This window comes from Membranihabitans marinus (assembly GCF_021729155.1).
Taxonomy (GTDB): domain Bacteria; phylum Bacteroidota; class Bacteroidia; order Chitinophagales; family Saprospiraceae; genus Membranihabitans; species Membranihabitans marinus.
Window position 1 is genome coordinate 1 of the sequence record NZ_JAJQYA010000006.1, and the last position, 115343, is coordinate 115343.

General features: G+C 37.8%; 89 protein-coding genes (1 of these 89 running past the window's edge). 63 read left to right on the forward strand and 26 right to left on the reverse strand.

What is annotated here, in order from left to right:
• Nucleotides 1-577: 577 nt before the first annotated feature.
• Together LVD51_RS05615 and LVD51_RS05620 are read left to right on the forward strand one after the other, a co-directional pair.
• Nucleotides 578-1114, forward strand: a complete 537-nt coding sequence (locus LVD51_RS05615) for a GNAT family N-acetyltransferase (protein WP_236970220.1) — start codon at nucleotides 578-580, stop codon at nucleotides 1112-1114.
• A 147-nt stretch (nucleotides 1115-1261) separates the two neighbouring features.
• Nucleotides 1262-1984 carry a DUF3784 domain-containing protein gene (locus LVD51_RS05620; RefSeq protein ID WP_236970221.1) on the forward strand — a complete coding sequence of 241 codons (723 nt, stop codon included), beginning with the start codon at nucleotides 1262-1264 and terminating at the stop codon, nucleotides 1982-1984.
• A 589-nt stretch (nucleotides 1985-2573) separates the two neighbouring features.
• Here the strand turns inward: LVD51_RS05620 and LVD51_RS05625 are convergent.
• Complete coding sequence (locus tag LVD51_RS05625) at nucleotides 2574-3503, reverse strand: NADP-dependent oxidoreductase (RefSeq protein WP_236970222.1); 930 nt, start codon at nucleotides 3501-3503, stop codon at nucleotides 2574-2576.
• A 93-nt stretch (nucleotides 3504-3596) separates the two neighbouring features.
• On the opposite strand from LVD51_RS05625, the gene LVD51_RS05630 reads away from it, so the two are divergent.
• From LVD51_RS05630 to LVD51_RS05660, 7 genes are all read left to right on the forward strand, one after another.
• A complete protein-coding gene (locus tag LVD51_RS05630) occupies nucleotides 3597-3953 on the forward strand; it encodes a winged helix-turn-helix transcriptional regulator (RefSeq protein WP_236970223.1) in 357 nt (118 codons plus the stop codon).
• Nucleotides 3954-4053: 100 nt separating this feature from the next.
• The gene (locus LVD51_RS05635) at nucleotides 4054-4899 is read left to right on the forward strand and encodes an aldo/keto reductase (protein ID WP_394803153.1); all 846 of its coding nucleotides are present in this window, start codon (nucleotides 4054-4056) and stop codon (nucleotides 4897-4899) included.
• 107 nt (nucleotides 4900-5006) lie between these two features.
• Nucleotides 5007-5609 (forward strand): TetR/AcrR family transcriptional regulator, encoded by a 603-nt coding sequence (locus LVD51_RS05640; RefSeq protein WP_236970225.1) that lies wholly within the window; start codon nucleotides 5007-5009, stop codon nucleotides 5607-5609.
• Between the two features lie 55 nt (nucleotides 5610-5664).
• Nucleotides 5665-6459 carry a haloacid dehalogenase type II gene (locus LVD51_RS05645; protein ID WP_236970226.1) on the forward strand — a complete coding sequence of 265 codons (795 nt, stop codon included), beginning with the start codon at nucleotides 5665-5667 and terminating at the stop codon, nucleotides 6457-6459.
• A gap of 7 nt (nucleotides 6460-6466) precedes the next feature.
• Nucleotides 6467-7201, forward strand: a complete 735-nt coding sequence (locus tag LVD51_RS05650; protein WP_236970227.1) for an SDR family oxidoreductase — start codon at nucleotides 6467-6469, stop codon at nucleotides 7199-7201.
• Between the two features lie 142 nt (nucleotides 7202-7343).
• Nucleotides 7344-7811 (forward strand): Crp/Fnr family transcriptional regulator, encoded by a 468-nt coding sequence (locus tag LVD51_RS05655; RefSeq protein WP_236970228.1) that lies wholly within the window; start codon nucleotides 7344-7346, stop codon nucleotides 7809-7811.
• A gap of 10 nt (nucleotides 7812-7821) precedes the next feature.
• The gene (locus LVD51_RS05660; RefSeq protein ID WP_236970229.1) at nucleotides 7822-8310 is read left to right on the forward strand and encodes a DoxX family protein; all 489 of its coding nucleotides are present in this window, start codon (nucleotides 7822-7824) and stop codon (nucleotides 8308-8310) included.
• Nucleotides 8311-8411: 101 nt separating this feature from the next.
• Here the strand turns inward: LVD51_RS05660 and LVD51_RS05665 are convergent, their stop codons facing one another.
• The gene (locus tag LVD51_RS05665; protein WP_394803154.1) at nucleotides 8412-8687 is read right to left on the reverse strand and encodes a winged helix-turn-helix transcriptional regulator; all 276 of its coding nucleotides are present in this window, start codon (nucleotides 8685-8687) and stop codon (nucleotides 8412-8414) included.
• 157 nt (nucleotides 8688-8844) lie between these two features.
• On the opposite strand from LVD51_RS05665, the gene LVD51_RS05670 reads away from it, so the two are divergent.
• Both LVD51_RS05670 and LVD51_RS05675 read left to right on the forward strand, forming a co-directional pair.
• On the forward strand, nucleotides 8845-9357 hold the full coding sequence (locus LVD51_RS05670) for a VOC family protein (protein ID WP_236970231.1): 513 nt from the start codon (nucleotides 8845-8847) through the stop codon (nucleotides 9355-9357).
• 247 nt (nucleotides 9358-9604) lie between these two features.
• On the forward strand, nucleotides 9605-10360 hold the full coding sequence (locus tag LVD51_RS05675; protein ID WP_236970232.1) for an SGNH/GDSL hydrolase family protein: 756 nt from the start codon (nucleotides 9605-9607) through the stop codon (nucleotides 10358-10360).
• 467 nt (nucleotides 10361-10827) lie between these two features.
• Here LVD51_RS05675 and LVD51_RS05680 read toward each other — a convergent pair whose 3' ends face one another.
• Together LVD51_RS05680 and LVD51_RS05685 are read right to left on the reverse strand one after the other, a co-directional pair.
• Nucleotides 10828-11007, reverse strand: a complete 180-nt coding sequence (locus LVD51_RS05680; protein WP_236970233.1) for a hypothetical protein — start codon at nucleotides 11005-11007, stop codon at nucleotides 10828-10830.
• A 224-nt stretch (nucleotides 11008-11231) separates the two neighbouring features.
• Entirely contained in the window at nucleotides 11232-11594 is a 363-nt protein-coding gene (locus LVD51_RS05685) for a winged helix-turn-helix transcriptional regulator (protein ID WP_236970234.1), read from the reverse strand.
• A gap of 139 nt (nucleotides 11595-11733) precedes the next feature.
• Between LVD51_RS05685 and LVD51_RS05690 the strand changes: the two genes are divergently transcribed.
• The 7 genes from LVD51_RS05690 (at nucleotide 11734) to LVD51_RS05720 (ending at nucleotide 18763) form a co-directional block, all read left to right on the forward strand.
• Nucleotides 11734-12132: a nuclear transport factor 2 family protein gene (locus tag LVD51_RS05690; protein WP_236970235.1), complete on the forward strand. Its 399-nt coding sequence runs from the start codon at nucleotides 11734-11736 to the stop codon at nucleotides 12130-12132.
• A 14-nt stretch (nucleotides 12133-12146) separates the two neighbouring features.
• Nucleotides 12147-13031: an oxidoreductase gene (locus LVD51_RS05695; RefSeq protein WP_236970236.1), complete on the forward strand. Its 885-nt coding sequence runs from the start codon at nucleotides 12147-12149 to the stop codon at nucleotides 13029-13031.
• 213 nt (nucleotides 13032-13244) lie between these two features.
• A complete protein-coding gene (locus LVD51_RS05700) occupies nucleotides 13245-13382 on the forward strand; it encodes a hypothetical protein (protein ID WP_236970237.1) in 138 nt (45 codons plus the stop codon).
• A gap of 104 nt (nucleotides 13383-13486) precedes the next feature.
• Entirely contained in the window at nucleotides 13487-15535 is a 2049-nt protein-coding gene (locus LVD51_RS05705) for a YHYH protein (protein ID WP_236970238.1), read from the forward strand.
• A 263-nt stretch (nucleotides 15536-15798) separates the two neighbouring features.
• The gene (locus LVD51_RS05710) at nucleotides 15799-16704 is read left to right on the forward strand and encodes a TraB/GumN family protein (protein ID WP_236970239.1); all 906 of its coding nucleotides are present in this window, start codon (nucleotides 15799-15801) and stop codon (nucleotides 16702-16704) included.
• Between the two features lie 226 nt (nucleotides 16705-16930).
• The gene (locus LVD51_RS05715) at nucleotides 16931-17512 is read left to right on the forward strand and encodes a Crp/Fnr family transcriptional regulator (protein ID WP_236970240.1); all 582 of its coding nucleotides are present in this window, start codon (nucleotides 16931-16933) and stop codon (nucleotides 17510-17512) included.
• Nucleotides 17513-18181: 669 nt separating this feature from the next.
• Nucleotides 18182-18763, forward strand: coding sequence for an NAD(P)H-dependent oxidoreductase (locus tag LVD51_RS05720; protein WP_236970241.1), 582 nt, complete (start codon nucleotides 18182-18184; stop codon nucleotides 18761-18763).
• A gap of 305 nt (nucleotides 18764-19068) precedes the next feature.
• On the opposite strand, the gene LVD51_RS05725 is transcribed toward LVD51_RS05720, so the two are convergent.
• A complete protein-coding gene (locus LVD51_RS05725; RefSeq protein WP_236970242.1) occupies nucleotides 19069-19671 on the reverse strand; it encodes an RNA polymerase sigma factor in 603 nt (200 codons plus the stop codon).
• 257 nt (nucleotides 19672-19928) lie between these two features.
• Between LVD51_RS05725 and LVD51_RS05730 the strand changes: the two genes are divergently transcribed.
• From LVD51_RS05730 to LVD51_RS05775, 10 genes are all read left to right on the forward strand, one after another.
• Complete coding sequence (locus LVD51_RS05730; RefSeq protein WP_236970243.1) at nucleotides 19929-20960, forward strand: FecR family protein; 1032 nt, start codon at nucleotides 19929-19931, stop codon at nucleotides 20958-20960.
• 64 nt (nucleotides 20961-21024) lie between these two features.
• A complete protein-coding gene (locus tag LVD51_RS05735) occupies nucleotides 21025-24501 on the forward strand; it encodes a SusC/RagA family TonB-linked outer membrane protein (protein ID WP_236970244.1) in 3477 nt (1158 codons plus the stop codon).
• Nucleotides 24502-24511: 10 nt separating this feature from the next.
• Complete coding sequence (locus LVD51_RS05740) at nucleotides 24512-26464, forward strand: RagB/SusD family nutrient uptake outer membrane protein (RefSeq protein WP_236970245.1); 1953 nt, start codon at nucleotides 24512-24514, stop codon at nucleotides 26462-26464.
• A gap of 32 nt (nucleotides 26465-26496) precedes the next feature.
• Complete coding sequence (locus tag LVD51_RS05745; protein ID WP_236970246.1) at nucleotides 26497-27342, forward strand: DUF1735 domain-containing protein; 846 nt, start codon at nucleotides 26497-26499, stop codon at nucleotides 27340-27342.
• Complete coding sequence (locus LVD51_RS05750) at nucleotides 27342-28463, forward strand: DUF4855 domain-containing protein (protein WP_236970247.1); 1122 nt, start codon at nucleotides 27342-27344, stop codon at nucleotides 28461-28463. The genes LVD51_RS05745 and LVD51_RS05750 overlap by 1 nt, the downstream gene beginning before the upstream one ends.
• A 91-nt stretch (nucleotides 28464-28554) precedes the next feature.
• Complete coding sequence (locus LVD51_RS05755) at nucleotides 28555-30264, forward strand: FAD-dependent oxidoreductase (protein WP_236970248.1); 1710 nt, start codon at nucleotides 28555-28557, stop codon at nucleotides 30262-30264.
• Between the two features lie 166 nt (nucleotides 30265-30430).
• Nucleotides 30431-33487: a PQQ-dependent sugar dehydrogenase gene (locus LVD51_RS05760; RefSeq protein ID WP_236970249.1), complete on the forward strand. Its 3057-nt coding sequence runs from the start codon at nucleotides 30431-30433 to the stop codon at nucleotides 33485-33487.
• A 253-nt stretch (nucleotides 33488-33740) separates the two neighbouring features.
• Complete coding sequence (locus tag LVD51_RS05765) at nucleotides 33741-34724, forward strand: FecR family protein (protein ID WP_236970250.1); 984 nt, start codon at nucleotides 33741-33743, stop codon at nucleotides 34722-34724.
• 64 nt (nucleotides 34725-34788) lie between these two features.
• A complete protein-coding gene (locus LVD51_RS05770; RefSeq protein ID WP_236970251.1) occupies nucleotides 34789-38115 on the forward strand; it encodes a SusC/RagA family TonB-linked outer membrane protein in 3327 nt (1108 codons plus the stop codon).
• Between the two features lie 18 nt (nucleotides 38116-38133).
• Nucleotides 38134-39747 carry a RagB/SusD family nutrient uptake outer membrane protein gene (locus tag LVD51_RS05775; RefSeq protein WP_236970252.1) on the forward strand — a complete coding sequence of 538 codons (1614 nt, stop codon included), beginning with the start codon at nucleotides 38134-38136 and terminating at the stop codon, nucleotides 39745-39747.
• Nucleotides 39748-39975: 228 nt separating this feature from the next.
• Here the strand turns inward: LVD51_RS05775 and LVD51_RS05780 are convergent, their stop codons facing one another.
• Complete coding sequence (locus LVD51_RS05780) at nucleotides 39976-40509, reverse strand: RNA polymerase sigma factor (RefSeq protein WP_236970253.1); 534 nt, start codon at nucleotides 40507-40509, stop codon at nucleotides 39976-39978.
• A 779-nt stretch (nucleotides 40510-41288) separates the two neighbouring features.
• On the opposite strand from LVD51_RS05780, the gene LVD51_RS05785 reads away from it, so the two are divergent.
• The 7 genes from LVD51_RS05785 to LVD51_RS05815 all read left to right on the forward strand — a co-directional run bounded on the left by LVD51_RS05785 (nucleotide 41289) and on the right by LVD51_RS05815 (nucleotide 50977).
• Nucleotides 41289-42725, forward strand: coding sequence for a hypothetical protein (locus LVD51_RS05785; RefSeq protein ID WP_236970254.1), 1437 nt, complete (start codon nucleotides 41289-41291; stop codon nucleotides 42723-42725).
• An 11-nt stretch (nucleotides 42726-42736) separates the two neighbouring features.
• A complete protein-coding gene (locus tag LVD51_RS05790) occupies nucleotides 42737-44206 on the forward strand; it encodes a hypothetical protein (protein ID WP_236970255.1) in 1470 nt (489 codons plus the stop codon).
• A 120-nt stretch (nucleotides 44207-44326) separates the two neighbouring features.
• On the forward strand, nucleotides 44327-45775 hold the full coding sequence (locus LVD51_RS05795) for a hypothetical protein (protein WP_236970256.1): 1449 nt from the start codon (nucleotides 44327-44329) through the stop codon (nucleotides 45773-45775).
• A gap of 22 nt (nucleotides 45776-45797) precedes the next feature.
• Nucleotides 45798-48824, forward strand: coding sequence for a PVC-type heme-binding CxxCH protein (locus LVD51_RS05800; protein ID WP_236970257.1), 3027 nt, complete (start codon nucleotides 45798-45800; stop codon nucleotides 48822-48824).
• Between the two features lie 20 nt (nucleotides 48825-48844).
• The gene (locus LVD51_RS05805; RefSeq protein ID WP_236970258.1) at nucleotides 48845-49771 is read left to right on the forward strand and encodes a TIM barrel protein; all 927 of its coding nucleotides are present in this window, start codon (nucleotides 48845-48847) and stop codon (nucleotides 49769-49771) included.
• 39 nt (nucleotides 49772-49810) lie between these two features.
• The gene (locus tag LVD51_RS05810; protein ID WP_236970259.1) at nucleotides 49811-50677 is read left to right on the forward strand and encodes a sugar phosphate isomerase/epimerase family protein; all 867 of its coding nucleotides are present in this window, start codon (nucleotides 49811-49813) and stop codon (nucleotides 50675-50677) included.
• 15 nt (nucleotides 50678-50692) lie between these two features.
• On the forward strand, nucleotides 50693-50977 hold the full coding sequence (locus LVD51_RS05815) for a Dabb family protein (protein WP_236970260.1): 285 nt from the start codon (nucleotides 50693-50695) through the stop codon (nucleotides 50975-50977).
• 225 nt (nucleotides 50978-51202) lie between these two features.
• Here the strand turns inward: LVD51_RS05815 and LVD51_RS05820 are convergent, their stop codons facing one another.
• Entirely contained in the window at nucleotides 51203-51742 is a 540-nt protein-coding gene (locus LVD51_RS05820) for a sigma-70 family RNA polymerase sigma factor (RefSeq protein ID WP_236970261.1), read from the reverse strand.
• A 190-nt stretch (nucleotides 51743-51932) separates the two neighbouring features.
• On the opposite strand from LVD51_RS05820, the gene LVD51_RS05825 reads away from it, so the two are divergent.
• The 7 genes from LVD51_RS05825 (at nucleotide 51933) to LVD51_RS05855 (ending at nucleotide 65417) form a co-directional block, all read left to right on the forward strand.
• Entirely contained in the window at nucleotides 51933-53000 is a 1068-nt protein-coding gene (locus LVD51_RS05825; protein ID WP_236970262.1) for a FecR family protein, read from the forward strand.
• A 90-nt stretch (nucleotides 53001-53090) separates the two neighbouring features.
• A complete protein-coding gene (locus tag LVD51_RS05830; RefSeq protein ID WP_236970263.1) occupies nucleotides 53091-56744 on the forward strand; it encodes a SusC/RagA family TonB-linked outer membrane protein in 3654 nt (1217 codons plus the stop codon).
• Between the two features lie 25 nt (nucleotides 56745-56769).
• The gene (locus LVD51_RS05835; RefSeq protein WP_236970264.1) at nucleotides 56770-58482 is read left to right on the forward strand and encodes a RagB/SusD family nutrient uptake outer membrane protein; all 1713 of its coding nucleotides are present in this window, start codon (nucleotides 56770-56772) and stop codon (nucleotides 58480-58482) included.
• Nucleotides 58483-58783: 301 nt separating this feature from the next.
• On the forward strand, nucleotides 58784-60223 hold the full coding sequence (locus LVD51_RS05840) for a neutral/alkaline non-lysosomal ceramidase N-terminal domain-containing protein (protein ID WP_236970265.1): 1440 nt from the start codon (nucleotides 58784-58786) through the stop codon (nucleotides 60221-60223).
• A gap of 24 nt (nucleotides 60224-60247) precedes the next feature.
• A complete protein-coding gene (locus tag LVD51_RS05845) occupies nucleotides 60248-62545 on the forward strand; it encodes an alpha/beta hydrolase (protein ID WP_236970266.1) in 2298 nt (765 codons plus the stop codon).
• A 40-nt stretch (nucleotides 62546-62585) separates the two neighbouring features.
• Nucleotides 62586-63878, forward strand: a complete 1293-nt coding sequence (locus LVD51_RS05850; protein WP_236970267.1) for a Gfo/Idh/MocA family protein — start codon at nucleotides 62586-62588, stop codon at nucleotides 63876-63878.
• 990 nt (nucleotides 63879-64868) lie between these two features.
• Nucleotides 64869-65417 (forward strand): hypothetical protein, encoded by a 549-nt coding sequence (locus LVD51_RS05855; protein WP_236970268.1) that lies wholly within the window; start codon nucleotides 64869-64871, stop codon nucleotides 65415-65417.
• A 168-nt stretch (nucleotides 65418-65585) separates the two neighbouring features.
• Here LVD51_RS05855 and LVD51_RS05860 read toward each other — a convergent pair whose 3' ends face one another.
• The 5 genes from LVD51_RS05860 to LVD51_RS05880 all read right to left on the reverse strand — a co-directional run bounded on the left by LVD51_RS05860 (nucleotide 65586) and on the right by LVD51_RS05880 (nucleotide 69352).
• Nucleotides 65586-65972 (reverse strand): RidA family protein, encoded by a 387-nt coding sequence (locus LVD51_RS05860; protein ID WP_236970269.1) that lies wholly within the window; start codon nucleotides 65970-65972, stop codon nucleotides 65586-65588.
• A gap of 39 nt (nucleotides 65973-66011) precedes the next feature.
• Nucleotides 66012-67100, reverse strand: a complete 1089-nt coding sequence (locus tag LVD51_RS05865; protein WP_236970270.1) for a dipeptidase — start codon at nucleotides 67098-67100, stop codon at nucleotides 66012-66014.
• Between the two features lie 187 nt (nucleotides 67101-67287).
• Entirely contained in the window at nucleotides 67288-68022 is a 735-nt protein-coding gene (locus tag LVD51_RS05870) for an SDR family NAD(P)-dependent oxidoreductase (protein WP_236970271.1), read from the reverse strand.
• A gap of 8 nt (nucleotides 68023-68030) precedes the next feature.
• The gene (locus LVD51_RS05875; RefSeq protein ID WP_236970272.1) at nucleotides 68031-69113 is read right to left on the reverse strand and encodes a Gfo/Idh/MocA family protein; all 1083 of its coding nucleotides are present in this window, start codon (nucleotides 69111-69113) and stop codon (nucleotides 68031-68033) included.
• Between the two features lie 98 nt (nucleotides 69114-69211).
• On the reverse strand, nucleotides 69212-69352 hold the full coding sequence (locus LVD51_RS05880; protein WP_236970273.1) for a hypothetical protein: 141 nt from the start codon (nucleotides 69350-69352) through the stop codon (nucleotides 69212-69214).
• 715 nt (nucleotides 69353-70067) lie between these two features.
• On the opposite strand from LVD51_RS05880, the gene LVD51_RS05885 reads away from it, so the two are divergent.
• The 3 genes from LVD51_RS05885 (at nucleotide 70068) to LVD51_RS05895 (ending at nucleotide 72725) form a co-directional block, all read left to right on the forward strand.
• Complete coding sequence (locus LVD51_RS05885; RefSeq protein ID WP_236970274.1) at nucleotides 70068-71225, forward strand: Gfo/Idh/MocA family protein; 1158 nt, start codon at nucleotides 70068-70070, stop codon at nucleotides 71223-71225.
• 53 nt (nucleotides 71226-71278) lie between these two features.
• Nucleotides 71279-72334, forward strand: coding sequence for a sugar phosphate isomerase/epimerase family protein (locus tag LVD51_RS05890; protein WP_236970275.1), 1056 nt, complete (start codon nucleotides 71279-71281; stop codon nucleotides 72332-72334).
• Between the two features lie 64 nt (nucleotides 72335-72398).
• Nucleotides 72399-72725: a hypothetical protein gene (locus tag LVD51_RS05895; RefSeq protein WP_236970276.1), complete on the forward strand. Its 327-nt coding sequence runs from the start codon at nucleotides 72399-72401 to the stop codon at nucleotides 72723-72725.
• Nucleotides 72726-72752: 27 nt separating this feature from the next.
• On the opposite strand, the gene folE is transcribed toward LVD51_RS05895, so the two are convergent.
• From folE to lysS, 5 genes are all read right to left on the reverse strand, one after another.
• Complete coding sequence (folE, locus tag LVD51_RS05900; protein ID WP_236970277.1) at nucleotides 72753-73430, reverse strand: GTP cyclohydrolase I FolE; 678 nt, start codon at nucleotides 73428-73430, stop codon at nucleotides 72753-72755.
• Nucleotides 73431-73556: 126 nt separating this feature from the next.
• A complete protein-coding gene (gene lgt / locus LVD51_RS05905; RefSeq protein ID WP_236970278.1) occupies nucleotides 73557-74402 on the reverse strand; it encodes a prolipoprotein diacylglyceryl transferase in 846 nt (281 codons plus the stop codon).
• Between the two features lie 66 nt (nucleotides 74403-74468).
• Complete coding sequence (locus LVD51_RS05910) at nucleotides 74469-76544, reverse strand: M28 family peptidase (RefSeq protein WP_236970279.1); 2076 nt, start codon at nucleotides 76542-76544, stop codon at nucleotides 74469-74471.
• 140 nt (nucleotides 76545-76684) lie between these two features.
• The gene (locus LVD51_RS05915; RefSeq protein ID WP_236970280.1) at nucleotides 76685-77128 is read right to left on the reverse strand and encodes a DUF5606 family protein; all 444 of its coding nucleotides are present in this window, start codon (nucleotides 77126-77128) and stop codon (nucleotides 76685-76687) included.
• Between the two features lie 4 nt (nucleotides 77129-77132).
• Nucleotides 77133-78656 (reverse strand): lysine--tRNA ligase, encoded by a 1524-nt coding sequence (gene lysS, locus LVD51_RS05920; RefSeq protein ID WP_236970281.1) that lies wholly within the window; start codon nucleotides 78654-78656, stop codon nucleotides 77133-77135.
• Between the two features lie 241 nt (nucleotides 78657-78897).
• Between lysS and LVD51_RS05925 the strand changes: the two genes are divergently transcribed.
• From LVD51_RS05925 to LVD51_RS05935, 3 genes are all read left to right on the forward strand, one after another.
• On the forward strand, nucleotides 78898-81471 hold the full coding sequence (locus LVD51_RS05925) for a SprB repeat-containing protein (RefSeq protein WP_236970282.1): 2574 nt from the start codon (nucleotides 78898-78900) through the stop codon (nucleotides 81469-81471).
• A gap of 11 nt (nucleotides 81472-81482) precedes the next feature.
• Nucleotides 81483-82385, forward strand: a complete 903-nt coding sequence (locus LVD51_RS05930; RefSeq protein WP_236970283.1) for a histone deacetylase family protein — start codon at nucleotides 81483-81485, stop codon at nucleotides 82383-82385.
• 63 nt (nucleotides 82386-82448) lie between these two features.
• Nucleotides 82449-83630 (forward strand): aspartate aminotransferase family protein, encoded by a 1182-nt coding sequence (locus tag LVD51_RS05935; protein ID WP_236970284.1) that lies wholly within the window; start codon nucleotides 82449-82451, stop codon nucleotides 83628-83630.
• On the opposite strand, the gene LVD51_RS05940 is transcribed toward LVD51_RS05935, so the two are convergent.
• Nucleotides 83627-84220, reverse strand: a complete 594-nt coding sequence (locus tag LVD51_RS05940; protein ID WP_236970285.1) for a TraR/DksA family transcriptional regulator — start codon at nucleotides 84218-84220, stop codon at nucleotides 83627-83629. The genes LVD51_RS05935 and LVD51_RS05940 overlap by 4 nt on opposite strands.
• Nucleotides 84221-84321: 101 nt before the next feature.
• Here LVD51_RS05940 and LVD51_RS05945 point away from each other — a divergent pair, with 101 nt between their 5' ends.
• Nucleotides 84322-85188 (forward strand): mechanosensitive ion channel family protein, encoded by an 867-nt coding sequence (locus tag LVD51_RS05945; protein WP_236970286.1) that lies wholly within the window; start codon nucleotides 84322-84324, stop codon nucleotides 85186-85188.
• Between the two features lie 42 nt (nucleotides 85189-85230).
• Here LVD51_RS05945 and LVD51_RS05950 read toward each other — a convergent pair whose 3' ends face one another.
• A complete protein-coding gene (locus LVD51_RS05950; RefSeq protein ID WP_236970287.1) occupies nucleotides 85231-85647 on the reverse strand; it encodes a glycoside hydrolase family 20 zincin-like fold domain-containing protein in 417 nt (138 codons plus the stop codon).
• Nucleotides 85648-86080: 433 nt separating this feature from the next.
• On the opposite strand from LVD51_RS05950, the gene fucP reads away from it, so the two are divergent.
• Nucleotides 86081-87415 (forward strand): L-fucose:H+ symporter permease, encoded by a 1335-nt coding sequence (gene fucP / locus LVD51_RS05955; protein ID WP_236970288.1) that lies wholly within the window; start codon nucleotides 86081-86083, stop codon nucleotides 87413-87415.
• A 170-nt stretch (nucleotides 87416-87585) separates the two neighbouring features.
• On the forward strand, nucleotides 87586-88743 hold the full coding sequence (locus LVD51_RS05960) for a DUF6786 family protein (RefSeq protein ID WP_236970289.1): 1158 nt from the start codon (nucleotides 87586-87588) through the stop codon (nucleotides 88741-88743).
• Nucleotides 88744-89154: 411 nt separating this feature from the next.
• On the opposite strand, the gene LVD51_RS05965 is transcribed toward LVD51_RS05960, so the two are convergent.
• Nucleotides 89155-89700, reverse strand: a complete 546-nt coding sequence (locus tag LVD51_RS05965) for an RNA polymerase sigma-70 factor (protein ID WP_236970290.1) — start codon at nucleotides 89698-89700, stop codon at nucleotides 89155-89157.
• A 115-nt stretch (nucleotides 89701-89815) separates the two neighbouring features.
• Between LVD51_RS05965 and LVD51_RS05970 the strand changes: the two genes are divergently transcribed.
• The 4 genes from LVD51_RS05970 to LVD51_RS05985 all read left to right on the forward strand — a co-directional run bounded on the left by LVD51_RS05970 (nucleotide 89816) and on the right by LVD51_RS05985 (nucleotide 97253).
• On the forward strand, nucleotides 89816-90814 hold the full coding sequence (locus LVD51_RS05970; protein WP_236970291.1) for a FecR family protein: 999 nt from the start codon (nucleotides 89816-89818) through the stop codon (nucleotides 90812-90814).
• An 83-nt stretch (nucleotides 90815-90897) separates the two neighbouring features.
• The gene (locus LVD51_RS05975) at nucleotides 90898-94407 is read left to right on the forward strand and encodes a SusC/RagA family TonB-linked outer membrane protein (RefSeq protein WP_236970292.1); all 3510 of its coding nucleotides are present in this window, start codon (nucleotides 90898-90900) and stop codon (nucleotides 94405-94407) included.
• Nucleotides 94408-94431: 24 nt separating this feature from the next.
• A complete protein-coding gene (locus LVD51_RS05980; RefSeq protein ID WP_236970293.1) occupies nucleotides 94432-96195 on the forward strand; it encodes a RagB/SusD family nutrient uptake outer membrane protein in 1764 nt (587 codons plus the stop codon).
• A 161-nt stretch (nucleotides 96196-96356) separates the two neighbouring features.
• Nucleotides 96357-97253 carry an endonuclease/exonuclease/phosphatase family protein gene (locus LVD51_RS05985; protein ID WP_236970294.1) on the forward strand — a complete coding sequence of 299 codons (897 nt, stop codon included), beginning with the start codon at nucleotides 96357-96359 and terminating at the stop codon, nucleotides 97251-97253.
• Between the two features lie 58 nt (nucleotides 97254-97311).
• On the opposite strand, the gene LVD51_RS05990 is transcribed toward LVD51_RS05985, so the two are convergent.
• The 4 genes from LVD51_RS05990 to LVD51_RS06005 are packed head-to-tail and all read right to left on the reverse strand — an operon-like array spanning nucleotide 97312 to nucleotide 101994.
• Complete coding sequence (locus tag LVD51_RS05990) at nucleotides 97312-99960, reverse strand: TonB-dependent receptor (RefSeq protein ID WP_236970295.1); 2649 nt, start codon at nucleotides 99958-99960, stop codon at nucleotides 97312-97314.
• Nucleotides 99953-100906 carry a FecR family protein gene (locus LVD51_RS05995; RefSeq protein WP_236970296.1) on the reverse strand — a complete coding sequence of 318 codons (954 nt, stop codon included), beginning with the start codon at nucleotides 100904-100906 and terminating at the stop codon, nucleotides 99953-99955. Before LVD51_RS05995 ends, LVD51_RS05990 begins: the two co-directional genes overlap by 8 nt.
• 6 nt (nucleotides 100907-100912) lie before the next feature.
• Entirely contained in the window at nucleotides 100913-101392 is a 480-nt protein-coding gene (locus LVD51_RS06000) for a putative metallopeptidase (protein WP_236970297.1), read from the reverse strand.
• The gene (locus LVD51_RS06005) at nucleotides 101389-101994 is read right to left on the reverse strand and encodes an RNA polymerase sigma factor (RefSeq protein WP_236970298.1); all 606 of its coding nucleotides are present in this window, start codon (nucleotides 101992-101994) and stop codon (nucleotides 101389-101391) included. The genes LVD51_RS06000 and LVD51_RS06005 overlap by 4 nt, the downstream gene beginning before the upstream one ends.
• A 148-nt stretch (nucleotides 101995-102142) precedes the next feature.
• Here LVD51_RS06005 and LVD51_RS06010 point away from each other — a divergent pair, with 148 nt between their 5' ends.
• Nucleotides 102143-102844, forward strand: coding sequence for a hypothetical protein (locus LVD51_RS06010; protein WP_236970299.1), 702 nt, complete (start codon nucleotides 102143-102145; stop codon nucleotides 102842-102844).
• 888 nt (nucleotides 102845-103732) lie between these two features.
• On the opposite strand, the gene LVD51_RS06015 is transcribed toward LVD51_RS06010, so the two are convergent.
• The gene (locus tag LVD51_RS06015) at nucleotides 103733-104461 is read right to left on the reverse strand and encodes a LytR/AlgR family response regulator transcription factor (RefSeq protein WP_236970300.1); all 729 of its coding nucleotides are present in this window, start codon (nucleotides 104459-104461) and stop codon (nucleotides 103733-103735) included.
• The gene (locus tag LVD51_RS06020) at nucleotides 104458-105510 is read right to left on the reverse strand and encodes a sensor histidine kinase (RefSeq protein WP_236970301.1); all 1053 of its coding nucleotides are present in this window, start codon (nucleotides 105508-105510) and stop codon (nucleotides 104458-104460) included. Before LVD51_RS06020 ends, LVD51_RS06015 begins: the two co-directional genes overlap by 4 nt.
• Nucleotides 105511-105961: 451 nt before the next feature.
• On the opposite strand from LVD51_RS06020, the gene LVD51_RS06025 reads away from it, so the two are divergent.
• From LVD51_RS06025 to LVD51_RS06055, 7 genes are all read left to right on the forward strand, one after another.
• The gene (locus LVD51_RS06025) at nucleotides 105962-106477 is read left to right on the forward strand and encodes a DUF6515 family protein (RefSeq protein ID WP_236970302.1); all 516 of its coding nucleotides are present in this window, start codon (nucleotides 105962-105964) and stop codon (nucleotides 106475-106477) included.
• Between the two features lie 81 nt (nucleotides 106478-106558).
• Nucleotides 106559-106936, forward strand: a complete 378-nt coding sequence (locus LVD51_RS06030; protein WP_236970303.1) for a DUF4890 domain-containing protein — start codon at nucleotides 106559-106561, stop codon at nucleotides 106934-106936.
• Nucleotides 106937-107019: 83 nt separating this feature from the next.
• Nucleotides 107020-109797 carry an outer membrane beta-barrel protein gene (locus LVD51_RS06035; protein WP_236970304.1) on the forward strand — a complete coding sequence of 926 codons (2778 nt, stop codon included), beginning with the start codon at nucleotides 107020-107022 and terminating at the stop codon, nucleotides 109795-109797.
• A 43-nt stretch (nucleotides 109798-109840) separates the two neighbouring features.
• Nucleotides 109841-110059, forward strand: a complete 219-nt coding sequence (locus LVD51_RS06040) for a hypothetical protein (protein ID WP_236970305.1) — start codon at nucleotides 109841-109843, stop codon at nucleotides 110057-110059.
• Nucleotides 110060-110144: 85 nt separating this feature from the next.
• Nucleotides 110145-112847, forward strand: a complete 2703-nt coding sequence (locus tag LVD51_RS06045) for a TonB-dependent receptor (protein ID WP_236970306.1) — start codon at nucleotides 110145-110147, stop codon at nucleotides 112845-112847.
• 20 nt (nucleotides 112848-112867) lie between these two features.
• Nucleotides 112868-113746 carry a DUF4249 family protein gene (locus tag LVD51_RS06050; protein WP_236970307.1) on the forward strand — a complete coding sequence of 293 codons (879 nt, stop codon included), beginning with the start codon at nucleotides 112868-112870 and terminating at the stop codon, nucleotides 113744-113746.
• A gap of 595 nt (nucleotides 113747-114341) precedes the next feature.
• Nucleotides 114342-115343: the 5' portion of a zinc-binding alcohol dehydrogenase family protein gene (locus tag LVD51_RS06055; protein WP_236970308.1), read on the forward strand. The gene runs 9 nt beyond the window's last position; 1002 of the gene's 1011 nt are visible here — the first part of the coding sequence; its start codon is at nucleotides 114342-114344; the stop codon falls past the right edge of the window.

A 115343-nucleotide genomic window follows, 5' to 3' on the forward strand; every position in this document is an offset into this window, starting at 1 on the left:
TTTGTGTGCAAATGGTTATAAAATACGCAGCATTCCAAGCATAATTCCAAAAAGAAGCACGAATGGAGGCACTGCGAAATTTATGTTGATATTTGCCCATTATAATTTAAACATTAGATGTCAATCACAAATTCCATTATGATAAATTAACTACCCTATTAGACGCAAAATCTTGCGTCTCTACAATGGGTGATATGGAAAATCTATGTGTTATATATTTTATCATCTATCCAATGTAAATGATTATTAATGGTCAATGGTCAATGGTTAATTGTTAGTTGTGAATGGTCAATTGTTAGTTGTGAATGTGAGCGAGTGAAGTGCGAAGCATCGCAAAGAACTAATGTCTTGCGTCTCCTCGCCTTGTTTTTCGTCCTGTCTGTCATTATTTTCAATAAGAACAATATCATGAATAGGATTAGGCATTATAATATCCAATTAACGAACTAATTCGTACAGTGTATTGCTTTATTCCAAATGTAATTCGTATTAATCAAGATATTTCCATAATGGCGGGCATGAAGTATATTACATTATTTTATGAAAATGACGATAATTCCATGTAAATTAAACAAATATGAAAGATTGTTTTCCGATTTTAAAATCACAAAGGCTCATTTTAAGACAAATTGTCGAATCTGATTTAGAAAATGTGTACAAAGGCCTTTCCCATCCCGAAGTGGTTAGGTATTATGGCGTTGAGTTCAATAGCCTAGAAGCCACGGTAGAGCAAATGAATTGGTTCGCTGATCTTGAAAAAAATGGTAATGGGATGTACTGGGCTATTTGTTCGAACGGGGACGGCAGTTTTATGGGAGCTGGAGGTTTAAGCGATTTAAGTCAAAAAAATAAAAAAGCGGAAATTGGGTTTTGGCTTTTGCCCGAAAGCTGGGGAAAAGGTATTATGACTGAAGGACTGCCTCTTATCTTAAATTATGCATTTGATATTTTAGGACTTCATAGAGTGGAGGGATTTGTGGAGTCAAAAAATAGTAATTGTAAGAAGGCCTTAGAAAAATTGAATTTTAATTGGGAAGGAAGGATGAGAGACTGTGAAATTAAAAATGGTGAATTTATTAGTTTAGACATTTATTCAAAATTATCGAATGAATAAAATAGTTAGTATTTCTATTATCTTTAAAAGGCAGTTAACTCTAGGGTTTTATTTTAGCTGGAGGGCAGTTTGAGTTGGGGAAGCTGTTTATTAAAGGCTTACTCATGGAAAAGTTCGTTATTGATAGAATTGTACAAAATATATGAAATGATATATGTAATTATTGGCTTGAGTATTCTTTTTTTTGCCATGGCATTTTTGCTGACGGAAAATAATGCCAAATATCTTCTTTCTGGTTACAACACGATGAAGGAAGAAGAGAGAAAAAATGTAGACCTTAAATCCTTCATACCGTACTATAGAAAGTTTCACATATTTTTAGCCATTTCCTTTCTCCTTCTTGGCCTAGGAATAAATCTAATTAATAAAAATATGGCCGGAATATTTTTAGGGGTTTATCCCATTTTGGCCTATATGTTTTTTATGATATCCAGTTCGAAATTTTCAGGAGGATTAAAAACAAAGTCCAATAAAATCGGCGTCATTGTTCTCTCCGCTTCGCTGCTCTTCGTCATAAGTCTTTTGACCTATGGATATCGAGAAAGCAAGATCATCGTAGACTATCAAAAAATTGAATTTACGGGGATGTATGGGGAGACCTTAAACGGAGATGAAATAAAGCGTATTGAAATTGAGAACGATTTGCCAATTATTAAGCAGAAAACAAACGGCTTTGCCCTTGGAAATCTGCGAAAAGGATTTTTTAAAACTGAAGATGGCGAAATCATCAAGTTAATTTTAAATTCAGATCAAAAGCCGTTTATTTTATTTACCATGGTTAACGGGGAAAAAATATATTACTCAGCCAAAGAAAAATCGAATGAATCAATACTGGAAGACATCGGTAAAGTATTTCGGATTAAAGGATAGTCACTCATAAGTACACTGAGCGCTATTGGCGATTGATAACATTACCGTGAATTGCCAGTATATATACTTCCATCTGTATTATTCTTCGAAGTAATTCTCAGGAAAAAGTTTATTCTCATATTTTTCCGCTATTGCTTTCAAAGTTGCCTTTTTCTCCATTTCCGAAGCTGTGACTAGCCTACACACGACGCAGTGGTCGTCTTCCCTCAATTTTATTATGTTATTTTTGAAAAATGTAATTTAATCATTATTAATATAAATGTTCTCTCGACGCAGCACAGGGGGTAAAAATCTATCGAATTTCGCTTCCAATTTATATTGCTGTGCCGCCGGCCATGGATGTTTTTGGACCTTGATGCTCTTCTATGGTGATTATACGAATTACATTTATAATTAACGGTAATCTTTCGATTTATTAGAAGTTTTACTTTGTTTAAAATACTCGCCGTAGCTACGGCTATGCCTGTGTTTTTAGCCTCGTCAAACTTCAAATACTCTCGAAATCTTTTCCGTCATTATAAAATGTAATTCGTATTATTGATTTATTCTGTTCCATTGAAGTAAATAGATTTGTGATATCAAAAAATTATTAGTCCATCTCAAATACAACCTTTGATTTTGATTGTCTTTTTTCTACTGCAGACAGTGCTTCTCGTGCATTTGACAAATCGTAAATCTGTGGTTTTTTCACCGTTATTTTACCTTCTTCAACCCATTGAATGACTTCATTGAATTTATTGGCTTCCATTCTTGTAATGGTCATTTTTCCCGAAATCTTATATTTTTCTAATTCGGAAGTTGAAGGGGGCTGGGTAGTTGAAATGATGACTCCTCCAGTTTTAACTAGAGCATAGGATTTGGCTAGAGTTGGACCACCTACCAGGTCTAAAATGACATCTAAATCATTTAATTCTGTTGAAAAATCAGTGGCTGCGTAGTCAATAACACGGTCAATTCCCAAATCTTGTAGTTCTTGAATTTTTTCTCCTGTCGCCGTACCTATTACAAAAAGTCCTTTATGCTTAGCGATTTGGACTGCCATTTGGCCTACGGCTCCACCAGCACCATGTATCAATATTTTTTGACCTTTTTTAATATCTGCATCTTCAATAAGAGTTGTATATGCCGTGCCCAAAGAAAATGGTAAAGTAGCAGCTTCTGTAAAATGAATTGACTTGGGTTTGGGCATTATTTCATCCTCATTCACGGCTACATATTCTGCATATGTGCCACCTTGCATAAAATTGGGCATTACCATCACTTCATCTCCCTTATTGTATAGATTAGTTTCTTTCCCAACTTCTGTAATGATTCCAGCACCTTCCCAACCCATGGTAAACGGAAAAGGTTTATTCAATTGACCGGATAAAAACCCAGATCGAATTTTGTAATCTACTGGATTTACGGACGACGCTTTTAAGTGAACCAATACTTGATTTGGAAGAATTTTAGGAAGAGGAATTTCAACATTTTCTAAAACAGAATTATCTCCGTATTGATGAATTTGAGTCGCTTTCATATATTGATATATTTTGTTTTGACAAATCTATATACCTTTGCCTAAAAAATAGATCAATCTTAATTATTGGGCATACGTAAATTTTTTAGACTTATGGAAAATAAAAGAACTCGGAAGCTAAAAGATTACAATCCGGGCAACTGCCCCGTGATATATTCCTTGAATAGGATAGGTAATCGATGGAAGTTATTAGTGATTCATTATATCAAGCAGGGGCACAATAGGTACAGCACCTTGCAAAAAGTGATCCCGGATATTAGCCGACAAACCTTGACCAACCAACTAAGGGAATTGGAAGCAGACGGTATACTTGAACGGACAGTTTTTCCCCAAATTCCGCCCAAAGTGGAATATAAGTTAACCGAACTCGGACTTAGTTTACAGCCCATCATTCATGAAATGAGTAAATGGGGACTGCAGTTTGTCAATCCCGATCAAGATGAAAAATAATGACAATCGACCTCTTTTCGAAGAACAACGTTTTTGTGTTTAAAAGTTCTGGTTAATTTTGAAATGTAAAGAGTGATTATAAATATCAAATAATAAGATGATGAAAAAACTAATCCTGAATGATGGACATGAAATCCCTGTTTTGGGATTTGGAACCTATAAAGCTAGAGAACAAGAAGGAATTGACGCCGTAGTATCAGCTATCTCCAATGGGTATTCTCTAATCGACACCGCATCTATTTATGGAAATGAAGAAGCCGTAGGGAAAGGAAGCCAGGAAAGCGGAGTGGCTAGAGAGCATGTATATATAACCACCAAATTGTGGCGTGAGTGCCTAGGCTATGAATCAACGAAAATAGAATTTGAAAAATCTCTAAAGAGACTTAAGGTAGATTACCTCGATTTATACCTAATTCACTGGCCTGCAAATGCTAAAAATTATGAGAATTGGCAAAAGGCCAATGCCGATTCCTGGCGGGCAATGGAAGATTTGCAAGCGGAAGGCAGAATAAAATCTATTGGGGTTAGTAATTTTTTTGTAGAACATTTAGAAGCGTTATTTCAAACAGCCCGAGTGATCCCATCCATTAACCAATTGGAATTTCATCCCGGATATTGGCAGCAGGATTTGGTCGAATATTGCAAAATGAAAGACATTGTTGTAGAGTCATGGTCTCCTTTAGCAAAGGGAAAGGTTTTTGGCAATGAAGTGCTGAAAAGCATAGCGGAGAAGCACAACAAGTCCGTTGCACAAGTTTGTTTGAGATGGGTTATTCAACACCAATTAGTCGTTATCCCAAAATCATCGACTCCCCAGCGAATAAAAGAAAACATGGAAATCTTTGATTTTGAACTCACTGATACAGAGATGGATTCTATAAACGCACTTCCTAAAATGGGCTTCAGCGGAGAGATGCCGAATAGCTGGCCAGATATAGTGAAATAGAAAATTGGTATAATTCGATTTATCGAAAGACGTGTTTTACCCTAGCACGATGGTAAGACAATTTTTAAAAACATACCACTTGTACTTTTTTTTTGTATGTTTGTACTATGGATCAAAAATTAAAGTCCGAGCTTACTAAGCAAAATATTGTAGATAAGGCATTTATACTGTTTTATGAAAATGGCTATAAATCGACCAGTATCAATGATGTAATGAGGGCTTCAAAGATGTCTAAGGGTGCATTTTATCATCATTATCAAAACAAAGACCAACTCGGTTTAGAGGTCATTCAATCGAAAGTTCAAAAAAGAGTATATGAAGGTATGATCCAGCCTTTGACTAAGAAAGGAAATTCAATAGATATATTGAAAACTACTTTTATAAAGAGAATTAAGTCATTTCTCGATTACGAAAAACAACACGGCTGTCCTTTAAATAATTTAATTAACGAGATTGGAGATTTTGAAAGGAGCTATCAAAATGCCTTAAAAAATATTGTGGAACATTGGAAGAAGACCTTAGTGGATCTCGTTGAAAAGGGAAAAATGGAGGATGAAATAAAAAAGGATGTGTCCAGCGAAGCTGTGGCTGTATATTTAATTAGTGCATTTGAAGGTATTCGAGGAATGAGAAAATTGTACGACAATGACATTATCATTGACCAATACATAGCGGGGGTATCCTTATTCTTAGATCAATTAAAAAAATAAATTTTTTTGCCAAAAAACATACCAGTTGGAATGTTTTTATATAATCACATAATACATGAAAAGTAACAGAAGAAGTTTTATTAAAGACTCGGCGATGCTAGGCATAGCTGGGACTACCTTACCACAATTTGGTTTTGCATCCACTGCAACCACTGAGAATTCATTAAACACATCAAGACCTAAAGTGTTATTTTTCGATGTCAATGAGACCTTACTCGATTTAACTGCCATGAAGTCCAGTGTGGGCAAGGTACTGGGAGGGCGAAGTGAATTGCTCCCACTCTGGTTTACCACTATGTTGCAATATTCTTTGGTGTCAACTGTAGGCAGACAATACAATGATTTTGGCATTATAGGTGCTGCCGCATTGCAAATGGTGGCTGCCAACAACGGTATTTCCATAACTGAAAAAGAGGCTAGAGAGGCTATTTTGGGACCTATCCGTTCTTTGCCTGCACATCCAGAAGTCAAGGATTCATTGCAAGCCTTAAAGGATGCGGGTTACAAACTTGTTTCCTTCACCAATTCATCGAATAAAGGAGTGAAAACACAATTTGAAAATGCAGGTTTGCTGGAGTATTTTGAAGAACGACTGAGTATAGAAGACATCGGGAAATTCAAACCTCATACCGATGCATACGATTGGGCAGCCCGAAAAATGAATGTAAAGCCAGAAGAATGTTTCTTGGTGGCCGCTCATGGCTGGGATATAGCCGGTGCGTTTTGGGCAGGCTGGAGAGGAGGTTTTGTTGGCCGACCTGGTGCTCAATTATATCCTTTGGCTCCTACACCGGAAATCAATGAAAAGGATTTAAACTTAGTATCTAAAAAATTAATAGAATTAAGCTAGAATCAATATGCAGGTAAAAGATAAAGTAATCATTGTTACAGGTTCGTCTAGGGGGATAGGGAGAGAAATCGCTTCCCTCTTAGGCGAAAATGGGGGAAAAATAGTAGTTAACCACTCCAATAGTGAAAGGGAAGCCCGGGAAACCGTGGCAGAAATTGTTAATAAAGGGGGTGATGCCATTGCAATTCAGGCTGATGTGAGCCAAAAGGATGATGTTACACACTTGTTCGATAAATCTATTGAAATTTATGGCAAGGTTGATGTTTTGGTGAATAATGCCGGAATTATGTACAATAAATTTTTAAAAGATCAGACTCAAGAAGAGTTTTCCAATCTCTTTGATGTAAATGTGAGAGGGATTTTTAACACCTTACAAGAAGCCGAAAGTAAACTGGCGGACAAGGGCAATATTATTAATTTTTCTTCTAGTACTGCAAAATTAATGTTTCCTAAATACGCCTTGTATTCAGCAACCAAAGCCGCCGTTGAACAAATGACAAGGGTGTTTTCCAAAGAAATCGGAAGGGGGATATCAGTTAATGCCATAGCTCCAGGTGCCACAGCTACCGAGCTATTTTTAAATGGAAAATCAAGTGAAACCATAGAGAAGTTGAGTGCGATGAATGCATTCAATAGATTGGCCGAGCCAATAGATATTGCTCGTGTTGTTTTATTTCTGGCGAGTGATGATTCCAAATGGATTTCTGGTCAAGTTATTGGTGCCAATGGAGGGTTGGTATAATCGTTATATATAAAAAGTATAATTTCCCATGTGGGATATAAATTAGAATATGGTATATTTATAATTAACATGTATTCAATTTCGGTCAGAAGCTATATTGTTGAATACTTTAATTATAATTATTACCATAGAATTATATAAATTGAAAAAAATAGCGGTAAAAAAGGGGGATGTTTTACAGCGTAAAGGAGATTTAAAATCCTTGGTATATTTGGTTGATAAGGGCTTGCTGCGCAGTTATACCATTGATGGCAAAGGACGAGAACATATCTATATGTTTGGGCCAGAAGGCTGGATAGTTACCGACAACTGTGGAGTGAATGAACCATGTGATTTATATATAGATGCCGTTGAAGACAGTGAATTGAGGGTGGTAACAAAGGAAGAAATGTTACAGGCAAAACTAGACATTAAAGCCTTACAGAGACGATTATATGTTATGCAAACTAGGATAGTTATGTTAATGAGTTCCAATGCCAAAGAAAGATATGAGCATTTTATAAAAACCTATCCAGACATTACTCAAAGGGTTTCGCTTAAGATGATAGCCTCTTATCTGGGCATCAGTCCTGAGGCCTTGAGTCGGGTGAGACATAAACTTTCCCAATAAATATAATCTAATGTCATTTCTTGATGTAGATCAATGTCCACCTATTTTAAAAGCTCGACATTTGCATTATAAATTAAAAGAAATAGAAATGACAGATCTACAGAGTAACAAAGTATTGAATATTGTATTATGGATAGCCCAGGGTCTATTAGCGGCTATGTTTATTATGGCGGGAAGTATGAAAACCTTTCAACCTGTAGAGGTATTGATGGAATCAATTCCATGGGTATCATCCGAATTGCTGTTATTGATAAGATTTATTGGCATTAGTGAATTATTAGGTGGATTGGGCTTATTAATTCCATCTATTTTACGGATCAAGCCTTTTTTAACGGTTTGGGCAGCCTTGGGTCTTGCTTTGGTAATGGTTTTGGCCACAGGATTTCATATTATTCGGGGAGAATTTTCTAGTATAGGGATGAATCTTGTGTTATTGGGTTTTGCGCTTTTTATCGCTTGGGGGAGAAGTAAAAAAGTACCCATACTAGCCAAGAGTTAATGGCAATGAATCAGGTGTATAGGCTAAATAAATTTGGCACTGACTAAGTTTGGATAAAAATTTAGTCAGTGTTATGCCAACCTGTTCTAAAATAGTATCTATTATTTCAGACCATCTTCTGCACCCCATTTATCCAAACTTCTTAAAATATCTTCCAGTGATTTGCCTCTAGATGTCAATCCGTATTCCACTTTGGGAGGGACAACTGGAAAAACAGTTCTGGAAATAAGGCCATCTTTTTCTAAATCCCTTACGGTTTGGGTAAACATTTTATTGGAGATTTCAGGAATCTTTTTTTGTAATATTCCCGAACGGAGATCACCTTCTAGCAAGTGAAATAATATTAAAGGTTTCCATTTTGTGCCTATTAAATTCATAGTGTAATTGAGGGGGCAGCTGTTTTCTTTTTTCAAAAATAAAGTTTTATATTGTTGATAATCATTATTTTACTCCTTTGGGTAACTATGCCACTTTTGGGTAAGTTATTGCCAATTAGGCAAATATAGATTAATTTCGCAATCTAAAATTTAACTTATGAAAACGAATAAAAGTTATCCAAAATCATTTTCTCATATTGGATTGACGGTACCCGATATAAATAAGGCTGTGAAATTCTATTCAGAGGTCATGGGCTGGTACATCATAATGGAAGCCTCTACCGTCAAAAAAGAAAAGGATACGGCGATTGGTCAAATGTGCATTGATGTTTTCGGTGATGATTGGGAAGAATTTGAAATAGCCCATTTATCTACTTCAGATGGCATTGGAGTTGAACTGTTTTCTTTTCCAAATGGAGTAAAAGAAGGGCCTAAATTTAATCCTTTTAATACAGGGCTCTTTCATTTTTGTATTCAGGATCCCAATATTGAAGAACTGATTGAAGAAATTTTGTCTTATGGGGGCAAGCAACGAATGCCGATTCGAGAATACTATCCCAATGACAAGCCTTTTAAGATGTGCTATGTCGAAGACCCTTTTGGAATTGTATTTGAAATCTACACTCATAGTTATGAATTGACTTATTCTTCAGGAGCCTATTCCAAATAAATGGGGATTGAATGATTAGCGGAACTCATGGATTGAAAGATCAGTTTTTCATGCCTTGAGCTATAGTATAAATGGCACTGCAGTTAGACTTTGGCAGGGCGGATATTGATTTGCAATGTAATTACTTCTCTCAGTCAAACCACAGTTAGACCTCCTGTATCTTAGATTCTACAATTTTAAATACACTGGGTAATTAAAATGTTAATTTCATTTAGTATTATTGGTTTTTTAGGCTAAAAAATTAAATATGAAATCGACTAAAATGACCCTATGCACATTGATTTTGTTGTGTATATCAATTGCTAGTGGTAAGGCTGAAGGGGAGAAAGATTCGCTAAAAATATTATTTATCGGTAACAGCTATACCTATGTGGAGAACTTGCCCCATATTGTAACCAGTCTTGCTAGTGGAGGAAGTACCAAATTAGTGACAAAGAAGAGTACTGTAGGAGGTGCTAAATTGGCGGAGCATTGGCATGGGAAAAGGGGGTTGAAATCGAAAGAGATGATAGAGAAGGGGGATTTTGATATAGTTGTGATTCAGGGATTTAGTATGGGAGCCATTAATGAAGCCGATAGTGTGGCAAAATATGGGAAGTTGTTTTGCGATTTGGTTAAAGAAAATAATGCAAAGCCTTATTTTTATCTGACCTGGGCAAGGGAGAAGGTGCCTCAATATCAAGAAACCATCAATGAGGTATACTATAAGGTCGCACGAGACAATGATGCAGGCATAGTTCCAGTAGGTAATGCATGGGCATTAGCTAGACAGTTGCGTCCTGATATTCCATTATTTCATCCCGATGGCAGTCATCCATCAGAGTTGGGGACATTTCTGACAGCCTCAGTCTTTGTGGCCACTTTTTTGGGCGAGATTCCTAAGGGATATAGCGGATATTGTAGTTTGGAGGATCGTTATGGAGAAAATGTTCGGTTAATGCATATCGATGCATTGGATGTAGAGTTTTGTAAAAAGGTAACCGAAGAGATTGTTTTAAAATAAAATCAACGTAGAGACCTTAGATTTTGATAGAAAAATGATGTTTGCTGACGATAGAAATGAATTCCCTCGTCCCTTCAGGACTTTTTTCTAGGAATGCATTCTTTTCATAGGGTTTCACCCTATGCTATTAGACTACGTCCTTTCAGGACTTTTCTCTTGTTATATTAGATTGGTTTGCCCAAAACCAGTGGCTAAACCCTACGAATTACGGGGCAGTCACGCCTCGACGTAGAGACGCAATGCCTTGCGTCTCCTAACACCACCTATTTGAAACGCAAGGCCAACCCACCTGAAACACGGAGGTTTCGGTTCCTTCAATTCTATTATATTATTATTGAAAAATGTAATTTAATACTTATCAATTTTAATGCTGTCTCGTCGCAGCACAATGGCTGTGACTTCTCTCGCCCTGGCTTCCCCACCCACGACACAGTTGTCGTGGCTCCTTCATCAGATGAACATTTAGTTCATCTGGTTGCTCTTTCCTCTCCCTCCCTATGCGCAGAGGCATTGGCGCCTTCATCCTGGCATCCCCACCCACGACACAGTGGTCGTGGTTCCCTCATCAAAGGTCGATTTACGACCTTTGGTACTTCGTACTGCATTCGGTCATCCATTGAGGGTATTTGGTCACTACGTGACTTCATTCAGTTACATTCAGTCATGTTCAGGACATTGGATACTACGTATTTTGCTCGTTCACATTTAGTCGATTGGATACTTTTGGCTTACCCATCCGAGATCAAAAGATCTCGGTTCTCTCATCGATGATCATTATTGGATCATCGGTACTTTGTACTTTATTCGTTCATGTTCAGTCATGCTCGGTCAATAACAGGGTAGGGCGATAATGATTCCTTCTGCCTATCAGCTATTGAAAAACCTCTTCTGAATGAGGTTTCGACAAGGATTTGGCATAAAATTCCCCCCAATTCGATATGCTTTTAATTACAGGTTGGAGACTTCTACCCACTTCAGTTAATGAATATTCAACTTTTGGCGGAACAGTGGCATATGGTTTTCGATTTACTATTTTCTTTTCCTCCAAATGCTTTAGTTCTTTCACCAACATCCGAGTAGAAATGTCGGGAATAAACCTTTCCAATTCTTTAAACCGCAGGGTCCCATTATTCAATAGAACATATAATATGGCAAACTTCCATTTGCCTTCTAAGGTGTTCATAGCCAAGTGAAAAGGACAATTTATATATTCTTCTAAAGTTTTTTCTCTCATAATTTATTGATTGTCAATAATACTTACCAATGTGTTATTACTTACCATATGTGTAACTACTTACAAAAGTAAAGTATTGTGTCTACATTTGGTATAAATTATCATAATAAAATGATTAATGAATATAAAATCAAACCAAATGGAATTAAAAGAAAACAAAGCCTTAGTTGCCGAATTTATTAAAGCAATGAGCACCTCAAATGTCGATCAATTAAAAACAATGATTACTGATGATTTTACGTGGTGGATTATTGGGAAGCCCGAATATTTGGCTACTGCAGGAGAACACGATGCAGAGTATTTTCTTGGGTTTTTTGAGAGTTCAGATTTTTTCCCTGAAGGAACAGATTTTAAACCAACCTCAATAATTGCAGAAGGTAATAAAGTGGCAGCCGAAGCTGAAATAAAAGCCAAAACGGCTGTGGGAACACAGTATGAAAATTACTATCATTTTCTATTCACTATAGAAAATGGGAAAATAAACCGGATGAAAGAATATATGGACACCCATCACGCCAAAGTTATATTTGGACTTTAAATCTATATGGAAATATGAATTGGACAATAGATAATTTAAAAGATCAAAGCGGAAAGACTATCCTTGTTACAGGGGCCAATACCGGACTTGGTTTTCAGACTGCACTGGAATTGGCGAAGAAAAATGCATATGTAATTTTGGCCGGGCGCAATGTGGATAAAATAAATCAAGCTATAATTGACATAAAAGAAGAATATCCTGCAGCTCAATTAGAGCCGGGAGTGGTTGATTTGTCAGATTTACAGTCTGTAAAAATCTTTGCAGATACTATATTGACAAAACACAATCGTCTTGATATTTTGATTAATAACGCAGGGGTAATGTTTCCTCCGGCAAGTAAAACAAAACAAGGGTATGAGTTGCAGTTCGGGGTAAACTATATGGCACATTTTGCGCTCACAGCTTATTTGTTTGAGTTAATTACTGCTACCAAAGACAGTAGGATAGTGACCCTAAGTAGCATTGCACATAAAAATGGAAAAATAGATTTTTCGAATCTTAAGCTTGAACAACCTTATGATAAATTCAGAGAGTATGGTCAAAGCAAAGTCGCTGATCTCATTTTTACATTGGAATTGCAACGGCGATTGGATAAGTTATCATCATCTACCTTGTCTGTGGGTGCCCATCCAGGAATAAGTAAAACAGAATTGCTTCGTACCGATAATCCTGATATGATCGATGAGTTCCCTCATATGACTGCCAATCAAGGTGCTTTTTCAACTTTGTTTGCTGCAACAGAAAATATCAATGGCGGAAGTTATATCGGGCCTAATGGGCCAGGTGAAATGACAGGATTTCCCGGATTTGCTTTTGTATCGGATTATGCCAAGGACGAGGGTGTTGGCAAAAAACTGTGGGAGTATGCGGAAGAGCAATTAGATTTAAAATTCTGTTGAATTAGGTAAAGGAACGGTTGAAAATCCTTGCAAAAAAAAAATAAGCCAATAAGGAGTAAAATTATGGCTTATCCTCGTGTTTAATTTTGTATATATTTTAGAAAAATTATGTCTTGTGTTCGCTTTTATATCGTTGGCCAATCGTTGGGGGTCAATGAAATAAATCTACTTTTTAGAAATAGGTTGATAAAAGATTAAACTTTTGTAAAAGCCATGCGTCTAATACCAAATGAATTTTATAAAGAACGAGCAGCAGTACCAATAGGCCTAAATATGACCGACGAAAGATCTACCAATCCACATCATGTGGATTGGATGAAAGAAGGAGAACTTCTGAACTCAGATGGATAAGTCGGATAAAGGAAATAATACTGCTGGCTAAGTGTGATTCTTCTATATATCGAAAGGATACCGCTAATTGTAAATTCAATTCGAATAAACATAAAATATCTAGAATGCTCAGACACTTGGTTTTAATGTTGGTTTTATTAGGGAATCAGTTAATCGCTCACGAGAATAATGAACATTTATCTGCAACCATAATTGGATCTGGGTCACCAAAATACAATACAGAACGTTCTGGACCTTCTGTATTAATCGCTTACAAAAACACCCAAATTTTGGTAGATATGGGGAATGGCACACAAGCCAATTTAAATAAAAATAATACTAAAATTAAAGATATTGATGGCTTCCTGATTACCCACCATCATTTAGACCATAATGAGGAATTTGCACCTATTTTTATTCAATCGCTTCTGGGCGGAAATAAGACCATTGTTGCAGGACCCAAACAAACCACATCCATCATCGACCATATCCTTGATATTTATGAAGAAGATATCGATTATAGATTATCAAAATCGGGAAGAAGTTTAAGTGATGTTAAATCTAATTTTACGGCTAATAACTTGACTGGAAATACTTCTTTTTATATTGGAGAGATCAAAATTACTTATACCCCAGTGAATCATTCCATTGCCACCCTCGCTTATCGCTTTGATGTAGGTGACCAATCAATTGTGATTTCTGGTGACTTGACCTATTCTGAGTCTTTACCTATTTTGGCTAAAGATGCGGATTATTTAATAATGGATTCTGGAGGCGCGATTGAATTGGGCTCGAAAAGAATGGCTAAAAGTGATAAGAACAATAGAAATAAGAACAACCGAAGCAATAATTCAACGAAGGAGAAAGGACATGTTAATTTAGCAGAAAGCTCCCTAATGGCTAAAGAAGCCAATGTTAAAAATTTAGTATTGACACATTTCAATTTTACTAATGTTGATGAAGAAGCAACCACAGCTGGAATACGTGACAATTATATAGGCCAAGTTTTATTCGCTTATGATCTGATGGTATTGCCTATTAATGAAGATGTCCATAGTCACGATGGCGTATTTCATTCGCACAATAATGAAGATCTCCCAGAAATAAGGAATAGCCATAAGGAAGAATTAACTCTACAAAATAAGGTTTCTATAATCGAGGATAAAGAGAACGATCTTAGAATTATAAAATCCAATGCTATTCCAAATCATACGGTTGGCCAATTTCCGACACAGGGTAATCCCAATAAAATTACGGAACAAAATAAAGTTTATCGGATAGATTTAACTCCTGAATTGGCAAGCAACAAAACCTATGTGTATGATTTAGGAATCGATAGAGGCAGGCCGAGCTATGTGTTTGGTGTTGCTATTAATGGTGTGAAATTTGAACCTTCGGCTAATGAGTATTTTAGGCATAAAGAAAATAATCAACCCAATTATGAATGGACATTAGAGCCTTTGAGTGATGAAGTAAACTTAGGGGAAGACTACAACAATGCACACGTTCAACCCAATGGAGAATATCATTATCACGGAACTCCAACGGGTTTGGTGGCTAATTTTGATAAAACTAAAATGACTTTAGTGGGATGGGCTGCAGATGGATTCCCAATGTATTATAAGATGGGGTATAAAGATCCCATGGATGCAAACAGTGGAGTGATTCAATTGAAATCTAGTTATGTGTTGAAACAAGGGGAAAGACCAGGTGATGGCATCTCTGCACCAGATGGAATTTATTCTGGTAAATATGTACGAGACTATGAATTCCGTAACGATATGGGCGATCTGGATGAATGCAATGGAAGAACTGGGGTGACACCAGAATTTCCTAATGGAACGTATTACTATGTGGTTTCTGATGAGTTCCCTTCTGCCAGCAGGTGTTTTATGGGAAGTCCAAGCGATGATTTCAAAATTGGTGGAGGAAGAAACGCTTCAGTAGAAAGACAAAATCAAGCTCAACTGCGTCCTCAAAGACCAGCAGAAGCTTCATCCAATACACCTCCTAATTTCGATAACATTCTGGAAATAATGGACTTAGACCGCGATGGAAAAATATCAATTTCAGAAGCTAAAGGGAGATTAAAAGATAACTTCAAGAATAGAGACCGCAATAAAGATGGTTATATTACAGAAGATGAAATGATGGGGAGAATTAGTCGGGATTAATTTCGACAATCTAATGATCTCAATTTTCACAGATGATGAGATTGTTTGTATATCGATGATTCCGTATAATTTTGCCTAGAAAATGATGGTTTCTTTAATTAAATCGCCAATGGGATTGCAATGTTCGTGGGTGTAATGTCGGCGAAAGAACTGTGCATCAAGGTCCTATATTGATGACCTTACTAGATTGTTGGTCTAATCCGGGTTTTGATATATAGTTATTATTTGGTAAATTAGGATCTAACCATTAGTATTCCAGACTGATGTCAGAAAAAATACTTAGAATATTAAATCCAAGAAAGTATCCCATTCTAATATTTTTATTATTTATTTCAACCTTGGTTCGGGGCCAAGAATCTAGTCATGGCTCGGTTTATAATACAGTCCTCTTTAAAATCACGAAGAAAAATTCAACGAAAACATCTTATTTATTTGGAACTCACCACGGTTTTGGCAAGGAATTTTTTGATTCTTTAACCACAGCAAATAGGGTTTTATCATCCTCGGATATATTAATAAAAGAAAATGTAAATATTCCAGGCCATAGTGCTGAGGAAATAATTAACAACAGAAAAGAAGTAGTCCAATGGAAGCGCTATTTGAATCAGCGAGATCGGACATTTATAAATCGCTTATTTGCTAAGAGTCCAACGGATTATAACAAAATGACTCCAACAGAGATGTACGTTTTTTTAACCAGGCATTATAAGCAGCAAATATGTTTAAACAAAGACCCTGAGGACAGTTCACTTTCTCTAGATGATTACATAGGTTTTAAAGCTCAAGAACAAAATATTGAGTTGTATGGGTTAGAAACAGTAGAGGACCAACTAGAGCTAATCAATAAAGATGTGGAGGGAATGCCTCGAAGGATTCATAAAAAGAGACTGTCCGATATTATTGATAAAATAAGAAGTGAAAACGCCAATGACTGTGAAGAAACAGATTGGTATTCCAAAATGGAAATAGATTATCAACTTAGTCAACCCTGTAGAAATACACTGGTTTTAACCGACAGAAACAATAAATGGATGATTTCAATTAGTGAGTTACTTGAATCGAAGAATTGTTTTATTGCGGTCGGTCTAAGTCATTTAATGTTTGAATGTGGATTGATCAATCAATTGTGGAATCTGGGATATACGATTAGTCCTATTGAAGTGCATTAATATTTGGTGAATGCATTTTCAAGGGGGTAAATGATGAATAATTTAAAGTATAGTTCCCTAAATATTTATCCTATTTGCCATACTATTACCAGGTAGTAGTCTGAGGATATATTATGGGGAATGATAAGGTATAAGTGAAGACCGAGGATTCGGTATTATTTGCTATTTTTATTGTATTATCCATATATGATCTCATAGCTGAGACTGAATGTAGTCAATGATATAAATGAATCCTGAATCCATAATAAGTAAAATCGGAGAAATATATTCCCCTCTATCCAGTGAATGTCAGCAAGATATTATTGCCAAATCTGAAATGTGTAGTTTCAAGAAAGGGGAAATAGTGGTTCGTGCAGGTCAATATTCGAAAAATGCCTATCTTATCCAACAAGGTTCTGCGAGGGCTTATTATTTGAAAGAGGGTAAAGATATTTCAGATTGGTTTACTTTTGAAAATCAATTTGCTGCACCCATCGTCAGTTTTTTCAGTGATAAGCCAAGTCCTCATTATATTGAATTTGTTGAAGATTCCAAAGTTTTAAAATTTTCCAAAGACACCATAGACAGACTTTCTAATAAACATCGTGACTTTGAACGTTTTATCAGCAGCGTGGTTACCGAAACGATGCTTGGATTGTGTGAAAGGTTGTACACCATTCAGTTTAACAGAGCAGAAGATAGATACAACCACTTATTAAGTATATATCCAGAGATTACAAACAGAATCCCCCTCACTCATATTGCTTCATATTTAGGGATTACTTTGGAGACTTTAAGTAGATTGCGAAAGCCAAAAGTTCGAATTTGATCTATATCAAATGATAGGTCTTTCTTTTGAATCATCTTTGTAAAAAATAGTGATAATGGAAGAAAATAAAGATCTAAAATCCATATGGGGTAAATGGTGGATTCCCATTAGAAAATGGTTTTATTCTGCTTGGCTTATTTGTGAATTATCGATCCGATTTTATGATTATTCACAGTCGATTTATTTATACTTTATAAGACAACTGGATGTTTGGGGTGAAATCATTACGCAAACTTTAGCTGTAATTTCTAGTATTGTTATTTTCTCATTTTGTACATTTTACTTAACTATTCCTGCCTGTATTATCTTATATAAGTTTTTCAAGGATGAAGCTTTAACCAAGACCAGGTTTGAGCAGAATCTTAAGTACTATTTCTAATATTAGAATTATGTATCATTGAATATATAGGGTAAATAAGGAATATTGAAATATAAGATTTTCCATATGTTTTTGACCTGGGTCAGATTGACAATAAGTTGGTAAAAGTGGATTGTTTGGACTATGGGAGTTGAATTGAAATCATCTGAATATCAAATATTTGCCACTTGAAGTTGTATGTCGAATTGACTTTGTGCTTAATTGCAATCCAAGAATGAAATTAGGATGTTGCGGTCTATTTTTAGGTGGTTAAAAATATAATCCGATCTTATTTTAAAATTTAAAATAAAATGAAAAAGAGAATAGCTATTATTATCGGTCATCCAGATAAAGAAAGTTTTAATTTTGCTTTGGCAGAATCCTACAAAAAGGGGCTAGAGGCTTCCGGTATGGAATTTCAAGAAATTGTTATATCGGACTTGAAATTTAATCCTAATCTTCAATATGGTTATAGGAAGCGAACCGAACTCGAACCCGATTTACTAAAAAGTCAGGAAATATTAAAATGGGCAGACCATTTAGTATGGATCTACCCTGTATGGTGGGGTTCAGTGCCCGCCATAATGAAAGGGTTTTTAGACAGGGTTTTGCTGCCTGGATATGCTTTTGATAAAAGAAAAAATTCAATTTGGTGGGATAAAAGATTTGTTGGTAAAACAGCGAGAATTATATCTACCCTAGATCAACCAAGTTGGTATTACAGATGGTTTTATGGGAATCCTAGCCACAATGCTATGAAAAAATTAACCATGAATTTTATAGGGGTCAAAAGAGTAAGAATAACGACGATTGGCCCCATTAGGTTGTCGAAGAAAGACTTCCGTGAAAAATGGTTAAAGAAGGTTGAGCGATTAGGTCAAATGAGTAAATAACTGTCCTCTCAGGGTGTCATCATTTTAGGATGGTACTTTCCAAAATATGTGCTATTCAAAAAAGAACCATATCGTAAGAATGGGTAAAATCAGGGGATTTGGCATTTTGTGATAAGAGGGTGATAAATATAAAAGGAGTTTATAAAATCCCAGAGCATGATACTTATTTTCAAGATTTAGTGAATAGGACGACTTCGTCCTTTGAATAAGGAATGATAGATACTATGGCTATGATATTGATGAATATTTAATAATTACATTGAAAGCTAGGTATTCATATCATTGGTGAAAGTTGAAATCGATCATCATAATTCTGTAAAACAAATCAGCCATAAAATGACTTCCAATTTTTGAATGGTTTTGCGCAATCTTTCGACGGCACGATGTATATATATTCTGGCCACGCTGGTTTGAATATTCATGATCTTAGAGATTTCCGGATAGGATAGGTTGGAGAAATATCTGAGGTAAAGAGTTTGCTTGAGGTAGTCGGGGAGTTGATCTATTTCTTCTTGTAACAAGAGTCGCTGTGCGGATTGAACTTCTTTTTCCATCCACTTACTTTCTGGACTCGCCGCGGTTAGTACTTCTAAGACTGTGTTTTGCAAATCGATATGAGTAGATTTGTCTTTGCTACTATTTACTTCGCGAATAAGATTGTTGCGCATGGCTCGAAATAGATATAAATCAGGTCGATCCAATTTTTTTACCCTCTTAGGATTTTCGATAAACCATATCAGGATATTTTGGATGGCATCTTCTACCAATTGTACATCATCGCTGATAAGTCGACCAAATTTAATAAAGTCATTGTAGTGATTGAGATAGAACAGACGATAGGCTTTTTCATGACCTTCAGCCATTTGTTTTAAAGTGAACACTAGATCGCTATCATCTTGCGCTTTCATTTTTCAATCTCTCAGTTAATTGGGTTCTATAATTTCTAAAACCAAGGTTAGTATGAATCCAAATGTATAGGATAATTTAATAAATTAAGAATAAATGTTTATTTCTAAAAAAAAGGGAACAAAAAATAGTTTTGTAATTAATTGATTAGTAGATTTTTGGGGAGAGTGCCGAATTAGTTTTGATTTTTTTTTCAAAAACACGTTAATAAAACTTTAAGGTGTTACTCTATTATTTGAAACAATCAAAGAACAGATTAATGTCTGAAAGGGGAACAAATATATCAAAGTGGATTAAATACGACTTGTATGATTTTATTGAAGATGAAGAAATCCGAACCAATATATTACATGCTGATGAAAGTTTAGCAGAATGGAATCAGGTTCGCAATATTCTACGGGAAAAGAATCCTCATTTTTCGCATGCGGAAAAAATACTTTGGGATTTACAGGCCTATTTTAATAAGATGGGAATCTCCAATCAAGAAATCGAAGAAAAAATTAATAGCCGTGTCATTCAGTATAGACAACAATCAGCTAAAGTTAATACAAAGAATAAGACAATTAGAATAGGGGTAAGATCAGCAGCAGCTGTATTAGTTCTTGTTGCTTTGTTATTTGTCATTAAATGGTCAAGTCGAACCCATGATGTATATCAGACAGGTAATGGAGAACAAATGTTGGTTGAATTACCAGACGCTACCAAGGTTCACCTAAATGGCAATTCCAGACTGGTGTGGAACCGCAATTGGAAATCAGATGGTTTTAGACAAGTCGCCTTAGAGGGTGAGGGATATTTTGAGGTAGAGAAATTGAAGAATATTCCTTTTGATGTGCAAGCCGATGATGTGACCATCCACGTGCTGGGTACGGTGTTTAATGTAAACACTCGACGTCAGACTACGAAGGTGTTTCTAGAAGAGGGTAAAATAAGTTTAAAAGTTAAGGATGTTATCGATGAAGCAATGGAATTGAAGCCAGGTGACAATGTTGAATATAATGCTATCCATAAAAAATTGGATAAAACAGAAGTGGTAAAGGTTGAGGAATTAGTGGGCTGGAAGGATGGACTATTGATCTATCGACAAGAACCACTAAAGAGGGTGATAGAAGATGTGTCAGATATTTATGGTAAAAAATTTCAATGGACAGATAGTTCGCTTTTGGATCGAAATATAACGACAACCATTCCTCTCTCTGATTGGAGTATGAGTGCGATGGCTATTCAAATGGCAATGAATTTAGATTTTGAAGAAACAAATGATACAATCATTATAAAAGAAAAAGACTGAGAAAAAATTGCAGCCTTTCCTCAGTCGATTATTAAACTAATGTTCAGTTCAAAATTACAAATGTATGGAAATACGATTACTAAAGCAGTGGAAAATACTGATTATTTTCCTAATGATTACATATCATGGTATGGCATTGCCAGATATAAATTCGAAACTAAAATTCGAAGAAAAATTTCTGATTGAAGTACTGGATGAAATCAGTAGAGAACACAATGTTTACTTTACCTATGATTCAGATATGGTTTCTGGAGTGAAAGTGGATTATCAGAAGATAGAGGGAGAAAGCGTCAGGTCTTTACTCTCAAGACTGTTAAAAGAAGTCAATTTTGATTTTAAAATTTTTGAAGAGCGGTTTGTTATTATTTATAAGAATAGTAAGGAGGGCATTCAATCACTTGAACAAATGATCCGTCATATGGAAGGCATTGTGTCCGAAAAGAAGGATGCAGCCAAAAGGACAGAAGCGAAAGTTGACAAATTAAAATTTGATAATGCTAAATCACTTTTTATCAAGAGATTGGTGATCAATATTAGTGGTCAGATACAAAATGAAGAAGGTGAGCCACTCATTGGAGTAAACGTATTGGTGAAAGGGACGGACAAAGGTACTGCGACCGATATTGAAGGTAATTTTGCACTTGAAGATGTGGATGAAAATGCAGTTTTGATTGTATCTTATATTGGGTATCAAACTCAAGAGATTGCATTAAATGGTCGGCGTAACTTTACCATTACATTATTGGAAGATGCCCAAACTTTGGATGAGTTGGTTGTTGTAGGAATGGGAGAACAAAGGAAGGCGAGTGTCATCGGAGCTATCTCAAATGTAAATATGGACGATTTGAAAATTCCCAATCGTTCTTTAACAAATGCTCTAGCTGGGAGAATGGCTGGTGCCGTAGTCGTACAGCGATCTGGTGAATTGGGAAATGACAATGGAGGTTTTTGGATCAGAGGGATTTCTACTTTTAGTTCTAATCGTTCCCCTTTGATATTAGTAGATGGAGTTGAAAGGGATATGCAAAACTTGAATCCTGAAAATATAGAATCTCTTTCTATTTTAAAGGATGCTTCAGCGACTGCAGTATATGGTGTAAGAGCAGCTAATGGGGTGGTTTTAGTTACGACACGTAAAGGGGTTAAACAGAAACCCACCATTGAATTTAAAACTGAATATGGAATTTCTGATCTACCTAAATTACCCGACTATTTAGGAGGTGTAGATTATGCAAAATTGTATAATGAAGCCCTCGGCCGAGATAATTATTCAGAGGATTATATCAGTAATTTAAGCAATCAATCAGATCCTTATCTTTATCCTAATGTAGATTGGTTTGATGAAACCTATACCAAGTATTCAAGTAATACCCAATCTACTTTGAATGTCCGAGGGGGAGGAGATGTTGCAAGATACTTTGTAGGATTGGGCTTCTTGGGTGAAAATGGTAATTTTAGAAACAGTGGCGAAAATAGTTACAACTCTAACTTAAGTCTAAATAGATATAATTTTCGTTCAAATGTCGATATAACCTTGTCTAAATCTACGGTTGTTGATTTAGAAGTAGGAGGGCATTTAACGGATTTGCATACCCCCGGACTGGGAGGAAATATTTATGGAACAAATTATTCACCAGCAGGTGAATTGTTTTATTGGTCCAATTTAGCAACGCCTATATCTAATTCTGTAAGGATACCTCTTGGCATCGATGCAAATGGAAATGAAATATATGGATGGGGTGCACCCTCTCAAGTGGGTGAAAAAAACCCAGCGGAGCGATTATTGGGTTCTGGATATAATACTCAGTATAGCAACCAGGTAATGAGTCAAATTACATTAAATCAGGAGTTAAATGCAATTGCCGAAGGCTTGAAACTTAGAACTTCATTTTCATTTGATGCTTATAATTTAACTAGTATCCAAAGGAGAAAACAATCTACTACCTATGGAGTCCAAGGAAGAGATCCAAATACCGGAGATCTTCTTTATAATGAAGTGGATCAAGGTCAGGAATTTTTAAATTACTCTAGAGCTTTGGAAAGCAATAGAGCCAAGGAATTTAAATTTCAATTGATTTATAGTAAAAAAATGAGTAATAAACACCGGATTGGTGGAATGGCAATGTATTACCATAGAGACTATATAAATGGGAATGCCTCTTCTTCTATTCTTGCTTTGCCTTATAGAAGACAAGGAATTGCAGGCCGAATGACCTATGATTATAACGATCGATACTTCGGAGAAATCAATGTTGGTTACAATGGTTCTGAGAATTTTCCAAAAGGAAATAGATTTGGTGTTTTCCCTGCCATTGCTGCTGGATGGCTTGTTTCGAATGAGTCTTTCTGGAGTGGTAATTTAAAGAGAATAATCAATGTGTTGAAGTTGAAAGGATCTTATGGTCTTGTTGGTTCAGAAGCACTTCCTGGTGGTGAGCGTTACGGATATTTATCTATTTATGGAGCGGGTCTTGGAGGTTATTCATTTGGTGAAACCAGTCGATATTTCGGAGGTGTTGGATTGGATAGAATTGGAGTGCAAGATTTGACTTGGGAAAAAGGAATCAAGAAAAATGTTGGTTTTGAGATGTTGATGTTCAACGGAGATGTTTCGTTAGAAGTTGATTATTTCCATGAAAGAAGATATGATATCTTGTTACAGCGAACTTCCTTACCTGGAATTGTTGGAATTAATTCTGTACCCTTTGCCAATTTTGGAGAAATGATTAACAGAGGACTAGATGGGACTCTTGAATTAACCAGAGACTTTAATGATGGTTTTGTGCGGGTCTACGGTAATTTTACATATGCAAGAGATCGTATTATAGAACAGGATGAGCCGAATAGAAATTATGATTATAGAAATCGAACAGGGCATAAATATGGTCAGAATTTTGGATTAATAAGTTTGGGCTATTTCATAGATGAAAATGATATAGAGAATAGTCCGCTGCAGACTTTCGGAGAAGTTCGTCCAGGAGATGTAAAGTATAAAGATATCAATGGCGATGGCTTAATCACAATAGATGATGAAGTACCCATTGGCTATTCAAACCTACCCGAGATCAATTATGGTTTCGGTGTACAAACCATGTATAAAAATTTCGATGTCGGAGTGTTTTTCAGAGGACAAGGGCGAGTTTCATATGGCTTAGGAGGGGCTTATATTCCTTTCAATCAAGGTGTTGGTAAAGGAAATTTGTTTGTTCAAGCTTTAGACCGTTGGACAGTAGAAAATCCTTCTCAAGATGCACAATATCCAAGATTGTATAATGGTACTTCTGCCAATAACTGGCAACGGTCCACGAAGACTATCTACGATGGTAGTTTTTTAAGACTTTCCAATGTTGAATTAGGATATACTTTAAGTGGGGATAAACTGGCTAAGATCGGCTTAGAGCGACTTAGGTTTTACCTCATAGGCAATAACATTGCTGTATTTTCTAAATGGAAAATGTGGGATCCTGAGACTGGAACTGCAAGTGGAAGTAATTATCCACTTCAAAGGAAATTTAATTTTGGAATAAGAGGTACGTTTTAAATCAAAAGCAATGAAATTTTTAAATATAACAATATTAGCATTTTTATTATTGGGTTGTGATTTTTTGGAAAAGCTTCCTGATGATATGAAAAATGATGTTACTGTTTGGACATCAAGAGAAGAAACTGAGAGTTTTCTATATAATATCTATGCGCCTATTCCATCACCAGCATTAAATACAGGTTATGGATTTATGGGGATTTCAGATGAAATAGATTTTACTTGGAATGTTTATCCCAGTTACAATATTAATCTAGGTAATTGGAATCCCAATTCTAATTTTCAAAATCACTGGTCAACATTTTATAAAGCCATCCGCGCTTCTTTAATTTTTGAAAATAATGTGGATAGAAACTTTGAGTTAAGTGAAGAACTTATCCGTCAATATAAAGCGGAGTCTAAATTCTTAAGAGGTTATTATTATTGGTTACTGATACGTCAATACGGACCTGTGCCTCTTATTAAAGAAGAACGACCCGTTAGTGCTGACTGGAATATTCCTCGCGCTCCTTTCGATGAAATCGTTGATTACATCGTTACCTTAATGGATGAGGCTCAAAACGATCTGCCAGCTCGTTGGAATAATACAGATCAAAATTGGTTAGGCAAACCAGACCAAATGGTTTGTAAAGCAGTCAAAGCCGCTGTCCTTACCACTGCTGCAAGTCCTCAATGGAATGGCAATAGTGATTATGCTGGTTTTACAAATAAAGATGGTACTCCATTGGCAGAGACTACTTATGACGTTAAAAAATGGGAAAGGGCTGTCGAAGCCAATCGGGAAGCGATAAATTTTGCTGAAAGCAGTGCAGTAAATGTAAGATTGTATAAAAACAATGAAAACGGGAAGGGTGAAACATTTAGTCCATTTAAATCAGTCAGACAGGTTCATTTAGACGGATGGAATCCAGAAATTATTTGGGGAAAATCTAATTATAGTCCTGCTGGATGGTCTGTTCACGGCTCTCCAGGGCCCAATAATTTGGGAGGAATTGCGCCGACACAAAGAATCGTAGATGCCTTTTTAATGAATAATGGAAAATGGATTTCAAGTCCAGAATCTAATTATATTGAGGAAGGATTTGCAGAATCTGGAGGTGAATTTTATAAGCCAAAAAATTTAGATGAAATCGATGACAGGGTTGAAATAATAGAAGCAATTAAAAGTGAAGATGCATGGGGACATTGGCCTGGTGAATGGAATATGTACGCTAATAGAGAACCTCGATTTTACGCTTCTATCCTGTACAATAAACGAATTATTCCTCAATTGCCTCGGGATGTTCAAAAAAGAGACTATTACTCCTCTCCGAATCAACAAAACGGATATGGAAGGGTAGAGTTTTATTATGGTGGAGCATCTAGGAAATCAGGTTCGTTTACTTTTTTCCCCCGTACAGGGTATCTAGTTCTTAAAAATATTAGCTTCCAAAGCAATATGAGAGATCGTATCTATGCTGATGCCAACCGAACCTTGATTTTTATCCGATATGCGAATGTTTTATTAGATTATATCGAATCTTTAAACGAAATCGATCCTTCTCATCCTGATATTGAAAAATATTGGAATGCGATAAGAGAAAGAGCAGGTGTGCCTAATATATATGATGTATATCCAGAAATAAAAGGGAACAAAGATGTACAACGTGAACATATACTAAGAGAAAGACAAATTGAATTGGCTTTTGAAGAATCTTTTGATCGATATTATACGATGAAAAGAAGGTTGTTGGCGGGTACAGAAGACGATGGAAGTCCTTATAGACAGTATGGTGACGGAGGAAAAATGTGGGGTATGAATATTAATGCAGGGGATCCCACTACAAATAATTTCGAATATGAAGGATTTTATGAAAGAGTACCTTTTGAAACTAGAGTGTTTGATAAAAAAATGTACTTATTCCCCATACCTCAAAGTGAAATAGATAGAAACTCAGCTTTGGTCCAGAACCCAGGTTGGTAAATTTTATTTAAAAGGATTTAATTAAAACATTTATGAAAAATATAAAATATTTACTGTTTATACTTATACTCAGTGGAGTAGGTATAGGTTGTGAAAAAGGAATTGATCTTATTGAGGTAGAAGGTAAAGTTTATTTACCTAATGCGGGAGTTTCTGAGTATTCCCCACTACTAGGTGAGTCAACATATCAACTAGGCGTATATAGATCTGGAATTAATCAAAAAATTGGAGACCTGTCGATCAATTTAGATGTTAATGAAAGTTTATTGGAGGATTTTTTAGGTGAAAATCCAGGTTTTCAAATGCTCCCAGAAGATTTTTATACTATTCCGACAAAGGAATTAGTATTAAACGAAGGAGAAGAAAGAGTGATGTTTGATATTTTACTTAAAAATATAGATAGTACTTTTCCCGATACAAATTATGTATTGCCTGTAAGCATTAAAGAGGTTGATCCTGTCGTGGAAATTATTGAAACACAGAGAGATGCTTTTTTGATTATGAAGAGATTTAGAAATCAATATGAAGGCTTATACAAGATCAAGGGGACGGAATTGTCAGTAGAGAGTAATGTAGTTAGCGCTATTGATGTTGTGAAAAACGCCATTTCTGTAGATGATAAATCCATTAGAATAGATGGTTTGACAAATGGAGTAAATCTTATTGTCAAAATTAATGACGATGGTGTCGTAGATATAACGCCTGGTTTGGGTTCAGAGGATTTGGGTATTGTGAATACTCCAGATAAAAAAAGTACCTACAGTGGTCAATTTAGTGCGGAATATCAAAGAAGTATGGGGGTATTGAAATTATATTATACCTATACCATAAACGACAAGGAAATAAATGCAGAAATTGAATTAAAATCATGGTTGTAATGAGATTAGGCACAAAAAAGATGAAATTGAATTATAGATATTTTTATACGCTATTGCTACTTATCTGTTTGTCAATGTCTGTTTCTAATCTAGAAGCACAAGGTTTGACTTATGGAAAAACGAATATTGCAGACTTAGTATTGATTTATCATGGAGGTGTTCACCGACCCATGGAGTGGAATGAAGATCAGTTTTTACCCTATGTAGTTCACGAGGATGCAAAAGGTAAGAAGAATTGGTTGTTCGATGGATTTCTCTTTTTGGAATTCAAAGATGGAAAAGGAAGAGAATTTGCACCGGGTTATGAAAAAGCTAACGCCCGTAAACAAGAATGGATGTGGTTGGCTAATCGACATTTTGAACAAGGTAAAGCGTTATCTGCACTAGATCGTTGTATCGAAAATCAGATTAAAGATCTGGGTAAGCCATTTTTTAAACACAAGGTGATCATTGGAATACCTTCCCCTATTCTCAATCAAAAAGACTGGGGTGAGCTAGATGGGCAGCAACTTGATTTTTCTATAGTAGAAGATCGTTTAAAAGCTGTGGATTGGTATTTGGATATGTTTTTGAAAAAATTTAAAGAACAAAATTACCAGAACCTAGAACTAGAAGGATTTTATTGGGTTGATGAATCGGTAAGTGAATGTGAGGATATATTACCGTCCATTGGAGATAATATCAGAGACAAAGGATATCGATTTTTTTGGATTCCGTATTGGAAATCATATGGACATGAGCGTTGGAAAGAATTAGGTTTTGATTTTGCATGGTTACAGCCCAATCACTTTTTTAGTAAAGACGTGGAGGACCAAAGAATCAATAACGCTTGTGCACTCGCGAGTTCGCTTAATATGGGACTAGAAATGGAGTTTGATGGTAGAGCATTAGCAGGTTCAAAGGCAAATATGAGAAACCGTTTATTAACTTATATCGAAGGATTTGAAGAAAATTTAGTCTACAAAAAAGCTTCATTAGCGTATTATGAAGGTGGAAATGGGATCTATTTGTTTTCGAAATCGGATAATGTAAAGGATACCGAAATGCTAGATATTTTGGCTGAAAAAATAATTAAACGGAAAAAGAAATTGTTTTTTAAAAGGAATTTTCGAAAGAAATAGTATGTATTTTAGGCGGTGATTCTTCTATGTTAAATAAGTTTCAGGATATTGGTTTCTTTAGTAGGAAGAATTATTTTTGAAAAACTATAATATGAAGCGCAGAAATTTTATAGGAGTCCTTTCTGCATCTGGCGGTGCACTAGTGGCAAATCCAGTTTTGGGGACAACGGTCGGCGAAAAAATGAAAAATAGAAAAGTTGCCACCAAGGAATTGTCTGCAGATGTGGTTATTGTGGGAGGAGGTCTCGGTGGATGTGCTGCAGCTATGGCGGCTTGTCGAAATGGACTTAAGGTAATCCTCACGGAAGAGACAGAATGGATTGGGGGACAAATTTCACAGCAAGGTGTTCCCCCCGATGAACATAGTTGGATAGAAACTCATGGAGCGCCAAAATCCTACAGAAATTATCGAGATAGGGTAAGAAGTTATTATAAACGCAATTATCCTCTGACGGCTGCGGCTAAAAACAGAGAACGACTAAATCCGGGTGACGGAATGGTGTCTAGGATTTGTCATGAACCCAGAGTCTGTGTGGCCGTATTAACTGAGATGCTCAATCCCTATATTAGTACAGGGAATCTTCAACTTTTATCTAATTTCAAGGTGCAAAGTGCTCGTGCGAATGGTGATAATGTTGAATCATTGAAATTCTTGGACAGAATAAATGGGCATACGATTTGGATGAGTGCTAAGTATTTTGTGGACGCTACCGAATTGGGTGATTTACTACCTATGACGGCTACCGAATATGTGACAGGCACTGAATCTAGAGCTGAAACGAGAGAGCTTCATGCTCCCGAAAAAGCTGACGCAAAGAATCATCAAGCATTTACCTTGTGCTTTGCCATGGATTATCAACCAGGTAAAGACAATTTAATTGAAAAACCAGAAAACTATAGTTATTGGAAAAACCATATTCCAAAAATGGATCCTCCATGGGCGGGAAAGCAATTGGAATTAAATTACTCCGACCCTAAAACTACTAAGTCAAAGGATTTGGGTTTTCATCCTGAAGGACTATCAACAGGGAATAACTTAAATTTATGGTTATACCGACGAATAATCAATAAAAATAATTTTCTGCCCGGTACTTATGAGGGCGATATTACCATCGTCAATTGGCCTCAAAATGATTACTTCGGGGGCAATCTAATCGATGTAAAAGAAAAAGAGTTCAACAAGACTATAGAAAATGCTAGGGAATTAAATAAATCATTTTTTTATTGGTTACAAACTGAGGTCCCTCGTCCTGATGGCGGATACGGTTGGCCAGGATTGAGATTGCGAGGTGATGTAATGGGGACTTCTGATGGAATGGCAAAATATCCCTATATACGAGAGTCGAGACGGATAAAAGCGGAATTTACCATCTTGGAAGAACACGTAGGTGCGGAAAACAGAAAATTAGTAGCTGGATCTAAAGATGGCGCTAAATCGGCCGAATTTTTTGATAGTGTAGGTACGGGTTACTATCACATCGATTTACATCCAAGCAATAGAGGAAATAACTATATTGATTTTGCATCACTTCCTTTTCAAATTCCTTTGGGATCTTTGTTGCCGCAACGGATGAATAATATATTTCCAGCTAATAAAAATATTGGAACCACCCACATTACCAATGGATGTTATCGTTTGCATCCTGTGGAGTGGAGCATTGGAGAAGCAGTTGGTATGTTGATTTCATATGCCAATAAACATAGTATACCGCCGCGTGCTGTAAGGGAGAAGAAAGAATTGTTATCGAGTTTTCAAAATTGGATAAAAACACAAGGATTGGAAACGCATTGGCCCAAATAAGTATTTGTATAAACTCATTTCGTATAACTAGGGTTTTTTATGGTATGCCATGCAATTCTATTTCCATCTATGATTTATCATAAATAAGTTTTGGTCGACTTTTCTTATAAATTCAATACAGTCTGTTTTGTGTGTTTAAAATGATTTAATTAATTCCTGATTAGTGATGTTGAAGAATTTATTGTTATACATATTGTTCATTTTAGGGGTTGTTTCGTGTTCGAATAAAAGGGAAGAAGTTCGAATTTTGGCAATAGATCTAGAAAAATCAACCCTATCAAAGTTAAATTCTGAGATTCTTTATACAGATTGGGAATTGGATACGGGGCAATTGGTGAATTTGACAGAGGACAGTATATCAAAATTCAGTTCGATTATTTTGCCTATCTCTTATTTAGATAAACTGTATTATATTGATCGAAATATTTTGGAGCGATATGTACAAGGCGGGGGTGGGATAGTAGTTTGGAAAGATACAATATTGGATTATCCAGTTTGGCCCATTACAAGAAGCATACAATCTGCTGAGTTGGATGTTGTTCGCGGACAGGGAAGGATAGAGGTTATTGACCAGCTCGAAAAGGCAGATTGGAATAACATCTTAATGGAAAGTATTGGTAATAACCGATATCCTAATTATTCGAATGCGATCACAACAAAGATTCCCGATGCCAATAGATATATTAAGCATGTATTGGTTGAAGGTCTAGATGAGCCAATGCAAATGCAAATTTTGCCCAATAATGATGTGTTGATTGTAGAACGGAAAGGAGGTGTTAAACTGTTTGATTCTTCGGAGAATAAACTTGTCCTCATAGCTCGATTAAATGTTTTTAGTGGTATTGAAGATGGTCTATTGGGGGTTGTTCTAGATCCCAACTACGACTCTAACCATTGGGTGTACTTTTACTATGCGGTAGCTGGAGATAAGTCTGTTAACCGGCTGTCAAGGATGGTTTTAAGAGATGGAAAGTTAGATCTAAATACTGAAAAAATTTTACTTGAAATACCTACACAGCGTCAATATTGCTGTCATTCAGCGGGATATTTGTACTTTGATAATCAAGGCTTGCTGTATTTATCTGTAGGGGACAATACCAATGCGGAAGAAACAGAGGGCTATATCCCCATCGATGAACGCCCCAATAGGATGTTGTCAGATGATCAGGCTACTGCGGCTAATACCAACGATTTAAGAGGAAAGATATTGAGAATTAAACCGGAAGAGGACGGTACATATTCCATTCCCAAAGGGAACCTATTTCCTGAAGGAATGCCAAATACTCGTCCGGAAATTTATATAATGGGTAGTCGAAATCCATATCGCTTCTCTGTTGATTCCAAGAAAAACATCCTTTATTGGGGAGATGTAGGTCCAGACACAAAAGTTCAAGGAGAGGATGGATTGATGAGTTACGATGAATTGAACCGAGCTGAGAAACCTGGATTTTATGGATGGCCATATTTTTTAGGAAACAACCAAGCCTTCCCCTATTACGATTTTGAAACTAAAGAAGAAGGTCCTCGATTTAACCCTAAAAGACCTATTAATCAATCTCCCAATAATACCGGTCTTCGAGAATTGCCAGAAGCCCAACCTGCTTTTATTTGGTATGGGAAAGGAAGCTCTGTAAAATTTCCTTTGGTGGGAAAGGGAGGAGCTAGTGCGATGGCAGGACCAATTTTTTATGCTGACCAATTTAAAGGGCAACCTTACAGGATTTCAGATTATTACGATGGTAAATTATTCATTTATGAATGGTTGCGAAATTGGATCTTAGCGGTTGAATTTGACGATGATGGAAATATGGTATTTATGGAACCATTTCTGGATCATTTTAATTTTTCATCACCAGTAGATATGGTATTTGGTCCAGATGGAGCTCTTTATGTTCTGGAATATGGGACCAATTGGTTTTCAAAGAATAACGATGCTATATTAAGTCGAATTGAGTATATTGAAGGGAATCGTTCTCCCGTAGTGCGTATTCAAACGAATACTACGGTGGGCGCACATCCATTGAAAGTAAAATTCGACGGCGCCAAAACCATAGATTATGATGGAGATAGTGAATTGAAATATTATTGGACTATCGATAATGTAGAAATGCAAGGTGTGAATGTAGAATATGTGTTTGAGAAACCAGGGATTTTCGATGTTGCATTGGAAGTGCATGATCAGGATGGTGGAATAGGGAAGTCAACCACTCAGATTAGCGTAGGTAATTCACCGCCCGATATTCAATTGGAATTCAAAGGGAATAAAAGTTTTTATAGAGATAAAGGCAGTGTATCTTATCAAATTACAGTACAGGATGCCGAAGATGGGCTAATTGACGGTGATCAAATCACGACAAGGTTCGGATATTTGGAAAATAAGGAGGATCTTGCCCTGGTATTAGGAGATACAGAAGGTTTGGGAATAGAGGGATTTAAGATAGGGAAGAAGCTGATTGGAGAGAATGATTGTCAGTCATGTCATTCTATGGAGGACGAATCGGTGGGCCCAAGTTATCGTGAGATATCAAAAAAATACTACAATGATGAATCTGCGTTAGAGGCTCTTTCGCTAAAAATAATAAAGGGTGGAAGTGGAAATTGGGGCTCCAAACCCATGACGCCGCATCCAGACATGAAGAAGGAAGAATCGGAAGAAATTGTAAAGTATATTCTCTCTCTCGCAAAAGTAAATAAGGGAATCCCAGCAAATGGCATCATTGATTTTGATAAACATAATCGGAAGAATGAAAATGGAGCCTATATCTTGACCACTAAATACAGAGATAAAGGTGGTGCAGGGGAAGTGCCAGCAATTGAGTCTGAGCTTCATAATATATGGGAATCTCCCAAAGTAGAAGCCGAAATGTTTGATGATGGGAATGTTGGAATTGCAACGATCACGACAGAAAATCTTAGTTATATCAGAAATATTCGAAACCAAACTTATGTGAAGTTTAAGGAAAAGGATCTTACAGATATAAAAGCTTTAAGGTATAGAGTCCAACCATTTGGAAAGGGAGGTGAAATCAATGTTCATCTGGATCAAATGGATGGTCCAATTGTAAGTACAATTCAAATTTCAGGTGGAAATAGCAATTGGGAAGAGATTTCAGCTGCGGTTAAGCCCACGGATTCTGTCCACGATTTATTTTTTGTTTTTAGCAATTTGGCGGCTGGACATCAATTGTTGTTTAACCTCGATTGGATCTATTTTGAAAATTGATCCATGATAGTCATTTTGGGCGTGAAGTAATGCCGATGAAATTTTGAATAAAAAACAGAGTTTACATGAAATGCATGTCGTATAACTTCACCCCTTATCATTTTCTTTAATAAAGAATTCATAGCAGCTCTATTTTCGACGTTTGAAAAAAATATCCTGAATTTTTTTTGAGGCACTAGTCCTATAGTCATCCAAATCACTCTTATCAATATATAAAGGCCAATTAGAAAAACAGCCATGAAAATATATTGATGTGACAGGACAACTTAGAATAAAAGAATTATACCAGAAACTCAAATCGAATACCATATCCAATGAGGAATTCGATGAATTCTTATCGCTTATCAATGAAGCAGAGAACAGGAATGCTTTAAATCCAGAAATCAAAAATGCTTGGGCCTCTTATAAACACCATCCAGATGCCAAAGACCTTTTTGCCCAAAAAGAAGGATTTAAGAAAAAGTTGAATTTAAATTCAAATAGAGAAAAATCTAATGTGATTTCCAAAAGGATAATCATGTATTGGGCGGCAGCTTCAATTACCTTGTTTATCATATCCACACTGGCCATAAGAGTATATTCTTCCGATTCTATTAAATTTTCTACCGACTATGCAGAGCGGGAAAAGGTGGTACTGCCCGATGGATCGAAGGTAGAATTAAATGCAAACTCCTCCTTAACCTGGGACGAGAATTGGGTTGGGCAAGGGGTGAGGAAGGTCTCTTTACAAGGAGAAGCCTTTTTTGAAGTACTTCATCTAGAGGAAGATCAAGAATTTGTTGTTCAAACTTCAGATATGGATATTGAGGTTTTGGGTACTTCATTCAATGTATCAAAACGAGGGGATGTAACCGAGGTATTTCTCGAAGAGGGAAGTATTAAGATCGGTTTAAAAGGTGTTGACAAGGAAGGAATCTTGATGAAACCAGGCGAGAGAATAAGTTATTCCCATACAACTAAGGAGATTATTTATCACGAAAAAAATAATGAGGTTGCTTCTTCATGGAGGAAGAGTGTTTTGTACTTCGACGATAAAGAGGTCGGGGAAATACTGGAGAAAGTCAGCCAAATATACGGGGTGGAATTTGAATACACTGACCCCAATCTTCAATCGATGAAGCTCAATTTTTATGTGCCCTACAAAGATTGGGATGTGGCAAAAGAAGCATTTGAGTTGACGATGAATTTAAAGATGACATTACAGGAAAATGGTAAGTATAGTGTGAGCAAAAAATAGGATATGTACTGGCATACATATCCTACAATATAATTTTTTAACAGTAAAAAATTTCTGCAAAAGTATGAATTTAAAAGGATTTACTCAAAGGAAGTGGTTTTTATCACTTTTATTTTTGGCCGTTCTGGTCAATGGTTATTCGGGTACAATGGATAGTCCCGCTCAAAAAGAAATTCCATTGGTTGAAGCAATACAGGAAATCAGTAAAGAATTTGGTGTGTATTTTTCATTTGACAGAAAGTTGGTTGAAAACATATCGGTTCACTATGATTCCCGGGAAGAAAAAAGCCTTGAAAACGCCATTAGCGCTGTTTTGGAAGGGACGGATTTGCAATTTAGAATGTTTGATCAAGAGTTTATTATTATCTATCGGAAGGACGAGCAGGGAATGATGTCATTGCGCAAGATGATGACCCACATGAAAAAAATAGTTGCGGAGGACGACTCGTATTTATTGAGACCTACAAATCGCTTGCCGTTGAGAAAATTTTACGATAACCCTTTTCGAGATTTAAAGGGCATAGCACTCAATGTCAGCGGTGTGGTCAGAGACAATAATGAAGAACCATTGATTGGGGTCAACGTTCGCATTAAAGGTGAAGATGTCGGTACATCAACTGATATCAATGGTGAGTTTTTGATTGAAAATGTCAATGAAAATGCCACTTTGGTCTTTAGTTATATAGGATATCAAACCATTGAAATTCCCGTAGATGGTCGTAATAAACTGGATGTAACGATGATCACCGATTCTGAGGTGTTGAATGAAGTCGTAGTCGTGGGATACGGGACTGTGCAAAGAAGAGAATTGACTGGTTCAGTTACTTCATTGGATCGACGAGAAATTTTGAGTGAGCCCACTTATTCGGTGGAAAGTGTGTTACAAGGTCGAGCTGCTGGTGTCGATGTTGTGGCTACGAGTTTTCGACCAGGGGCAGGAGCTACTGTCCGGATTAGAGGAGCGCGATCCATGGTGGCCAGCAATGACCCCCTCATTGTGATGGACGGTATTCCCATTGACGGTAATTTAATGGATATTAACCCCTCTGATATTGCATCAATTGAGATTTTGAAAGATGCGTCGGCTACGGCTATATATGGTTCAAGAGGTTCCAATGGGGTGATATTGATAACCACTAGACGGGGTTTTGATGGCAAACCGCAGATTGAATACAGCGGATCAGTCGGGGTGCAGACGATATCGAATAAGGTGGAACTAATGGATGCTGACCAATATGTAGAAATGAACCGGGAGGCCGCAAGAAGGCAAGGATCTTATACAACGGACGAAAATTTATTTTTGGATTGGGAATTAGAAGGTATCCAAAATGGGGTGAATACCGACTGGCAAGATGTGGCCTTTAATAATGGATTTCAACAAAATCACCAGTTGAGCATTCGAGGGGGAACAGAGTTTACCAAGTACTCTTTATCTGGGACTTTCTTAGAACACAATGCCATGGTAGATAATAATGATTTTACAAGAATGGTAGGTCGATTAAATTTGGATCAAAAGATTACAGATAAATTGCGTGCTGGGATCTCTACTCAAGTAGTCAATAGCACAGAATACCAAGGGGGTAACTTTAGAGACCTCCTTCTTCGCAGCCCGATTGATTGGCCAGAACGGGCCGAGACGGCTTTGAGCAGTAAATTTGCTGTGGGGGAAAGCTTTCCCACCTTATTATTGGACCGAGATCTATTTATCGATGAAAGAAATAGAACCAGAATCATCACCAATATATTTGGGGAGATTGATTTGTTAGAAGGCTTGAGTTATCGATTTAATTTTGCTCCGGATTTAACATATTACGATAGAGGGACACATACTTATCAAACCTCGGTAGCTGGGGTTTCGACACAAAAGACCAATAATGTATTGTACGAGAATATTTTAACCTATGACAAAACATTCTTCGGCAAACATAAATTAAAGGCTACCGGTCTATATAGTGTTCAAAATTATAAGACTACTGGTTTTGGTGTCAATGTAATGGATCTGCCCTTTGAACAACAGCGTTATTTTAACATCGGTACTGCGGAAACCACTTCTTCGAGATATTCATCCTTGAGTCAATGGGTTTTGGAATCCTATATGGTTCGATTGAATTATGCCTACAACAGCAAGTATGTGTTGACATTGACGGGTAGGATTGACGGTTCTTCGCGATTGGCTGAGGGCAATAAATATGGATTGTTTCCATCTATTGCTGGAGCATGGTTGTTGAACGAGGAAGATTTTATCGCTAGTTCTGGATTTTTTGATGAGTTGAAATTGAGAGTCAGTTATGGAGAGGTGGGGAATACAGGTATTTCACCCTATCAAACCCAGGGAAGGGTTCAGCGAACTGGTTATAGTTTTGGTGATGAATCCGTTTTTGGATTTCAAAGTGCTGAATTGGCCAATACTGATTTGAGATGGGAAAGAACCAATCAAGTAGATATTGGTGTCGACTTTGGATTTTTGGACTATAGAATTAGTGGAACCATTGGAGTCTATCAACAGCATACCAAAGACTTGCTTATGGATAGACAATTGCCCCCCACGTCGGGATTTGTAAGTGTATTGGAAAATGTAGGTGCGACAAAAAACACCGGTATTGAGTTTAATATTTCGACGACGAATATCGAATCGAGCAGGAAAAATGGTTTTACCTGGACAACGGATTTGGTATTTCATTCCAACAAAAACGAGATTGTAGAATTATACGGTGGTACGGAAGACGATCCAGGTAATGGATGGTTTATCGGTCATCCCATAGATGTGAGTTATGATCATCAATTTGAAGGGATATGGCAAACCGACGAAAAAGATTTAGCGAGTACTTATGGCCTACAACCTGGGGATATGAAGTTGGCCGATATCAATAACGACGGAAAAATTAACGGAGATGATAGAGTCATTATCGGTTCTAGCGTGCCGGGTTGGACGGGAAGTTTGAATAATCGATTCTCTTATGCGGGATTTGATTTATCCGTCTACGTCTATACCACTCAAGACGTTACTATTTACAGTGAAGCAGGAGGTACTTCTCTGGGAGGAATGCTCAATTTGAGAAGGGGGTATAATCTCAATTCTAGAGACGTGAATTATTGGACACCTAGTAATCCCAGCAATGAATTTCCAAGACCAAGGGTAAGTGGACATCCATATTCTACCCCTATGGCATATTTTGATGCCAGTTATGTAAGGGTTAGAAATATAATGTTGGGTTATACCATCCAAGAGCCATTATTGAAAAAATTGAAAATAACCAGAGCGAGAGTTTACGCTGGTGTACAGAATCCATTTACGTTTACTGATTTTCCAGGGTTAGATCCCGAAGGTGCTAGAGATCACGATATGCCCAATTACAGAAACTTTCATGTAGGTTTTGAAGTAAATTTCTAATTCATAAATAGTCGAATAATGAAAAAATTATATATAAAATATATTCCCATTTTATTTTTACTGGCACTTAATTATTCTTGTGCCGATCTTACAGAAGAATTTATTACAGATACAGTAGCCGATGTACAGTTTTCTACTCCAGAGGGATTGGATGAGGCATTAATCGGGGCATATCAACCCTTGAGATGGTTTTATGGTAGAGAGCCTGGTATGTTGATGAATTGTTTTGGAACGGATCTGTTTCAGATAGGACAGTCCTATAATTCTTGGTGGGATACTTACGAGCCAGGTCTTAACTCTTCAACAGTTTTGGCCCCTTCTGGCATTCCATTGGTATGGGAGCCTTTTTACCAAGGGATTAATTATTGTAATACCGTTATCAGCCGAGCTGATGAAATCGTGGGTATTGACGAAGTGTTTAAAAGACAGAAAGTGGCTGAAGCTCGATTTTTAAGAGCGCATTATTACTTTGTCCTTGTCCAACATTTTGGGGATTTACACTTAACCCTTGAGGAGACCCGCGCAGTAGAATTAGAAGCTCAGCGAAATCCAGAGGAAGAAGTATATGAGGCGATTATTGCCGATTTGGAATACGCTATGGACAATCTTCCCGAAGACCAAGATCAATTTGGAAGACCTAGTAAATTTGCGGCAATGAATCATTTAGCCAAGGTACATTTGACGATTAAAAATTATGGTCTTGCCAGTGATTTGGCTATCCAAGTTATTGAATCTGGAAAATATCAATTGCTCGATAGTTATGCCGATGTGTTTGATCCCTTTAACCAACAACACAGTGAGGTGATCTGGTCTGTACAATGGGGGGATAATCCCGAGGTAAACAATCCCGGCAATGAGTTGCAGCGCTATTTCGGTCCGAGGCAGTGGTTGCTTCCCGGATTAGTAGGAGACGATATGTTTCATGTTGGCATTGCTAGATTTTGGCCGACTGATTATGCATTAACCGAATTGTTTGGCAATGACTATAGAACACAAGAATTAAATATCAAAAACGATTCTAGATATAGTGTGACCTTCAAAGAGGTGTGGACATACAACGATCAAAACAATATCCCTGCTGGTCGTTCCTTTGGAGATACAGCAGCTTGGTTCACCAATGATATTATAATGCAAGAGTTGTCAGATGAGGAAATTGCCGCATTGCCCTATACCCTTATTCGCATTCAGGATAGAAACAATGTTTTTTCGCCAACGGTTCAGAAGCACCGCTATCCCTATGAGAGAAATAATGGTAGAGATTATATGTATATGCGTTTAGGAGAAACCTACTTAATGGCAGCAGAAGCATTGATGATGGAAGGGGATTTGGAGAATGCCGCCTATTATTTCAATCAAGTGAGGCAAAGAGCTGCTTTTCCTGGCGCTGACATTCCTTTAATTTCACCATCGGACTTGGATATCGATGAAATATTGGATGAGAGAGGTCGAGAGTTGGCAGGAGAATTGCATAGATGGCCGGATTTAAAGCGAACAGGAAAATTGCTAGAGCGAGTTCGCAAGTACAATCCCAATGGTGGACCAAATATTCAAGAATATCATATGTTGAGACCAATACCTCAAACACAAATTGATAGAACTCAAAATGAATTAACCCAGAATCCTGGATATTAATCTTGTGAATTAATTTGTGTCAGCATCCCTATGTAGATGCTGAGAGCAGTAAACTTTTATAAAAACAATTGGAGGCCATCTCAAACTGAGATGGCCTTTTTTACTTATACCAAATGCATTTTATGATGACCGAGCAAAGTGAGCTAATCAATTATTACTGTAATTCGTATTACAGTAAATACATAGGTATTATAAAGCGATGAAGTATAATACTATCGGAAGGACATCCTATATTAGATGAGCGTATATTGACAATATAAATATCATTAGTTCATATTTTCCGCGCAATGTTTTTAATGCTTGAACCATATGATTTTTAACGGTATTGGCTGAAATATCTAACCTTTGTGCGATTTGTTTATGGGTTAATCCCTCATGTCGACTCATGGTATATATTTTCTTTTGCTGCTGGGGCAATTTGTTGATTTCTCGTTCTAAGTTGTAATTTAAGTCGTGGACGTAAATGATTTCTTCCAATTCATCGGTAGAAGCTTGCATGGAATTCAGAAGCTGGTTTTTTAGCTTCGTGGAGTTTTGCATTTTTCGAAATTCCTTAAATAGGGTATTTCTGGCCATGGAGAATAAATATGCATCATAGTTGTCTATAGCATCCAATGATGTATTGGACTTAATGAGTTCGAGGAATACAGTTTGAGTGAGATCTTGAGCAATATCAGCATTCTTTAAATGGGCAATCATAAATTTATAGATGCGATGGTAATATTCATCTATTAATTTCTCTATTTTATTGCTGTTTTCCATGGGAGTAATGTGATTTATTCAGGATTAATAAAATAGTGGATTGCCATTGTTGTGCATAATTACCATTGCATCTATTGTTTTTGTACTCAAGTAAAATTTTGATTTTTTCATTCTGTGTAAGATAAGAATTTATCATCCATTAAAACAATACCAATATTCTTTATTTTAACTAGGTCATTATTCACTCTTAGACTTGTTATCCCTTGATTAATATGAACTTGAACCGTCTTCATTGAGTTTTAATTGTCATTAAATACAGTGGAGAATGGTAATGTTTCTCGAGTATTTTTCATTGGATTATCCATAGTAATCAAGGATGAATAGATATTTATTCCTCGGTCATTTTTGTAGAGGTAGGTATTTAATTTCCAACTGTATTTTTCCATGGCAGTCCTCTATTATTATAGATATAGCGGCAAAGTAGTTATTATTTCAATTTTATATGACCTAACCTCTTTTAAGTTATTGTTACCAAATTTCTATTTTATTAAATTGGAAATACCCTCCTAGTGCAAGTGAATTACATCGTTGTAAAGTCGATCACGTCATAGTGGATTAGATGTTGATGATATATATTGTCGCAGGAATTGTTACAACCAACTCGGAGATTTATATGAATTATTCTTCTGCTATTTAATGACCTCTTCTATATCATAGAATGATCGAACACTCTATGAAATTTTATTAATTTATTACATGTAATTGTTATTTAATTCAGTTAATATGGTATTTTCATTATTTTATATTTTTATCATAAAAATATTACAATAGCATTTCATATGTTTTTAGAAAAATACATCCTATTCTTTTGTTTTTTATCTATTCAATTGTCCGCGACAGAAACCTATATAGGGATGGCCAGCAACGACATGACGCCTCCTTTGCCCCTAGCCTTAGGTGGTCAGATGCACTTGCGAATAGCAAATGAAATAGAATCGCCATTAACGGCTAGCGTTTTGTTAATTGAGCATCGAGAAAATGGGCAAACCGCTGATATATCGGTTTTTGCTGCCGTAGAATTGGTTGTGGTTCCAAATGCATTGCGAGATGATATTCGAAATAAAGTAAAACAACGATTTCCTCATTTCGTTACAGAAAAGATCATCGTAAGTGCCACCCATACCCATACCGCACCCGAAGTACGCGAAGGTAGATTTATCCTGCCGCCTGGGGTAACCTCCGTTGAGGAAGTCCGTGATTATATTTCTGAGAAGGTGGTTGAAGCAATCGTTCAAGCTTATGAAACAAGGTCTAGAGGGAGTATGACCTGGGGATTAGGACATGGAATTATTGCCCAGAACAGAAGAGCCGTCTACTATGATGGATCAGCTAAAATGTATGGAAAAACGAACCTGCCAGAATTTAAGGGGATAGAAGGATATGAGGATCACGACATAGATATGATGTTTTTTTGGAATGATAAAGATCAATTAATAGGAACCAGTATCAATCTGCCATGCCCAGCCCAGGAAGTAGAAGGTCGAAGTAAGGTGAACGCCGATTTTTGGTACCCGATTAGACAGCAACTTAAAGAAAAATGGGGCGAAAATTTGGTAGTCATGGGTTGGATCGGTGCCGCAGGTGATCAATCACCCCATTTGATGTACAACAAAGCCAGTGAAAATAGAATGTTGAAATTGAGGAATATAAGTCGACTCGAGGAATTGGCTAGAAGAGTGGTTACTTCAGTGGTCGATGTATATGATGTGGTCAAAGATGATCGATATCGCGATGTTGTCTTACAGCATGAAGTCAAAACCATTGGCCTCCCAAGACGACTCGTTACCGTGGATGCAGTTAACGAAGCTAAGCAGGCAATTGCTAAATTAGAAGCTCTAAGTGAGGAGGAGAAATTAAAAAACTATCGATTGATGAAGTGGCATGGTGCCCTACTCGATCGCTATGAAAAGCAAAAAATCAATCCCCATCAATTGTATGAAACCGAGATTCACATCATTCGTTTAGGAGATGTCGTTATTTGTTCCAATCAATTTGAATTGTTTACCGAATATGGTATTAGAATGAAGGCGAGGAGCAAGGCCTTGCAAACTTTTATTATCCAATTGGCCGGACCAGGGACCTATTTGCCTACGGTTAAGGCAGTTCAAGGTGGGCATTATAGTGCCATTATTCAGAGCAATGAAGTGGGGCCTGAAGCAGGTGATATTTTAGTAGAGGAAACACTGCAATCCATTAACTCTTTTTGGAATAAATAAAAGTGATTTATATGCGTACGATCATTATTTGTCTATTTGCATTTATTTGTCAATCCCAGCTTCTCGCTTCTGATCTATACATAGGAGTGGCAGAAACGGACATTACACCCGATTTGCCAGCTGCATTGATGGGGCAGTTTTACTTGCGGATTGCACATGAAGTGAATACTCCATTGACGGCCAATGTAATAGCATTGGAATCCAGAGAAGGAGGTGATGGATTGGATACGACCATCTTTGTCTCGTGTGACTTAGTTTATATCCCCAATCAAATAATCCAATTAGTACGCGCTCGAGTATCTGGCTTGATCCCTAGATTTAATACAAATAAGATTGTTCTAAGTGCTACCCATACCCATACCTCTCCCGTGCTAGAAGATGAATCAGATGAACCCAATTTTATGTATAAATTGCCTACTACTGGAGTAACTCAGGTGGGTGATTATAGAAAGTATTTAGTAGATCGGATTGCTAATGCAGTAGTCGTAGCCTGGAAGGCTCGAACCAAAGGCAGTGTGACATGGGGATTGCGCAGAGCCGCTATTCCTTACAACCGCAGAGTAGTGTATAAGGATGGCGAGGCAGTGATGTATGGTTCTGCAGCCAAACCCGAATTTGACAATCTAGAAGGATATGAAGATCACGATGTTCATTCCTTGTTTTTTTGGGATAATAAAGATCAATTACTGGGTATGAGTGTGGATGTGGCTTGTCCGGCGCAGGAAGTAGAAGGAGACAGAAGAGTCGATGCGGATTATTGGCATCCCGTTCGTCAAAAATTGAAAGCGGAATATGGAAGCCAATTGGTGGTCGCAGGTTGGATAGGAGCAGCAGGGGATCAATCTCCCCACCCTATCTATCGAAAACCAGCTTTGGAAAGGATGCGCAAATTAAGCAATACCTCTAGGATGGAGGATATAGCACAGCGTATTACATCAGCTGTCATTCGAACTTTGGAGATAGTATCAGATACCAAAACGGCAGATGTTCAACTCATACATAAAGTGCAAAGATTAGATTTGCCAATGCGTAAAATTACCGTGCAAGAGTATGTGGATTCTAAAAGGATATCGAATGAGGCGGCTAAGGAAATAGCAAATGACCCCAAAAAATCGGATCAATTGAATGCGAAGATGACTTGGTATGGAGATATTGTGAAGCGTTTTGAATATCAAAAGACCAACCACTATCCACAATACAATACGGAAATACATGTGATTCGACTGGGCGATATAGCCATCTGTACCAATCAATTTGAACTCTTTACTGATTACGGTATCCAAATACAAGCTCGAAGTAAAGCCTTACAAACATTGGTAGTTCAGTTGGCAGGGCCGGGAACTTATTTGCCGACCAGTAAAGCAGTAAGAGGCGGAGGTTATAGTGCCGTATGTCAAAGCAATTCAGTAGGGCCAGAAGGGGGACAAATATTAGTGGAAACTACCTTGGAAATGTTGAATGAACTTTGGCCAGAAGAGTAGGTAAATATTTACTAGACTGTCTTAGCATTATAGTTAAAGGTGGTGATTTTAATCATTGTAATAAAGTGAATTGTGGATAATATCAAAAATAGTATGCCATCTAGAAATTATGTTCTTTTCATGTTATTAACATTGTTTTTCTCCAGTTCAATCTATGGATCTGATTTATACATCGGTAGAGCGAGTGCGGATATTACGCCAGAATTACCTGTGGCATTGATGGGGCAGTTCCATCTGCGCATTGCTCGCGAAGTAGTAAATCCCTTGACAGCTAGTGCCATCGCTCTTGAAACTAAGTCGAGCAATCAGACCGAAGAGATGGCAATTTTTGTATCATGTGATTTGATATGGGTTTCTAATTTGATCATCTCTCAAGTTCGAGATGCGGTTGTAAAAAGAATTCCAGGATTTGATTCAAATAAAATCATAATCAATGCAACACATACCCATACAGGACCTGTGATTGAGGATGAGTCCGATCAAGATGCTTATTTTTATTATAACATCCCTAAGCAAGGAGTGACTCAAGTGTCGGAATACCGATCTTTTTTGGTTGCTCAATTGACTGATATTGTGGTTAAAGCTTGGACGACGCGGGAGAAGGGAAGCATGACTTGGGGAATCCGTCGGGCTGCAATTCCATATAATCGTAGGGTGGTTTATAAGGATGGTGAAGCGGTTATGTATGGAAAAATGGCCCTTCCAAATTTTGATAATATTGAAGGGTATGAAGATCACGACGTTCAGTCTTTATTCTATTGGAATTTGTCGGGTACATTACTGGGGATGAGTATCAATGTAGCATGCCCAGCTCAGATTCAGGAATCAGACAATAGAATTGATGCTGATTATTGGCATTCGGTTCGCCAAAAATTAGGTGATATCTATGGAACCGATGTAGTGATCAACAGTTGGGCCGGAGCAGCAGGCGACCAATCACCACGAGCTATTTATCGAAAGCAGGCACTGCAACGGATGATAGATTTGAGTGAAGAGGACCGAACTGAAGATGTTGCCCAACGGATAGTAGAAGCGGTAACTAAGACGCATGATGTGGTAAAGAAAGACGCGCAAACAGATCTTGTAATAAAGCATTCCATGGAGTTTTTGTCCTTGCCCAAGAGAATCATTGCAATAAGTGAATATGTCGAAGCTCGTCAGACCATGGTGGAGTTACAGCGTCAAATAACTGCTGATCCTAATAAGTCGGATCAACATTATGTAAGAATGACTTGGAATCAATCAATTGTAGAGCGCTACGAAGCTCAGAAATTAAATCCTAATCCTTATTTTCAGACAGAAGTCCATGTATTGCGGATAGGAGATATTGCAATTTGGACCAATCAGTTTGAATTGTTTACGGATTATGGTATTCAAGTGCAGGTGAGGAGCAAGGCTTTACAGACTTTTGCTATTCAATTGGCAGGGCCTGGAAGTTATTTGCCTACGGAAAAGGCAGTTGCGGGAGGAGGATATAGTGCGGTGTGTCAAAGTAATATTGCAGGTCCAGAAGGAGGTCAGATATTGGTGGAATACATCTTGGAATCGATAGATGAATTTTGGAATTAACATTTTATAAAAGGTATGTTTTATGTGTTCAAAAACGAAGAAAGTGATTGGGTGGAAATGGCTATTATTGTTATTAATTGGGATGATGGGATGTACGAATCAATCAAGTATTGAGTATTTTGGCACCTCAGTTCCTCCAGAAAACGCCGTTGCCAGCTATGAATTGGCCGATGGATTCCAGATGGAATTGTTTGCTTGTGAACCCATTATTGCCGATCCCGTAGATATGGCTGTTGATGCTTGGGGCAAAATGTATGTAGTGGAAATGTCTGGTTATCCCACCGACAATAGTCATACTGGCAAGATCAAATTATTGGCAGATGAGGATGGCGATGGCATTATGGATAAGAGTATTTTATTTGCAGATGGATTGATGTTTCCCAATGGATTGATGCCTTGGAAAAATGGGATTATGGTGACTGATGCACCTTATGTGTTTTATTTTGAAGATGAAGATGGCGATGGTCAAGCGGATCGTCGGGACACAGTATTGTCTGGTTTTTCATTGTCTAATCCCCATGTAAATGTCAATAATCCGATCTATGGATTGGATAACTGGGTGTATTTATCTCATTTCGGTCGATTGGGAACCAAAAAGTACGAAGAATTCAACGGAGAGGGCAGTGAAATATCATTTTGGAAGAAGGAACAGTCTGCTACCCTGCCCAAAAATGCAAATAGTAAGACAGTAAGATTTAAAGTAGATGACAATCAATTGGAAATGATGTCTATGAAAGGTCAGTTTGGGCATTCGTTTGATGAATGGGGGCATCATTTTCTCAACCACAATCAAAACCATATTTACCACGAAGTATTGGGGCCAAAATACCTAAATCGAAATCCTGACGTCATCATTACCAATGCGGCACAGGATGTTTCAGATCACGGAAATTTTACGGAAATATTTCAGATAACTACCCATCCCGATCGACAATTGTTTACACCTATGGGAGTATCTACCTCTAGTAGTGGATTGACTTATTACGGTGGTGGATTGTTTCCCCCTCCATATGATAAGAATGTCACTTTTGGAGCGGAATCAGTGAGTAACTTGGTTCATGTCGATAAGATACATGCCAAAGGGGCCAGCTTTACTGGGCAGCGAATAGAAGAAGATCAGGAATTTTTGGCATCTAAGGATTCTTGGGCTCGTCCAGTGAATATGTATGTAGGGCCTGATGGAGCTTTGTATGTATTGGATTATTATCGGAGGATAATTGAGCATCCAGAGTGGATGTCGGAGGAAGCAATAGCAGAGGGAGGCTTATATGATGGACATACTATGGGGCGAATTTATAGAATTACACCGACGGGAAGTCCTGCAGCTGAATGGACCAAAGGTCTCGACCTAGGATCAGCGGATGGAGGTCAATTAATAGCCTACTTGTCTCATAAGAATCAGTGGTGGCGGATGATGGCTCAGCAATTATTGGTGACCCAAAAGGATGTTTCCATTAAAGGGGACTTAGTAGATCTTGTAGAGAATGGCTCAGTGGAATTGGGGCGGTTGCATGGATTGTGGACATTAGAAGGATTGGGATTATTGAATGACGAGGTATTGAAAACGGCTTTACAAGATCTAGGTCCGGGAGTTAGAGAAAATGCGGTTTTATTAGCAGAGTCAAGAATGTCGGAATCTGATGAATGGGAATCCATATTGGTGGGCATGTCTGAAGATACAAGTGAAAAGGTAAGATTCCGAATATTGGCGGCATTGGGTAATTCGGATAGTGAAATATCTAAGAAAACAAGAAATAGATTGTTGTTGGAAAATATGTCAGATCCTTGGGTGCAGCAAATGGCATTAACGGCAGTGGATTTGGATGCGGAAAAATTAATGCGAGATATTATTGCTCAAAATAAAATGACCGATCCCAACTACAATTCTATGACACAACGCTTGGGTGCCATGGTAGGGGCTAGAGGTGATCAGACGGTAATTAAGAAGTGGATTAAGCGAGGTTTAAGTGAAAAGGGTAGTTTGCAGACGGCGCTTATGTCGGGACTAACATCGGGCATACAGAGAAATAAGGATAAAAAATCAATTGTCGAATCTATGGATGAATCTTTGATGACGGCTTATTTTAATCAATCAGATATCGAGGTTCAACATCAGATTTTACAGTTGTTGGATATGGTGGAATTGACAAATAATCCTCAATTTCAGCGAAGCTTAGATCGCGCTATGACCTTGGCGAAGGATAAAAATTTGTCGGGAAAAGAGAGAGGCCAATATTTACAATTTTTAATTTTGACGGATCCCTTGCCCTATGTTGAAGATTTGGAGAAAATGATTGTTCCTTCGGAAGAAGTAGATGTTCAAAAATCAGCTTTAGAGATCTATTCAAGAGTTGAAGGAACTATGGGAGCACAATATGTATTGGATCATTGGACTTCTTTGACTGTTGGTCTACGAGATGTGGCAATCAATATTTTTATGAAGGATGATGCAGGTGTGATGTTACTGCTCGATGCATTTGAAACTAAGAAGATATCTCCTGATGAACTTGGATATCGGCGCTCGGTACGGTTGAATCAATACAGGGATGAAGAAATTAGAAAACGAGCTAGGGCTATTTTGACAGCAGATCAAAGTGCAGAAGTGATCCAGTCTTATCGTGCTTCATTGGATTTGGACGGTGATGAAAAGGCTGGATTTGAGGTCTTTAAAGCGAATTGTTCCATTTGCCACCAAGTCAGAGGAAAGTCTGGAGTATCTTATGGACCAGATTTGGGAACAGTACACAACTGGAAGGCGGAAGATTTACTGGCCAATATATTGAATCCATCCTTGTCTATTGCACCGGGTTTTGATATGTGGGAAGTAGAGGTCAATAATGGGGAGCCATTGTTAGGTATCATAATCAATGAGACTTCAACCGCTATTGAACTCAAAATGGGGCCCTCTGAACAGCAGACGATAAATCGACAAGAGATCAAATCCATACGTGTGATTCCCAGTATGTCTTTGATGCCGAGTTTCGCCAATCAGTTGGAGATGCAAGAACTGGCTGATCTAATTGCTTTTTTGAGAAATAGTCAGAGTTAATTAATATAAAGTACAATTCAATGAATAGAAAGGAATTTATACAAAATGGATTGTTGGGCTGTATTGGATGGTTGGCGGGTAGTAGGAAGCTTAATGCACAAAAGTTAGACCTAGAAACTAAATCTGCTAACGGTTTTAATATGAAGTTTTCAGGTGAATTTAATATATTCAAACAAGCGGTCGGAACTGGTATCGTCGAACAATTGGAGTGGGGTTATGATCAGGGTATTCGGGCATGGGAAAGTACATGGCTGTTGAAAAGAACAGAAGATGAGCGCAGGTTGATTAAGAAGACCTTAGATCGATTAGGGATGGAATTTGGACAATTTGTAGGGACGATGTCATTTGATGAAGTCACTTTTGCGGGGCGGAATACTTCAGTCAGAGATCGGGTATTGGCTGAAGCGAAAGCTGCTGTAGAAGTAGCCAAACAAATGGAGACCAAATATATTCACAATGTTTTGGGTTTAGCAGATCCCAAATTGCCATGGGATTTTCAAATGGCCAATGCTATTGAGTTGTTGAAGCGAATAGCTGAAGTTTATGAACCCCATGGACTGGTGATGGTAATGGAGCCGATGAATCATAAAATCAATCATCCTGGGATGTTTTTACATCGCGTATCGCAAGCTTATGCTATGGCCAAGGCGGTGGATAGTCCCAGTGTGAAAATCCTGTTTGATGTGTATCATGTGCAAATAGAGGAGGGCAATATTATCCCTAATTTAGACTACGCATGGGATGAAATAGCATATATGCAGATTGGAGATACCCCAGGGAGAAAAGAACCGGGTACTGGTGAAATCAATTATAAGAATGTATTACAACATGTACATGATAAGGGATATCGAGGATTTTTGGGGATGGAACACGGGATTAGTGGTAGTGGGAAAGAAGGTGATTTGGCAGCTATAGCAGCTTATAGAGCGATAGATCCAACGCAATAAGAATTCAAATTAAATGCATTTGGTATAATACAATATATTATGGATAGTATAAATATAAAAAGAGGTTGGATTTTTTTTGGAATGAGTTGGATGATTATGATGATTTCATTTTCATGTAATTCAAAATCACCTGAAGGGGGGAAGGTGGTGTCAAAGGTAGAAGAGAAAGAACCAACCATAGGAGTGGCCTTGTATTCATTTAAGAACTTTCCGTTTTTTACGACATTGGAAAAATCTAAAGCAGTGGGCGCAGAGTATGTTGAGGGTTTCTTTTTTCACAAATTGGGAGAAGATTTCGAGAACAAGACCATGCTGCAGCTTTCCGATGCAGAATTGGCTAAACTCAAAACAGCCATTGAAAGAGCGGGTTTGGTCATGCCATCTGTATATGCAGGAGGGAAGACAGAACAAGAGTGGCGTCGGTTTTTTGAAATAGGAGAGCGTTTGGATTTGGATTTTTTGACTTGTGAACCGGAGCCAGAGTATTGGGATTTGTTGAACCAATTGGGTGAAGAAAAAGACATTCGAATAGCTATCCACGAACACGCCAAAGGCAAGAGCCGATTTTGGCATCCAGATTCTGTATTATTGGCCATTGAGGGACGGCCACAGTTTGGTGCCTGTGCCGATTTGGGTCATTGGGTACGCAGTGGATTGGATCCTGTACAGTGTCTGAAAAAATTGGAGGGCCATATTATTGGGGTTCACGCAAAAGATATAGATGTTTTTAATAAATTAGATGCACTTGATGTAAAAATAGGTGATGGTGTTATCGATTATCCGGCGGTTATGGAAGAATTGGCCAGGCAGGGTTTTGGTGGACCGATATATATTGAATGTGAGCACGATTGGGAAGATAATCACGGAGATGTAGCGTTTGGAATTGAATATTTAAGAAAATTATAAACTAGGTAGTGAATTATGATAAAGCATACGGTATTTTTTAAGTTAAAGCACGAATTGGGTTCGGTTGAAGAAGAGGCATTTTTAGAAAAGGCAAAAGCCCTATCCAGTATATCTACCATCCAGTCATTTGAATTGGTTAAAGAAATTAGTCCTAAAAACAATTTCAACTATGGTCTTGTCATTCAATTTGAAGATCAAGCAGGATATGATATATACAATCAACACCCGCAGCATACTCAGTTTGTAAAGGAAGTCTGGATACCTGAGGTAGAGGAATTTTTAGAAATTGACTATATCTAAGTATATAGAAGGGGTTCTAGAATTATAAAATAATTTGTTTGCATTTTTCTGATTGTATCCATGACGATTATTTCCTCATAGGGTTTTGATAGGGAACCGGTAGATTGAATATGAAAAATGGTTTATGGGAATCCACAAGCCGTAGTAATTCTATTATCAATGCATTGGATAAAATAATGGGTTATTTATAGGAGGGCAAAGAGACAATGTATTAATCCAGTATTATTATACTATAGTCGAGGCGGAGAGGGCCATTAATACGAGGATGAAATCGATGTCTAAATTGGCCGTAGAACGTATGTTTTTCATGGCTTCGTAGAGATGATTTCTTACGGTATTGGGCGAAATATTTAATTGTTCGGCAATTTTTTGGTGAGAAAGTCCTTCTCGCTTACTAAGATTAAAAATCAGCCGTTGTTGATCGGGAAGTTTATTGAGGGAAGATTCCAAAATTTCTTTGTAGTAGTCTACTTCTATTTTGCGCTCCACAGCAGGATCTTCACTATCCCAAGATGGTTTTAAAAGAAAATTTCGATATTTTTTGTCGTGGACACCCTTTTTTAGATGGTCAAAAGCTAAATTTTTGCACATAAGGTAGACGTAGCCATCTAAATCTGAGATGTCAGCGAAGGAAGTATTTTTTTGAATTACCTTCAAAAAAATATCCTGAGTCAGATCTTTAGCTAGTTCTGTGTTGTTGAAGAAGTTTAAGAAAAAGCCAAAAACCCTATCCTTGTATGCATAAAAAAAATCTTTTGAGCTCACTTTTAAATCTTAATTGAATGTGAAATTTAAATAAAAAATAACAATTTAAAGACGAAAACAAGATTTTAAATTTTTTTGTGCAATCACTAGTACATATCGAAAACTCAGTCGTCTTGTATATGGAAATATATAATAGAGATTATTTCTGTGTTAATATTTGGTTATTTTAAAGTGAATATAAATCCAAAGAGTGAGTAAAGATAAACGTGTAAACCACCTATTAAAGAAATTCGTAGAGAAGAAGATTTCCGAGTCGGAAGGTCAAGAACTTTTTGAATTGTTGAAAGATAGGGAGAATACCACTGGATTGGAAGAAATATTTACTTCCACATGGAAGTCGTCGAGTGAATTTAAGGGAAAGGCTCCTATAGATTGGAATTCGTTGCAGGAGGAAAAGGCTTTGAAAGGTAAACTGGAGAAAAGAGCTAAAATCTTGAGATTAGGAAAGTGGGTAGCTGCTGCTTCAGTTTTATTGTTAACCGCTGTTTTTATAGGAAATTTTCAAACGAAAAGTCCAGATATGGTCTTTCATACCAATTACGGTGAAATCGAAAATATTGTCCTAGAAGATGGAACCGAAGTAGTCTTAAATGCCAACTCTACCCTTAAGTGGAATACATCTTGGAAGGAAAACAATGCGCGTGTCGTAGAATTGAAGGGCGAAGCGTTTTTTAAAGTTACTCATATAGACAAAGAAAATCTACCTGTAGACAGGGGGGAAGCGATACCTTTTACTGTGGTTACTAATGACTTGGAAGTGAAGGTGTTGGGGACTTCATTTAATGTTTTTAATCGCCGAGGTAGTACCGATGTGTTTTTGGAAGAAGGTTTGGTGGAGTTGGAATTAAACAATGATCTTACGGACTTAAAAGATGTAGTCACAACGGGAGAAGGTCAAACCAGTCTTCAGAAGTCTATGTTGATGAAGCCTGGTGAATTGGTAAGTTTTTCAGCCGAAAGAAAAATATTGAATAAGGAAAATATTGATTCGAATTCACCTTCGGTATGGAAAGATGGCACATTGACATTTGACAATGTTGAAGTGGGCCAGGTGTTGATCGATTTACAAGATGTATATGGAAAAACTTTTGTGGTTGAGGATTCTACCATCTTGATGACTGAGGTATCATTTGGCATCCCTTATAAAGACTGGTCGACCGTCAAAAATTTAATGGAACTCACGTTGGATATAGAAATTGAAAATATAGATGAAAATCAAATAAGGATTACAAAACCGGAAAGGGTAAAAGTGAAATAATCTTTGATTATGGAAGTAAAGTTTTGGACGAACTGCTTCTCATCACTAATACCCAAACCGATATTTACTAACTAAAAATAAATTACTACCATGAAGTTACAACTTTTATTTAAAATAAAAGGTAAGCTGTTTATGCTTTTATGTTGGATGTTATTACTTTGTTATCAATCTCCTCTAGGTTATGCAGCACCTAGCGAGCGAGAAAACACGGTATTATTAGAAGAAGCTTTTCGACAAATCGGCAGTGAATACGGCGTCTTTTTTAACTACGATCGATCTATTGTATCCAAGGTAAAGGTCAATTATACCGCTGCAAAATACAGTGATGTAGAACAGGCTTTGAATGCAGTATTGTCCCAAGCCAATTTAAAATTTAAAATTTTTGAACAACGCTATGTGGCCATTTACAAAGACAATGCCGAAGGTCTACAATCGTTAAAGAAAATGATTGAACACTTTCAAGGCATAGTAGATGAAAAGGAAAGTGAATACGAAGCGAGAAAAGCCATAAAATCAACCCCGTTTTTAACAAAAAAATCTTTGCAAGAAGAGGGTATCTTTTTGAAAAGATTGGTGTTAAATGTTTCCGGAAAGGTAGTCGATACAGATGGAGAGCCATTAATTGGTGTGAATGTTATGGTCAAGGGAAGTACTACTGGAACATCCACTGATTTTAATGGTCAATTCAGCTTGAATGATGTTGAAGAGCAAGCGGTGTTGGTCTTTTCATATATTGGATATGTGACTACGGAAATGCCAGTGGCTGGAAAGAGCACAATGAATGTTACTTTAATGGCCGATGTACAGACCTTGGATGAATTGGTGGTTGTGGGTTATGGTAGCCAGAAAAAGGTTAATTTAACTGGGGCTGTTGAGGTGATTGGTCAGGATGTATTAAAAGATAGAAATGCTTCTTCTGTATCTCAGTTGTTAATTGGGGCTGCAGGTGGATTTGATTTTAGTTTTGATAAAAATGGATATCAACCCGGTGCGAATGCCACTGTAGGTATTAGGGGTATTGGATCGTTAAACGGAGGAGCTCCCTATGTGGTTATTGATGGTTTTCCCGGTGATATGAATCGTTTAAATCCAGAAGATATAGAATCTATTTCTGTATTAAAAGATGCTGCTGCTTCTGCTATTTACGGTGCACGTGCGCCCTATGGAGTAATATTAATTACCACCAAATCAGGAAGTAAAGAGGACAAATTAGTTGTGAATTATTCTGGGAGTATGAATTTAGTTACCCCCGCGAAATTGCCGGGAACTCTGGATTCGTACACTTTCGCTAGAGTAACCAATGAAGCCGCTACCAATAATAATGCACCTCTGTATTACAACGAATCTACGATTGATAGAATAATTGCATTTCAGCAAGGTGATTACGATTATATACGGTCTCAGTTCCCTTCTAATTTCCCCAACGATCCTATAAGTGATTGGTCTGCTCTTCCAATGGATAATGGTTCATGGGCTGGGGCGAATAATGGCCATGCCAATAACGATTACTGGGACTTAGCAACTGGACCTAATTTGGGACAATCTCATAATTTTTCCATTCAAGGTGGTTCGAATAAAGTGGGCTATTTCTTGTCTATGGGATATACCGATCAGAAAAGTTCTATGCAGTGGGCAGATGACTTTTACAAAAGATTTAATTTGTCGGCCAAAATTAAAACGGAGTTAACAGATTGGTGGGATTTAAAATACGAAGGTCGTTTTATGAAAAATCAACGATTTTTCCCAACAGGTTCAAGACCAGAAACGATTGATTCTTATAATGCTCTTTTTCATATTGTATACAATACACCACCGACTCAACCTTTGTACAACAGTTTTGGTGGCCCAATACAATCTACTAAACAGTTCTTTTCAGCAGGTAATAATAACGACCAACAAACGGAAAATTGGCAAATTTTAGGAACGGAATTAAGACCGGCAACGAATTGGAAAATTAATCTTGACGTTGCTTACCAAATGATGGACGAATACGATTTACACGATGGTCAGGCCTTTAGTCAAGTCAATTGGATAACTGGAGAAAATACAACTTCTTGGTATCCTAGTCAAATTTATGAATATCACTTTAGCAATTATTATTGGTCTACCAATGCATATACCTCCTATGAATGGAATATCGCAGGTGATCACAATTTTTTGGCAATGGCAGGAGCTCAGTACGAGTCGGCCAAGGATAGATCATTGAATGCCTATGCTAGAAATTTAATTGTGCCCGATATTATTTCATTGAATACGGCTACAGGAGATCCTTCGGTAAGAGAGGCCTTATCTCAATGGTCAACTGAAGGTTATTTTGGAAGATTAACCTATAATTTTCAAGAAAAATATCTTCTGGAAACCAATTTGAGATACGATGGTACTTCAAAGTTTTTAGATAATAAGCGTTGGGGATTCTTCCCTTCTGTATCCGGTGGCTGGGTTGTGAGTAAGGAGAATTTTTGGCAACCAGTAGCTTCAACGATTAACACTTTAAAGTTAAGAGGTTCGTGGGGTGAGTTAGGTAATCAAAATGTGGCCGCTTATCAAGATTTGGCATTGATCCAATTAACCAAGAACATTTTGGATTGGTTGCCTGGACAGGATCAGGTAGGACAGGTCGGATATGCACTAACCCCTAATTTGGTCAGTCCTTTGTTGACATGGGAAACTGCAGCAACGACAAATATCGGAGTGGATTTGGAAATGTTAAACAACAAATTACAAATGAATTTTGATTGGTTCGAGAGAAATACAAAAGATATGATCGGTCCATCTGAAACCCTGCCCGGTGTATTGGGTGCTTCAGTACCTCGATCGAATAATTCAAGTTTGAGAACCAGAGGTTGGGAATTGTCTTTAAATTGGAAAGAATATGTCAATGAAGATCTAAGTTATTCCGTGGGTTTCAACCTATATGATTCCAAATCAGTGGTCACTAAATACAATAACCCCACTGGTTATTTGGGTTCTTGGAGAGAAGGGCAAGATGTTGGTGAGATTTGGGGTTGGTCGGCCGATGGCTTGTTTCAGTCCCAAGCAGAAATTGAAAATCATGTAGATCAATCATTTATTTACAACGTTTGGAATACAGGAGATGTAAAATACAACGACATCAATGGCGATGGGAAGATAGACAATGGTTCCAATACCTATGACGATCACGGTGATTATGTACTGATTGGGAATTCTAGTCCTCGCTATCAATTCGGGATCAATATGGGCGTCAATTACAAAGGATTTGATTTTTCTATGTTGTGGAAGGGTACTGGCAAGCGTCAAAAGGCAATGACTTATAACGACTACGGATTTTTTGGATTCATGAGAACGGCTTGGTCTCAGCCCAAAGAAGATCACCTAGATTATTACAGAGATCAGCCTGGAACACAATACATTGGCCTTTATGAAGGTGAAGCCAATATCAATACCGATTCTTATTACGCTCGACCTTACTTGGATATCAACTCCAATCTTAAAAACCAGAACGGGAATTCTAGATATCTAGCGAATTATGCCTATATCCGTTTGCAAAATATGCAATTGGGATATAGTTTAAGTAAGAACGCATTGTCGCGATTGGGCCTTAGTAAATTGAGGGTTTATATTGCGGGCAACAACATTATTACCTTCGATCATTTGCCAGATGGCATGGATGTGACCTTGCCTTCCGGGGGGTATAGAGAGAGTACAGGTAAAGAATATAGAGCCGATCGCATCTATTCCTTTGGAGTAAACATCTCGTATTAATTAATTAATTCTAAATGTTAAAAAAATGAAAACAGCCAAATATATATTCGTTGTATTGACATCATTTGTCGTCCTGTCCTGTCAAGATTTTCTGGAAAAACCGCCATTAGATCAAGTGGGTCTAGATGATTATTGGAAGTCTACAATTGATCTTAAAAATTATGTAGCTAAGTTTTATATCGACCTTCCTCGACATGAAAACAATAGACATAGTGGTTACCAAGAAGAAGAATCAGATAATCTAGTCTACACTAGAGCCAATGCATTACTCAATGGAGAAAATACTCTGTCAACGGGATCGTGGCAATATGATTTCACCCCTGTTCGGAGTATCAATATCTTTTTCGACAATTATAAAAGATGCGAAGATCAATTTTCGTCTTACCAACACTATCTGGGAGAAGCGCAGTTCTTTAAAGCATGGATCTACTTTAACTTGGTCCAAAAGTATGGAGATGTTCCTTGGTATACTCATGCATTAACCGTCAATGATGAAGAAGAATTAACCAGACCACGTGATTCAAGAGTCCTGGTAGTAGATTCTATTTTGTCTCTTTTGGATAAGGCTATTGTCAATTTGGATAAAAGAGACCTTGCTCCTTGGAACAACAACTCTGTAAATAAGGAAGCTGCCCTTGCTTTTAAAACTAGAGTGGCTCTGTTTGAAGGAACTTGGCAGAAATACCATGCCAATACCTCATTTGGAAGTTCTGGAGCTCAACCTAGTAAATATTTTCAATTAGCGGTTTCTGCAGCTGAAGAACTGATTAATGGAGATTATAATGTCGGTATATATTCTACCAATAAACCGAAGGAAGATTACTACTATTTGTTTGGTACTGGTAGTATGGCAGATATTAGTGAAGTGTTGTTACACAGAGCTTATAGTATAGCTGATATTGTTGGACATAATCAAAACTATTATGCAGCCAATGCCCCCAATGAACTTGGAGCTACTTGGTCTTATGTTACTTCTCACCTTGGTTTGGACGGTAATCCAATCGATTATTTGGCTTTGGCTGAGACTGCTAAAGGGAATGAATTTTTACTTGAATTGGATAAACAAATCGATCCTAGATTGAGACAGAATATCTGGATTCCAGGAGATATCACTTATTTACCTGGTAATTTGGTTTGGGAGAAACCAGGTTTATTTGAGGATAGTCGAAATAATTGTCCAACAGGGTTTCAAATAAAAAAGTATACCAATCCCAATCAAACTTTGGATTATGCTCAATCTAATGACGCGGGTAAAATTATTTTTAGGTATGGCGAGGTTTTGTTGAATTATGCCGAAGCACTTTATGAGCTCAATCAAACTGTGGCTTACGATGAACTCAATATGTTGAGAGCGAGAGTTGGTATGCCTGATTTTAAGGTGAATGCTCAAAGTGAAGATCCCAATCTTATCGATTATGGTTATGATATTTCTGATGAATTATATGAAATTAGAAGAGAAAGACGGGTAGAATTGGCATTTGAATCTTTTAGACAATGGGATTGGAAAAGATGGGCTGCCGGAGCATTATTTACCAATAAGAGACCTAAAGGATATCCTTTCGATTCAAATGAGTATCCCAATGAAAATCCACTGTTGGACGAAAATAGTTTAATAGACCTCCTTCAGAACATTATTCCAAATGGCTACAATTTTAATGCGAATCGAGATTATTTAAACAGTGTTCCTCAAACAGAGTTAACAGTCAATCCAAATTTAGATCAAAATCCGGGTTGGTAATTCGTATAATTAGCTACATTTCATGTTTATATTAAAATATTAAATTTTGAGTGGTTGTTTGTGCAGAAATTATTTTTCAAACAAACAACCACTTTTTTTAATGAGGTAATCATCTTTATTTACCATCTGCATTTCACTTTATAAATTTTAATTATTGAAGGTTAAAACTCGGCCTTTCAAATATATAAACAGTTGTTATCTAATGGAAAAGCATTTCTGTTTTAATTTGTAAATAATTAATGTTAAATAAATAATATTATATACTTTACAGTGTTTGTCTCCCTAATTAAGTTGAAAATATATGTATAAATACAAGTTTGTTTTAATAGTATTTTTTACGGTAATGTTGAGGACTTTGCAAACCAATGCACAAGAAAACAAGGTGTTTCGGGCCGGAGCATCGCAAGCTGATGTATCACCGCCAATCGGAGCAAAGATTTATGGTAATTGGGTGCAACCATCAGCAAAATCTATTCACGACGCCCTTCACGCCAAGTCATTGGTGTTGGACGATGGTGAAACAAAGATCGCTTTAGTGGTGGTGGATTTAGTAGAAATCAATAAACGATATATTGAAGCGGCCAAAGACTTAATTGTATCAGAGGTAGATTTGGATAGAGAAAACATAATGATTTCCGCAACCCACACCCATTCTGGGCCCAGTGCTGACGGAGATGTTTTTGTGGCTGATGATGCTCCTTTGAATGATTATACCAAGATGCTTGTTAGAAAATTGGCAGATGGGGTTGTGTCAGCTTATTACCATTTAGAACCTGCGGAAATAGCATGGGGTGGAGTTGATGTGCCTGATCACGTATTTGTGAGACGTTGGATTCTTAAAGATTCGGTGTATAGTCCATACGGGACAAAAGATATAGTGAAAATGAACCCTGGGTTTGAAAATCCCGCACTGGTTAAGCCGTCTGGCCCTATTGATCCCGAAGTTTCTTTTGTATCCATTCGATCCACTACTGGACGACCGATTGCCGTGCTGGCCAACTATTCCCTTCATTATGTAGGGGGTGTGCCCGGTGATGAAATTTCAGCTGATTATTTTAGTTTGTTTGGTAGATATATGGAGCAAAATATATCTGCAGAAGCTTCATTTCCTCAATTTGTAGGCATTATGTCTAACGGTAGTTCCGGTAACGTTAACAACTTTGATTACAGCAAACCTCGCGAATATTATGAGCCCTATGTCAAGATGAATAGAGTAGCCAAGGATTTGGCCGATAAGGTGTATGCTGAGATGAAAGAATTAAAGTATCAAAAATATGTGCCTATCAATGCTAAAGAATCTATTCTGCGATTAAAAGTACGTCGAGCTTCGCCTGAGGTCATGGCCAATGTTGCGAGAATTCAAGCTAGATCTGAAAACGAAAAACCCTTTTATAATAATTGGGAAAAGATGTATGCCAATAGAGTATTGACCATGGAAGCTACTTGGCCCGACTCCATCGATATAACATTGCAAGCTTTTCAGATAGGTGACTTGGGCATCGCTACTCTGCCTTTTGAAGCGTTTACGCAAACCGGCTTGGAAATCAAGGACAAGAGTCCATTTGATCATACTTTTACGATTGAATTGGCCAATGGTTGTCTGAATTATTTGCCTACTCCAGAAGAAATAGACATGGGAGGCTACGAAACTTGGCATACCATCAATCGAGTGGAAAGAAATGCTTCTGTAAAAATAACCGAAGAATTGTTATCCCTATTTAAATCATTAAAACAACAATAAATTTTATCTTATCAATATATAGTTATGAAGTTTAGTATTGCTCTTATTTTTTTTATTCTATTCGGTATAAGTGAGTCTACTTTTGCTCAATCCATGACGAGAGAACTGTCTTCTGGTGTGCAAATGTTAGATGAGTATCACTATAGTCATTCATTGTCTGCCAATAGAAGCTATCGGATTTTTCTGCCTCCCAACTACGAGGTTAATTCAGATAAAAAATACCCTGTAATCTACTACTTTCATGGCTGGGCTCAAAGGTATTTTGGTTCCATGGGCAAAGGCTATGCAAATTATGATAAGGGAGATGAAAATAATGGAGACAATATTGAAAAATTTGTTTCCGAAAACGATGTAATCGTGGTAAAGGTTGATGGATTGAATAATTTTTCTACCGATCCGTTGAATCTCAGTCCTTATAACGTAAGTTCTGTGACCACTTTTCGTCAATTCCCCAATTACTTTTTAGAACTCATAGATTTTATTGACAGTAGGTATCGTACGATTCCTGATCGAGAGCATCGTGCCGTATCGGGTTTGTCTATGGGCGGGTTTATGACTTTTTGGTTGTCGGCCAAATTTCCAGATAAAATAAGTGCGGCTGGTAATTTTTGTGGTTCTACTGAATTTTCAGCTGGACTGGTAGAGTATCCTGTAGTGTATACCCACGCCGAAATGTACGATAACTATAAGGCCACTCACATTAGGATGAATAATGGAACACGAGATCGATTGAGATTTTATCATGAGGATATGAATCGAGTTTTGCTAAATGTTTTATCTCAATATGAGTTTCATGTATACGAAGCTTCACATGTTACCTGTGGTTTGGGTGATATGTTTGATTTTTTAATGAAAGCATTCGAGTCACCACTGCCATTGCCTGAACGCTGGGACTATATCGATATTTATCCTTTTTTTGAAGTCTGGGATTATAAAGTGGAGACAGATCGAAACAGGGGTGGATTTACCATTTTGGAAAATGTAGATGAGGCTGGATTTAATATTGCGGTTAGAAACTTTTTACCTGACGGACAATTGATGACTCAAGTTGCAGTCAAAGTGATTACGGCCCCTTTGTATCAGAAAAATACTAAGTATTACGTGGTGGATGTTGATCTGAGAAATCAGCAATCTAATACTTATGAAGTGATGAGTGATAATGAAGGCCGGTTGGCGATTGTGACCACAGGAAGTCAGCATCAAATAAGTATTGCTCCCAATACAGATCAAAGCAACTTGAGCTTGGCTAATTTTTCACTTAATAATATGGAGTGGGCAGAAACGGGTAAAGAAATAGAGTTTAGTATCGATATCTTAAATAAAGGAATGGCTGCCGCTTCTTCTATAAAGGCGGAATTGTTGTCATTGAGTGAAGGATTGGAAGTCCTGTCTGGTCAAGGCGTGCTCTCAAGTTTGAAGTCTCAAGAAATGGCTCAACTTAAAGGTCGATTTAAGATTATTAATCGCAAGGAAGGTGTGGAAATTGCTAAATTTTTATTGACTTTAACCGATGGGGATGGAGGTAAATGGGAGGAAGAATTTGAACTTCGATTTAAAGATCCTGTTTCAGAAATTGTGGATTTTGTGATAGCCGACGGTAAAGAAATGACGGTTATTGAGCAAGCTGTTCAACCGGTAACTAAAATAGTAGGGCTAGGAAATGGAGATGGAATAGCGAACCCTGGAGAGACCATCGTTATTTTGGTTAAAGATGGGGATCAATATTACCAAACCTATGCCTATACTACAAATCCCGTCATTAACCCCAATGGTGTTAGTATCCGAGTGGACGATCCATGGCAAGAATACGATCACATTGGTGGTTCGTTTAAGTATATGATGCCGGTTATCGATACAGAAAAAGGTGCAGGGGAAGTAGTGAATTTTTATATTGAATATTGGGTCCCTGGAAATCTTAGTGGTCAACACATAATTAAAAAGGGGAAGGTAAGGGTTAGAATAAAAGGTGAAGATACTACGCCTCCTCAAGTCCAGTATGTGCAGTTACATAACAATGACAGGATAGAAGCACGTATTTACGATGGGCAACAAGTAGAAAAAGTAACGATGACTTTCACACCGAATGAAGAAACATCAACTATGAGATATGTCGGATGGGATGAAGTAAAGAAACAATTTGAAGTTCAGCTGTACGACAACGGTGAAAACGGTGATGTAGAGGCTGGAGATGGAATATTTAGTCGACAGATTCGCAAGCGCTCATCCTATTTTTACAATATTTCTATGAAGATAAAAGATGGCTTGGGCAATGAAGTTTCGATTCAGTGGCCGGAGGTTTTATTCCTAAAGGATACTTATTAAAGGTGTTTTCTAAATAATAGAATATAAAAAATATATAATTATGGATAGGAGATCATTTATTGTGCAAAGTAGTATAGTTTCAGGTGGTGCTATGGTCGGTTCTCCGGCTATAGTAAAAATATCAAATATTAATTCCAATTTAAAAGTAGGTATCGTAGGCTGTGGAGGCCGAGGTACTGGTGCTGTAGTTCAGGCTTTGATGGCCCACCCTGGCAATACATTGGTAGCCATGGGGGATTTATTTGAAAGTCATATTGAATTAAGGCATGAAGCATTGTTAGATGTAGAAGAAATAGCAGATAGAGTCAATGTTCCAAAAGAAAATAAATTTACTGGGTTCGACGCTTATCAAAAGGTTATCAAAGCTTGTGATGTGGTGATATTGGCCACACCTCCAGGTTTTCGACCAGAGCATTTTGAATTTGCTGTAGCAGAGGGCAAACACGTATTTATGGAGAAGCCTTTGGCTACCGATGGCTATGGTATCCGCAGGATATTGAAAAGTGGAGAGTTGGCTGATAAAAAGGGGGTGAAAGTTGTCGTCGGCTTGCAAAATCGCTATGATCCTGCTTTTTCGCAAATGGTTGATCAATTAAAAGCTGGCATCATCGGTCCAATACTTACGAGCACGTGCTACTATATGAAAGGGGGTTATAAATTAATTCCACGGTCAAGTACTCAAAATGAATTGGAGTTTCAAATTAAGAATTATCACTATTTCAATTGGTTGTGGGCCGGAGCCCCAGGTGGATTAGCTATTCACAATACCGATATTGTACATTGGGCCAAAGGGACTTATCCCATTAGTGCCCAAGGTCTGGGTGGGAGAGCTAAACTGAGTGGTCCTGATACTGGAGATACTTTCGATCACTACTATATAGAGTATACCTATGCCGATGGAAGTAAATTGCATAGTCAGATTAGAAATATTGAAAAGAATTTTAATAAAAATGGAGCATGGATTACGGGAAGCAAAGGTGTTGCTAATGTTAGAGAAGGGATTTTAGATCACAATGGACAAGTTTTATGGCAATTTGATAGCCAATCTGCTGAAAATTCCTATCAGGTTGAACACGATGTTTTGTTTGATGCCATTATCAATAATAAGGCTAAAAACGATACTGTCTTTGGGGCTCATAGTTCTCTGGCGTCAATTATGGGTAGAATGGCATCTCATTCTGGTCAAGTAATTACTTGGGATCAAGCATTAAATGCTGCGGAGCGACTGGTTCCAGACATTGCGGATTGGACTGATGTGCCCCCCGTAAAGCCAGATAGTCAAATGGTTTATCCTTATTCAGTACCAGGCGGTAGCAATAAATATTTATGGTAATAGCCGGAGTGTAAACAATGAGGGCAATAAGGTTTTGTTTTTATAGAAGCTAAAGTTTTTATTTTTTCATAATTATAGTATCCTACGAAAACGGGGGTTGAAGTAATTCAATCCCTGTTTTTATAAGTAGAGGGTTATAAAGAGGCAAGATTTCGAAGATCAAACTCAAATACATTACTCAAATCATCTAAGAAAAATATTAATTGTGGTAGATTTTTTGAAAAGGGCATTTTTCTAGATGTTACGTCTCCATTTTTTCCATTAGACCTGGATAGAATACTGTGTTTTTACGGCATTTAATATGAATGTACTCTCGTCGCAGCACAGTGATTAAAAACCTGACGAATTATGTTGAGTCCATGCCATTCAAGCTTAGAAAAATCCTGAAAGCGGCGCACTGAGCTTGGTCGAAGTGGACGTAATATGTCAGAGCAGGACGAAGTCCTGTCTTAGGAAATTGTGTTGATATTAGTCCTGAAGGGACGACATAATAGCCTCGGGTGAGCGAGCGAAATACGTAGTATCCAATGTCCATTTAGGACATTGGGTGCTTCGCACTTCGCTCGTTCACACCCGAAGCCAGTGGCTTCGGTTCCCTCATCAAATGCCTATTTAAGGCATTTGGCTCTTCGAGCTTCATTCGGTCATTCAAAATCATAACCGACATCATAAAACGCAATTGGTATAATTGTGGTAATTGTAGGGTTGAGGTTTATCGTTGAATTATACTAGAATCCAAACGGATATTGGGGTGTGGTCAAAATGTAAATTCTTCCCAGCTGTATAGTTTTTTAGAATATTAATTTTTTATCTGAATTGGCATTCTAAATTTATTGGGAATTCATTCTTGCTAGTAACAAATGCACTTTTTAAATTATATTATTTTGACTTATGTATTTCGTTTTAACACATTTGTGATTTAAAATGTTAAATAAATACAAAATACAAGAATAAAATATTATTTTAGAATATCATCAAAATATAAAAGTTATGTCTAGACATTTAATCGGTGCATTGGTCGGTGGATTGATTCTTTTTATCTGGCAGTTCTTATCATGGAGTATGCTAAATGTCCACGGGAATGAAATGAGATATTCTGCTCAGCAAGATGAAATTTTAGAAGTTATGGAAAAACACCTCGTAGATGGGCAGTATTTTATGCCTAATTTGCCTCCTACAGCCTCTTCAGAAGAGCATCAAGCTTTTATGGAAAATGCAACAGGGAAGCCTTGGGCTGTGGTACAATATCATTCTTCTATGGAAAATGACATGGTCATGAACATGGTCAGAGGCTATGTAGCTGATTTCTTAGCTATATTCTTACTGATCTGGATCCTGATTAAGATCCCTGATTTCAGTTTACTGCAGATTATTTTGGCTTGTGTAATTGTCGGGTTAATTTCATTTTTGACAACTTCCTATCTCAATTCTATATGGTTTGAAACCTATTCCATAGGGGCATTAATCGATGCTGTTGTCCAATGGGCGGTTTGTGGACTTTGGTTGGGTTTTTGGTTGCGCAGATCTAAGCCTGTATGAGATTAAGTATTATTTATTTCTATTGATTTTTCAGTGAGAAATATGAGAAATATCTTGTGATTAAAATTATAAACGTAATTGGTATAATATCTTTATTGCAAAGAAAAAACCTGTGCAATCTTTAAAGATGCACAGGTTTTTTGTTCGTAAAAGAATAGATTGATATTCTTATTCTGGTATTTTGGCGATACAGTCGATCTCTACTTTTAGATTTTCGGCCAATACAGATTGAACCGTTGTTCTAGCTGGTTTTACCCCTTTGAAATACGATGCGTATACTTCATTGTATCTATCGAAATCGGCAATGTCAGCTAAGTGAGCAGTAGTTTTAACTACATAGTCCAATGAGCTACCTGCTTTTTTTAAAATGGCTTCAATATTTTGAAGGGTTTTATGGGTTTCCTCCTCTATAGTGCCTAAGTCAAATTTTGAAGTTTTAAAATCTACAGAGGCTTGTCCACTTACATAGATCATTCCGTCTATAATAACGGCATCTGAATACGCTCCTGTTACAAAGTCTGCTTCTCTTTCCGGATGAATTACTTCTTTTTTCATGATTATTTTTGTTTTATGATTATTAATATGTGTTTCGTATTATGCCCAAGCACGACGCAATAGCCTAAGCCAATTGCCGTGCATTATTTTTTGAATATCAGTTGAACTATATCCTCTTTTGGTTAATAGCTCAGGTAGCTTTTGTAAATCGGCAATAGTCTCTAAATCGTATGGACTTTGCTCTTTTCCAAACATCCCATCTAAATCACTTCCGATGGCTATATGGTTGGTATTGCCTGCGATTTGGCAAATGTGGTCCCAGTGGTCGACAATGACTTCCAGTGCGGCACCATCTTTGAATGGGTCGGATTGGCCTCTAACCCATCCAGGGACCATCATCCATACATCTAAAGAGGCACCGATCACGGCATCTCGTTCGACCAATGTTTTGATTTGATCGTCTGTGAGTTGTCGTTGATGAGGGACTAGTGTTCTACTATTGTGATGACTGGCCCATACCGGTCCAGTATAGATGTCCATGGCTTGATCAAAAGCTGCATCGGTTAAATGGGTAACGTCTAGGATGAGGTTTAAGCTATCCATTTTTTTCAAAAGTGCTAAACCTGGTTCTCCCAATGCTTCATCCCTTCCCGTACCATTGGCGTACCGACCAGGGCCATAATGTGCTGGGCCCAATGCTCGTAATCCATATTGATGAGCGGTGTCTAAGAAGTCGAGGTTGACCAAGGAATCAGCACCTTCTAGGCTGAGGATAAAGCCAATAGGTTTAGTCTCATCTGCGATCGATCGATCTTCCCACATATCAATATGGCTGTTGAGTTCAGTGAGATTGGTGATCTGAACCATTTCGCCCAATTTTTCCATGGTTTTATACCAAGCCAGTTGACCTTGACTCTGAGCCCATGCCTGAGCAGGAGAATGCCAGCCTGGCAAATCACTGTCTAAGGCTACGAAACGAGCAATTTGAGTAGCTACCACTAGTCCAATTCTTCCCTCTCGCAATGCCGGTAAAGACACTACACCTTTGGCTCTGTCCAATTTGTCGGTTAATCCTTTTTCCCTATCTCTTATTTCTTCGACTGATAATGTTAAATCTCTGTTCCATTCCATGGCATTCATAGAGATGTCTATGTGAGCATCAATTATCAGTGGTCTTTGGTCATCCATAATGTACTAATGTTTTAGTTGCGAATCTTATTTTTTATTGAGATGTTAAATCATGATTTATTTTTTTCCAATCTCAAATCCAAATCCACTCTATCTCTTATTCATTGGATGAATTAAATATTGGAAAAATAGCAATTGTCAAAATTGCACCTCATTTTATTTTAGTTATGTATTTACACATAGTGATTTAATAGGTTGCTCTCCCTCCGGATAGATCAAAAGTGAAACCTGTGGTAAAGCTGTTGTCTGGAGAAACAATGAAGGCAGCCAAAGCAGACAATTCATCCAGGGTGCCACATCGCTGCATTGGAATTTTATCTGTCATGTATTTGACTTGTTCTGCAGGCATTTGATCTACCATAGCTGTTTGGATTACAGCTGGGGCTATAGCATTTACAGTAATGCCCGTCCCCGCGTATTCCTTTCCCTGAACTTTAGTCATCCCAATTACTGCAGCTTTGGAGGCTGAATAGGCCAGCATTCCCGCATTGCCCTCTTTGCCCGCTATCGATGCAATGTGGAGGATCCTCCCGTATTTTTGATCGAGCATGAATGGCAAAACATATTTTGACAAATACCATGATCCATAAAAATTTACTCCCATCACCCTTTCTACATCTTGTTTTTGGGCCAAGTGACTCTTGATGTTGGTCTGGCCAGTAATGCCGGCACTATTGACCAATATATGGATGTGAGGTGTAATGGATGATACTTCTTTAACCATGTCTTCCACCGCTGTTTCGTCGGTAATGTCCATAGCCTGAGTATATATAACATTAGGCATGGATTGGGCAACCTTTTCTAAGGTTGGCCCATCCATATCTATAAGTATTAATTGTGTACCTGAGTCTGCCAGTTTTTGGGCTATTGCTAGGCCTAAGCCCTTGGCTGCTCCGGTAATAATTGCTGTTTGATTTTTCATCAATAAGTTTATAGGTAAACGGTTTTACCAGTTTTTACAGATTCATCACAGGCAAATGCAATTCGCAAACTATTGACGGCATCTTGACCGTGATCGCTTAAATCGATATCGTTTTGGATGGCGTTTAAGAAATATGCTTGCTCTCTATCGCAAAGCCCTTGATGATCGGGTTCGTCTTGTAAATTAATCCAGTCGTCTTCTCTTTTAAATCGCTCTTCTTCGTCTAGTTCTGAATGGTGGAAACGTAAGGATTCTGTTTTGGTGTGGGCTTCTATTGAAGAAGATTTACCACTTCCTCCTGCATCTTGAGCTACGATGGATACTGAACCTTTGGGGCCGAAAACGTCTTTTACAAAGAAGGCTGTTTCACTGACCATGGGGCCCCAACCTGCTTCATACCAGCCCACTGATCCATCCTCGAATCTTATTTGCAGTTGTCCATAGTTGTAGTTGTCTGCGGGAATATCATCGGTAAGTCTTGCACCAATGGCACTTACGTGGACTGGTTTGGATCGCGTCATTTGACACATCACATCGATATAGTGTACCCCACAATCTACGATTGGACTTAAACTGGCCATAAGGTTTCTGTGTAACTGCCACATTTCTGTTTGGCTCTGTTGATTGAGATTCATTCTCATAACCAATGGCTTGCCCAATTCCTGAGACAATTCAACGAATTTTTCCCAAGATGGATGGTGGCGAAGGATATAGCCTACTACTAATTTTTTATTGGCTTTTTTGGCTGCTGCTACTACGCGTTCAGAACCTTCGACAGTATCGGCCAATGGTTTTTCAACAAAGACATGACAGCCTTGTTCGAAGGCCTGTATGGCGTATGCTTCATGGGTGTCTGGATAGGTCGAGATACATACGGCATCTGGCTGAGTGGCTTCTAGTGCTGTAGTATAGTCGTCATATAATGGGTAATTGGCCGACAATCTTTCATTTAACTTATTCTTGCTTTCACCTCTGGCTACTAGGCCAACAATTTCAAAATCTTCCATGTTGTGATAAGCCGTGGCATGGGAAGCTCCCATGTTGCCACATCCAACTACGAGTACTTTTAATGGTGTGTTATTGGTTGTCATTCTTTTTTTATTTAGTAATTTAAATTTAGTGACTAACTTAATATTATGTTATATAGGGAATCTAAAGTGAATAAGAAATTATTATACCTTATTAATGGCTAGAGAAACAAAATATTTCGAGGTAATTCTCTATCTCTCAGATTGGTAGCTGTAGAAATATTCTTGGTGTCATCAATCATTGTTTCTATATCATAGGTAATTTCTTTTGGAGATGATATGTGTTGGAAAAAATGCTGCATTGCGGACAAATTAATATTCATTGGCTTGATTGACGGAATTACAATAACAAAATCGCTCTATGTCTAGCGTTTCAAATATATTTTATATTTATTGTTAATTATAATACTATCTTTCAGAAAAGTGGTATTATTTTTCAATATTTTGATAATTGCAACGATCTTATATGAAATGGTAACAGGGAGTAACTTTTGAAAAAGCTATAAATCTAGGCATGAAATTAAAAAAAATGCACCAGTACAAAGGTTTAGCTAATTCGTATCTGATGCACTTTTCATTAATTGTGTGCCGTATATATGTTTCTACTTTGGGGGTTGAAATAAGTTTCTATAAGGGTAATAAATATATATACGGTTTTCTAGATCGCAACGTTATTTTATTACATTTTCACCATTAATAAGTAAAAAATTGTATATAAATCTCTGTAACGAAGGAGAATTATGTAAAATTATAATTTATGTGTTAATGTATGTAATACTATATTGACATATATTTGGTTTATTCTGTACATTTTGATTTTTATTTCAGCTTGATTGGAATATAGATTGGATTTTTGGGTGATTGGGATAAGCCATCTTTGGTTATAATTCATGGATGCAGTATATTAAATTGATAAATAGGTCTTTGTTTTTATTATTGTAAAATCTTTATAACCATTTATTTTTGCATTTTCTTTCCCTATATTTAGGATTTTCAAAATTATAAATACCAATTACAATGAGTAGGAAAATACGAATGGGAATGGTCGGTGGTGGACCTGGTGCATTTATTGGCAATGTGCATCGGATGGCAGCGAGATTAGATGGTGAAATCGACCTGGTTTGTGGAGCTTTTAGTTCTAGTCCTGAAAAATCTAAACAAGCTGGAAAAGAACTCTATTTACCTGAAGATAGAGTCTACGGTTCTTTTCAAGAAATGATTGAAAAAGAAAGTGCATTACCTGCCGATGTTCGAATGGATTGTGTAAGTATCGTAACTCCAAATCACCTGCATTTTTTACCGGCCAAATTGGCCCTGGAAAATGGTTTTCATGTGATCTGTGACAAACCCATGACCAGAACATTGGAAGAGGCCTTGGAATTGGAAGAGTTAACCGAAAAGTCTGGATTAATCTTCGCTCTTACTCATACTTATACTGGCTACCCAATGGTTAAGCAAGCACGTGACATGGTTTCAGCTGGGACAATTGGTGATGTTCGTAAAATATATGTGGAATACCCTCAGGGTTGGTTAACAGAAAAAGTGGAAGATACCGATTCCAAACAGGCCGGTTGGCGTGTGGATCCATCCAAATCCGGTATCGCTGGAGCTATGGGTGATATAGGTACCCATGCTGAAAATTTAGCAGAATATATAACTGGACAAAAAATATCTGAATTATGTGCCGATCTCAATACCGTTGTCAAATCTCGAGTCTTAGATGACGATGGAGCCGTTCTTCTGCGATTCGATGGAGGGGCATCAGGTATCTTAACGGCTAGTCAAGTGGCGGCTGGTGAAGAGAATAGTCTGGCTATAAGAATTTATGGAACTAAAGCTGGACTGGAATGGCATCAGATGGAACCCAATTCCCTTGTGGTTAAATGGTTGAATAAACCCATGGAAATATATAGAACAGGGGTAGGAGCTTTGAGTGAAGGAGCAACCGCTCATACTAGAGTGCCTGCAGGACATCCGGAAGGATATTTGGAAGCTTTTGCCAATTTGTACAGAAATTTTGCCAAAACCATTCAAGCTCGATTGGCAGGCCAAGAACCTGATCCTCAATATCTCGATTTCCCTACGGTTAGCGATGGAGTCAGAGGGATGAAATTTTTATACAAAGTGGTGGAGTCTGGTAAAAGTGATGTAAAGTGGACATCTTTTAATAACTAATGCAGATTCTATTGCACACTATTTAATTTTTTAAAAATATAAAATCATTTGGAATGAAAAATATAAAAGGACCAGCCATTTTTCTAGCTCAATTTGCCGGAGATCAACCACCTTACAACGATTTGCGATCTATCTGTAGATGGGCTGCCAGCCTAGGTTATAAAGGAGTTCAAATACCGACTTTTGTTTCTTCTTTTATCGATTTGGAAAAAGCTGCTAAGAGTAAAGACTATTGCGATGAACTCAAAGGTATCGCAGCCGAAGAAGGTGTGGAAATCACTGAATTGTCCACTCACTTACAAGGTCAATTGGTAGCAGTACATCCCGCTTATGGAGATCTATTTGACGGATTTGCGCCGGCTTCTGTTCACGGGAAACCCAAGGAGAGAACTGCATGGGCGATACAACAATTGATGTGGGCCGCAGATGCCAGTGAAAACCTGGGATTGGATGTACACGGAACATTTTCTGGTGCCTTAATTTGGCATACCATGTATCCTTGGCCACAACGCCCCAAAGGATTGGTAGAGGCTGCTTTTAAGGAATTAGCTGCTCGATGGAAACCTATCTTGGACCGTTTTGATGAAAAGGGAGTAGATGTATGTTATGAATTGCATCCCGGTGAAGATCTTCACGATGGTTTGACCTTTGAAAGATTTGTCGATGCATTAGACGGACATTCTCGGGCTAATATTTTATATGATCCCTCTCACTTTGTGTTACAACAATTGGATTACTTGCAGTTTATCGACTTCTATCACGAAAGGATTAAAATGTTCCATGTTAAAGATGCCGAATTTAACCCTTCTGGTAAAGCTGGTGTTTATGGTGGGTTTGCCGATTGGACCGATCGTCCTGGGCGTTTCCGTTCTTTGGGTGATGGTCAAGTAGATTTTAAATCAATTTTCACCAAATTGGCTACCTATGATTACGATGGATGGGCCGTGTTAGAATGGGAATGTGCGGTAAAAGATAGTGAACAAGGTGCTATTGAAGGCGCACCCTTTATTGCTGACCACATTATTAAAGTAACGGAGAAAGCTTTCGATGATTTTGCAGGAGTAGATGCCGACGATGCTTTTAATCGAAAATTAATGGGACTAGATTAGTAATATTTTATTATATTGTAAGTTCTACTTAAGTATCTATTTATTTACTCACTTAAATGAAATTATGAAATTTAAAAACTTATTAGGACTGGCTTTGCTGGTTGGAATCACTGTGGTTTCCTGTTCCGATGATCCCATTATTACAGGAGAAGAAGTATCTTATACCGCTGATATCAGACCACTCCTGGATCAAAAATGTTCCAACCCTTCTTGTCATGGACCGGGATCAGTTATTTTGGAATTGGATACGTACGACAAGGTTCAGTTGGCTGCCGCTAAAATCAGAGAACGCGTATGGGTAAGTAGAACGATGCCCAAATCGGGAACGATGACTGAAGAAGAAAGAGAATTGGTTAAAGACTGGGTCGATCAAGGCGCCATGAATAACTAATCTAAGAAAATTTTATGGATGGTATTCTTATCGAATACTGTCCATAAATTCTTTTCGAATATCGGCATCTTTAAATTTCCCATCATAATCAAAGGTTATTGTCCTACTGTTGTCGTCCTGTATTCCTCTCGTCGTGACGCAAAAGTGTGCAGCATCTATCATGACAATAACATCTTCACTATTTAGAGCTTCTTTTAATGCTTCTAAAATTTGGCGAGTCAGCCTTTCTTGTACCTGTGGTCTACGGGCACAATAGTCAACTATTCTATTGATTTTTGATAATCCTATTACCTTTCCGTGAGATATATATCCTACATGAGCATGGCCTACAATGGGTAGAAAATGGTGTTCACATGTACTTTTGATCGATACATTCTTCTCTATAATAAATTTATCATATTGGTATTTATTATCAAATACAGAGATTCTAGGTTTGTTGTCTGGATTTAATCCATAAAATATTTCTTTTACAAACATTTTTGCTACCCGATGTGGTGTGCCACTGAGACTATCATCATTTAGATCTAAACCCAGTATGTCCATAATATCAGCAAATTTTTCACTGATTAAGGCCATTTTTTCATCATCATCAATATTAAATGCATCTTTCCGTAACGGAGTGTCTATGCCGTTGGATCCGATATGGGCTTCGCCATTGCTTTCTATTTTTTCTATGATGTCGTCAGATAGTGGATAATTTTTCATCTAAAGATTTAATATGTAGAGTAAAATTCTCAAGTAAAACGCCTTGAGCTATAAATATGTTCAAATTAGAACGTTTTAAGCTTGAAATATAATTCAAGTCCAAAAAATATATTTCAGTGTTTTGATTTACCGTTTTTTGGATTTTGCATAAGGCTTGGCTTTAAAAACAACAGTATTCTCTTTGTTGTTTAATAGAAAATAGACGCCTACTAAGGCAAATGGAATGCTTAATAATTGTCCGGTAGAGAGTCCAAGATCAAAAAAGGTCTCAAATCCGCCTTGGCTTTTTTTGAAATATTCCATAACAAAGCGCGCTGACCACAATAGTACCATAAACCAACCAAATATTTTGCCTAGTCTTTGCTTGGCATCGGTCTTCCAATACAGATAGGACAAAAAGAAGAAAATGGCCAAATAGGATAAAGATTCATACAGCTGAACAGGATGTCGAGGCAATTCGTCGACCAATTTAAATTTGAATGCCCAGGGTACATCGGTGGGCTTGCCCACGATTTCGTGATTCATTAGATTGCCCAAACGAATAAAAGCACCTGCCAATGAAATAGGAATAACGATTCGGTCGAGAATCCATAAATAGGGAGTTTTGCTTATTCGCTTGGAGAACAAATAAAGGGCGATTAATATTCCGATGGCGCCTCCATGTGAAGCCAAACCTCTAAATCCGATAAATCTAAATTCAGGTTCAAATTGAACCGGTAAAAATATCTCTAAAATGTGGTTAGAAAAGTAATCCCAATCGTAAAATAAACAATGGCCCAATCGAGCACCCAACACCGTAGCCAATACCAGATAGATTAAGAGTGAATCCAGCCATTCTAGATCGGCATTTTCATTTTTGAATATGCGTTTAACGATTTGATAGCCAATAATAAATCCAGCTGCAAAGCATAAACTATACAATCTAATGAACCCAATTTGAGGACTGACTGTCCAATCTATATAGCCTATCATTTTATTAATTTTTATACGACCACAAAAGTATATAAAATTTTAAGTTTATGATGGGTAATAACCGCATTATTGTTTTAAAAGCTCTTGAATTTCAACCAAATGTTTGTACAATTTCTCTAAGACTTTTTCGTGTTCTTCGAGGGCGATGGTCAATTTTTCAGTTTCATTATTGACAAGATAATATCTCAATCCCGGCAACATCCATGCTGCATATCCGCTATAGGGATCAGAACATGCGTATATGGATTGATACCATTCACCAAATGGCATTCCTCCGTCTAATATCAATTGTCTTTCTGCCTGAATAAGGAGTTGATTGATTTTCGATGGATATTTGCCCTTATAGTCGGACAATGCTTCATCTATTCGCTGGCCCAATGTGGCTATCGCTACTGCTTGAACTACTAAGTCAGACCATCCTCCTTCATTAATATTATCCGGAGCGTCCATTTTGGCCAAATCTTTGATGTGATTCACCAGATCTAGCCCATAAGTTTCCATGTTCAATGGGATGGTGGGTTTTTCACTGAGTTGAAGCGTGACCAAACCGACTAGTTTTGCCAAGGTAATACCGTTTTGATAAGTAGAATCTCCGAACTTATGGAACCAATGTAAGTCGTCATAATTCGAATGGTAAAGGGTAGATCCACTCATCGATGCTGCCATGGCCGGTATACCGATATGGGAATAGAATCCCAGGTGATCAGATCCTCCGCCCAGATTCCCAATGGAAGGACTTGAATCTTGCGGTTTAGATTGATTTTCTAACCAATGTTCCCAAATCGTCTTGGGAGAATTCATATAAGAGGTATATTTAGCTGCCTCATGGATTATAGGTTTTAGTGATGGCGAAGCTGCTGCACTAAATCGAGTTCCCGAACTAGCGGCATCGGCATTGATATAGGCAATGGTTTTGGCATTGAGTTCTTTGCGCATTTCTTCTACCCATTCTGTAGATCCCAATATCCCGTGTTCTTCAGCATCCCAATGACCGATGAGGATACTTCGTTGAATACCTTTGCCGGATTTGTTTATTTTTCCTAGGGTTTCCGCTAAACTCAGTAGCATGGCCGTTCCACTATTGGGGTCAGTGGTGCCATAACCCCAAGCATCGTAGTGACATCCCAAAATAATCCATTCATCGGGATATTTACTGCCTTCCAACATGCCAATAACATTGTTGATTCTTACAAAATCTTTGGGTTGGTCTACATCTAATTCAACCGTGAGTTGAGGACCTCCGATTATCCTATAAGTAAAAGGTAGGCCACCTTGCCAACTGTTAGGAACGACTTGGCCCTTCATTTCTTTCAATATTTGTTCAGCACTTCCATAACTCATAGGAAGGACGGGAATTTCATGGAAATCGACAGAGTCTATCGCCAGTCTTTCTGGAGAGTCGGTCTGATCTAGAGGTAGGGCTGGTTCAAATGGAGTCAAAGGATCTCCGGTAAAAGGTAGGGTGAGAACGGAACCTCTTTGAATGGTAGACGAATTGTAGTATCGTCCCTCGGGATAAGGCAAGCCTCTTACATAGCCCGCATCTTTGGGATCGGTATACATTATTAGGCCTATAGCTCCTGCTTCAGCGGCAAACTTGGCTTTGAAACCACGGAAATTGCCCCCATATCGAGCGATGGCTATTTTCCCCTCAATGGAAATACCCATTATTTCAAGCAGTTCGAAGTCTTCCTTCTTACCGTAATTTACATATACTACTTCTCCAGTGACACGTCCGCTCCCAGAATAGGCATTCCACCCTATATCCAAGTTTTCATGATTGCTGTATTCATCTTCTAATAAGATGTCTTCTTGATTGCTCAGCGGTTGTCTATGAGGAGTGATAATAGTGGCTTGTGCTTTGCCCGGAGATTTGGGCATATAGATGTCATAGGGATATTTTTTTACTTTAAACCCCGCCTGGGACATGGTTTCACCGATATAGTCAGCTACTCTTTCATTGGCCTCGGTTCCAGCTCGATGAGGTTCTTTAGCCAATTTGTAAAGGTGGGTTCGAAATGAAGTCGTATCGATGTTTGATTCCAACTGCTGAGCCCAGGTTTCAATATTAGATTGGACTTGACACAATAACTGACCTTGTATGAGGACGACCCACATACTGACGAGTGAAATATATTTCATATTATCTTTTGATTGATTTTATAGTTGCAATATCTATTGTTTTATTGAATAATGCAACTCGTGCTTGATCTATTTCATAAATGAATATAGTCAAGCCGCAATAACGATAGTGAAAATTGAATATTGGATAAAACTTTTACCTATTCTTCCTCTCCGCTTTCTTCTACGATGGCATCTTCAATCAATGTTTCATCAGACTCTTCATTGCCCAATTTTTCAATGATACCTTCTGCATCTAAAAACAAATACCAGGCAATTATTTTTTTAATGTCGCTGGCGTACACTTTGTCTTGATCGTAGTTGGGTAGTACTTCGGAAAAGTAATCTCTATACTCGGATTTAGTAATCCCTTCCTTGGGTGGATGATCCTTCATTTTTAAAAACACATCACTCAATGGGATGGCATCTTCATCAGTATAGATGGCTATAGACTCTAATGGTGAAAACTGATAGGATCTAGTGGACAAGAACTTTTTTTGTCCATCTTGCATAGACGCTACAATAATACCATTGTTTTTGGTGGCTATCAATCTAAATAAGCCGGGTAGCCCACTTACGGCTAATAAATCTTTTATTTCGCTCATCTTTTTATTTCTCGTTTCTCATTTGTGGAAAAAATATTACTTCTTGGATCGATGTTTGACCTGTCATCAACATCGTCAATCGATCGATACCTATACCGAGGCCTGAAGTAGGAGGCATGCCGTATTCCAAGGCACGTAAAAAGTCCTCATCTTGAGCCATGGCTTCTTCATCTCCTCTAGCTGCCAATTTTAATTGGTCTTCGAATCGCTGTCTTTGGTCTATAGGATCGTTGAGCTCTGTATAGGCATTGGCTATTTCTTTGCCATTGACAAATAACTCAAAACGCTCTACCAACCCAGGTTCTGACCGGTGTTTTTTGGCCAAAGGCGTCATTTCAATCGGATAATCTGTGATATAAGTCGGTTGGATTAATTGAGGTTCTACCAACTCACCAAACAATTCGTCGATTAGTTTTCCTCTACCCATGGTAGAGTCAACCTCTATATGTAGTTTTTTGCATTCGCTGCGCAATTCATCTTCCGTCATTTTGGCAACATCGATAGATCCATATTTCAATATCGATTCATAGATGGAAAGTCGCGGATAAGGTCCTTGGAAATCGATGGTGTTTTCTTTGACTTGAGCTGTGGTTTGACCCAATACTCGCTGAGCAATAAAGGCCAAAAGTTTTTCAACCATTTCCATCATCCAGTGATAGTCCTTATTGGCTACGTATATTTCCATGGATGTAAATTCGGGATTATGGGTGCGATCCATTCCTTCGTTTCTAAACATCTTTCCGATTTCATATACCCCATCAAATCCTCCGACGATTAATCTTTTTAAATACAATTCATTGGCTATTCGCAAGAAAAGCGGCATGTCCAATGTGTTGTGATGGGTGACAAATGGTTTGGCTGCTGCTCCCCCATGTACAGATTGCAATACCGGGGTTTCAACCTCAAGCCATCCTTCATCATCAAAATATCTTCGCATGGAAGATATTATTTTAGATCGAGTAACAAATATTGGTTTTACTTGATCATTGACTATCAAATCAACATAGCGCTGTCGGTATCTCAACTCTGGATTTACAAAAGCATCGTGTTTCTTTTCTTCTCCAGTTTCAGCATCTTTAGTGATTTTGACTACAGGTAGTGGACGCAGCGATTTGGCCAATACCTTGAGCTCGGTCACGTGGATGGTAGTTTCACCTACCTTGGTCGTAAAGGCATAACCCTTGATGCCCACGATATCCCCTATATCTAATAATTTTTTAAATACAGTGTTGTATAGAGTCTTGTCTTCACCAGAAGCGATGTCGTCTCGACTTACATATAATTGGATCTTACCAGAGCCATCTTTGAGAACAGCGAAGGAGGCTTTACCCATTACCCGTTTCGTCATCAGACGACCAGAAAGGCAGATCTCAGTAAAGTCAGCTTTATTTTCTTCTGTATAATTTTTTAACACTTCCGCTGCAGTGGTGTTCACTGGGTAGGCTTCGGCAGGATAGGGATCAATTCCCAATGCGCGAATTTCCTCCAATGCCTTCCTTCTAATAATTTCTTGCTCTGTTAATTGCATATTTTTGAACTAATATTTATCAATCCTAACTCCTCTAAATAATAGGGGTACAAAAGTACGGTAAAATTGGGAAATCATAGGATTTTCTAGAGGCTAGATTTAATTCACATTCATATTTATGAAATAATATAGGTTAAAAAGACGTCTGTATTGAGAATATTACCAGACTTCTTCTTTATTTTGAGAAAAATTTATCCTTTTGCATCCCATGGTTAAAACCGTTACTATAATTTTTCGTCCATTGTTTTTTTCTCTTTTGCTGCTGTTTGCCATCGGTCCAGCTATGGTTAATGGTCAAGATTGCAGCGATATAATCTTCTATACTCCTAGTATTAATTCAGAAGTGATTCAAAATGGGGTTGTTTATAAACGAATTCAATTTCACATTAGTCATGCTTCGAATACCGACCCCAATGCCTTTTATTTTTTATTGGTCGATGGAGCGGTAGAAGATATAAATACTAATGATTATCCATACGGATCTCGGACACCAGGAATATTGGTTCCCGTAGATGCCGATACCATTTATATACAAGACGGCAGCGATTTGAGTTGTAGAAAACAAGTCATTCTAAATTTAGAAGCCGATAAATGTTCATTCAATACTCACGTTAATTCCATTTTAAATGGCAGTGATTGTAGCGATGTAACAATTGAAATTTCCGTAGGAGATACTATAGAATTGGATACCATAGCGTGGTATAAAGATGGAGATGAATCAGTAGTGGTTCACGATGAATTGATCTATGTCAGACCAGAGCCCGGATCGTATAAGCTATTGCTTTCAGACACGGCAGGCTGCGAAGCCATTATCGACTTTCCGACGGTGGCCTGTCCGCATTCCAATGCCGGTGATGATTTCCCTATTGCACATTGTATAGACGAAGGATTGCCGCTCAATCTTTGGGAGCATCTCGCTTCCACGGTGGATCTCGGTCAGTTTTACGATAACAATTTCAACAGTATAGATAGTATCGATGCCCGGCAAATCAACTATGGTAGCAATGGGATTCATACCTACTACTATATTTCTCAGACCCCTTCTTTGGGAAGAGATACAGCCGAAATAACGGTAGACGCATATACGGGAAGATGTAGGTCTTGTGTATTTGAACTGGCGAATCCAGTGATGACTTGTGTGGCCGATAGTCAATACATCGATTTTGAGATCAGAGGCGGAGATGGGATAATGGATACTGCGTATCAAGTAGTATTTCCCGATGGTTTGGATACCGTTTTAAAATATAATGAGACATTTAGATATTTCAATACTTTATATGATGCCCCACTATTGATTCAGTTGCAGTCGGTAGCTAGGACGTCCTGCGATAGTACCATGAATTTGGGAATATTTCCCTCTTGCAATATCAGCAAATGTGGATTTGAGGTGTTTTCTGCAGTGGATACCAATCTTTGTTTTGATGGCAATGAAGGAGGTATAGGGTTGACGATAAGCAAAGGCACAGGCCCATTTACCGTAGATTGGTCGACTGGGGACAGTGGTGAAGTTCTACAGCATTTGGCAAGTGGTGATTATGAAGCTTATATCACTGACGGAGTGGGTTGTATAGATACTTTTGAGTTTAGAGTAGGTGGACCCAGTCAAGCCAATGAATTAAAAATTCTTCTCGATGAATCCTCTCAAGATAGCGTGTCGATAACCATAGGAGTACAACAAGGTATGGGAACATTTGATATTTTAGCTCAACTAGATCTTCAATCGGCGAATTTTACCGCAACTAGAGGAATTGATCAAACCGTGACCTTTGAGCAGACCAAAGATACTGCCCTCGTTTCGATGACAGATATCAATGGCTGTGTAGTAGATACTACGATTATACTTACTCCCAATTGTATAACCCCGATTATACAGCAGACCAATCTTACTTGTGGTTTTGAGAATGGAAGTATTCAGATAGAGGTTCCGGATGATATCATGTTGCGCTCTACCATTACTTGGGACGATATAAGTGGCAATGGTTATTGGGATAGATCTGATTTGGCTTTGGGCGATTATCATTATACCATTGACTACGACAGATGTTCTATCCCAGGTACAGTATCCATGGCTGAAGACATCTACACTCCAGTCAATATATCGATATTTAACAACTGTGAATTGGACGGCATAGTGACTTATTATGTTGCCGATTCGGCTCAATTGATCAATTGGATGATTGATGATGAAATTCTGCCCTATTTTTCTATTGATCTGCCTACCAATCAAGCCTTTGAATTTATTACTGAATCTACGGAGGGCTGTTTGGATACCGTCAATCTCAATACCAGTGAGGAAGAGTGGCTAAAAAAATTGGCCTATCGAACAGACAATACCTTAGAAGCAACGTTGAATATAGATCCTATGGGATATTTAAATTTTGGTTGGCGAACCGATGACGAAATGCTTTGTTCGGCTTGTTTAGAATATGGATCGACAGAAATTATTCAATCAGGGGTTTATAAATATTTTGTGGAACAGTATCCTGGATGTTATGCTGATACCAGTCTTAGTTTGAGACAGGATAATCAATATTTTGAAATGCCTAATGTGATTACGCCAGAGGGAATTCAAAACAATTTCGTTCAGATATTTGATCCCTATAAGCAGATGGCATCGATTATGGAATTTAATGTATTCGATCGCTATGGAAATCTGTTGTTTTTTAAAAATGATTTTATGCCCAATTCTGAGGATCAACTCAATTGGCCAGCCAGCTATACAGAATTGCCAGATATTATTGTCTGTGTAGCCAAGATCAAATGTGTCAATGACGATGAGGTGACTTTGACACAGAGTGTATTGGTTTTGAGATAATCGTTTCGCTTATGTTGAAAATCGCATATGCTCCAGTCTATAAATATTCATTGCCCAATGGGCATCGATTCCCTATGGAGAAATATGAGATTCTTCCTGAACAACTACTGTATGAGGGAAGTATACAAAGGGAACAGTTTTTTCATCCAGACAGGCTGACAGAGGCTGAGATTTTAAAGACCCATACTCCAGAATATTTAGATAAATTATTTCAGCAAAAATTAACAGCGAAAGAAGTTCGACGGATCGGCTTCCCGATGACGGAAGCATTGGTGGAACGCGGAAGATACATTTCCATGGCTACCTATCAGTGCAGTTTATATGCTATGGAATATGGGATTTCTATGAATATTGCCGGTGGTACCCATCACGCTTTTGCCGACCATGGGGAAGGATTTTGTATATTAAATGATGTAGCTATAGCATCCAATTTGTTGTTGGAAGGAGATCCAAATATGAAAATTTTAATTTTGGATTTAGATGTTCATCAGGGCAATGGAACTGCCCATATTTTTCAAAACAATAAGTCTGTTTTTACCTGTTCTATGCACGGTCGAAACAATTATCCCTATCAAAAGGAAGTGTCGGATTATGATATTGAATTGGACAAGGGCATAGGGGACGATGAGTATTTAAGATCTTTGGCTGAATTGTTGGATTCACTAAGTGAAATATTTAGACCAGATATAATTTTTTATATTGCCGGTGTAGATGTTTTGGGAATTGATCGATTAGGCACTTTGAATTTGACAAGAAATGGGGCAAAAGAAAGGGATCGGATGGTTATAGATTATGCCCAAAGACATGGGATTCCTTTAGTCGTAGTCATGGGTGGAGGATATGCGGTTAGTTTGGCGGCTATAGTAGATGCCCACGCCAATACCTATAGAGTGGCTATGGATTATATGTCTTAACCAATGTAGAAGGATGTAGTCGCGGCGAGTATTAAGATTAATTCAAGAGGGAAAAAAGAATATATGAATTTTCGAAGTCTATTTTTGAAGCATTTGGCCCAGACCAGTCCTGAACCAATGGGATTGGAGATTGTCAAATCTAAGGGATTGTATTTATGGGATAGGGATCATAAGCGCTATGCCGATATGATCAGCGGGATTGGAGTAAGTAGTATAGGGCACCAACACCCAGCGGTGGTGGCGGCAGTAAAAGATCAAGTGGATCAGTATATGCATACCTTGGTATATGGTGAGTTTGTGTTAGAACCACAAGTTCGATATGCCAAGAAACTCACCGATATGCTCCATCCTTCACTCAACAGTATCTATTTAGTCAATTCTGGAGCAGAGGCTACAGAGGCAGGCTTGAAATTGGCAAAGCGGTACACTGGACGACCTAAGATAGTCAGTTGTTTTGAGTCTTATCATGGGAGTACCACTGGTGCTATGGCGCTCAACAGTGATGCATATTTTCATCGACCCTATCGACCATTAATGCCAGGGGTATCACATATTCACTTTAATGATTTGGCCGATCTCAAAATTATTGATGAATTCACGGCAGCTGTAGTGGTCGAGCCCGTTCAAGCCGAACGTGGATTATACCCCCCAGACCCGGGATATTTGGAAGCACTTAGACGTCGATGCTCAGAAGTGGGAGCATTGTTGATAATGGATGAGATTCAGACCGGTTTTGGAAGGACGGGTAGGCTGTTTGCTCATCAGAAGTACGATGTGGTCCCCGATATTATGTTGATCGCCAAAGGAATGGGGGGCGGAATGCCCATCGGTGGTATGGTTGCAGATAAAAAACTAATGGATGTGTTTTCACACGATCCAGTTTTGGGGCATATTACAACATTTGGAGGTCACCCTGTGACTTGTGCAGCTGCATTGGCTACCTTGAATGTATTGTTGAAAGAGGACTATATCGATTCGGTGCAATCCAAGGAGGCTTATATACGCAAGGTAATGCATCACGATAAAATCAAGGAATTGAGAACGGCTGGGCTATGGGCAGCCATAGAGTTGTATTCTGAAGCTGAGATGCATTCAGTGGTGAAAAAGGGATTGGAACGCGGATATATTTACGATTGGTTTTTGTTTAATGCACAGTCGGTTCGAATAGCTCCTCCATTGAATATAACAATGGAAGAACTCGAAACCGCTTGCCTGCACTTGCTTGAAATTTTAGATGAAATTTAATCATCAAAATTTTCATCAGACCCCAAATCTGGTCCTTCTAAGTCTGGATCGAAAAAATCGTCATCGTCATCGTCGTCCAATGAGATATTCAATTTTTTGTTTTTGTCAGGATTGGCTGATGTCTTCTTTACTACCTTGGAGATCACCTGTCTTTCCTTATTGACATAAGGGAGCTTAGATGGTCTTTCCTTTTTCTTAGCACTAATGGCTTGGTTCTCTTCTGTTTTAGCGACTAGTGATTTGGTAGTAGTGGGTACCGCTTTTAGTCTTTCCTTGGGTATGAGTTTGTTGGAAATAACGCAAATACCGTAGGTCTTATTCCGAATTCGAACCAAAGCATTTTCAAGATCTTGTAAATATTTACGTTGTCTGATGGCCATGGTGTTCAGCAATTCCATATCGTTGTTGAAACCGGAATCGTCAACCCAGTCACCTCCGTGTTCATCTCCGCCATTCTCAGTTGTTTCAAGAATCTGTTCTTGAATATTGTCCAATTGAGCTTTGGCTTTATCAAGGCGATCAGCAATTATGACCCTGAATTCTTCTAATTCTTGGTCAGAATATCGAGTTCTTTCTTTTTCCTCTGCCATATTATTAATAGTTTAATTAGAATTTCTAATTTGTTTTGCAAATATGTAATATTCCAACGTAAAAATAGTTTTCTTGTCAATAAATTTATAACGAAATATACATGCAAGTAATACTTAATATAATCAAGGTTCTCATTGTGGTGTTAATTTCTAGTCATCTGTTTACACCATTTGACATTTTTCCAGCTGGGGTCAAGGAATTGAGGGGGTTTTCGATCTTGTCTAATTTCCTTATTGCGGTGCTAATGGTCGATCTCGGTATCAGAACCATTATCCATTTTTATAAGAGAAAAAAGAATTTAGGGGCTGGCAAATACGATAATGTGACATTGGGGCTTAAGAATATCTATTATTTATTCTTAACTGGAGCTTTAATATCGGCAATTTTAGCGGGATTTGGTGTAGATTATAAAACTTTTTTTACATCGATTAGTATCGTTGCGGCTGCTATAGCCATTGTTTCCAAAGATTACATCGTAGATATTATCAGCGGTATTATTCTCAGTTTTTCGTCTTACATTAAAATAAACGACTACGTTAAGGTCGGAGAAGAAAAAGGTCGAATTATTGATATGACATTGAGTAAGACCCTGTTGCTCAACGATGAGGACGATATAATTGCCATCTCAAATAATAAAGTTTTTACCTCGGAAATAACCAATTATACGCGAAAGGCAAGTAAAAAGGTGAGCATTGATTTTGAAATCAATCTTCACGCCTTGGATACCATCGAAAAATTAGAACAAGAATTGATCAGGAGTTTAGACGATTATAATAAATATATAGTCGAAGATTCATTTCAGTTTAAAATAGTGGAAATTCACAAGGATAGTTTGTCTTTAAAATTTCAGTATGTCTTAAAGCGGATGAACCGACCGATTGAAAAAGATATTAGAACCAAGACCGTTCGTCGCGTGGTCAATCTGATTATGGAGAATATGGATAAGAATAGAAAGCCCGAAGAATAGATTTCGTTTCTCAGAGATATATAATAGGGTGGTAGTGGTGGATTAGTTTTCTATATCGATAGTGGGATAATCGAGAATGGTTACAGAAGGTAGAGCTGAATTTTTAATGTCAATCTCTGAACTGGGAAGTATCTCGTCCATCATCTGAACAGCATTCCACAACCCTCCTCGTTCTGCCGCAGAAATCGTAATGTGGCTAGAGTGGATATCGATGATAAAGCCCCCTTGGGGATATTGATCAAGATCGGAGTCGTAGGTAAATAAAATCCCACTGTTCATATGAATATTGGCATCGATCATTTGAATGTCGTAGTCCTCGTCTAAGAGTCCCAGTAAATACTGAGCGGCTGCTTCCATGGTGGTATCACTGATGTATATGAGGGAGTGATCATCAATGACAAAAGGGGATTGGCCCCGGTCAGTAAACTCTATTGGTGGAGAGGAAAGTTCTATTGACAATACTTGTAGGTCGGGCCTGCAACTTTGGTTAAAGACCAAAAAGCAATATGAGGAGATTAAAAAAAACAAAGACCTAGGTTTCATGGATATTATTGACTTTCGCTCAATTACAAAGTTAGTCAATTTATTGGTAATCAATTAATTTGTGTTTCAATAACTACATAGTGTTTCACTTCAATGGCAGTATATATTGTTAGTACGAATTGAAATTGGATTCATCCTAGGTCAAATATGGCTGAGGTAAGTATAATTAATCGAGGAATAGAGGTTTTGGGGTAGGCGTATTTTGTTTTAAGGATATTTTGAATGTCGAAATTTAAAAGGCAGTAAATCATTGCCATTGATCTTTTTTTTATATTGTGACCTGAATTTCAAATTTATTATCAGATTGGATATTTAGAATAGAATATATAAAACAAGTAAACATTCCAGAATGAAAGATGAAACATTACTTAGCGTAGATGGTGGTTTGGTCGCTGAACAAAAGAAGGTGCCTGTGGTATCCAAAAAGGTGTTATTGCCTTTTATCCTTATAACATCGCTATTTGCCTTATGGGGATTTGCCAATGACATCACGAATCCCATGGTATCGGCTTTTAAGAAAATCTTGGAATTGGACAATTTTCAAGCATCTTTAGTTCAATTGGCCTTTTACGGAGGGTATGGAACCATGGCTTTGCCCGCTGCTATATTTATAAAAAAGTACTCTTATAAAAAAGGAATTTTATTGGGGTTGGTCTTATATGCTTTTGGAGCCATCCTATTCTATCCTGCCGCTGTCTATCAACAATACTATTTTTTCTTGGCCGCTTTATATATACTAACATTTGGTCTTGCTTTTTTGGAAACCACAGCCAATCCATATATTTTGTCGATGGGTGATGAGGCTACTTCCACCCAGCGACTCAATCTGGCTCAGGCTTTCAATCCCATGGGGGCATTGGCAGGACTCTATGTCGCACAAACTTTTATACTGGGATCCTTGCAGTCGGATGATGTCGATTTTTCAGCCATCTCAGATGATGCCAAAGCATTGATTAAGTCTCAGGATTTAATGGTCATCAGAGATCCTTATGTTATTCTGGGAATATTTGTCCTTTTGATGTTGGCTCTTATCGCCTTTGTCAAGATGCCGGAAAGTGCGGATCAATCCAAGTCCAGCGTGGGTGAATCTATACGGCGGATCTTTAAAAAGAAGCATTTTGTAGGTGGGGTTATAGCTCAAACATTTTATGTAGGAGCACAGATTATGTGCTGGACCTATATCTATCAATATGCCGAAACCTTGGGTATCGACAATCAAACGACGGTTTATTACGCCATGTCGGCTTTAATTGTCTTTCTATTGGGGCGTTGGATTTGTACTTTTTTACTGCAATATGTCAATGCCGGTAGATTGTTGATGATATTGTCCTTGGGTGCTATTCTATGTACTTTGGGTACGATATTTATACCTGGTATGGGTGGATTGTACAGCTTGGTGGCTATATCGTTTTGTATGTCATTGATGTTTCCCACTATCTATGGGATTGCCCTCAAAGGATTGGGAGAAGATGCCAAGTACGGTTCTGCCTTTTTGGTAATGGCCATCGTCGGTGGTGCCATCATGCCATCGTTGCAGGGGTTGATTTTGGATATGGGTGGACCGGGTTATGAGGACGTAGTATTGATGGGAGTTTCGGAAGTGAAATTTTCCTTTGTATTGCCCTTATTCTGTTATGTAGTGGTAGCTGTCTACGGATTGAGAAGTTATCGTGGTGGGGAGTAATACGAAATACACAAAATTTAATATTTACATACATTTATTCAGTTTGATTCTCTGGAATACAAGTCGCATACATGAAAACATACCTTTACAGTCTTATTTTTATCGGCATAAATTTTAGTATATTTCTCGCCTGTAATGGAAATAACCCTAAAACTGAAAATAGTAAAATTATGTCCCAAACTTTTAAAAAAGGATCATTTGGATATGATCATGAATTTTTATCAAAATATTATAATCAACTGATTACATTATATAGTGACAATGGTCAAGCGGCCATCATTCTCTCTCCCGAATTGCAGGGAAGGGTGATGACCAGTACTTTGGAAGGGAAGTCTGGACGAAGTTTTGGATGGTTGAATTACGATTTAATTCAATCCGGCGAGGTCTTGGAGCATTTTAATCCTGTCGGTGGAGAGGAGAGATTTTGGTTGGGACCAGAAGGTGGACAATACTCTATATATTTTAAGCCAGAGGTGGATTTTGAATTTGAAAATTGGTACGTGCCAGCAGATATCGATACCGAGGCTTTTAATGTATTAGAGCAACACGAGGACAGAGTGGTTTTTCAACGTCAGATGAAATTGGAAAATTATTCTAAGAATGTTTTCGATCTCGATGTCGTACGTGAAGTAAAACTATTAGATGAAAAGTCAATTGAGGATTTTTTAAAGGTAAAATTGAATGGACTTGATGTAGTGGGCTATCAGACATCGAATTCCGTTAAAAATATTGGATCAGCCAACTGGGAGGCCGAAAGTGGATTGTTGTCTATCTGGTTGCTCAGTATGATGACGCCTTCACCAGGAGTAACGGTGGCTGTGCCTATACAAGCGGGCACATTGGAAGAAAAGGGCCTAGCCGTCAACGATAATTATTTTGGTGCTATCTCATCGGATCGATTAAAGAACGACGAGAATACGGTTTATTTTAAAGCCGATGGCAAGAGTCGTGGGAAGATAGGGATTTCTCCCCAACGAGCTACCTCATTTATGGGGAGTTATGATGCCGCCAATGAGGTGGTTTCCATTTTGGAGATTGCAGAAGTCAATGCCAATGATCGTTATGTCAACTCGGCATGGGAACTCCAAGAAGATCCCTATTCTGGTGACGCTCTAAATGCTTACAACGACGGTCCATTGGAAGATGGCAGTCAAATGGGGCCATTTTACGAAATGGAGAGTTCTTCTCCGGCCTTGGCTTTGAAAGTTGGAGAATCCTATACCCATGTGCAGAGAATCTATCATTTTAAAGGGGATAGGGATGGTTTGAATCAGATCACTCAAGCTTTGTTGAAGATTTCGATAGAAGATATGGAGGGGGCATTTTAATAAGGATATTAATCACGACTGATTTAGAAAAAATTATTTTTTTATAAAATTTTTATTCCATTTTAATGGTGATAAATCAGGTATAATGTCATTGCCATTGTCTCTCAATGTAGGAAATGAAAATGAAATAATCATTGTCTGTTTTATTTCGATTATTTTATGATACATAGGCAATGCCTTGCGTCTTCCAACATTGTCAAATGAGATTTGCAGTGTAATTGCGTCTCAGCTGAGAGGAAATTTCCTTTAAAAGCAGTCCTGACAGGACGATATATTTCAGGGTATGACGAAGTCCTGTCTTATTTGGATTATAGAAATAAGTCCCGAAAGGTCGACATAATTTTAAATTTCTGGCTTTCGAATAGAAGTGTTGTCAGGCTGGAGCACAGTGGCTCCGGTTCCCTCACTGGATTAAAGAAGAATAAACAAGGAAAGAATTACAAGAAGAAATAAGTGGTAATTGAGTTTTAGTGTTTTTAAGGTTTGAGCGAGATGGTTTCTTACGGTATGGGGAGAAATATCCAATTCCGAAGCTATTTCTTTATATGAAAGACCTTTTTCTCGACTCATTCGATAGATTTCACGTTGTCTATCAGGCAATCGATCGATAAAAGTATTTAGTTTTTCTTTTAAGTCATTGGCGATAATACTTTCTTCTACGTCAACATATTTTTCATCATAAGTCGTCAATATTTCTTCTTGTATATTGAGATTGTTCTTAATTTTTTTGAAATATTTATAGGTTCTATTCCTAGTAACTGTAAAAATGTAGGCTTCTATATCATCAATAGCAGCCAACTCTTTTTCGCGTTTTATTAATTGCAAAAAAACATCTTGAGTTAAATCCTTGGCGATATGTTCTGATATCACATGAACCAATGCAAATGCATATACGCGGGAATAATATGTTTCAATTAATTGATCTATCATGGTGTTGATGACCATAAAGCTACACATTACTCATCAATTTTCAATTTTAAGAAATTGTAAAAAATATTTTTATTAAAAAAAGAAATTTCAACTAGTACATCGAGGGAGAATAAGACTCAACCTATAAAATCAACAATTTTTTATGTCCCAAAATTCAAAAGGAGGGAAGGTTAATACGCGTATTCATCAACTTTATCAGAAGTTGGTGGATAGGACTATATCCCAAGAAGAGCTTAAGGAATGGTATTCATTAGTAAATCAAGATTCTGATGGTAAGCTATTGGAAAAAGAAATGCATTCGATTTGGGAAAATCCCCAAACTGAATTGAAAGGTAATGAATTACAACAACACATCAGTGAAACTCAGACTGCTATTAGGGATGATTATAATAAGACCAAGATCATTCATTTTTGGTCTAAGGTAGCTGCAGGAGCGTTGATATTAATCGTCAGTGTTTTGCTGTTAACGAGTCAAAAAAATACCTCTTATTATTCTACGGATTTTGGTGAACGTATATCTCTGGAATTGCCCGATGGTTCTATAGTGGAACTCAATGCTCACTCTGATATTACTTGGGACAATAACTGGGAAGAAACGGGAATACGGAAGGTTTCGGTTAATGGGGAAGTCTATTTTGATGTAAAGCATTTAAATGGTAATCAAAAATTTAGGGTTAAGACTAATGATTTAGAAATAGAAGTCTTGGGTACATCATTTAATGTCTCGACGCGAAGCGATAAAACGGAAGTTTTTCTAAAGGAAGGCAAGGTAAAACTTGGATTTCAGGGAAGGGAGTCCATATCTGATACTTTATATATGGTTCCGGGACAGAAAGTTAGTTATTCCAAAGATGGGGATAGGGTGGAAAAGGATGATGTTGTCAATGGAGAAAAGGAAGTGGGCTGGACTAAAGGCGTGTTGTACTTTGAAGATAAGTCCGTTGATGAAATTCTAGATAAAGTGAGTCAATTATACGGATTTCAATACGAGATACCAGATAGTATACTGGCGGATAAGAAGATGAATTTCGGTGTGCCATATGGTGATTGGGAATCGACAAAACAAGCTTTTGAGTTGACCATGAGACTGCGAATTGAGCAGGAAAATGGAAATGTGTATATGGTAAGAAAAGCTAACTAACAAGGAATGTGAGAGACCTGCCAGCTGATTGCGACGGCAGAGGCAGGTTCTCAACTATAATTTAAACATAAAAATTTAAAAGTATGAAATTAAAAAAGTTTACTCAAATGAAATGGAGTTTATCGCTCTTATTTCTTCTGTGTATGGTTAAATGGTCGCCTGCTATGGATTCGCCTATGGATACACAGGAAATGAAATTCCTAGAAGCCATCAAGGAAATTAGTAAAAGTTTTGACGTTTATTTTTCCTTTGATCGTGAAATGGTAGAAAATTTAACGGTTCATTACGATGCCAATAAGGTCAATACCTTGGAAGAGGCCATAGACCATATTCTCGAAGGGACGAATTTGTTTTATAAATTATTTGATAAGAGGTTTGTGATCATATATAGTAAAGACCTCGAAGGCATACGGTCCATGAAAAAAATGATGGCTCATATGCAGGAAATCCTTTCTCAGGATGAAAAATATTTAATTGAACCGACGAATCGATTGCCACTCAGGAAATTTTATGACAATCCCTATAGAGAATTAAGGGGATTGATCATCAATGTAGGGGGAATGGTGATCGACGATAGTGGCAATCCATTGATCGGAGTAACCGTGCGAATTAAAGGATCTCAAATAGGGACAGCAACAGATATGGACGGTAGATTTTCATTGTCCAATATTGACGAAAGTGCCACTTTAGTATTTAGTTATATAGGATATCAATCCATTGAAATTCCGGTTGATGGCAGAAGTAAGATTGAGATAACAATGATTGCCGATTCAGAAATGTTGGATGAGGTGGTCATAGTGGGTTATGGAAAACAAAAAAAGGTCAATCTAACTGGTGCGGTTTCCCAAATACAGAGCAAGGATTTTATTGATGAAAGACCGGTCTTATCTTTGGGACAAGCATTGCAAGGAGTGATTCCCGGACTGACTATTAGCCAATCCAATGGAATACCGGGAGAAGGGTATTCTTTTAATGTAAGAGGGTATACATCGATTAATGGAGGTTCTCCCCTGGTATTAGTGGATGGTTCGGAAATGGATCCCAGTCTAATTCCACCTTCTGATATCGAAAGTGTAACCGTACTTAAAGATGCGGCATCTGCGGCTATTTATGGAGCGCGAGCTGCCTTTGGTGTCATATTAATCACTACAAAATCGGGGAAAAAGAATTCCAAATTAACATTGAAATACACCAATAATATTTCTAGTACGAGACCGACCACCTTACCGGATAAGGTAGATCCCATAACTCAGATTAAGGTGGGAGGAATTCAATGGGAAAATGCAGGTAGAACCCCGGGCTGGTATTGGGGGCGAAATGTAGACACCTGGGTTGGATTGTACGAAGCTGCCGATTATGTGCCCAATTCAATACCCATTGTAGATGGTGTAGCCTATCCGTTGGGAGACAACAATAACATGATTGAACTGATGACGGAATCTAGTCTGTCTTCTCAACATAATTTTTCTGTGTCTGGTGGGTCGGATAAGACTACCTTTTTTTTAAGTGCAGGTTTAATGAATCAAGATGGGGTGTTGGCTTTTGACAAGGATAAGTATTCTCGAAAAAATATAATGACCAAGATTGATGCTGAAATCAATGATTGGCTCAGTGTGGGAACTACACTTGGCTATACCAAGGGCGTTCAGAATATGCCGTATATTCCTAATTACAGCAGTTATTTATACGATGTTTCTTATCTCAGGCCTACCTTTTGGCAGACTGGTATCGATGAAGTATCTGGTGCCCCATGGGGATTTTCGCCAGCGATGATCGAATTAGGAGCAAAAAATACCTATGCGACCGACAATGCCAATATTCAATTGCGTTCTGAGGTCAGTCCGTTTGAGGGATTTACAATTAATGCCAATTATACTTTTCGAAGTATTAAACAAGACGACAGCTACCATATCAATACTTATGAAATGGCGAATTCCACCAGTGGCCCTGGGGTAACTTTTAAATATCGGAATGACCCCAATAGTTTAAGAAAAACAGCTAGTGATGATAGCTATGAAAACCTATATATTACCGGGCAATACAGCAAAAACTTCAATGGCAAACACGATATTAAGGTCTTGGTTGGTTATAACCAGGAAAATAGTATCATAAGTTCGTATTATGCTGAAAGACAAAAATTGATTTCAGATGATGTGCCAGCATTGAGTTTGGCTACGGGCAATTCCAGTGTAAGTGACGATATTACCGAATGGGCGACTCGATCGGGATTGTATCGGTTCAACTATGCTTTGGCGGGTAAATATTTGTTTGAAACCGTCGGTCGATATGATGGATCTTCAAGATTTCAAAAAGACAATAGATTTATATTTTCTCCATCGGCCTCAGTGGGTTGGATTCTTTCAGAGGAGTCCTTCTTCAATGGTGCGAAGGAATGGTTGGATATGTTTAAGTTGAGAGCATCATATGGTTCTCAGGCCAATCAATCGGTTGGGGCTTATTCTTATTTGCCATTTATGGGGACGGGAACGGCCAATTGGATTCAAAATGGTGAGCGCCCCTTATATATTAGTGCTGGGGGTTTGGTAAGTGACTCATATACTTGGGAAAAGGTTAATATCTCCAATGTCGGTATAGATTTGGGATTCTTTAGAAACCGATTGGAAGCTAATGCTGAGATTTATCAAAGAGAAACCCAAGGCATGTTGACAGCAGGACAGGTTTTACCAACTTTGTTGGGGACTTCGGTGCCGCGAGAAAATGCTGCCGATTTAAAGGTCAAGGGCTGGGAATTGAGTCTTAATTGGAATGATAAAATCAATTCAAATTTTTCTTACAATATTGGATTGATCCTATACGATGATAAGGCTGAGATTACAAAATACGAAAATCCTACTCAATATTTGGGCAGTTTATATGTAGGCAAAGAGATAGGAGAAATATGGGGATATGAAACCGATAGATTGTTTCAGGCCAATGATTTTACGACTGATGTGGATGGAAATCGAAATTATGTAGATGGTTTACCCACACAAGATTTTATTTTCAGTAATAGAATACCTTATCCCGGTGACGTGAAGTACAAGGATCTCAATGATGATGGTGTCCTAGATCGCGGAGAATATACTTTGGATGATCACGGTGATCTTAAGGTGATTGGGAATTCGAGATCTCGATATCAATATGGTATTCGACTGGGTGGTAGATTTAAACAATTGGATTTATCTATTTTTCTACAAGGAGTGGCTAAAAAGGATTTGTGGACTAGCGGAGCTTTTGGGTTTACGGCAGGATCTTCCTATGAGTCTATATTTACTCATACATTGGATTATTGGACGGCTGAAAACACCGATGCTTTTTATCCCCGACCTGATGACAGAAGTTATAACAAACAAACTCAGACGAAATATTTGCTCAATGCAGCATATATGAGATTGAAAATGGTTAAACTCGGATATTCCCTTCCCCAAAATATTCTAAAGAAAATTAAGATAGAGAATGTAAGCATTTATTGTACGGCCGAAAACTTATTTCTTTTGTCTGGTTTGCCCAAAGGAATGGATCCAGAGCTTGGTTCAAGTTATACCTTTCCATTAGCCAAAGATATTTCTGTTGGGGCAACAGTTACTTTCTAATTTATATCCATAAAGATTCAAACAATGAAAAACATAATCATATTTACCTTTATTATCATCCTATCATTTTCGTGTAATGATGAATACTTAGAGAAAATACCCAAAGATCAAGTGACGAATGAAAATTTTTGGAATACTGATGGGGATTTTCAGACTTTTTCCCTAGGACTATATAATTTTTATGGCTTTGGAGTAGGCAATGCACGACCAATATCTTTAGACAACGATGAAGTGGTGGCGGGAAACCAGGTCCAAAGTAGTTTAATATTTGATCGAAGAACGGTTCCCAATACTGGAGGAGCTTGGTCATGGAGTTATTTGAGATCTTGTAATATAATGATTCGCGAGGCAAGAAATGCAGATTTAGATGCAGAGTCAAAATTGCACTGGGAAGGCGTCGGTAGATTACTTCGGGCTCGTGAGTATTTTTCCAAAGTAGTCAATTTTGGCGATGTACCATGGATAGATCAGGAGTTGGGAACAGAAAGTCCTGAACTTTTTATGAAACAAGATTCACGTTCTACTGTGATGAATAAGGTGTTGGAGGATTTACAATTTGCAGTGGAAAATATTCGAACCGATGCTGGTGTAAACCTTATTAATAGGGATGTAGCTTTGGCTATCAAATCTGAGATTTGCTTGTTTGAGGGCAGTTTTAGAAAATATCACACTGAGCTGGGATTGAGTGACAGTGATATGTGGCTAAGGGAAAGCGTTATCGCTTCGGAGGCTATTCTAAATTCAAATAAATACGCTTTGGCCGACGATTTTAGATCGATCTATTCGTCTGTGGACTTAGCTGGAAACCCTGAGGTCATCTTTTATAAGCAATACGAATTGGGTGTGATAGTCAATGTTCAAGCTAGATTGCTAGGTGTGAGAGATTATTATGGTGCGACAAAGAATGCTGTTGAAAGTTTTCTTTGCAGTGACGGACTTCCTTATGGTGTCAGTGATTTACAACCAAATGCCAAGGCTGGTTTACCTGTTTTGATCAATGATGAATTTAAAAATAGAGATCCGAGAATGAAGGCTACTTTACTGGTCCCATTTGATGAAAATAATCCTCCCCAAAATGATCCTTTGGTGATGGATGTAGGTGCATTGACTACTCCCAGCTATTCTCCTGCCCTTATCGGAGAATCTGGGATCTCCAATCCTACCGGTTACCCCCTTTACAAGTGGTGGAGTTTGGATACCCCGGTAGACGATGTCAATGGAACCTTAGACGCTCCCCTGTATACTTATAAAATGATATTGTTGAACTATGCCGAAGCCAAAGCAGAGTTGGGCGAGTGCGATAATGCAGTATTAGATAAGAGTATTAATCTGTTGCGGAATCGAGTGGGCATGCCCGCCTTCACTATGGAGTGGGTGAATAGTTTCGAAGACCCTAAACGACTTGAATATGCACCTGAGATTTCAAATCTTTTATGGGAAATTCGCAGAGAAAGAAGGGTGGAGACAATGTTGGAAGGAAGTAGATACGATGATATCCTTCGATGGAAAAAAGCGAGTTATTTCGGTAAGCCTATTTTAGGTGCATATATCGATTTGGATCAGCGTCCAGCAATTGAATACAATGAAGATGGAAGCAATAAAACCAATGTGATATTGGGAGATAAAGATGGAAATCCTCTTCCCGAGGGCAGTAGAATAGGCTATGTTTTGCCCTATATAGAAAGGCAACCAAATTGGTCGGATGATGACTTGAAAATGTATTATTATCCTATTAATTCGGAAGCACTGACCATTAATCCCAATTTGGAACAATCACCTGGATGGTAGTTTAATAAAAAAATGTAATCAATGCCGCTAGGGTGGTTTGATCCCAGTTTTCAATCACCCTAATGGTTATTTTTGTAGTCAATGGCATAAAGAGTGTTGTTTATTCATCATTAAAAATCTAGCCATTGGATTATCCTATTAATTTTTAAAGTTCAATGAAAATGAAAAATATATTTACCATTATTGTATTGTTTACCTGTCTAAGTTTAGGTGCACAAAGTGATATGAAGGTCATTACTTACAATGTATTAGAGGGCTTGGGAAATGAAGCTACATACGGAAAAGGAAGAAGAGATTCATGTGTACAGTGGTTGGATCAACAACAAGCTGATGTGATTGGATTGCAAGAGTTTTATGGTAGTGAAGCCATGTTGCAAGAGGACAGTAAGAGATGGGAGCATAATTACTTCGTTAAATCCGGTGGTGTAGCATTGACTTCTAGAAAGCCCATAGAAGTTATTAAGATATATTCAGAAAAGGGATTGGCCAATTCGGTAATTCATTGTCGTACCTTTGGTGTCGATTTTTTAGTTATACATCTCAGCCCATCGGATTGGAAATATCGGTTAAATGAGGCCCATAGAATTGAAAGTATCGTCGATTCCGTAAGATTGACTACCGATAAATACATAGTTTTAGGAGATTTTAATTCACATTCCCCATTCGATGGTGAACTGTATAATCAAAATCCTGAATTGGTGGCTAAATACCAAAAAGGAGATAGAATGAATAAAGCAAAGGGTAGTTTCAATAGAAACACAGTGAACGGTCGATTAGATTATAGTGTAATGTCTAAATTCTTATCATTTCCATTGATAGATGTAACTGAACATTATGTGCCTTTACATAATCGATTTTCATTTCCCACACCTATTCTAATCGGTGTATGGCGAACGGCTGGTAATATCGGACGTACGCCTGAGCGAATTGATTATATCTTATGTAGCAAAGAACTGAGTCCATATTGTAAGAATGTAATCATTCACAATGGAGAGGACAATGATTATATCTCTGATCATTATCCCGTGGAGGCCATATTTGATCTGAATTCACAGTAAATCAAAGTATTGGATTATAAGAATCCATTCAATGATTTGTATCTTCCACTGCTCAATATTAAAATTTCAATTTGAGGTATACATTGGTCGTTTGGCCCAGCTGGTGAACTTCTGTGGCAATAATATCACTCCTCAATGCAGTGGAGTTCGGTCTTGAACTGTATTGAATATAGTCTAAGTTTTGTCTGTTGAAGAGATTGAAGACATTGAGGCCAACTTCCATATTTACATTTTTGACCTTAAACAAATAACCCCCACCTAGATCAAATCGATGATAATTGGGTAGGGAGGATAAAAATTGATGGTAGTCATAGCTGTTTCGGATGGGATTTCCGCGTTGTGTGATTGACGCTAAATCGATGTATGGATTGCCGCTGGCAAAGACATAGGCCGCGAATAATTTGATTTTTTGACTGGGAAAATAATCGACTATGGTTTTCCATTGATGCCGGCTATCTTCTTTGTCAGGATAGCTTAGGTCTCGGTGGAAAAGTGATATTTCGTTGACCTTTTGAGACAAGGTATAGGTGTTGCTCGTTCTAAATTTTTTCCCATTATAGTTCAATTGTATGTCGATACCCTGAATTTTGTCTTGACCATTGATCAAGGCTTTTGAGCTCTGGGGCAATGCGTTGGGGAGATTTAAATCGAGTTGGTATTCGATTAATAAATTCTGTGCAGTATTGGATACCGACTTGTAAAAACCTTCTATTGTAGCCGACCATTTAGGTTTGGACCACATGATTTTTGTCGACCACTGATGTGCGTGGGCAATATTAATGTTTTCTTCATCGGCTAGCACCCAATAAGGAGTAGACTTACCAGAGAGATCTTCATTTTCGATCAGTTGGGCAAATTGGTGATAGTTGCCATATCCCGTAGACAGTATAATTTCGTCGTTGAGTTGGTAGGAAAGTTGAAGTCGCGGTGAAAAATGAAGGCTGGAGTTGACCTGGTATTGACTGAGACGCAGACCGGTGTATAGCTTCCATCGATCACTGATGTTGTAGTGGTATTCACCAAAGATGGAGAATATATTGGCCGTTTGATGGAGTAATTTATCTTGACCCAGATTGTCGCTGTTGGCCTTTAGTGACTCGATTTCCATACCTAGGGATAGTTTTTTATGGCGCTTACGGATAATTTCAATCTCTGATTGAAATTTTCTCGACAATATGGTATTCGAAAGAGATCGGTTATTGGTAATCATTACGTCATCTCTGTTTTCCGACCGAAAGCTGAATTCATTGATAAAGTCTGTATTCGACGACAATTTACTTTCGGTGTAAAGAGATTTGAAAGTGAGTTGTGGAGACCATTCACTGAGGTATTGCAATGAGTATCCATTGTTTTTCCACCTTCCCGATTCCCCGATGGTTTCTTCTATATTGAAACTGACCAGTCCGTTGACTCTTCCTCTAGTTTGGCTGTTGTTAGAGCGGTAACCGTAATTGTCTACAGCATTGAAGTAAGAAAATTGTAACTGATTTTTTCTATTTATTTGCCAATATAATTTTCCAAAATAATCTTGAAAAGAATAGTCAGGTTGAAAAGCTTGGGCATAATCTTCATCAGATAAGTTGGATTTAATTCTTGGAGTAATGGATTTTTGGGCCAATAAATCGTAGGAGGGATCAGTTACAAAGTCTGATGTAGTTTTGCGAGCGGAAAATAAGACTTTTAGTTTATCGGTGATGGGAATGGTTGTGGTAATATCGGAAGTGAGCAGGCCAATGTTGATGGTGGTATTAAAATTGGACTGAATTATATTGTCGGTTTGAAAGGCCACCACTCCAGAGGTTTTTCCTCCGTAAATGGATGGAAATACGGTTTTGTAAATCTGATAGTCGTCAATATACTCAGAGTTGATATTTGAAAAAAGTCCGACCATGTGTTGAGCCGTCCACAGGGTTATGCCATCGAGACTTATTAAGCTCTCATCGGCATCGCCACCTCTAATCTGAATCCCAGACGCCTGATCTTTGTGCGCCGTGATGCCGGGTAATCTTTTTATGTCTCGGACAAGATCGCCATCGATGTCTAAGAATTGAGATGTACTATCGGAATTTCTTTTTTTGAGACCTGATTGGTCGTCGGCAAGATCGAAGGACTGATCGACAATGATCATGCCAGATATGTATTCTTGTTTGGGCTGTAGGACGATGTGTTCCAGATCGATTTTAGTACTTTTAGAGAGCTTTACAATGAGGGGGGAGTACCCCACGTAGGAAATTTCAATGTATCCTTCAGCACTTTTGTCGGTATTTAAAGTGAATTGACCTTGGGTATCGGCATAGCAACCATAATGACTGTTCATCAATCGAATGGTGGCAAAGGGTAGGGCAGAACCATCGGGGGCCAATATTTGTCCCGAAATAACTTGAGATTTCGAATGAGGAATTTCTCGCAATAGAATTTCTTTACCTTTTTTCTTAAATTCTAAATTGGTATTGGCGAGAATGGCTTTTAAAAAAGCATTAAAATCGTTTTCCCGAATGTGATGATGGCTTAGTCTGATGGAGTCGACCAAGGTGTTGTCATAGGCGAAAAGTAGTTGATAGGTCGATTCGAGTTGATGTAATACATCGGATAATTGGCGGCTGTCTTCTATTGTCATTTCAAATGCATAGTCAGTGGACTGGGCAAAAGAGACATTAGTATGGAGGAGTAGTACAAAAGAAATATAGGATATAAGGTTTTTATTCATCTACATTTTTAATGGTTACGCGATTGCCATGGATAACATACTGTAAATTTAAAGGCCAACAGACATTTGATAAAGCTTTTTCAAGGTCATTGCGTTCGAAAAACCCAGTATATTTCATATGTTTTAAATGTTCGGGTATTTCGATGTTTACCTTGTATTGTCTTTCCATTTCTGCGAACACTTCTTCTACAGGCATATTATCAAAACGGAAAAAACCATTCATCCATTGTGATTGAGCTGCCGTGTCGAAAGTGGTTTTAGCATTGTTGTAGAAGGTCGAATACATTTCTCCTGGAAGTAAGATGTTGTCATTTTTATTGACTTGAACACTTACTTTGCCTGTATAGCATCGAACGATGTAATTTTCTTGTCGGGCATAGACGGTAAAGGTGGTTCCCAATACTTTGGTACTACCCTGTTTGCTATCTACGGTAAAGTCAGATCCTTTGGCTACATTGAAGTAGGCTTCTCCACTTAAATCTACTCGACGATCTAAATTCCAGTTGCGTTTATTGAAAGAAATAGAAGATTCACTGTTGAGCAATACTGTACTATTGTCTGGAAGACTGACTAATTGGGTTTGGCCTTGGGCGGTATAGAAGGTGGTGTTGTAAAACAATGTATTGATTCCTAGGTAGATAAGTAGTAGTAGGGAAGCGGCAATAGAGGTCCAGTATATAAGTTTCCTAGTTTTCGATGGTTGATGAACTTCTATGTTCTGGTTAATTTTTTCCCATATGGCAGCCGGGGCATTGGGGTCTATATTGGGAGTTTCTATTTTTAAATGCGCAACAATGAGTTGTGCTTCTTCAAATATCTCTTTTTGATGAGGTTGGTCATGTATAATCGATTGCCATTTGGCTACATCTTCGGGGTTGGATTGTAGGACAAAGCTTTTAAAAGATTTGTCTGATATTAATTCTTCAATGGTATAGTTTTTATTCATTCCCTTCTATTTTATATCGAACAATTCATCGATGAATTCCGATCTATTTCGCGAATTGTAGATGTTTCTACAGTCCGAAGTCCCACTATTCATAATGCTTACACAGGCGCCGAATTCGTTTTTGTTGTCATTGTGTAATTTCTCGAGGTAACAATGTCCCAATTCGTGGAACACAAGATATTCTTTTTCAAGCTCACTGGCTCGATTCCAATAATTTTGGTCGAGGGTGATTTTTCTGGGTTGATCCGGAGAATAACTACATTGACCTACCGTATTGTCGGGGAGGTCAGCAAATTCTCCATATATATTTTTTGAATCTACATCGTAATTGAGACCGCGCTGGAGGGCTTCTTCCTCGAAGGCTTTGAAATAGGACTGGATTTCGTCGGGAGATTCCACAAGAGAGTCGGCAATGATATCGTCTTCATAACAGCCGGTGAGTGAAATAAAAATCGCCAATACTGTGATATTTGTCAGATTCTTCATAATGTGATGTTTACAAGTAATAGAGACCACAGTTGGCTATATGTAATCATTTTTGAAAATAAAATGATTAGAATTATAGAAATCAGTGTTCGTAGGGCTGAAATTGCTCGGCTATAGAGGTTTCGAACTGACTGGTATTGCATATTCATGATCTGAGCAATTTCCTCATAGTCCATGCCTTCAAAGTATTTGAGGTAGATAATTTCCTTTTGTCGATGACTGAGTTGGTCGATTTTGGATTTAAGTATGGCAATTTTCTCTTGATTTTCATCATTGACATTTTCATCGTCAATATAGATGGCTGCATCAAAAATATAGTTTTCATCAGTAGAATCGACACGGTTGTGATAAGATGAATTAACTTTTCTAATGATTTTTCGTTTCAAACTCGACATGAGGTAGGCCTTTATGCTTTGGACTTCGCTCAGGTTTTCGCGGTTTGTCCATATACTGGTAAATATTTCTTGAATGGCATCTTCGACAAGGTTGGTATCCTTGGAAAATTTCTGACCATAGGCCAGTAGCAATTGTATATGAGATTCATATACTCTTTTTAATGCTTGATTGTCGCCCCTTCTTATATGGTTCCAGTCTTTATTCATACTTGATTAAAACTAGGCTATCTCAATGGAAATTTTCTAAAGGAATAATATTTTTTTAAATTTTTTTTTGGGAAACTGAGTACAAAATCTAAAGTGCTGTCTTTATCTCCATGAACATTTATTCAATCTATCTAAAAAAATACTAATTATGAATTTATCCAAATTGAGTTTTTTTGCATTAATGCTTTCCCTATTAATGATTTCGTGTACCGAGGGCGTCGTCAATACAACTGAGGATCTCACGCTAACCGATGAAGAATTGGCCGAGGGGCAAATTAATGACATGTGTGCTAGTTCGTGTTTTGACCTCGTATTTCCCTTGTCCATGAATTTTCCCGATGGAACTACTGCAACATTTGATGATGTAGATACCATGAGATCTTCTTTATTGGAATGGAGAAGAGCCAATATTGGCGAATATGAAACATGGCCTGAGTTGGTGTATCCTATATCTGTGATATTGGATGATGAAACCGAATCGGAAATTGCCAGTGCCGAAGAGTTTAAAGCTTTAATAGCAGAATGTAAGCCCTTTGGTCGTAAAGGTAAGCGAGCAGGAAAGGGAATTAAAGATAAGATAAGAGATAAAATAAGCCTTGATTCGTGTTTTACTTTTGTCTATCCGATTTCATTTGCTTTTCCCGATGGCAGTGAGGTCGCCTATGATAGTGGCAGTGAAGTATTGGAGGGATTAAAAGCATGGAAGGAGACTGCCGGTGAAGATGAGGAAGGTCAACCCGAATTGGTATATCCTATTTCGGTGACTTTGGCTGATGGAACAGTGCAGGAATTGGCGTCTGCTGAGGAAATCAAAGCCCTTAGAGAGACTTGTAGACCTGATCGAAGATAGATTTTATAAAACGCAATTGATATAAGAGGCAATGCTATCTATTTTATATAGGTCTTTAATACCAAATGTGATTTGTAATGTCGGTTAAGATTTTGAAGGTATTTGATGTTAGACGAGGCTAATCTAAATATAACCGACAATTATAACCGCAATTGGTATAAGTATTGGATGCGATGTGGATAGCATCCGCGATTGGTTTAGGGGGGCAGATTGCTCCCCTTTTTTTTTGAACGCCTGGCTATAGATAAATGCTCTTTAGATGTGTTTTTGTTGGTTTTTTGCCTTGAATGCAATTTTTATTCTTTTTGAGTGTTGTTTAAGGCTGGTTGGTGATTTAATATTCTATATTATATTCGATTGCGAAATAATTAATTTTCGTACTTAATTTTAGGTGTTGATTATAAATATTTCAATAATAAGGCTATTATAATAGCAATATTGTATATAATTAATCTTTTTCTTATTATTATTTGAATTTCTTACTTAGTTTATTGTATATTTGTCAACGTAATCAATAAGATGGTTATTTAATAACATACTGTGAGGTGACGAAATAGGCAGCCGTGCCCTCTTGTCTCGAGGGTGGAGATCACGGAATAAACTAGATATAATGGCTTTTTCTTTAGATTTAAGTCTAGGGTTGACCACTGAAATTGTATCTCAGCTAACCGCTCTGTGTAGGTTCGATTCCTACTCTCACAGCCAATAAAGGCCGAACATCACATTGATGTTCGGCCTTTATCATTTTATTATCTAGAGATTAGGCCTTGTAGTGATATTAGTGATGATTTCAACAAAAAGTAAATAAATGTTACTGTCGTTGGATTGTATAACAGGTGTGCCGTGATTTTGGACTCGGTTTTCTCGATAGGACAGTTTTCTTTGAAATTAAAACACTCGCTTCATGACTTCCTCTTTGTAGCTGGCTCCTATGGGAAGTTTTTTATTGGCAATATGTACCATGTTGCCCTCCAAGGCTGTAATGCGATGGATGGGTGCAATATAAGATTTATGTATTCTGATAAATTGATCAGCCGGCAATTCTTGTTCTAATTTTTTAAGGGAATTGAGGGACAATAATCGATGTCCTTCGGTGTGGAAGGCCACATATTCTTTCATGCTTTCGATGTATAAAATATCGCTGTAGAATATTCTAAAAACCTTAAATTCTGATTTGACTAAAACATAGTCTTTCTCTGGAACTTCATCCGATTGAATCTTTGATTGTTCAGGAATTTCACTGACTTTGTCCTGATTTTCGAGTAATTTTCCAGCCTTGTTGACCGCTTGTAAAAACCGCTCAAAACGAAAGGGCTTTAACAAGTAGTCTACTACATCGAGCTCGTAACTTTCCAAGGCATATTCTTTATATGCCGTAGTAAATACCACAAGGGGCTTAACGGATAAGGTCTTTAAAAACTCTACTCCTGTAAGTTCTGGCATTTGAATGTCTAGGAAAATTAAATCAATTTGATTGCTTTGCAAATATTGCAGAGCTTCGATAGGATTTCGACACTTGCCAACTACTGTTAAGTGCGGCAATTTGCCGATATAGTGCTCTATTAAATTGCGAGCGGGTTCTTCATCGTCTACAATAAGGCAATTAATTATTTTCATCGCACTATTAGTTTTAGATTCACTCGAAATTCATCCTCTGTTTTTACAATATTTAAGTCGTGAAGATTTCCTGGGTAGAGGAGGTGTAGCCTTTTTTTGATATTTTCTAAACCCACTCCGCCTACTTTGTCTACGGTATATGCTTGTTTAGGTAAGCTGTTGACTACATTAAGCATAATTTTATTCTCTTGGGTTTCAAAATTTATTCTGATAAATCCATTTAATTGATCTTCGATCTTACTGTGTTTAAAGGCATTTTCTACAAAAGGAATAAATAACAAAGGGGCAATCATATAATTGGGATGATTGATATGGAGGTTTAATTTAACATCCATGCCCTGGCTATCTTTTAGCAATACCAAATTAACAAAATTTTCGATGTAATTGACTTCATTGCTTAGGGCTACCTTTTCTTCATTGGCATCGTAAACCATATAGCGCAAGATCTCAGACAATTGCATTACGCTGTCAGGGGTTTGCGGTGCTTGGACAATGGATAAACTATAAATGTTATTCAACGCATTAAACAAAAAATGTGGATTGATCTGTGATTTAAGAAATTTAAGCTCGGTTTCTAACCGCTCTTTGTCCAATCGAATGGCTTCCTTTTCCTTTCTGTTGGCATATCGACTGATTTCTATAAGGGTATTGCCCAGCCAAGCAATTAAAAATGGCAATGTTCGGGCCATCCATTTCATACTCAATAAAATCGGGCGTCTTCTGTTTCCTCCATCTCTGTGAACAGGGAATTTGCTAATATCTTCTGCCCATGGCCATACTTCATGGAAAAGTAACAATACCGTGAAGAAGAGAAGAGCCATTGCGCCAAAAATAAATAATATAGGCTTTTTCTTAAAGTATAATTTGGGGAGTAAATATTTTTCATTGACCACAACGACTAGCGCTATACCTATAAAGGTTACTATTATTCGCCGAATCATAAAATCGGGAAATGCAAATCCGTCGGTCAATGGAACGGTTACCAGAAACCAAGCGGCCCACCATAGAAGGATTTGGCCTAACAATTTATAATTTTTACTGCCTGTCATTTTACAAAGATGAATGCTTTATTTATTTATTCAAAAGTATTGTCAACCAATGGCCATGTCTTATCTATCAATCCCATAAATGTCTCAATAACTTTCTATTCTGCAAGAAAATAAGTGATATAGATAAGAATCTACTCTTTATCGGTGCAATGATGAGGTTGATTGAAAATCTTTGAATCGATGGTCCATTCACTTCATATTTACAACAGAATTAATCGCAATACAATACTGAGACGATTGCAATTAAAAAATATATAAAAAGTAGGCATTGAGATCTATTAAAGATGGCTGAAGATAAAAAAGAGAATATGAAAAAAGCTAATACACAATAAGACCAAATGCATTTGGTATAAGTCCAGACATGAAAATCAAATAACCTTCCTCATTTGGCGAAGGAATCAATTGGAAATGAATTGGATGTAGTTTTTAATAATGTAAAAATGTATAAGTTATGAAAAATCAATGGAGTATCAGTTTGTTAGCCTTGGCTATCATATTCGTTTCTGTCAATCAAACCATAGCTCAACGAAGTGTCAAAGTAGTTGAAAAAACAGTAGTTAAAAAAGAACCATCTCCTAAATCTGTAAAGGTGGTGGAGAAGACGGTAGTTCGAAAAAATCATCCTGTACAAACCGTGCAAGTGGTGGAACGGACGGTGGTTCAGAAAAGTGCTTCTCCTAGAGCCGTAAATGTTGTGGCGAGAAGTATTCCCGCCTTACCGAGAAATAGCGTTGTTGTACACCATGGCAAGCTGGATTATTATTTTTCCAATGGACTATTTTATCAACCATATAGGGGAGGATATGTGGTTGTAAGTCCTCCTATTGGAATCCGTATTCCAGCCTTGCCTTTGGGGTATGCAAAGACGCGAATTCACAACCAAATATTCTATAGATATCAAGATGTGTATTATAAACCCATTTTACTGGCTAATGGTAGCCAGATTTATGAAGTGGTTCCCGCATAAATAATAGAACCGCTTCGACTCATGGTTCGATGTCAAATCGAAATAAAAAGTATTTAATTAATCAATATAAAATCAATAAAAATGAAATTATCAATCAAGAGTTTAGCAATCACTTTGTGTTTTTTAGGATTACAATTTGCCGTTCACGCGCAGCAAAGAGGCAATATGTCTCCTGAAGAAAGAGAAGAAAAACAATTGGAAAGAATGGTCGAAAATTTGGATCTGGACGAAGGTCAAGTGGCCGATATAAAGGAGATCAATGCCAGCTTTGCCGAGAAAATGAAAACGGCTAGAGAAAGTGGAAAAGATGATCGGGAGGCCATGCGTGAAACTATGCAGACCATTCAAGCTGAAAAAGAAGCTGAATATGCCAAAATATTGAGTGAGGAACAACTGGCAAGCTATAAGGAAATGGCTGCCAAGCAACGACCTTCTCGCGGAGGAAGAGGAAATCGTTAGAGACGATTCACATTAATTTTTGAATACAGATGTACTTAATTAAGTCAGATTGGAAATATTTTTTTGCTTCTAAATTTTTTATAATGAAAAAGATCCTATTGTTCGGTATGTTTTTTCAATTAATGGCCATGACCGTTATGGCTCAAACATCGACATTGGTCGGTCAGCTGGTAGATGCAGATGACCAATCTGGCTTAATTGGTGCACATATAGTGTTGAAGAGCGATGCTTATCTCGGATCTGGGATATCAGATCAGGACGGATCCTTCCGCATAGAGGGGTTGAAAGAAGGAGGATATGAAATGCAAATATCCTATATAGGCTATGAAACCATATATAAAGATGTGGTGATTAAAGGTGAAGTGGTAAATCTCGGTGTTGTCAAGTTGAAGGAAGGTTTGCATTTGGATGAATTAAGAGTAGTTAAAGAACAATTGTCGGTAGTGCAGAATGGCGATACCACCCAGTTTAATGCCAGTTCGTATAAGACCTTACCCGATGCTTCAGCAGAAGATTTGATTGAAAAAATGCCGACCATCGTCATTGAAGACGGTCAAGTACAGGCACAGGGTGAAGATGTAAAGAAGGTATTGGTAGACGGCAAGCCGTTTTTCGGTAACGATCCAACAGCGGCATTGAGAAATTTGCCAGCTGAGGTTATAGAAAAAATACAGGTGTATGACGAGTTGAGTGACCAAGCTAAGTTTACTGGATTTGACGATGGAGAGACTACTAAGACTATCAATATCGTTACTAAGTCCAACAGAAATACAGGGCAGTTTGGAAAAGTGTATGGAGGATATGGATATGAGGACAAATACGTTGCTGGTGGGAATATCAATATATTTAATGGCGATCAGCGATTGTCCATTATTGGATTGACGAATAATATCAATCAACAGAATTTTGCTTCTGATGATATTTTAGGTGTGATTGGAACTTCTGGAAGTCGAGGAGGAAGAAGAGGTGGCGGTGGTGGCCCAGGAGGTGGCGGTCCAGGCGGCGGCCCTGGAGGGAGTAGTTCCACCAGTGATTTTTTAGTACCTCAACAAGGGGGTATTTCTTCTACAAATGCCTTGGGTTTTAATTTTACGGACGAATGGAATGACAAATGGAAGGTTTCTGCCAGTTATTTTTTCAACGAAACCGATAATCTAACCGAACAGCTTTTGACTCAGCAATATTTTGATGCAGAGGGGTTAACCTCAATGTATGATGAGGAAAGTTTTGCGAATAGTACGAATCAAAACCATCGATTTTCAACCGTTATCGATTACCAGATGAATGATAGAAACTCATTGATTTTAAGATCAAATTTGAGTTGGCAGGGCAATGATGGAATAGAAAATGTATTTGGGCAAACCATGTGGCCAGATCTCAGTGAGAGTCAATATACCAGTGAATTTACCGCTGATTTGTCTGCTTTGAGTATTAGCAATAATCTATTGTGGAGACACAACTTTGAAAAAATGGGGCGGACTTTTTCCGTTAATTTAACTCAAGGTCTAGCTCCTTCCATCGGAGATAGTTACCTGACATCAAATAATATTTTTGAAGGTGTAGAAGACCTTTTGCAACAGCATACTACCTTGGACAATCAACAATGGAATATGGGAGTCAACGCTCAGTATACTGAACCTCTGGGTGATAAAGGTCGAATGATGTTTGATTATCGATTTGCCTATCAACAGGAAGAGAGCAATCAATCTACTTACGATTACGAAGAATCGAGTCAGGAATACGACTTGTACAACGATGAATTGAGCAATATTTTTTCTAGTGATTATGTGAGTCAAACCCTAGGTACTGGATATCAATTGAGACAAGGTGACTGGCATATGATGGTGAGAGGTGGAGTGCAATGGTCCAATATGTTGGCCGAACAGCAACTGCCTTACGAGTCTGTCAACGATGTGGTTTATTGGAATGTACTGCCTATGGCCAATTTATTCTATCGACCTTCACGTACAGAAACATTTCGATTGTCCTATCGAGCTAGAACTGATTTGCCTTCGATTACTGAGTTGCAAGACGTGATTGACAATTCCAATCCGCTTCAGTTGACTACTGGGAATCCGTTATTGGATCAAGGTTACCAGCACAGTTTGTCTGCCCATTATAACAAGACCATTACTGAAAAATCTGCAGTGTTTTTTGCCCGTTTGGCGGCGACTATCGATAATCAATATATTGGGAACTCTACTTATTCCTCGGCATCAGATTACGATGCAGATTTGGCTTCTAGTGCTCAGATTACCGTGCCTGTGAATCTAAGTGGGTATTATACTTTGCGTTCTATACTTACTTATGGTTTTCCGATAACTCAGATCAAGTCAAATTTGAATATAGATCTTTCGAGTAGCTATACTCATAGCCCAAGTTTGATCAACGAAGTGCTGAATTATTCCAAAAACACCAGCATGGGACTTGGTCTAACACTTTCTTCCAATGTGAGTGAGCGAATGGATTTTACTTTGTCGTCTAGAACATCTTACAATTTTGCTAAGAACACTTTGCAATCTGTTTCCAATACCAATTATTACAATCAAAGTACAAAATTGAAATGGGATTGGATTATCACCGATGGTTGGGTATTTAGAAACGAACTCAATCATTCTATGTACCGAGGTCTGGGAGAAGGATATGATCAAAACTACCTTTTATGGAACTTTAGCTTGGGCAAAAAAGTGTTTAAAGACGATCGTGGTGAGATTGGCTTAACGGTTTTCGATTTACTCAATCAAAACAGTGCCATTTCGAGAAATGTAACGGACTATTATACAGAAGATCTACAGACCAACGTCTTGGGCCAATACCTAATGGTGAATTTTAAATACGATATAAGAAATTTTAAAATTTAAGAAGCAGACTGATTCAGATCAATTCATGAAATAAAATAAAATTATGAATGTATTAAAATGGGTTTTATGCCTAGGTAAGAAAAATTCGCTGCAGTCCAATAAAAAATTTCAGTTAGAAAAATGGATAGGTAGAGATAGGCATAGAGATGTTCTCTTCAAGTTTAATAGAAGTGCGATAGTCGTGAATACCAGCATTGTCTGGGGTAGTGTTTATCCTGAAATGGAGGCGGTTTTTATTCATTACCAAAGGAATACATATTAATTCACTTTTTGCGAGGTCACCAACCTAGTTGGTGACTTTCGTATTTGTATAGACATATATTTTACAACATTTAAAGACAAGGTTTATGAAGGATTTTTTACTCCTATGGGGGATTATTTTAGTTTTTTCGAGCAGTGGTTTGACACAAAATGAATCCGATGTTAAGATTTCAGCATCATATAATAAGGTGTCGCTCGATCTGGTGATGCTTAATTTGGAAATAAATCATCAATTAGAGTTTGAGTATGAAGAGTCTGATATAAAAGATGTGATTATCACCGCATCCTTTAAGAAGCAACCTCTTCCATTGGCTTTAGCTATTTTGTTGAACGGGAGTGGATTGGGCTATGAAATTGAAGGGAAACGGAAGGTGACTTTGTTCCCAGAATCCGAACGCAAACCTAAAAGGTCAGCTCCCCTCACGGTCAATCGGCGTGATTTTGGTATTTCCGGGGTGATAAAGGATGGGCAAACTGGAGAGACTTTGCCCTTTGCCAATGTTTTGGTATTGGGTACTTCGATAGCTGGAAGTAGTAATGTCGATGGATTTTTTTCCCTGTTTAACATTCCCAGTGATACGGTGCTGTTGCAAGTGAGTTATGTGGGCTATCAAAATCTTATTTTTCAACTTATGCCCGATATGGATATGGAAGCCTTGGAGTTGGATATGAGTGTGGACGGGGTCAATTTGTCTCAAGTGGTAATTAGTGCTACCAAGGAAGGCCAAATGCTCAATGCTTCCACTGGTATTGGTCGAATCAGTATATCACCCATAGCTTTGGCTCAAATCCCGAGTTATGGAGAAAAGGATGTTTTTCGTTCCCTGCAATTATTGCCAGGTATCAGTGGGTCAAACGAGAGTTCGTCCGGTTTGTATGTCAGAGGGGGAACACCGGATCAAAACCTAGTATTGTTCGACGGATTTACAGTGTATCACGTCGATCATTTATTTGGGTTTTTTAGTGCTTTTAATGCCAATGCGATCAAGGATGTACAGTTGTACAAAGGTGGATTTGAGTCCAAATTTGGCGGTAGGATATCCAGCGTAGTCGATATGACGGGGAAAGATGGCAATACCGAAGAGCTCAATATGGGGTTTGGTATCAGTATGTTGAGTTTTAATGGATTTGTTGAAAGTCCTTTTCTCAATGGCAAAGGATCGGTATTGATTGCTGGTCGACGTTCATTTCAGAGTGGATTTTACAGCAATATATTTGATTCATATACCGAAGCCAATGAAACATCAACTGAGGTTAATCAAAACTTAGGGCGGAGATTTGCTCAACAAGAAGTTCAGCCAACCACCTATTTTTACGATCTCAATGCTAAAATATCCTATCGATTTAGCGATGACGATATCCTCAGTTTAAGTTTTTATAATGGAGAAGACAATTTGGATAATTCTCGAAATGTCGATCAAAATTCTTTTAATCGATTTTTTGGAGACAATAGTGCTTTGACCTTTAATCAAGAAAATACCGATTTGACGAATTGGGGGAATTACGGTAGTAGCTTAAAGTATTCCCATCGATGGAATAATAAAATGTATTCCAATGCCAACATTTCTTATTCCAACTATTTTAGCCAACGCGATCAAAGTGATGTGACCAATATAGTTCGAAATGATAGTTTGTTTGCCAATAATCGTGGAACCTATGAAAACAATGATTTAAGAGATGTCAGTTTTAAGTTGGACAATGAGTACAAGATTTCACAAAACAATCAGTTGGATTTTGGTTGGCAAACTGTGTACAATAATATTGAATATATTTTTACCCAAAACGACACCAATACCATTATCGATAGACAGGACAAAGGTGTGACCAACAGTCTATATCTCAACGATAGACATGTATTTAACGACAAATTCATCACCAAAGCCGGATTGCGGGCTTCTCATTATTCTGTGTCCAATAAGTTGTACATAGAACCTAGGTTGCACATGACCTATTTGCTGGACGAATCCATTAAACTCAAAGCGGCGACTGGTCAATATTATCAGTTTGCCAATCGAATTATCAGAGAAGATATTCAGCAGGGAAGTCGAGATTTTTGGATTTTGGCCGATGACGAAACCGTTCCGATTAGTTCTGCATGGCATTATATTATAGGGGCGAGTTACGAAGTCAAAGATTGGTTGTTTGATGTGGAGGGATATGTAAAAGATCTTTCCGGGTTATCTGAATACTCATCGCGTTATGCGTTTAGCGGTACGGGGAGAGATCGGGTTTTGGAATATGAAGAGAGTTTTTACACTGGTGATGGGATGGTAAAGGGTATTGATTTTCTAATACAGAGAAAAACAGGGAAGTTGACGGGGTGGCTAAGTTATACATTAGGAGAGGTGAAATACGACTTTCCAGAACTCAGTGCTGAGCCGTTCTATGCCAATCAGGATGTGAGACACGAGTTAAAGTTGGTGGGAAGTTATCAGTACAAATCCTTTGATTTTGGTATGACCTTTATCTATGCCAGTGGCCGACCTTATTCTGCTCCCACAGGATTTTATGAAATAGAATTACTCGATGGTTCAACCAGTGATTATTTCGAAATAAGTGACAAAAACGGACTTCGATTCGACCCTTATCATCGACTGGATTTGTCTGCTACCTATAATTTTAAATTAGGTACAAGCAAGGCCAATATTGGACTGTCTATGTTTAATGTTTACAATCGAAACAACACATGGTACAATGAATACGACATCATTGAAGGTGAAATTTTGGAGACCAAGGTATCTCTGTTGGGCTTAACCCCAAGTTTGTTTTTTAATTGGACATTGCGTTAAATCAAAAATTTAGTAAAATTATGAAATCAATATTAACTATTATAGTACAACCGATATGGGTATTTGCTTTTCTATTTTTTTCCAATGTGGCCTGTGAAAAAAATGAAAATTTGTCATCGTCACAAAAAAGCCCTGTCCTCGCAGCTTATTTATTTGCCGATCAGGGCATAGATTCCATATACATCGGAAGGAGTATTGCCTATGACGATGCCGACTCCGTAAATCATTATTTGGATAATTTAGAAGTGTTACTTTCGGATGGAGAAAATGAATATCAACTCAACTCTATCGGTGAGGGTTATTATCAAAACTTAGATTTAACTATTCAGTCAGAGCGCGATTATAAATTGTCCTTCTATTATAATGGAGAGGTCGTATCGGCGGAGACCTATATTCCAGCCAAGAAGGAAGTGGGTATTTCTGCAGAAGAAATTGAGTTGGAGAAAATCGAAGCTGGATTCTTTGGAGGTGGCGGTCCAGGCGGAGGATTTGGCGGTGGGTTCAATGGAGATGAAACTGATCCCATTGAACTAACATGGGACAATAGCGAGGCCGATCATTATTATGTTGTGATTAAAAATATTGAGGAAGAAATTGAGTATATCAATGAAAATATAGCTCTTTTCGATGATGAAAACGGGGGCCGGAGACGATTTTCATTTATTACTGAGCCTGAGATTATGGATGTATATCGAATTGATCCTCGTATTGAGTTGACTCAATACGGCACCTATGAAATTATTGTATATCGCGTGAATCCGGAATATGTGACGCTTTATGAAAACTCAAGTAATTCGACTTTGTATTTAGAAAAACCAGCTACCAACGTGGTGAATGGTTTGGGCATCCTCACCGGTGTCAATAGTGATACTTTGTATTTAGAAGTGGTAGAGCCATAGTCAAGTGGCGGTAGAATCCCACAAAAATAAATGTTGTGATTCGTATTTATGGATTAAACACGGATAATGGTTGAATGAATCTCTCTGCATAATTTTGTCGTTAATACCCAGATGCCCCAATTTGACTTTGAAATTTGAGAGATTCATCTCACCAGTGATTAGTAGTATTGGCCTCATGTCGATTGGGTCCTGACCTTATATTAGGTCTATGTTTTCAATAATATAAAAGGGGTGTTTTTTGGGGCTGAAGTGAAAAACACAGGAGGATAAAGGGGGGGATTTTTAACCTAAGATACTATGCAGGTTATTATGCATCACTCGGATTTACAATTCCATGGGGAGTTACTCTATTTCACATTTTAATATAATGTTTTTGCATAGTATGTGATTTAGATAAGTTTTTTGAAAAAATCAGGTTGATGATATGGAATAGTATTTTGTTATATTGCCTAATTGCAAGTGAATTAAATTGATGTTGTGTTGATTTTGTTTATTTTAGCTTATTAATAATTTAAGTGGATGGAATTAAGTTTTGAGTGTTCGATTTGGAGCCTCGTTATAAATTTTCCTTGATTTAAAATAAATAAAATATTGAATGCAATATATAGTATGTGATCAACCGGGTAGTTTTTCGATAAGAGAAAAGGAAAAACCTGTTAGACAGCCTGGCCAGGCCTTATTGAAAGTGTTGAAAGTGGGGATATGTGGAACAGATATTCATGCCTATGGAGGCAATCAAGCTTATTTTACTTACCCTAGAATTTTAGGCCATGAATTGGCTGCTGAAGTTGTGGAAATAGAAGATCATTCCAATATTGATGTAGGAGATCGAGTGGCCATCATGCCCTATGTAAGTTGTGGTAAATGTGGTGCATGTCGCAGTGGTAAGACCAATTGCTGTTCTTCCATTTCTGTTTTGGGTGTACATGTCGATGGAGGTATGCAGGAATATATGGTCATAGATACTTCATTGTTGTTGCCCGCCAATCATCTATCTCTCGATGAAATAATGATCATAGAGCCATTGGCTATTGGAGCCCATGCCATGAGAAGGGCAAATATCCAAGTAGGTGAAACAATAGTAGTAGTCGGAGCAGGTCCCATAGGTATGGGCATTGCTAAGCTCTCCCAGTTGGCTGGTGCTAGAGTTATTCTAATGGATATGAATCACGATCGACTTAACTATGCAGAACAAGAATTGGGGATAACTTATGTTGTAAATGTTAGGCATCAACCTTTGGAATCTATAAAAAAATGGACGAATGGGGAGTTGGCAGATGCGGTATTTGATGCTACTGGTCATAAAGGGGCCTTGGAGCAAGGTATTCAATATATGGGCCATGGTGGCAGATATATATTGGTAGGACTTTCAAAAGGTGATTTGACTTTTAATCATCCGCAAATTCATGCCAAAGAATCGACGATCTTATGCAGCAGAAATGCCAATAGAATAGATTTTGAATATGTAATGAAAGCACTTCCAGCCTTTCCCAGTCAGTCCTATATTACACATTCTTGTGATTATGAAGAGATAAATAAACATTTTGAATCTTGGATAAAACCAGATGCCGGAGTCATGAAAGCTTATCTCAATTTT

Bases quoted from the DNA above. Each gene is read 5' to 3' on its own strand.
- LVD51_RS05710 (WP_236970239.1), top strand. From the start codon at position 15,799: ATGTCAGAAAAAATACTTAGAATATTAAATCCAAGAAAGTATCCCATT.
- LVD51_RS05745 (WP_236970246.1), top strand. From the start codon at position 26,497: ATGAAAAATATAAAATATTTACTGTTTATACTTATACTCAGTGGAGTA.
- LVD51_RS05650 (WP_236970227.1), top strand. From the start codon at position 6,467: ATGCAGGTAAAAGATAAAGTAATCATTGTTACAGGTTCGTCTAGGGGG.
- LVD51_RS06045 (WP_236970306.1), top strand. From the start codon at position 110,145: ATGAAGGATTTTTTACTCCTATGGGGGATTATTTTAGTTTTTTCGAGC.
- LVD51_RS05890 (WP_236970275.1), top strand. From the start codon at position 71,279: ATGAAAAATATAAAAGGACCAGCCATTTTTCTAGCTCAATTTGCCGGA.
- LVD51_RS05665 (WP_394803154.1), bottom strand. From the start codon at position 8,687: ATGAATTTAATAGGCACAAAATGGAAACCTTTAATATTATTTCACTTG.
- LVD51_RS05695 (WP_236970236.1), top strand. From the start codon at position 12,147: ATGAATTGGACAATAGATAATTTAAAAGATCAAAGCGGAAAGACTATC.
- LVD51_RS05840 (WP_236970265.1), top strand. From the start codon at position 58,784: ATGTATAAATACAAGTTTGTTTTAATAGTATTTTTTACGGTAATGTTG.
- LVD51_RS05800 (WP_236970257.1), top strand. From the start codon at position 45,798: ATGTGTTCAAAAACGAAGAAAGTGATTGGGTGGAAATGGCTATTATTG.
- LVD51_RS06010 (WP_236970299.1), top strand. From the start codon at position 102,143: ATGAATTTATCCAAATTGAGTTTTTTTGCATTAATGCTTTCCCTATTA.
- lgt (WP_236970278.1), bottom strand. From the start codon at position 74,402: ATGATAGGCTATATAGATTGGACAGTCAGTCCTCAAATTGGGTTCATT.
- LVD51_RS05880 (WP_236970273.1), bottom strand. From the start codon at position 69,352: ATGCAGCATTTTTTCCAACACATATCATCTCCAAAAGAAATTACCTAT.
- LVD51_RS05755 (WP_236970248.1), top strand. From the start codon at position 28,555: ATGAAGCGCAGAAATTTTATAGGAGTCCTTTCTGCATCTGGCGGTGCA.
- LVD51_RS05960 (WP_236970289.1), top strand. From the start codon at position 87,586: ATGTCCCAAACTTTTAAAAAAGGATCATTTGGATATGATCATGAATTT.
- LVD51_RS05735 (WP_236970244.1), top strand. From the start codon at position 21,025: ATGGAAATACGATTACTAAAGCAGTGGAAAATACTGATTATTTTCCTA.
- LVD51_RS05975 (WP_236970292.1), top strand. From the start codon at position 90,898: ATGAAATTAAAAAAGTTTACTCAAATGAAATGGAGTTTATCGCTCTTA.
- LVD51_RS06015 (WP_236970300.1), bottom strand. From the start codon at position 104,461: ATGAAAATAATTAATTGCCTTATTGTAGACGATGAAGAACCCGCTCGC.
- LVD51_RS05620 (WP_236970221.1), top strand. From the start codon at position 1,262: ATGATATATGTAATTATTGGCTTGAGTATTCTTTTTTTTGCCATGGCA.
- LVD51_RS05855 (WP_236970268.1), top strand. From the start codon at position 64,869: ATGTCTAGACATTTAATCGGTGCATTGGTCGGTGGATTGATTCTTTTT.
- LVD51_RS05795 (WP_236970256.1), top strand. From the start codon at position 44,327: ATGTTATTAACATTGTTTTTCTCCAGTTCAATCTATGGATCTGATTTA.
- LVD51_RS05660 (WP_236970229.1), top strand. From the start codon at position 7,822: ATGTCATTTCTTGATGTAGATCAATGTCCACCTATTTTAAAAGCTCGA.
- LVD51_RS05715 (WP_236970240.1), top strand. From the start codon at position 16,931: ATGAATCCTGAATCCATAATAAGTAAAATCGGAGAAATATATTCCCCT.
- LVD51_RS05945 (WP_236970286.1), top strand. From the start codon at position 84,322: ATGCAAGTAATACTTAATATAATCAAGGTTCTCATTGTGGTGTTAATT.
- LVD51_RS05865 (WP_236970270.1), bottom strand. From the start codon at position 67,100: ATGGATGACCAAAGACCACTGATAATTGATGCTCACATAGACATCTCT.
- LVD51_RS05775 (WP_236970252.1), top strand. From the start codon at position 38,134: ATGAAAAAATTATATATAAAATATATTCCCATTTTATTTTTACTGGCA.
- LVD51_RS05940 (WP_236970285.1), bottom strand. From the start codon at position 84,220: ATGGCAGAGGAAAAAGAAAGAACTCGATATTCTGACCAAGAATTAGAA.
- LVD51_RS05630 (WP_236970223.1), top strand. From the start codon at position 3,597: ATGGAAAATAAAAGAACTCGGAAGCTAAAAGATTACAATCCGGGCAAC.
- LVD51_RS05980 (WP_236970293.1), top strand. From the start codon at position 94,432: ATGAAAAACATAATCATATTTACCTTTATTATCATCCTATCATTTTCG.
- LVD51_RS05645 (WP_236970226.1), top strand. From the start codon at position 5,665: ATGAAAAGTAACAGAAGAAGTTTTATTAAAGACTCGGCGATGCTAGGC.
- LVD51_RS05990 (WP_236970295.1), bottom strand. From the start codon at position 99,960: ATGAATAAAAACCTTATATCCTATATTTCTTTTGTACTACTCCTCCAT.
- LVD51_RS05885 (WP_236970274.1), top strand. From the start codon at position 70,068: ATGAGTAGGAAAATACGAATGGGAATGGTCGGTGGTGGACCTGGTGCA.
- LVD51_RS06050 (WP_236970307.1), top strand. From the start codon at position 112,868: ATGAAATCAATATTAACTATTATAGTACAACCGATATGGGTATTTGCT.
- LVD51_RS05965 (WP_236970290.1), bottom strand. From the start codon at position 89,700: ATGTGTAGCTTTATGGTCATCAACACCATGATAGATCAATTAATTGAA.
- LVD51_RS05770 (WP_236970251.1), top strand. From the start codon at position 34,789: ATGAATTTAAAAGGATTTACTCAAAGGAAGTGGTTTTTATCACTTTTA.
- LVD51_RS05970 (WP_236970291.1), top strand. From the start codon at position 89,816: ATGTCCCAAAATTCAAAAGGAGGGAAGGTTAATACGCGTATTCATCAA.
- LVD51_RS05720 (WP_236970241.1), top strand. From the start codon at position 18,182: ATGAAAAAGAGAATAGCTATTATTATCGGTCATCCAGATAAAGAAAGT.
- folE (WP_236970277.1), bottom strand. From the start codon at position 73,430: ATGAAAAATTATCCACTATCTGACGACATCATAGAAAAAATAGAAAGC.
- LVD51_RS05930 (WP_236970283.1), top strand. From the start codon at position 81,483: ATGTTGAAAATCGCATATGCTCCAGTCTATAAATATTCATTGCCCAAT.
- LVD51_RS05830 (WP_236970263.1), top strand. From the start codon at position 53,091: ATGAAGTTACAACTTTTATTTAAAATAAAAGGTAAGCTGTTTATGCTT.
- LVD51_RS05985 (WP_236970294.1), top strand. From the start codon at position 96,357: ATGAAAAATATATTTACCATTATTGTATTGTTTACCTGTCTAAGTTTA.
- LVD51_RS05690 (WP_236970235.1), top strand. From the start codon at position 11,734: ATGGAATTAAAAGAAAACAAAGCCTTAGTTGCCGAATTTATTAAAGCA.
- LVD51_RS05935 (WP_236970284.1), top strand. From the start codon at position 82,449: ATGAATTTTCGAAGTCTATTTTTGAAGCATTTGGCCCAGACCAGTCCT.
- LVD51_RS06025 (WP_236970302.1), top strand. From the start codon at position 105,962: ATGAAAAATCAATGGAGTATCAGTTTGTTAGCCTTGGCTATCATATTC.
- LVD51_RS05760 (WP_236970249.1), top strand. From the start codon at position 30,431: ATGTTGAAGAATTTATTGTTATACATATTGTTCATTTTAGGGGTTGTT.
- LVD51_RS05700 (WP_236970237.1), top strand. From the start codon at position 13,245: ATGCGTCTAATACCAAATGAATTTTATAAAGAACGAGCAGCAGTACCA.
- LVD51_RS05685 (WP_236970234.1), bottom strand. From the start codon at position 11,594: ATGAGAGAAAAAACTTTAGAAGAATATATAAATTGTCCTTTTCACTTG.
- LVD51_RS05730 (WP_236970243.1), top strand. From the start codon at position 19,929: ATGTCTGAAAGGGGAACAAATATATCAAAGTGGATTAAATACGACTTG.
- LVD51_RS05805 (WP_236970258.1), top strand. From the start codon at position 48,845: ATGAATAGAAAGGAATTTATACAAAATGGATTGTTGGGCTGTATTGGA.
- LVD51_RS05750 (WP_236970247.1), top strand. From the start codon at position 27,342: ATGAGATTAGGCACAAAAAAGATGAAATTGAATTATAGATATTTTTAT.
- LVD51_RS06020 (WP_236970301.1), bottom strand. From the start codon at position 105,510: ATGACAGGCAGTAAAAATTATAAATTGTTAGGCCAAATCCTTCTATGG.
- LVD51_RS06030 (WP_236970303.1), top strand. From the start codon at position 106,559: ATGAAATTATCAATCAAGAGTTTAGCAATCACTTTGTGTTTTTTAGGA.
- LVD51_RS05635 (WP_394803153.1), top strand. From the start codon at position 4,054: ATGAAAAAACTAATCCTGAATGATGGACATGAAATCCCTGTTTTGGGA.
- LVD51_RS05815 (WP_236970260.1), top strand. From the start codon at position 50,693: ATGATAAAGCATACGGTATTTTTTAAGTTAAAGCACGAATTGGGTTCG.
- LVD51_RS05670 (WP_236970231.1), top strand. From the start codon at position 8,845: ATGAAAACGAATAAAAGTTATCCAAAATCATTTTCTCATATTGGATTG.
- LVD51_RS05860 (WP_236970269.1), bottom strand. From the start codon at position 65,972: ATGAAAAAAGAAGTAATTCATCCGGAAAGAGAAGCAGACTTTGTAACA.
- LVD51_RS05780 (WP_236970253.1), bottom strand. From the start codon at position 40,509: ATGGAAAACAGCAATAAAATAGAGAAATTAATAGATGAATATTACCAT.
- LVD51_RS05725 (WP_236970242.1), bottom strand. From the start codon at position 19,671: ATGAAAGCGCAAGATGATAGCGATCTAGTGTTCACTTTAAAACAAATG.
- LVD51_RS05835 (WP_236970264.1), top strand. From the start codon at position 56,770: ATGAAAACAGCCAAATATATATTCGTTGTATTGACATCATTTGTCGTC.
- LVD51_RS05910 (WP_236970279.1), bottom strand. From the start codon at position 76,544: ATGAAATATATTTCACTCGTCAGTATGTGGGTCGTCCTCATACAAGGT.
- LVD51_RS05995 (WP_236970296.1), bottom strand. From the start codon at position 100,906: ATGAATAAAAACTATACCATTGAAGAATTAATATCAGACAAATCTTTT.
- LVD51_RS05615 (WP_236970220.1), top strand. From the start codon at position 578: ATGAAAGATTGTTTTCCGATTTTAAAATCACAAAGGCTCATTTTAAGA.
- LVD51_RS05810 (WP_236970259.1), top strand. From the start codon at position 49,811: ATGGATAGTATAAATATAAAAAGAGGTTGGATTTTTTTTGGAATGAGT.
- LVD51_RS06035 (WP_236970304.1), top strand. From the start codon at position 107,020: ATGAAAAAGATCCTATTGTTCGGTATGTTTTTTCAATTAATGGCCATG.
- LVD51_RS05705 (WP_236970238.1), top strand. From the start codon at position 13,487: ATGCTCAGACACTTGGTTTTAATGTTGGTTTTATTAGGGAATCAGTTA.
- LVD51_RS05625 (WP_236970222.1), bottom strand. From the start codon at position 3,503: ATGAAAGCGACTCAAATTCATCAATACGGAGATAATTCTGTTTTAGAA.
- LVD51_RS06005 (WP_236970298.1), bottom strand. From the start codon at position 101,994: ATGAATAAAGACTGGAACCATATAAGAAGGGGCGACAATCAAGCATTA.
- LVD51_RS06040 (WP_236970305.1), top strand. From the start codon at position 109,841: ATGAATGTATTAAAATGGGTTTTATGCCTAGGTAAGAAAAATTCGCTG.
- LVD51_RS05915 (WP_236970280.1), bottom strand. From the start codon at position 77,128: ATGAGCGAAATAAAAGATTTATTAGCCGTAAGTGGGCTACCCGGCTTA.
- LVD51_RS05790 (WP_236970255.1), top strand. From the start codon at position 42,737: ATGCGTACGATCATTATTTGTCTATTTGCATTTATTTGTCAATCCCAG.
- LVD51_RS05675 (WP_236970232.1), top strand. From the start codon at position 9,605: ATGAAATCGACTAAAATGACCCTATGCACATTGATTTTGTTGTGTATA.
- LVD51_RS05680 (WP_236970233.1), bottom strand. From the start codon at position 11,007: ATGAAGTCACGTAGTGACCAAATACCCTCAATGGATGACCGAATGCAG.
- LVD51_RS05640 (WP_236970225.1), top strand. From the start codon at position 5,007: ATGGATCAAAAATTAAAGTCCGAGCTTACTAAGCAAAATATTGTAGAT.
- LVD51_RS05740 (WP_236970245.1), top strand. From the start codon at position 24,512: ATGAAATTTTTAAATATAACAATATTAGCATTTTTATTATTGGGTTGT.
- LVD51_RS05850 (WP_236970267.1), top strand. From the start codon at position 62,586: ATGGATAGGAGATCATTTATTGTGCAAAGTAGTATAGTTTCAGGTGGT.
- LVD51_RS06000 (WP_236970297.1), bottom strand. From the start codon at position 101,392: ATGAAGAATCTGACAAATATCACAGTATTGGCGATTTTTATTTCACTC.
- LVD51_RS05785 (WP_236970254.1), top strand. From the start codon at position 41,289: ATGTTTTTAGAAAAATACATCCTATTCTTTTGTTTTTTATCTATTCAA.
- LVD51_RS05870 (WP_236970271.1), bottom strand. From the start codon at position 68,022: ATGAAAAATCAAACAGCAATTATTACCGGAGCAGCCAAGGGCTTAGGC.
- lysS (WP_236970281.1), bottom strand. From the start codon at position 78,656: ATGCAATTAACAGAGCAAGAAATTATTAGAAGGAAGGCATTGGAGGAA.
- LVD51_RS05875 (WP_236970272.1), bottom strand. From the start codon at position 69,113: ATGACAACCAATAACACACCATTAAAAGTACTCGTAGTTGGATGTGGC.
- LVD51_RS05895 (WP_236970276.1), top strand. From the start codon at position 72,399: ATGAAATTTAAAAACTTATTAGGACTGGCTTTGCTGGTTGGAATCACT.
- LVD51_RS05845 (WP_236970266.1), top strand. From the start codon at position 60,248: ATGAAGTTTAGTATTGCTCTTATTTTTTTTATTCTATTCGGTATAAGT.
- fucP (WP_236970288.1), top strand. From the start codon at position 86,081: ATGAAAGATGAAACATTACTTAGCGTAGATGGTGGTTTGGTCGCTGAA.